The 114,865-nt window shown below is 56.0% G+C and carries 108 protein-coding genes (2 of these 108 only partly in view); 56 read left to right on the plus strand and 52 right to left on the minus strand.

All coding sequences use genetic code 11. From position 1 onward, the window contains the following. Positions 1-49 carry the 5' end (the start) of a cobalamin biosynthesis protein CbiG gene (locus PQU98_RS00255; protein ID WP_272742881.1) on the minus strand. It extends 869 nt beyond the left edge of the window, so 49 of the gene's 918 nt are visible here — the first part of the coding sequence; it begins with the start codon at positions 47-49; the stop codon falls past the left edge of the window. Positions 50-247: 198 nt separating this feature from the next. On the opposite strand from PQU98_RS00255, the gene PQU98_RS00260 reads away from it, so the two are divergent. Then, the gene (locus tag PQU98_RS00260) at positions 248-1,186 is read left to right on the plus strand and encodes a Gfo/Idh/MocA family protein (RefSeq protein ID WP_272742882.1); all 939 of its coding nucleotides are present in this window, start codon (positions 248-250) and stop codon (positions 1,184-1,186) included. A gap of 3 nt (positions 1,187-1,189) precedes the next feature. Here PQU98_RS00260 and PQU98_RS00265 read toward each other — a convergent pair whose 3' ends face one another. Beyond that, positions 1,190-1,360: a hypothetical protein gene (locus PQU98_RS00265; protein WP_189486701.1), complete on the minus strand. Its 171-nt coding sequence runs from the start codon at positions 1,358-1,360 to the stop codon at positions 1,190-1,192. Between the two features lie 37 nt (positions 1,361-1,397). On the opposite strand from PQU98_RS00265, the gene PQU98_RS00270 reads away from it, so the two are divergent. From PQU98_RS00270 to PQU98_RS00285, 4 genes are all read left to right on the plus strand, one after another. Next, on the plus strand, positions 1,398-2,429 hold the full coding sequence (locus PQU98_RS00270) for an alpha/beta hydrolase (protein ID WP_272742883.1): 1,032 nt from the start codon (positions 1,398-1,400) through the stop codon (positions 2,427-2,429). A gap of 17 nt (positions 2,430-2,446) precedes the next feature. Further along, entirely contained in the window at positions 2,447-3,184 is a 738-nt protein-coding gene (locus tag PQU98_RS00275; protein WP_272742884.1) for a 16S rRNA (uracil(1498)-N(3))-methyltransferase, read from the plus strand. A 165-nt stretch (positions 3,185-3,349) separates the two neighbouring features. After that, positions 3,350-4,720 (plus strand): glutamate--cysteine ligase, encoded by a 1,371-nt coding sequence (locus PQU98_RS00280; RefSeq protein ID WP_272742885.1) that lies wholly within the window; start codon positions 3,350-3,352, stop codon positions 4,718-4,720. A 137-nt stretch (positions 4,721-4,857) separates the two neighbouring features. Next, a complete protein-coding gene (locus PQU98_RS00285) occupies positions 4,858-6,738 on the plus strand; it encodes a peptide MFS transporter (RefSeq protein ID WP_272742886.1) in 1,881 nt (626 codons plus the stop codon). Here PQU98_RS00285 and PQU98_RS00290 read toward each other — a convergent pair. Together PQU98_RS00290 and ygfZ are read right to left on the minus strand one after the other, a co-directional pair. Next, the gene (locus tag PQU98_RS00290) at positions 6,735-7,310 is read right to left on the minus strand and encodes a DNA-3-methyladenine glycosylase I (protein WP_272742887.1); all 576 of its coding nucleotides are present in this window, start codon (positions 7,308-7,310) and stop codon (positions 6,735-6,737) included. The genes PQU98_RS00285 and PQU98_RS00290 overlap by 4 nt on opposite strands. A 5-nt stretch (positions 7,311-7,315) precedes the next feature. Beyond that, positions 7,316-8,164 (minus strand): CAF17-like 4Fe-4S cluster assembly/insertion protein YgfZ, encoded by an 849-nt coding sequence (gene ygfZ / locus PQU98_RS00295; protein WP_272742888.1) that lies wholly within the window; start codon positions 8,162-8,164, stop codon positions 7,316-7,318. A 150-nt stretch (positions 8,165-8,314) separates the two neighbouring features. Here ygfZ and PQU98_RS00300 point away from each other — a divergent pair, with 150 nt between their 5' ends. After that, positions 8,315-9,640 carry a dihydroorotase gene (locus PQU98_RS00300; RefSeq protein WP_272742889.1) on the plus strand — a complete coding sequence of 442 codons (1,326 nt, stop codon included), beginning with the start codon at positions 8,315-8,317 and terminating at the stop codon, positions 9,638-9,640. A 176-nt stretch (positions 9,641-9,816) separates the two neighbouring features. On the opposite strand, the gene PQU98_RS00305 is transcribed toward PQU98_RS00300, so the two are convergent. Then, entirely contained in the window at positions 9,817-11,193 is a 1,377-nt protein-coding gene (locus PQU98_RS00305) for a hypothetical protein (protein WP_272742890.1), read from the minus strand. Positions 11,194-11,400: 207 nt separating this feature from the next. On the opposite strand from PQU98_RS00305, the gene PQU98_RS00310 reads away from it, so the two are divergent. The 6 genes from PQU98_RS00310 (at position 11,401) to PQU98_RS00335 (ending at position 15,709) form a co-directional block, all read left to right on the plus strand. Beyond that, positions 11,401-12,150 carry an enoyl-CoA hydratase gene (locus tag PQU98_RS00310; RefSeq protein WP_272742891.1) on the plus strand — a complete coding sequence of 250 codons (750 nt, stop codon included), beginning with the start codon at positions 11,401-11,403 and terminating at the stop codon, positions 12,148-12,150. A 138-nt stretch (positions 12,151-12,288) separates the two neighbouring features. Further along, positions 12,289-12,813 carry a GNAT family N-acetyltransferase gene (locus PQU98_RS00315; protein ID WP_272742892.1) on the plus strand — a complete coding sequence of 175 codons (525 nt, stop codon included), beginning with the start codon at positions 12,289-12,291 and terminating at the stop codon, positions 12,811-12,813. After that, the gene (locus tag PQU98_RS00320) at positions 12,800-13,306 is read left to right on the plus strand and encodes a DUF1285 domain-containing protein (protein WP_272742893.1); all 507 of its coding nucleotides are present in this window, start codon (positions 12,800-12,802) and stop codon (positions 13,304-13,306) included. Before PQU98_RS00315 ends, PQU98_RS00320 begins: the two co-directional genes overlap by 14 nt. A 32-nt stretch (positions 13,307-13,338) precedes the next feature. After that, positions 13,339-14,583 carry a CCA tRNA nucleotidyltransferase gene (locus PQU98_RS00325; RefSeq protein WP_272742894.1) on the plus strand — a complete coding sequence of 415 codons (1,245 nt, stop codon included), beginning with the start codon at positions 13,339-13,341 and terminating at the stop codon, positions 14,581-14,583. Positions 14,584-14,609: 26 nt separating this feature from the next. Then, positions 14,610-15,320 carry a type 1 glutamine amidotransferase gene (locus PQU98_RS00330; RefSeq protein WP_272742895.1) on the plus strand — a complete coding sequence of 237 codons (711 nt, stop codon included), beginning with the start codon at positions 14,610-14,612 and terminating at the stop codon, positions 15,318-15,320. Next, entirely contained in the window at positions 15,317-15,709 is a 393-nt protein-coding gene (locus PQU98_RS00335) for a hypothetical protein (protein ID WP_272742896.1), read from the plus strand. Before PQU98_RS00330 ends, PQU98_RS00335 begins: the two co-directional genes overlap by 4 nt. Before the next feature lie 13 nt (positions 15,710-15,722). Here PQU98_RS00335 and hemF read toward each other — a convergent pair whose 3' ends face one another. Together hemF and PQU98_RS00345 are read right to left on the minus strand one after the other, a co-directional pair. Then, a complete protein-coding gene (hemF, locus tag PQU98_RS00340; protein WP_272742897.1) occupies positions 15,723-16,610 on the minus strand; it encodes an oxygen-dependent coproporphyrinogen oxidase in 888 nt (295 codons plus the stop codon). A gap of 42 nt (positions 16,611-16,652) precedes the next feature. Continuing rightward, the gene (locus PQU98_RS00345; RefSeq protein WP_272742898.1) at positions 16,653-17,123 is read right to left on the minus strand and encodes a tRNA (cytidine(34)-2'-O)-methyltransferase; all 471 of its coding nucleotides are present in this window, start codon (positions 17,121-17,123) and stop codon (positions 16,653-16,655) included. A 223-nt stretch (positions 17,124-17,346) separates the two neighbouring features. On the opposite strand from PQU98_RS00345, the gene petA reads away from it, so the two are divergent. The 7 genes from petA (at position 17,347) to PQU98_RS00380 (ending at position 24,318) form a co-directional block, all read left to right on the plus strand. Next, a complete protein-coding gene (gene petA / locus PQU98_RS00350) occupies positions 17,347-17,889 on the plus strand; it encodes a ubiquinol-cytochrome c reductase iron-sulfur subunit (RefSeq protein WP_272742899.1) in 543 nt (180 codons plus the stop codon). A 15-nt stretch (positions 17,890-17,904) separates the two neighbouring features. Beyond that, complete coding sequence (locus tag PQU98_RS00355) at positions 17,905-19,197, plus strand: cytochrome b (RefSeq protein WP_272742900.1); 1,293 nt, start codon at positions 17,905-17,907, stop codon at positions 19,195-19,197. 4 nt (positions 19,198-19,201) lie between these two features. Continuing rightward, positions 19,202-20,071, plus strand: a complete 870-nt coding sequence (locus tag PQU98_RS00360) for a cytochrome c1 (RefSeq protein ID WP_272742901.1) — start codon at positions 19,202-19,204, stop codon at positions 20,069-20,071. 222 nt (positions 20,072-20,293) lie between these two features. Further along, on the plus strand, positions 20,294-20,821 hold the full coding sequence (locus PQU98_RS00365) for an adenine phosphoribosyltransferase (RefSeq protein WP_272742902.1): 528 nt from the start codon (positions 20,294-20,296) through the stop codon (positions 20,819-20,821). 156 nt (positions 20,822-20,977) lie between these two features. Further along, on the plus strand, positions 20,978-21,631 hold the full coding sequence (locus tag PQU98_RS00370; protein ID WP_272742903.1) for an HD domain-containing protein: 654 nt from the start codon (positions 20,978-20,980) through the stop codon (positions 21,629-21,631). 109 nt (positions 21,632-21,740) lie between these two features. Next, a complete protein-coding gene (locus tag PQU98_RS00375) occupies positions 21,741-23,135 on the plus strand; it encodes a DUF1800 domain-containing protein (RefSeq protein ID WP_272742904.1) in 1,395 nt (464 codons plus the stop codon). A gap of 1 nt (position 23,136) precedes the next feature. Next, positions 23,137-24,318 carry a DUF1501 domain-containing protein gene (locus tag PQU98_RS00380; RefSeq protein ID WP_272742905.1) on the plus strand — a complete coding sequence of 394 codons (1,182 nt, stop codon included), beginning with the start codon at positions 23,137-23,139 and terminating at the stop codon, positions 24,316-24,318. Here PQU98_RS00380 and PQU98_RS00385 read toward each other — a convergent pair. Then, a complete protein-coding gene (locus PQU98_RS00385) occupies positions 24,308-25,420 on the minus strand; it encodes a glycoside hydrolase family 130 protein (protein ID WP_272742906.1) in 1,113 nt (370 codons plus the stop codon). The genes PQU98_RS00380 and PQU98_RS00385 overlap by 11 nt on opposite strands. Positions 25,421-25,424: 4 nt before the next feature. Then, positions 25,425-25,712: a hypothetical protein gene (locus PQU98_RS00390; protein WP_272742907.1), complete on the minus strand. Its 288-nt coding sequence runs from the start codon at positions 25,710-25,712 to the stop codon at positions 25,425-25,427. 198 nt (positions 25,713-25,910) lie between these two features. Between PQU98_RS00390 and PQU98_RS00395 the strand changes: the two genes are divergently transcribed. Beyond that, complete coding sequence (locus PQU98_RS00395; RefSeq protein WP_272742908.1) at positions 25,911-26,117, plus strand: hypothetical protein; 207 nt, start codon at positions 25,911-25,913, stop codon at positions 26,115-26,117. A gap of 20 nt (positions 26,118-26,137) precedes the next feature. Here PQU98_RS00395 and PQU98_RS00400 read toward each other — a convergent pair whose 3' ends face one another. Next, entirely contained in the window at positions 26,138-28,522 is a 2,385-nt protein-coding gene (locus tag PQU98_RS00400; protein ID WP_272742909.1) for a glycoside hydrolase family 3 N-terminal domain-containing protein, read from the minus strand. Between the two features lie 191 nt (positions 28,523-28,713). Here PQU98_RS00400 and PQU98_RS00405 point away from each other — a divergent pair, with 191 nt between their 5' ends. From PQU98_RS00405 to PQU98_RS00420, 4 genes are all read left to right on the plus strand, one after another. Next, entirely contained in the window at positions 28,714-29,061 is a 348-nt protein-coding gene (locus tag PQU98_RS00405) for an ArsC family reductase (protein ID WP_272742910.1), read from the plus strand. A gap of 167 nt (positions 29,062-29,228) precedes the next feature. Further along, a complete protein-coding gene (locus PQU98_RS00410; RefSeq protein ID WP_272742911.1) occupies positions 29,229-29,582 on the plus strand; it encodes a PadR family transcriptional regulator in 354 nt (117 codons plus the stop codon). Between the two features lie 3 nt (positions 29,583-29,585). Beyond that, a complete protein-coding gene (locus PQU98_RS00415; protein WP_272742912.1) occupies positions 29,586-30,155 on the plus strand; it encodes a DUF1700 domain-containing protein in 570 nt (189 codons plus the stop codon). Positions 30,156-30,168: 13 nt separating this feature from the next. Continuing rightward, positions 30,169-30,948: a GIN domain-containing protein gene (locus PQU98_RS00420; RefSeq protein ID WP_272742913.1), complete on the plus strand. Its 780-nt coding sequence runs from the start codon at positions 30,169-30,171 to the stop codon at positions 30,946-30,948. A 91-nt stretch (positions 30,949-31,039) separates the two neighbouring features. Here the strand turns inward: PQU98_RS00420 and PQU98_RS00425 are convergent, their stop codons facing one another. Further along, positions 31,040-31,642, minus strand: coding sequence for a PadR family transcriptional regulator (locus tag PQU98_RS00425; RefSeq protein WP_272742914.1), 603 nt, complete (start codon positions 31,640-31,642; stop codon positions 31,040-31,042). Between the two features lie 184 nt (positions 31,643-31,826). Between PQU98_RS00425 and PQU98_RS00430 the strand changes: the two genes are divergently transcribed. The 7 genes from PQU98_RS00430 (at position 31,827) to der (ending at position 38,147) form a co-directional block, all read left to right on the plus strand. After that, positions 31,827-32,207, plus strand: a complete 381-nt coding sequence (locus PQU98_RS00430) for a DUF6249 domain-containing protein (protein ID WP_272742915.1) — start codon at positions 31,827-31,829, stop codon at positions 32,205-32,207. Positions 32,208-32,220: 13 nt separating this feature from the next. Further along, complete coding sequence (locus PQU98_RS00435) at positions 32,221-32,820, plus strand: RNA polymerase sigma factor (RefSeq protein ID WP_272742916.1); 600 nt, start codon at positions 32,221-32,223, stop codon at positions 32,818-32,820. 6 nt (positions 32,821-32,826) lie between these two features. Continuing rightward, positions 32,827-33,249, plus strand: coding sequence for a hypothetical protein (locus PQU98_RS00440; RefSeq protein ID WP_272742917.1), 423 nt, complete (start codon positions 32,827-32,829; stop codon positions 33,247-33,249). Beyond that, positions 33,227-34,087, plus strand: coding sequence for a 3-methyl-2-oxobutanoate hydroxymethyltransferase (gene panB / locus PQU98_RS00445; protein WP_438263844.1), 861 nt, complete (start codon positions 33,227-33,229; stop codon positions 34,085-34,087). The genes PQU98_RS00440 and panB overlap by 23 nt, the downstream gene beginning before the upstream one ends. A 125-nt stretch (positions 34,088-34,212) precedes the next feature. Further along, positions 34,213-35,016, plus strand: coding sequence for a tetratricopeptide repeat protein (locus PQU98_RS00450; RefSeq protein ID WP_272742919.1), 804 nt, complete (start codon positions 34,213-34,215; stop codon positions 35,014-35,016). Positions 35,017-35,093: 77 nt separating this feature from the next. Further along, complete coding sequence (locus tag PQU98_RS00455) at positions 35,094-36,485, plus strand: PQQ-like beta-propeller repeat protein (RefSeq protein ID WP_272742920.1); 1,392 nt, start codon at positions 35,094-35,096, stop codon at positions 36,483-36,485. 39 nt (positions 36,486-36,524) lie between these two features. Next, a complete protein-coding gene (gene der / locus PQU98_RS00460) occupies positions 36,525-38,147 on the plus strand; it encodes a ribosome biogenesis GTPase Der (protein WP_272742921.1) in 1,623 nt (540 codons plus the stop codon). A 12-nt stretch (positions 38,148-38,159) separates the two neighbouring features. Here der and PQU98_RS00465 read toward each other — a convergent pair whose 3' ends face one another. The 10 genes from PQU98_RS00465 to PQU98_RS00510 form a co-directional block, all read right to left on the minus strand. After that, complete coding sequence (locus PQU98_RS00465) at positions 38,160-38,903, minus strand: SDR family NAD(P)-dependent oxidoreductase (protein WP_272742922.1); 744 nt, start codon at positions 38,901-38,903, stop codon at positions 38,160-38,162. An 11-nt stretch (positions 38,904-38,914) separates the two neighbouring features. Beyond that, positions 38,915-40,420, minus strand: a complete 1,506-nt coding sequence (gene purF, locus PQU98_RS00470) for an amidophosphoribosyltransferase (protein ID WP_272742923.1) — start codon at positions 40,418-40,420, stop codon at positions 38,915-38,917. Positions 40,421-40,546: 126 nt separating this feature from the next. Next, on the minus strand, positions 40,547-41,059 hold the full coding sequence (locus PQU98_RS00475; RefSeq protein WP_272742924.1) for a CvpA family protein: 513 nt from the start codon (positions 41,057-41,059) through the stop codon (positions 40,547-40,549). Between the two features lie 107 nt (positions 41,060-41,166). Next, positions 41,167-42,537: a DNA repair protein RadA gene (gene radA, locus PQU98_RS00480; protein WP_272742925.1), complete on the minus strand. Its 1,371-nt coding sequence runs from the start codon at positions 42,535-42,537 to the stop codon at positions 41,167-41,169. Between the two features lie 82 nt (positions 42,538-42,619). Further along, complete coding sequence (locus PQU98_RS00485; RefSeq protein WP_272742926.1) at positions 42,620-44,128, minus strand: replicative DNA helicase; 1,509 nt, start codon at positions 44,126-44,128, stop codon at positions 42,620-42,622. 181 nt (positions 44,129-44,309) lie between these two features. Then, positions 44,310-46,733: a TonB-dependent receptor plug domain-containing protein gene (locus PQU98_RS00490; protein ID WP_272742927.1), complete on the minus strand. Its 2,424-nt coding sequence runs from the start codon at positions 46,731-46,733 to the stop codon at positions 44,310-44,312. Between the two features lie 347 nt (positions 46,734-47,080). Then, positions 47,081-47,668: a 50S ribosomal protein L9 gene (rplI, locus tag PQU98_RS00495; protein WP_272742928.1), complete on the minus strand. Its 588-nt coding sequence runs from the start codon at positions 47,666-47,668 to the stop codon at positions 47,081-47,083. 12 nt (positions 47,669-47,680) lie between these two features. Beyond that, positions 47,681-47,956: a 30S ribosomal protein S18 gene (rpsR, locus tag PQU98_RS00500; protein ID WP_272742929.1), complete on the minus strand. Its 276-nt coding sequence runs from the start codon at positions 47,954-47,956 to the stop codon at positions 47,681-47,683. A gap of 14 nt (positions 47,957-47,970) precedes the next feature. Beyond that, a complete protein-coding gene (gene rpsF, locus PQU98_RS00505) occupies positions 47,971-48,351 on the minus strand; it encodes a 30S ribosomal protein S6 (protein WP_272742930.1) in 381 nt (126 codons plus the stop codon). Between the two features lie 172 nt (positions 48,352-48,523). Beyond that, positions 48,524-49,060, minus strand: a complete 537-nt coding sequence (locus PQU98_RS00510; RefSeq protein WP_272742931.1) for a peroxiredoxin — start codon at positions 49,058-49,060, stop codon at positions 48,524-48,526. Positions 49,061-49,225: 165 nt separating this feature from the next. Between PQU98_RS00510 and fabD the strand changes: the two genes are divergently transcribed. The 7 genes from fabD to gmk all read left to right on the plus strand — a co-directional run bounded on the left by fabD (position 49,226) and on the right by gmk (position 55,407). Further along, complete coding sequence (gene fabD, locus PQU98_RS00515; RefSeq protein WP_272742932.1) at positions 49,226-50,167, plus strand: ACP S-malonyltransferase; 942 nt, start codon at positions 49,226-49,228, stop codon at positions 50,165-50,167. Positions 50,168-50,184: 17 nt separating this feature from the next. Then, positions 50,185-50,925 carry a 3-oxoacyl-[acyl-carrier-protein] reductase gene (gene fabG / locus PQU98_RS00520; protein WP_272742933.1) on the plus strand — a complete coding sequence of 247 codons (741 nt, stop codon included), beginning with the start codon at positions 50,185-50,187 and terminating at the stop codon, positions 50,923-50,925. Between the two features lie 180 nt (positions 50,926-51,105). Further along, positions 51,106-51,345 carry an acyl carrier protein gene (locus PQU98_RS00525; protein ID WP_189487680.1) on the plus strand — a complete coding sequence of 80 codons (240 nt, stop codon included), beginning with the start codon at positions 51,106-51,108 and terminating at the stop codon, positions 51,343-51,345. A gap of 159 nt (positions 51,346-51,504) precedes the next feature. Further along, positions 51,505-52,788, plus strand: coding sequence for a beta-ketoacyl-ACP synthase II (gene fabF, locus PQU98_RS00530; protein ID WP_272742934.1), 1,284 nt, complete (start codon positions 51,505-51,507; stop codon positions 52,786-52,788). Positions 52,789-52,790: 2 nt separating this feature from the next. Then, a complete protein-coding gene (gene mltG / locus PQU98_RS00535; RefSeq protein ID WP_272742935.1) occupies positions 52,791-53,849 on the plus strand; it encodes an endolytic transglycosylase MltG in 1,059 nt (352 codons plus the stop codon). A gap of 30 nt (positions 53,850-53,879) precedes the next feature. Next, complete coding sequence (locus tag PQU98_RS00540; RefSeq protein WP_272742936.1) at positions 53,880-54,776, plus strand: YicC/YloC family endoribonuclease; 897 nt, start codon at positions 53,880-53,882, stop codon at positions 54,774-54,776. Then, positions 54,766-55,407 (plus strand): guanylate kinase, encoded by a 642-nt coding sequence (gmk, locus tag PQU98_RS00545; RefSeq protein ID WP_272742937.1) that lies wholly within the window; start codon positions 54,766-54,768, stop codon positions 55,405-55,407. Before PQU98_RS00540 ends, gmk begins: the two co-directional genes overlap by 11 nt. On the opposite strand, the gene rsmA is transcribed toward gmk, so the two are convergent. From rsmA to lptF, 6 genes are all read right to left on the minus strand, one after another. Further along, entirely contained in the window at positions 55,402-56,229 is an 828-nt protein-coding gene (gene rsmA / locus PQU98_RS00550; RefSeq protein ID WP_272742938.1) for a 16S rRNA (adenine(1518)-N(6)/adenine(1519)-N(6))-dimethyltransferase RsmA, read from the minus strand. The two genes, gmk and rsmA, sit on opposite strands and share 6 nt — an antisense overlap. Continuing rightward, entirely contained in the window at positions 56,219-57,220 is a 1,002-nt protein-coding gene (pdxA, locus tag PQU98_RS00555; protein WP_272744463.1) for a 4-hydroxythreonine-4-phosphate dehydrogenase PdxA, read from the minus strand. Before pdxA ends, rsmA begins: the two co-directional genes overlap by 11 nt. 16 nt (positions 57,221-57,236) lie before the next feature. After that, the gene (locus PQU98_RS00560) at positions 57,237-58,553 is read right to left on the minus strand and encodes a peptidylprolyl isomerase (protein ID WP_272742939.1); all 1,317 of its coding nucleotides are present in this window, start codon (positions 58,551-58,553) and stop codon (positions 57,237-57,239) included. 111 nt (positions 58,554-58,664) lie between these two features. Then, entirely contained in the window at positions 58,665-61,142 is a 2,478-nt protein-coding gene (locus tag PQU98_RS00565) for an LPS-assembly protein LptD (RefSeq protein WP_272742940.1), read from the minus strand. A 160-nt stretch (positions 61,143-61,302) separates the two neighbouring features. After that, positions 61,303-62,433, minus strand: coding sequence for an LptF/LptG family permease (locus tag PQU98_RS00570; RefSeq protein ID WP_272742941.1), 1,131 nt, complete (start codon positions 62,431-62,433; stop codon positions 61,303-61,305). 8 nt (positions 62,434-62,441) lie between these two features. Then, positions 62,442-63,593: an LPS export ABC transporter permease LptF gene (gene lptF / locus PQU98_RS00575; RefSeq protein WP_272742942.1), complete on the minus strand. Its 1,152-nt coding sequence runs from the start codon at positions 63,591-63,593 to the stop codon at positions 62,442-62,444. A 272-nt stretch (positions 63,594-63,865) separates the two neighbouring features. On the opposite strand from lptF, the gene PQU98_RS00580 reads away from it, so the two are divergent. From PQU98_RS00580 to PQU98_RS00590, 3 genes are read left to right on the plus strand one after another with little or no spacing between them, the layout of a single operon-like run. Further along, the gene (locus tag PQU98_RS00580; RefSeq protein ID WP_272742943.1) at positions 63,866-65,341 is read left to right on the plus strand and encodes a leucyl aminopeptidase; all 1,476 of its coding nucleotides are present in this window, start codon (positions 63,866-63,868) and stop codon (positions 65,339-65,341) included. A gap of 38 nt (positions 65,342-65,379) precedes the next feature. After that, the gene (locus tag PQU98_RS00585; protein WP_272742944.1) at positions 65,380-65,829 is read left to right on the plus strand and encodes a DNA polymerase III subunit chi; all 450 of its coding nucleotides are present in this window, start codon (positions 65,380-65,382) and stop codon (positions 65,827-65,829) included. Further along, positions 65,826-66,182: a proteinase inhibitor i78 gene (locus PQU98_RS00590; RefSeq protein ID WP_272742945.1), complete on the plus strand. Its 357-nt coding sequence runs from the start codon at positions 65,826-65,828 to the stop codon at positions 66,180-66,182. The genes PQU98_RS00585 and PQU98_RS00590 overlap by 4 nt, the downstream gene beginning before the upstream one ends. Positions 66,183-66,348: 166 nt before the next feature. On the opposite strand, the gene PQU98_RS00595 is transcribed toward PQU98_RS00590, so the two are convergent. Further along, entirely contained in the window at positions 66,349-68,244 is a 1,896-nt protein-coding gene (locus PQU98_RS00595; RefSeq protein WP_272742946.1) for an ABC-F family ATP-binding cassette domain-containing protein, read from the minus strand. Between the two features lie 108 nt (positions 68,245-68,352). Between PQU98_RS00595 and ndk the strand changes: the two genes are divergently transcribed. Further along, entirely contained in the window at positions 68,353-68,769 is a 417-nt protein-coding gene (gene ndk / locus PQU98_RS00600; protein WP_272742947.1) for a nucleoside-diphosphate kinase, read from the plus strand. Between the two features lie 128 nt (positions 68,770-68,897). Here ndk and PQU98_RS00605 read toward each other — a convergent pair whose 3' ends face one another. The 3 genes from PQU98_RS00605 to purM form a co-directional block, all read right to left on the minus strand. Then, positions 68,898-70,958 (minus strand): S46 family peptidase, encoded by a 2,061-nt coding sequence (locus PQU98_RS00605; RefSeq protein WP_272742948.1) that lies wholly within the window; start codon positions 70,956-70,958, stop codon positions 68,898-68,900. Between the two features lie 102 nt (positions 70,959-71,060). Next, on the minus strand, positions 71,061-71,639 hold the full coding sequence (purN, locus tag PQU98_RS00610) for a phosphoribosylglycinamide formyltransferase (protein WP_272742949.1): 579 nt from the start codon (positions 71,637-71,639) through the stop codon (positions 71,061-71,063). Further along, complete coding sequence (purM, locus tag PQU98_RS00615; protein ID WP_272742950.1) at positions 71,640-72,680, minus strand: phosphoribosylformylglycinamidine cyclo-ligase; 1,041 nt, start codon at positions 72,678-72,680, stop codon at positions 71,640-71,642. It lies immediately after the preceding gene. 67 nt (positions 72,681-72,747) lie between these two features. On the opposite strand from purM, the gene rnd reads away from it, so the two are divergent. Continuing rightward, positions 72,748-73,896 (plus strand): ribonuclease D, encoded by a 1,149-nt coding sequence (gene rnd, locus PQU98_RS00620; RefSeq protein WP_272742951.1) that lies wholly within the window; start codon positions 72,748-72,750, stop codon positions 73,894-73,896. A gap of 377 nt (positions 73,897-74,273) precedes the next feature. Here the strand turns inward: rnd and PQU98_RS00625 are convergent, their stop codons facing one another. The 4 genes from PQU98_RS00625 to upp are packed head-to-tail and all read right to left on the minus strand — an operon-like array spanning position 74,274 to position 79,445. Then, on the minus strand, positions 74,274-75,758 hold the full coding sequence (locus PQU98_RS00625; protein WP_272742952.1) for a Ppx/GppA phosphatase family protein: 1,485 nt from the start codon (positions 75,756-75,758) through the stop codon (positions 74,274-74,276). After that, on the minus strand, positions 75,739-78,009 hold the full coding sequence (locus tag PQU98_RS00630; RefSeq protein WP_272742953.1) for an RNA degradosome polyphosphate kinase: 2,271 nt from the start codon (positions 78,007-78,009) through the stop codon (positions 75,739-75,741). Before PQU98_RS00630 ends, PQU98_RS00625 begins: the two co-directional genes overlap by 20 nt. A 41-nt stretch (positions 78,010-78,050) precedes the next feature. Next, positions 78,051-78,773, minus strand: coding sequence for a P-loop NTPase family protein (locus PQU98_RS00635; RefSeq protein WP_272742954.1), 723 nt, complete (start codon positions 78,771-78,773; stop codon positions 78,051-78,053). 42 nt (positions 78,774-78,815) lie between these two features. Then, the gene (gene upp / locus PQU98_RS00640) at positions 78,816-79,445 is read right to left on the minus strand and encodes a uracil phosphoribosyltransferase (protein ID WP_272742955.1); all 630 of its coding nucleotides are present in this window, start codon (positions 79,443-79,445) and stop codon (positions 78,816-78,818) included. A gap of 159 nt (positions 79,446-79,604) precedes the next feature. Here upp and aspS point away from each other — a divergent pair, with 159 nt between their 5' ends. Beyond that, complete coding sequence (gene aspS, locus PQU98_RS00645; RefSeq protein ID WP_272742956.1) at positions 79,605-81,401, plus strand: aspartate--tRNA ligase; 1,797 nt, start codon at positions 79,605-79,607, stop codon at positions 81,399-81,401. Between the two features lie 124 nt (positions 81,402-81,525). Here aspS and PQU98_RS00650 read toward each other — a convergent pair whose 3' ends face one another. After that, positions 81,526-82,035, minus strand: coding sequence for a pentapeptide repeat-containing protein (locus PQU98_RS00650; protein ID WP_272742957.1), 510 nt, complete (start codon positions 82,033-82,035; stop codon positions 81,526-81,528). 53 nt (positions 82,036-82,088) lie between these two features. After that, a complete protein-coding gene (locus tag PQU98_RS00655) occupies positions 82,089-84,869 on the minus strand; it encodes a ribonucleotide reductase barrel domain-containing protein (RefSeq protein WP_272742958.1) in 2,781 nt (926 codons plus the stop codon). A 279-nt stretch (positions 84,870-85,148) separates the two neighbouring features. Here PQU98_RS00655 and PQU98_RS00660 point away from each other — a divergent pair, with 279 nt between their 5' ends. Further along, positions 85,149-85,541, plus strand: coding sequence for an NADH:ubiquinone oxidoreductase subunit NDUFA12 (locus PQU98_RS00660; protein ID WP_272742959.1), 393 nt, complete (start codon positions 85,149-85,151; stop codon positions 85,539-85,541). Between the two features lie 8 nt (positions 85,542-85,549). Further along, the gene (locus tag PQU98_RS00665; RefSeq protein WP_272742960.1) at positions 85,550-86,320 is read left to right on the plus strand and encodes a DUF2155 domain-containing protein; all 771 of its coding nucleotides are present in this window, start codon (positions 85,550-85,552) and stop codon (positions 86,318-86,320) included. Between the two features lie 80 nt (positions 86,321-86,400). Here the strand turns inward: PQU98_RS00665 and aat are convergent, their stop codons facing one another. The 4 genes from aat to aroQ are packed head-to-tail and all read right to left on the minus strand — an operon-like array spanning position 86,401 to position 89,405. Beyond that, positions 86,401-87,054: a leucyl/phenylalanyl-tRNA--protein transferase gene (gene aat / locus PQU98_RS00670; protein ID WP_272742961.1), complete on the minus strand. Its 654-nt coding sequence runs from the start codon at positions 87,052-87,054 to the stop codon at positions 86,401-86,403. A 34-nt stretch (positions 87,055-87,088) separates the two neighbouring features. Further along, on the minus strand, positions 87,089-88,441 hold the full coding sequence (accC, locus tag PQU98_RS00675) for an acetyl-CoA carboxylase biotin carboxylase subunit (RefSeq protein WP_272742962.1): 1,353 nt from the start codon (positions 88,439-88,441) through the stop codon (positions 87,089-87,091). 6 nt (positions 88,442-88,447) lie between these two features. Further along, positions 88,448-88,939, minus strand: a complete 492-nt coding sequence (gene accB, locus PQU98_RS00680) for an acetyl-CoA carboxylase biotin carboxyl carrier protein (RefSeq protein ID WP_272742963.1) — start codon at positions 88,937-88,939, stop codon at positions 88,448-88,450. A gap of 22 nt (positions 88,940-88,961) precedes the next feature. Next, complete coding sequence (gene aroQ / locus PQU98_RS00685; RefSeq protein ID WP_272742964.1) at positions 88,962-89,405, minus strand: type II 3-dehydroquinate dehydratase; 444 nt, start codon at positions 89,403-89,405, stop codon at positions 88,962-88,964. Positions 89,406-89,518: 113 nt separating this feature from the next. Here aroQ and thiS point away from each other — a divergent pair, with 113 nt between their 5' ends. Beyond that, positions 89,519-89,719: a sulfur carrier protein ThiS gene (thiS, locus tag PQU98_RS00690; RefSeq protein ID WP_272742965.1), complete on the plus strand. Its 201-nt coding sequence runs from the start codon at positions 89,519-89,521 to the stop codon at positions 89,717-89,719. A 120-nt stretch (positions 89,720-89,839) separates the two neighbouring features. Next, positions 89,840-90,637 carry a thiazole synthase gene (locus tag PQU98_RS00695; RefSeq protein ID WP_272742966.1) on the plus strand — a complete coding sequence of 266 codons (798 nt, stop codon included), beginning with the start codon at positions 89,840-89,842 and terminating at the stop codon, positions 90,635-90,637. On the opposite strand, the gene PQU98_RS00700 is transcribed toward PQU98_RS00695, so the two are convergent. The 3 genes from PQU98_RS00700 to PQU98_RS00710 all read right to left on the minus strand — a co-directional run bounded on the left by PQU98_RS00700 (position 90,630) and on the right by PQU98_RS00710 (position 94,018). Further along, positions 90,630-91,727, minus strand: a complete 1,098-nt coding sequence (locus tag PQU98_RS00700; protein ID WP_272742967.1) for a glycosyltransferase family 4 protein — start codon at positions 91,725-91,727, stop codon at positions 90,630-90,632. The genes PQU98_RS00695 and PQU98_RS00700 overlap by 8 nt on opposite strands. Positions 91,728-91,829: 102 nt before the next feature. Then, the gene (locus PQU98_RS00705) at positions 91,830-92,618 is read right to left on the minus strand and encodes a DsbA family protein (protein WP_272742968.1); all 789 of its coding nucleotides are present in this window, start codon (positions 92,616-92,618) and stop codon (positions 91,830-91,832) included. Between the two features lie 11 nt (positions 92,619-92,629). Next, positions 92,630-94,018: a M48 family metalloprotease gene (locus PQU98_RS00710; RefSeq protein ID WP_272742969.1), complete on the minus strand. Its 1,389-nt coding sequence runs from the start codon at positions 94,016-94,018 to the stop codon at positions 92,630-92,632. Between PQU98_RS00710 and PQU98_RS00715 the strand changes: the two genes are divergently transcribed. Further along, positions 93,993-94,157 (plus strand): hypothetical protein, encoded by a 165-nt coding sequence (locus PQU98_RS00715; protein ID WP_272742970.1) that lies wholly within the window; start codon positions 93,993-93,995, stop codon positions 94,155-94,157. The genes PQU98_RS00710 and PQU98_RS00715 overlap by 26 nt on opposite strands. A 122-nt stretch (positions 94,158-94,279) precedes the next feature. Here the strand turns inward: PQU98_RS00715 and PQU98_RS00720 are convergent, their stop codons facing one another. After that, complete coding sequence (locus PQU98_RS00720) at positions 94,280-97,102, minus strand: ribonuclease E/G (protein ID WP_272742971.1); 2,823 nt, start codon at positions 97,100-97,102, stop codon at positions 94,280-94,282. A gap of 267 nt (positions 97,103-97,369) precedes the next feature. Further along, positions 97,370-97,531 (minus strand): hypothetical protein, encoded by a 162-nt coding sequence (locus tag PQU98_RS00725; RefSeq protein WP_272742972.1) that lies wholly within the window; start codon positions 97,529-97,531, stop codon positions 97,370-97,372. Positions 97,532-97,669: 138 nt separating this feature from the next. Between PQU98_RS00725 and PQU98_RS00730 the strand changes: the two genes are divergently transcribed. The 3 genes from PQU98_RS00730 (at position 97,670) to prfB (ending at position 102,757) form a co-directional block, all read left to right on the plus strand. Then, entirely contained in the window at positions 97,670-98,941 is a 1,272-nt protein-coding gene (locus PQU98_RS00730; RefSeq protein WP_272742973.1) for an N-acetylmuramoyl-L-alanine amidase family protein, read from the plus strand. A gap of 285 nt (positions 98,942-99,226) precedes the next feature. Then, positions 99,227-101,572 carry a penicillin-binding protein 1A gene (locus PQU98_RS00735; protein ID WP_272742974.1) on the plus strand — a complete coding sequence of 782 codons (2,346 nt, stop codon included), beginning with the start codon at positions 99,227-99,229 and terminating at the stop codon, positions 101,570-101,572. Positions 101,573-101,634: 62 nt separating this feature from the next. Beyond that, a protein-coding gene (gene prfB / locus PQU98_RS00740; protein ID WP_272742975.1) for a peptide chain release factor 2 occupies positions 101,635-102,757 on the plus strand; the annotation gives its coding sequence in 2 pieces (ribosomal slippage) (positions 101,635-101,703 and positions 101,705-102,757; 1,122 coding nt in all). A gap of 15 nt (positions 102,758-102,772) precedes the next feature. Here prfB and PQU98_RS00745 read toward each other — a convergent pair. The 4 genes from PQU98_RS00745 to PQU98_RS00760 all read right to left on the minus strand — a co-directional run bounded on the left by PQU98_RS00745 (position 102,773) and on the right by PQU98_RS00760 (position 106,207). Further along, positions 102,773-103,687 (minus strand): YihY/virulence factor BrkB family protein, encoded by a 915-nt coding sequence (locus tag PQU98_RS00745; protein WP_272742976.1) that lies wholly within the window; start codon positions 103,685-103,687, stop codon positions 102,773-102,775. Positions 103,688-103,820: 133 nt separating this feature from the next. Beyond that, the gene (locus PQU98_RS00750; RefSeq protein WP_272742977.1) at positions 103,821-104,387 is read right to left on the minus strand and encodes a bactofilin family protein; all 567 of its coding nucleotides are present in this window, start codon (positions 104,385-104,387) and stop codon (positions 103,821-103,823) included. Then, positions 104,371-105,513, minus strand: a complete 1,143-nt coding sequence (locus PQU98_RS00755; RefSeq protein ID WP_272742978.1) for a peptidoglycan DD-metalloendopeptidase family protein — start codon at positions 105,511-105,513, stop codon at positions 104,371-104,373. The genes PQU98_RS00750 and PQU98_RS00755 overlap by 17 nt, the downstream gene beginning before the upstream one ends. 202 nt (positions 105,514-105,715) lie before the next feature. Beyond that, positions 105,716-106,207 (minus strand): peroxiredoxin, encoded by a 492-nt coding sequence (locus PQU98_RS00760; RefSeq protein WP_272742979.1) that lies wholly within the window; start codon positions 106,205-106,207, stop codon positions 105,716-105,718. Positions 106,208-106,349: 142 nt separating this feature from the next. On the opposite strand from PQU98_RS00760, the gene PQU98_RS00765 reads away from it, so the two are divergent. Next, positions 106,350-110,507 carry a YhdP family protein gene (locus PQU98_RS00765; protein ID WP_272742980.1) on the plus strand — a complete coding sequence of 1,386 codons (4,158 nt, stop codon included), beginning with the start codon at positions 106,350-106,352 and terminating at the stop codon, positions 110,505-110,507. Between the two features lie 45 nt (positions 110,508-110,552). Here PQU98_RS00765 and tyrS read toward each other — a convergent pair whose 3' ends face one another. After that, positions 110,553-111,812 (minus strand): tyrosine--tRNA ligase, encoded by a 1,260-nt coding sequence (gene tyrS / locus PQU98_RS00770; RefSeq protein WP_272742981.1) that lies wholly within the window; start codon positions 111,810-111,812, stop codon positions 110,553-110,555. A gap of 104 nt (positions 111,813-111,916) precedes the next feature. Here tyrS and PQU98_RS00775 point away from each other — a divergent pair, with 104 nt between their 5' ends. After that, on the plus strand, positions 111,917-113,056 hold the full coding sequence (locus PQU98_RS00775) for an anhydro-N-acetylmuramic acid kinase (RefSeq protein ID WP_272742982.1): 1,140 nt from the start codon (positions 111,917-111,919) through the stop codon (positions 113,054-113,056). A 6-nt stretch (positions 113,057-113,062) separates the two neighbouring features. Here PQU98_RS00775 and PQU98_RS00780 read toward each other — a convergent pair whose 3' ends face one another. Further along, entirely contained in the window at positions 113,063-113,707 is a 645-nt protein-coding gene (locus PQU98_RS00780; RefSeq protein WP_272742983.1) for an alpha/beta hydrolase, read from the minus strand. Positions 113,708-113,930: 223 nt separating this feature from the next. Here PQU98_RS00780 and PQU98_RS00785 point away from each other — a divergent pair, with 223 nt between their 5' ends. Both PQU98_RS00785 and PQU98_RS00790 read left to right on the plus strand, forming a co-directional pair. Then, positions 113,931-114,494 (plus strand): Rrf2 family transcriptional regulator, encoded by a 564-nt coding sequence (locus PQU98_RS00785; RefSeq protein WP_272742984.1) that lies wholly within the window; start codon positions 113,931-113,933, stop codon positions 114,492-114,494. A gap of 3 nt (positions 114,495-114,497) precedes the next feature. Then, positions 114,498-114,865, plus strand: the start of a protein-coding gene (locus tag PQU98_RS00790; RefSeq protein WP_272742985.1) for a cysteine desulfurase family protein. 790 nt of this gene lie beyond the right edge of the window; the window shows 368 of its 1,158 coding nt (coding positions 1-368); it begins with the start codon at positions 114,498-114,500; its stop codon lies off the right edge, out of view.

Below are 114,865 nucleotides of genomic sequence, written 5' to 3' on the forward strand. Positions count from 1 at the left end.
CGGCCGCGCTCCAGCTTAAAATCACATAGGCGCCAAACAGTCGGGACACGCGTTTACTCCTGCGGAAAGTCTTGGGAACGGCGCATTTGATCTGCGCCTTGAATTCAAGGCGACGCTTGTAGCCTGATGAGGGAGGGGGAAAAAGCCCATAATTGTGAATTTGTGCCGCCCTCACGCAAAATGTGTTTCCAATCCGTGGATGAACCTGTGTAAAAACCGGAACGGTCAGGGGCCGATGAGGTAATTTATGTCCAGAATTTTGAAGGCCGGTGTGGCCGGTGCCGGTGTTTTTGGCGGCTATCATAGCGGTAAGTATAAGCAGGCCGACGATATTGAGTTTGTGGGTATATATGACCTTGATAGGTCGCGGGCGCAGATTCTAGCAGAGGCGCAAGGTTGTCAGGCTTTTGGCGGCGATGAACTGGGCGCGTTTCTGGCGCAGCTTGATGTGATTACCATTGCCACCCCTGCCTTTGCCCATGCGCAGGTGGCCTTAAAGGCGCTTGAGGCCGGGGTGCATGTCTATGTCGAAAAGCCGCTGGCTATCACGGTTGATGATGGTGAAGCGATGGTGTCGCTGGCTGCTTCAAAAAATCTTGTGCTGGCCTGCGGCCATCAGGAGCGGGCGGTATTCGAAGCTATGGGCCTTTATGATGTCCCTGAGGCCCCGCTAAGCCTTGAGGCGGTGCGTAACGGTACGGTTAGCACACGAAATTTGGATGTGTCGGTTGTGCTCGACCTGATGATCCACGATCTCGATCTGGGTTTAAGTTTAGCGCACGGGGAGGCAGGCGGTGTAGACGCCACAGCTCGTTATCGTCAGGCGGAAGGATACAAAGCGACTGGTGCCGATGAGATGACGGCTGAGGTTAAATTCGACGATGGTTTTGTCGCGACCTTCAAAGCCTCACGCATGGCTGAGGCGCGCGAACGCACCATGCGGTTGGTGTATCCCAGCGGTGAAGTCAATATTGATTTTCTGACGCGCAAGTTTGAGAACACAACACCATTTGCCCTGAATGCTGACTTTGCCGAGGCTGAGATTGCCAAAGATCCGCTCGGCACCAGCGTATTCCGCTTTCTGGATACGGTGCGGGGTGAGCGGGCCAAGCCGCTGGCGACCGGCGCAGAAGCGCTGAAAGCCTTACAGGTGGCTTTGGCTATTGATGAGGCTGTGGGGCCGTAATCCTCACTCGCCCTTGAATACAAATCCCAAAAACAGTACGGCCCAGCCACCACTCATCAGCCAGTATTTGTGCTCACTTAAAAAGGGCAGAGGGCGGGCGTAGCCGAACAGGCTGCCGATCACCAGTGCCGCAGATAGCAGGCATAGCAATAGCGTGGTCGCCGTCAGTTTCATTACAAACACTACCCCCAAAGCGGCAAGGGCCTGAACCTTGCCTTTTGCTGTCGCTATCTATTCAAATTCACGTGATAAGATCAATGGTAATTTGAAGGAAAGTCTGAAAACCTTAACCCTGAATTTTTACCGGAATATCTCAGAAGTCACCCAAAAAGGCCTGATGATGAAAAGATTTTGGATATTACCCATACTGGCGACCCTGCTGGCCGGAGTTGCGGACGCCGGTCCCGTTAGAGAGCGGATCAAAGCGCGACTGGAAGCTAAAAAGGCTGTTGAGAGCCAGGTGATTGATGTGGCTGCTATTTCACCGGGGGCTCGCAAACTGACCTTATCGTATGGCGATAGTCCAAAACAGGCTATGGATGTTTATGTGCCAGCCGATGCCAGAGATGCGCCCGTAATTGTCATGGTACATGGTGGGGCCTGGAAAATCGGGGACAAGGCCAATAGCGGCTCGATAGAGAACAAGCTGAAATACTGGCTGCCCAAAGGCTATATTTTCATCAGCGTTAATTACAGGCTGTTGCCTGAGGCTATGGCCTATGAACAGGCGCAGGATGTGGCCGCCGCTATGCGATTTACGCAGAAAAATGCGACCACATGGGGCGGGAGTCCTGATAAGATCGTCCTTATGGGGCATTCCGCAGGGGCGCATATAGTCGCATTACTGTCGTCCAATCCGCCTATGGTTGGCGCCAACTGGCGTGGTACTGTGGTGCTGGATTCGGCGGTTATGAGTGTGCCGTCGATCATGGAGCGCCGCCATCTGGGGTTCTATGACGAAGCCTTCGGGGCGGATAAGACCTACTGGCTTAAGGCGTCGCCTATGGATCAGTGGACACCGAAGGCGGTGCCGATGATGGTGGTCTGTTCATCGCAGCGTAAGGATAAACCGTGCGTCGAAGCCAATGCGTTTAAAGCCAAGGTGACTAAGGCCGGGCACGATATGATCATCCTGCCGCAGAACCTGACACACGAAGAGATCAACCGGACTTTGGGCATGCCAGGGCCCTACACCTCAGCGGTTGACGACTTCATCACTTCGCGATTGAAGCCAGCGCCTTAAATCGCTAGATACCGGCTATGATCCGACTATTTATTCAAGAGCAACACGGGGCCTATAGCGTCGGGTTGGTCATTCCGCTCAATATTGACCAAAGCCGTTATCTGGGGGCAGTTATGCGCCTCGGCGTCGGGGATGAGGTCGCCATATTCAACGGTATCGACGGCGAATGGCGGGCGCGCATTGACACCCTGACGAAGAAGGCCTGTCATCTCGAACTGGTTGAACAGATCAGGCCGCAGCCCGATGTGTCTGGCCCGGTATTACTGATTGCGCTGGTCAAACGGGCCCGGTTGGAAGTCATTATCGAAAAAGCGACGGAACTGGGCGCGGCGAAAATTCAATTGTTGATTACGCGGCGGACCAATGCTGATCACACCAATGTCGGGCGGCTGCAAATGATCGCACAGGAAGCGGCCGAGCAAACCGAACGCCTTGATGTTCCGGAAGTTCTGGCACCGGTGAAACTTGAGAAATGGCTTCAGGAAAATACGGATATTGCGTTGATTTATGGGGATGAAGACTCAACCCATGCCGGAAATTCAATCCCGTCGATGCTCACCGTCCTGAAGGATATTACGGGGCCGGCGGCCATATTGATTGGGCCTGAGGGCGGGTTTGATGAGGTTGAGCGCGACACGCTTAAAGCACTGCCGCACACTGTTGCGGTTAATCTGGGCCCGCGAATCCTGCGGGCAGATACCGCCGCCATCAGTGCATTGACACTATATCAATCGGTCTGCGGTGACTGGCGGTAAGGTCACTTTAGATTTTCTCGCTTTATTGCCGCGCACGGGCGGTTCATGCACGTAATGTCAAAAGAATATGCGCCGGGGCGCTTGTATAAAACAAAAGACCCGCACATATAGAGCCGGAACCTTTCCGGTTACAGTTTCAAAGACTTACAGATATATGGGTGCTTCATGGCCTTAAAGGAAATTTCAAAGCCTATAGAGAGCCATGAGGAACTGATCGCCTATTTCGAAAGCGGCTGCAAACCGCGCGAGGCGTGGCGCATTGGTGCCGAGCATGAAAAATTTGTTTTTGACCTGAAGACCTTGCGCCGCCCGACCTACGAAGGCCCAAGCGGTATTAAGGCGATGCTGGAGGGACTTCAGCGGTTTGGCTGGACGCCGGTATTTGAAGATGGCAATGTCATTGCTCTGCTGCGTGACGGCGCTTCGGTGTCACTGGAACCCGGCGGGCAGTTTGAACTGTCCGGTGCGCCGCTAGAGACTGTTCACGATATTTGCAGTGAAACCGGTCAACACCTTGAAGAGGTGAAGGCCGTGGCCTCTGAAATCGGCCTTGGTTTCCTGGGCGTAGGCTTTTCGCCCCTTTGGTCGCGGGCGGAAACGCCGGTCATGCCCAAAGGTCGCTATAACATCATGCGCAGCTATATGCCCAAGGTTGGCGGCTTGGGGCTGGACATGATGCTGCGCACCTCGACCATTCAAGCCAATCTTGATTATTCGTCCGAAGCGGACATGATCTTGAAGTTTCGGGTATCGCTGGCTTTGCAGCCTATTGCGACGGCCTTATTCGCCTGCTCGCCGTTTACCGAAGGCAAGCCCAACGGCTTTCTGTCGGCAAGGGCCAATGTCTGGACCGATACCGATGCCGACCGCACCGGTATGTTGGGTTTTGTGTTCGATGATAGTTTCGGATTTGAGAAGTATGCGCAATATGCCCTTGATGTGCCTATGTATTTCGTCAAACGCTATGGTGCACCCAATGGCGGCTACATCGATGCTTCGGGCCAAAGTTTCCGGTCGTTCCTGAAGGGGGAGTTGCCCGCTATGCCCGGTGAACTGCCCAATATCGACGACTGGGCCGATCACCTGACGACCCTGTTCCCGGAAGTGCGTCTGAAGAAATACTTGGAAATGCGTGGCGCTGATGGCGGACCTTGGAGCCGGATATGCGCACTGCCTGCGCTGTGGGCCGGACTTCTGTATGATCAAACCTCACTTGAGGCCGCCTGGGATATGGTCAAGGGCTGGAGCCTGGAAGATCATGATACCTTGCGCGGTATGGCCGCAAAAACCGGCCTGAAAGGCTCGATCGCCGGTCGACCGGTTCAGGAAATTGCGATTGAGACACTCAATATCGCTCGTGAGGGGTTAAAGCGCCGGAATCGTCTGTCTGGTGGTCTGGTCGATGAAACGGGCTATCTTGGCGAACTGTTCGAGATAGCCGAAAGCGGAATCACCCCCGCCGAGCGGCTTTTGGAGGCCTATCACGGGCGCTGGGGCGGGGACGTATCTCACCTGTACCGGGAATATGCGTACTAAAATTATCTCGATCGTCCCGATTGAAACAATCTGACTTGCCAAAATTTTATTTTGCTGTTCTTTTCGTGACGTATATACGACAAATTTCGTATAACGTATAAAATGTTGCGTCAGCCTCACAAAGAGACCTAAGCAGAATGATAAATATCGTTATCGCCGCCGGCATTATTATCACGATCCTGACGGCGATCCCCGTCATTAATCAGATGCGCAGGCACCCTAAGGGGCTGTTTGTCCTGTTTTTTGCCGAAATGTGGGAGCGTTTTTCCTACTACGGTATGCGGGCGCTGCTGATCTTTTACCTGACCAAGCATTTTCTGTTCAGTGATGAAAAAGCCAGCCAGCAATATGCGTCATATACGACTCTCGTTTATCTCCTGCCGCTGATCGGTGGGTTGATGGCCGATAAATATCTGGGTACACGTAAGGCGATTGTGTTCGGTGCGCTGCTTCTGGTGCTGGGGCACGGCGGGATGGCGCTGGAAGGCTCACCGAACGTGCAGACCCTGACGCATCAGGGCGCGACCTATGAGTTTGTCCTTGAGGGCAATCATATGTCCAACCCGCTGCTGAAGGTGGGGGATGAGGCCTATGCTGTGGCGCCGACCAAAACAGGTGGCCTTGAGATCGTGGGGCTGCCTGCCGGTTCGGCTCTGCCGCCGGTGCTTGAGGCCGGATCGTTTGAAACGGGTGTCAAGAAAATCACGCCGTGGGCTGAACATGCCTTCTTCCTGTCGATTTCGCTGATCATTATGGGGGTGGGTTACCTTAAGCCCAATATTTCGTCGATTGTGGGCCAGCTTTATCCTGACAAAGACCCCCGCCGCGATTCAGGGTTTACCCTCTATTATTACGGCATCAATCTGGGCGGCTTCTGGGCGGCTATTTTGTGTGGCCTTTTGGGGGAAACCTATGGCTGGGGTTATGGCTTCGGTCTGGCCGGACTTGGGATGCTGGCGGGCCTTGTGGTGTTTGTCATAGGTAAGCCGTGGCTTCAGGGTAATGGTGAGCCGCCGGCCCCGGAGCAGCTTAAAAAACAGGTGGCCGGCCCGATTAATCAGGAATGGCTGATCTACGGCGTTTCCATTCTGGCCCTGCCGCTGATTTATTTCATGGTTCAGCGCAACGATGTGGTCGGATGGGTGCTTGGTGCCGCGTCCCTGTTGATTCTTGGTTATGTTATTTTCTGCATGATCACGCGCTATTCAAAGGTTGAGAATTTCCGCCTTGGGCTGGCTTTTGTGCTGATCTTCGCATCGGTGATTTTCTGGACCCTGTTTGAACAGGCGGGGTCATCGCTGAACCTGTTTGCCGCGCGCAATACCAACCTCAGCCTGATTGATGCGCCTCTTGTCCTGAACCTGCTGGGTCATACGGTTGTGCTGGCGACACCTGACCAACTGGCAGCACTTACGCTGCCTGCGGGCTATACCCTAGTCGATATGACCTTGACCGCGTCTCAGGTGCAGTCATTCAATTCGGGCTTTATCCTGATCTTCGCGCCGGTATTTGCGGCCATCTTCACGTTCCTCGGACGCCGTGGCGCTGATCCCGATCCAGTCAAGAAATTCTCGTTCGGTCTGGTCAATGTTGGCCTTGGCTTCCTGCTTCTGGTGTGGGGCGCGAACTTTGCCGATGGTGCCTTCCGGGTGCCGCTGGTGTTTCTGGCCATGACCTATCTGCTGCATACCTGGGGTGAACTGGCCCTGTCGCCGGTCGGTCTGTCGCAGATCACCAAGCTGTCGCCGCCGGTGATTGTTTCGACCATGATGGCGATCTGGTTCCTGGCCTCATCGGCTGCTCAGTATCTGGCGGGTATCATTGCCGGCCATACCTCGACCGCTACCGTCGGCGGGCAGGTGCTGGATCAGGCAGCAGCCCTTAAATCGTCGCTGGATGTGTTCTGGACCATCGGCCTTTGGGGCGTGGGCTTAGGTATTGGCCTGTTTGTGTTGTCGTTCTTTATCAAGCACTGGTCATATGGGGCCAATGACACAACTAGCGAAAGCACCCACTAAATGAGCTTAAGGGTCTGGTGACGGTCACAGCTTATCAGATGATCATTGACCAGACCCACCGCCTGCATGAAGGCATAGACAATGGTCGGGCCGCAAAACTTATAGCCTTTGGATTTCAACAGCTTCGACAGGGCGACTGAGGCGTCAGTTTGCGCCGGGATTTGAGTGTTTTCGGTGTAGTGGTTGACCTGAGGCCTGTAGCCTTGCGCGCCCCAGATCAGATCGCACAGCTCAATCCCCTGATCGCGCAGTTTCAGGGTAACCCGCGCATTATGAATGGCTGAGTTGATCTTGGCACGTGACCGGATGATGCGGGCGTCATTCATCAATCGCTCGACATCCATCTCATCAAAGCGGGCGACAATCTGCGGATCAAAGCCCTGAAATGCCTCACGCAGAGCGTCGCGTTTACGCAAGACCGTGATCCACGATAGCCCCGCCTGAAAGCCATCCAGCACCAGCTTTTCATAGAGGGCGCGCGAATCATAAACCGGCGTACCCCATTCATGATCATGGTAGGGGCCGTATTCGGGATGGGCTTCGGCCCAAGGACATCGTTTGAGGCTGGGCATAGGGTTTATCCAGCGGGGTTAGCGACCGCGATATGGGGCTGCAACCAGTCAGGGATGTCAAGTGAGGCGGCATGGCCATTGACCGTCAATTGGCCGTCGATGCGGTCCAGCCGCATCAGGCCCAAAGCACGCGGCGCCTGTGAGGCGACAATCTCACCAGCCCGGCGTTCACCGTTCAGGACTTCGGTTTCAAACGGCACATCGGTAATGGTTTTGAGGGGTAGAATACGGTTCTTGATCTGACCGCGGCGTTTCATCCGTGAGGTGGTTTCCTGACCGACAAAACAGCCTTTTTTGAAGTCGATCGCTTCCAAAAGATCGAGATTGGCGTCGATGGGATACACATATTCACGCGGATAATCGAATACCGGATCACTCAGGCCATGCGTCAGGCGATAGTCTTTCCACACGCTGATGTCGGCCGTGGGCGTTTGTGGGGCATAGCTGAGGCCAAGGCCTCCGTCCTGACCGATAATGGCCGCGCGGGGGTCTTCGCTAAAGCCCCCGGGCAGGGGGCCGCCAAAGGCCGCAAACACAGGGTTATCCAATTTCGATAAGGTGATTTTGGCCCGCAGCTTATAAAGGTTCAGCCGCGTAAACATCTCATCACGCAGATCGCATGGAATATCGAGCCAGGCTTCTTCGGCTGAGACCGTATAGATAAAGGCATCGGTGATCATCTTGCCCTGAGGGGTCAGGAAGGCAGCGTAATATAGCTGGTTCAGCTTACCGTCATCCACATCGGCCATAATCTTATCGAGATTGATCGTGGACTGGCCTTGTAAGAATTTAGCCCAATCCGGGCCGGTAAACCCGATCAGGGCGCGGTGGGGCAGGGCGGCAATCTGGGTCATTAGGTTATCCTGAAAATCTCAGCCTTATTTGGGCGTGTTCCGGCGTGACCGCAAGGCTTAAACGGCGGACTAAACACGGTAAAATGTCTGGCCTAGTCCCCCTCAAAAGGTGTAATACGCCGCCATAAATCAAACCGAACGGAGCCCGCCATGCCCACTTACGATATGATTATCAAAAATGCCGATATCATCAATCATGCGGGGCGTGGCATGGGCGATATCGCCATCAAGGACGGCAAGTTCGCGGGCTTTGGCCATTTTGATGCGACAGACGCCGGTGAGGTGTTTGATGCTTCTGGTCTGCTGGCCATGCCCGGCGTGATCGACACGCAGGTGCATTTCCGTGAGCCGGGCCTTGAGTGGAAGGAAGATCTGGAAACCGGCTCTCAGGCCGCGGTCATGGGTGGGGTCGTGGCGGTGTTTGAAATGCCCAACACCAACCCCAACACCATCGACGTGGCGACCTTTGAGGATAAGCTGAAGCGCGCCCATCACCGCATGCACTGTGACCATGCCTTTTATGTCGGCGGCACCCATGAAAACATCCATCATCTGGCCGAACTGGAGCGCCTGAAAGGCTGCTGCGGCGTCAAGGTGTTTATGGGGGCCTCGACCGGCTCCCTGCTGATTGCCGATGACGCGGGGGTAGCGGCGGTGCTGAAGGCCGTCAATCGCCGCGCGACTTTCCACTCTGAGGACGAGTATCGTCTGGCCGAGCGCCGCCCGCTGGCGCGAGAAAATGACTGGACCAGCCATGACTATGTCCGTGATGCGGAATCTGCCATTCAGTCGACCCATCGTCTGGTGCGTCTGGCGCGTGAGGCGGGGAAGCGCATTCACGTCCTGCATGTGACGACTGCCGAAGAAATCGATTTCCTGTCCAAGAATAAGGATATCGCCACCGTCGAGATCACGCCGCAGCACCTGACTCTGGTGGCGCCGGAAGCCTATGAGCGCCTCAAAGGTCTGGCTCAGATGAACCCCCCGATCCGCAATCAGTACCATGTTGATGGCCTGTGGCGCGGTATCCTTCAGGGCGTTGCCGATGTGCTGGGGTCCGATCATGCGCCCCATACGCTGGAAGAAAAATCAAAGCCTTATCCGGCCTCACCATCGGGTATGCCGGGGGTGCAGACCTTGCTGCCGGTTATGCTGACCCACGTTAATAACGGTAAGCTGTCGCTGGAGCGGCTGGTCGACCTGACCTCGGCGGGCGCGCAGCGCGTGTTTGGTGTGGCGGGCAAGGGCCGTATGGCCGAAGGCTATGATGCTGACATTACTCTGGTCGATATGAACCATAAGCGTATCTTAAAGCACGAAAATATGCGCTCACGCTGCGGCTGGACGCCGTTTGATGGTTTTGAGGCCCACGGCTGGCCCAAGGCGACCATCATCCGTGGCAAGGTGGTCATGCGTGACGACGAGATCGTTCTGCCGTCAAGGGGGGAGTCCTGCCGCTTCATGGAAACCCTGTAAATCGTGGTCTTTGGTCATCTAATACGCAGCCTTCGCTAGCAGGTACCTAATGTACCTGCGTCGCTTGTCAGCTATTATATGACTCAAATCTCACGATTTACGGATCGTGACCTATAAACAAAGACCCCCGCAGGATGTTGTCCTGCGGGGGTCTTTGCTTAGCGAAATTGGCTGTTTTATTGAACGTCCGAAACATAGGTGCCGTTGCCGGGGATTTTGCAGGTCTCGTAACCCGGACGGTTCTTGGCGATATTACAGGCGACAATATCCTCATACGACGTGCGGGTCTTGCTGAGTGCGGCCACATAACCACGCTTATTAGTGCAGGCCAGTTCCACAAGAATGCCGTCTGAATCGGTCACGCCGGCATAACGGACTTCTTTGACGTCACAATCCTTTTTGTCGGCCTTAGCCAGTTTATCAAGGTGAGCCGTCAGTACCGTGGCCGGCGTCAGGCTGCATTCGCGCTTACGGGCGACACCGGCATAACAATCGAATATGTCGATCTTTGCGGTCGAGCCTTCATTAGGGATGAAGCCCATCAGACCATAGACCTGTTCCGGACATTTAAACTCAACAAAGTCACGATTGGTCTGGGTTTGTGTGCCGATGACATTATATGACTCGACCGTGCATGGCTTGCCTGCAGCGGCCAGAACTTTGGTGTAGGTTGCGTTCTGAGAGGCGGTCAGGGATGCGGCATCCGTATATTGGCACGGGCCCAAAGTCCCCGCATTGGCACAACTGATTTTGGCGACATATTCGCCGCTGGATTTGGCGCGAACTAGAAAGCCCGGCTCATTGGCGCAGCCAAATTCATAGTAGTCTTCATTATCAGCTACTACGCGTCCGATCAGGCGTGAGTTGTTGACCTGACAGGAAGCTGACGCTTTTTCGGCCAAGGGCTTAATGACCGCCAGCGCCTGTTCGCGGGTGGTGAACTGGCAGGTCACTTTGCGCTGTTCCATGACAAGGCAGTTATCAAAGGACGTCTTAGCCGTCGATCCGGTGCGTGCCAGATCAAGCACGCCGCCCACGCCGGATTCACAACCCAGCTCATAGCGGTCTAATTTCGCTTCATCGCTGCTGCCTATCCAGCGGGCATTGTTAACCACGCAGGGCGAACCCAGAGTCTGAACGGATGATTGCAGCCAGGCATAGTGCTTTGCATTACCCGGCAGAACGCACTTTGTGGCCTTGGGGTCGAGGGCATTTTGCGATGCTGCCTGAGTGCAGTTAAAGGCAGTGGCGGTATTGTCCGGATTTTTGGCCAGAATATAACCCGGCCCGGTCTGACAGGCGACTTCGTAGACCATCACCTTGCTTTTTTTGCCGTCGGCAGTGGTGACATTGCTTTCACCAACATGGTGGGCGTCGGCGATCTGGCAGGGCGCGCCGCTGGCACTAAGAATTGCAGGCGCATCGGCCATGCCCTTGGCACGGGTTTTATCCGTCACCTTCACGTCAGCGGCCAGTGCCTGACCCGCGCCCATGACGAGCACAGTGGCCGCAAGCATCGCCGGAAGTTTGCGGGCTATTGAGAAAATGTTCATCGTAGTTTCCCGAGAGAGTGTTTTGAAATACCTCAGCGCAACGGCCTTGACCCGGCTTATAAGGGGTGGTGTTGTCATATTTATGCGCAGACTGCCTACAGGATATGGCCTAAGCATGGCAAGACCTTAAAGGCGCTGCGTAATGTTTAAAGACCGCTGAAAATAAAAATTCTATATCGGCATAAGCCGAAGGCTTTGGGAAACGTCATGAGTGAGTGGATTCTGAGTGAAAATACGGATGGCATCGTCCATGTGCGCCTCAATCGCGCATCGAAAAAGAATGCCCTGACGTCGGATATGTATCGGGCTCTGAGTGAGCATATTCATGCCGCGGCAGCAGATATTCAGGTGAAGGCTGTGGTTCTAAGCGCCGAAGGCAGTGATTTTTGCGCCGGCAATGACATCCTTGATTTTATGCAATCGGGCTTCATGAATGGCGGTGTTGAGGACTTGCCGGTTTTTCAATTCCTGAAAGCTATCAATTATTTCCCTAAGCCACTTGTGGCCGCGGTTCAGGGGCAGGCCGTAGGGGTCGGCACTACCCTGCTGCTGCATTGCGATCTGGTATATTTATCATCAGATGCGCGCTTATCCCTGCCGTTTGTGCAGCTTGGTCTGGTGCCGGAGGCGGGTTCTAGTCGTCTTTTGCCAAAACTTGTCGGCCACCAGCGGGCCTTTGCGTGGATGACCTTGGGTGAGGTGGTGACAGCCCCCGAAGCGCTGCGGCTTAATCTGGCGACGGCGGTTGTTGACGATGACGTTTTAGGGGCGGCTATGGTTGCGGCGCGGAGATTGGCCAAATTGTCGCCGTCGGCGCTTCGTCACACGAAATCCCTGATGCGCGATCCTGACGATCTGTGGGCCGTTATTGTAGAGGAGGGGCGCATTTTCCGGGAGCAACTGGCATCCCCCGAAGCGGCGCAAGCCTTTACCGCCTTTATGAAAAAATCCGCCTGATGGCCAAGGCTCACCATAGAGTTGTCACAGTTTGACGGTCTAATTGATTTGACGCGGATACCCGTGCGTTATAAATCGCGCGCTCCCGGCACCTGATAGTTTATTTGGCCGGATCAGGTTGAGGTTACGGATTTGCCCTTGGACGCATATCTTTACAGCGACACGACAAACGCACTGGTGGTCATGCCGGAGGCGGCGCATCAGGAGTCGGCTATAAATAACCTTATCTATAAGGTTTTTGGTCCCGGTCGCTACGTCAAGACGGCTGAGCGTCTGCGTGAGGGTAATCACCCATGCCCCGACCTTAGTCTGGTCGCCATGAAGGGGGAAACCCTTATGGGCTCCGTCAGGTTATGGCCGGTAGTCGTAAAATCTGATGATGGTGACACGGTCACCGAAGTGGCCTTTCTGGGGCCGATTACGGTCGATCCGGCCGTGCAGGGCGGGGGGATTGGCTCGCAATTGGTTGAAGCTGCACTGGATAAGGCATTCGCCAAAGGCCTGAGTGCAGTGCTTCTGGTCGGGGATTTTGACTATTTCAAGCGGTTTGGGTTTGAGCGGGCGCAGGTCTCCCTGCCGGGGCCTGCCGACCCTAAGCGTATCCTGATTGCCTATGCGCAGGGGGCGGCGCCGCTTACGGGTAAGGTCAGTGTCCGGCGCTGATCTGGAAAGCCGGTTCGCCCCGGTTGAGGGCTATCCGGTAGAGTTCTGGAACCCAAAGCTGTGCGGTGAGATAGATATTGTCATTCGCGCAGACGGTGCGTGGTGGCACGAAGGCGTGAGAATTGATCGTCAATCATTGATATCCTTGTTTTCCAAGCTATTGCGCCATGATAAAGATGGCTATTACCTGATCACGCCGGTTGAAAAACTGAAAATTACGGTCGAAGATTTGCCATTTTCAGCGGTTGATTTCGATCGTGAGGGGGAAGCGCTGGTTTTCATCACAGACCAGAATGATCGTGTGACATTAGGGGCAGAGCATCCGCTGGCCTTTGATGGTGAAGATTTGCGACCACGGATCAGAGTGCGCCATAATTTGTGGGCGCGGGTGACGCGGGCTGCGTGGTACAGGCTGATTGAGATGGCGGATGTGCAGGAGGATCAGATCGTTGTTGGCGCACAGTCATTTGATCTTAAACCGAGCCTGATTTAGACTCGTCCGATTATGTATCGGAATCAATATTGATGAAACTTGATCTGCCCGCCTCCATGTGCACCGGAGCGACCCTTGATGTCTTTACCGCGCTGGAGGCAAAGGGCGGGGCAGGGTGTGCGCGCTTTGTCGGCGGGTCTGTGCGTAATCTGATCATGGGTTTGCCGGTCAGCGATTTTGACCTGTCGACCCAACTGACGCCTGATGACACCGAAGCCGCTCTTGACGCCGCCGGTATTCGCAACATCCCGACCGGTAAGGCGTTTGGCACCATTACGGCGGTTGTGGATGGTGAAACCTACGAGATCACCTCTCTGCGGCGCGATGTGGAAACCGATGGCCGGCGGGCCGTGGTTAGTTTCACGACGGACTGGGCCGAAGACGCCCAAAGACGCGATTTTTACCTAAATGCGCTTTATGCCGATATTCGTGGTCAGGTCTACGATCCGACCGGTAAAGGCCTTGAGGATGCTAGAGCCCGCGTGGTGCGCTTTATCGGTGAGGCTGAGCAGCGCATCCGCGAGGACTATCTGCGAATTTTGAGATTTTTCAGGTTTTCAGCGGCTTATGCGCAAACTCTTGATGCGAAGTCTCTGGAGGCCTGCATTCGACTGAGATACGGTATCGATGGCTTGTCGGGGGAGCGCCTGCTTCAAGAGCTGATCAAGATGCTGGTCTATGATGGTGCGCCGACTGTGTTTAACCGAATATGGGACGCCGGTATCATGTCGCACATCTTGCCGGGGCTTAGGTACGATCCGGCGCAATCGGATGTACTGGCGCGGATGGTTCAGGCGACCAGCGATATTGAGCGGCGGTTTATGGCTCTGCTGGCCCAAAGTTATGACGGACTGGCGTATTTCAATGGGCATGTGTCAGCCGTCAACGATGTGCTTTCAAGGTTAAGAGTATCAAATCGCGCCCGGCAAAGATTTGAGTCTGTAGTTAAGGTGAGGCGGGCGATGGAGGAAGGCTATCCGCTGCGGCGCGTGCTCTATGATTACGGGCGCGAGGCTGTGACGGATGAAGCCTATCTCACCCATGCGCAGACCGGGGCCGATCTTGCAGGGCCGATAGCGGCGATTGATAATATGACAGTTCCGGAATTTCCGCTGACGGCGCGGCATCTTATGGCTGCTGGCATTGAGGCAGGCCCTTACCTTGGTCAGACGCTTAAGCGCATCGAGGCGGAGTGGTGCGCACATGATTTCTCACAAACCGTGATAGATCGCGCCCTTGACGAACTTGGCAAACCACCAAAAATAAGCGGCGAGTAAGCATTGCGGCTTTGGGTTGATGTGTCATGAGTTATGTCGCCATTTTGGAAACCGGTATTCCGCCTGCAGGTCTTGATGCGACCTACGGCACCTATGCCGACATGTTTGCGAAAAAGCTGCATGAGCCGGAGCGCGCCTTTCGGGTGTTTAAGACGCTGGACGGCGAACTGCCGGATCTGAATGAGGACTTTCGCGGTGTGGTCATCACAGGATCACCTGCAGGTGTTTATGAAAGTGATCCGTGGATTGCGGCCCTGATTGACTGGCTGAAAGCGCTGCGGGCCGATGTGCCGGTTGTCGGTATCTGCTTTGGCCATCAGGTTATGGCGCAGGCCTGGGGCGGCCATGTTGAAAAATCCCACAAAGGCTGGGGTGTCGGGCTTCATGAATACACCATCCATGACGGCGATATCTGGAGTACCCTGACCGACGGCGCACATCGGGCCATCAAGGTCGCGGTCACTCATCAGGATCAGGTGGTCAAAAAGCCGGACAATGCCATTGTGCTGGCGGGCTCTGAGTTCACGCCGCATGGGGCACTGTACTACACCGACCGTAAGGCGATCTCATTCCAGTGCCACCCCGAGTTCTGTGCCGATTTTGCTAGTGATCTGCTGAAATCCCGCCGGGGTGTACGCATTACCGAAGAACTGGTCGATTCAGCCCTGATAACGCTTCAGGAACAGGGCCATAGCCAGGATATCTTAAAGCTGATTTCGCGGTTTCTAGCTGCGTGAGTTGGCGTCCCTATCATGAGGCAATTAAAGCCCTTGAACACGTCTATCTCGAAGATAGTTATGTTTCGGATATTGCAGAAGTTGGCGATAAGCTGGTTTTTAATTTAAGCGCGGTTCTTACCGAAAGCCACTGGCATTATCAAAAACCAAAGCTAGGTGAACGCTATTGTTATAGTGCGGGAAGTTTATGCTTTTCAAATATTGCCACGATTGAATGGAGCCGAAAAACCCTTGACGCTGCAAGATCGGTAGATCCTGACGGAACAGTGGATTTTGGTGAAATAGATTCCTTTTTAGTCTGTGACGATCGGTACCATCTGGAAGGCAGTTGGGGGTGTGTTCATATCACCTGCAAACAGGTAGACTTTTTTCTTACGCCAACCGAATGAAACCAATTTACGATTATGGCCACTTCACCACGGGCGGCATAGACGACAGGATCGACTCGACATTGCCGCCGGTTTTCAGCCCGAACAGCGTGCCGCGGTCATAGAGCAGGTTAAACTCCACATAGCGCCCGCGCTGGATCAATTGTTCTTCGCGCTCAGCCTCAGACCACGGTTCATTAAAGCGGTCACGCACAATTGCGGGATAGATGTTTAAGAACGTCTCGCCCACCGCCTGCGTGAAGGCAAAATCAGCCTCATGATCGCCGCTGTTGAAGTGATCATAGAATATGCCGCCGATGCCGCGTGGCTCATTGCGGTGGGGCAGGAAGAAGTATTCATCGCACCATTTTTTGAAGCGCTCATAATAGTCCGCGCCGTATTGATCGCAGGTGTGTTTGAACGCCTGATGGAATTTAGCCGCATCGGGCGCATCCTGTGATCTGTCAACCGCCAGCAGCGGCGTCAGGTCAGCACCGCCGCCAAACCAGCCCTTGGTGGTGCAGATGTAACGCGTATTCATATGCACCGCGGGCACGCGCGGATTGGTCATGTGGGAAATCAGGCTGATGCCGGTGGCGAAAAAGCGCGGATCATCCTCGGCGCCGGGAATGGTTTTGGCGAACTCAGGACTAAACGTGCCGTGAACTGTGGAGATATGAACCCCGACCTTTTCAAACAGGCGGCCGGTCATCATCGACATCTCGCCCCCACCGCCCTCAGCCCGTTGCCAGGGTGTGCGCACAAACCGGCCCGCATCCCCCGTGTAAAGCGATGGAGAGGCCTCATCCTCAAGGGCTTCGAACGCCGCGCAGATACGGTCACGCAGCGACCGAAACCATGTCGCGGCGGCTTTTTGGCGTTCGGCTAAAACATCGGGGGCGGTGAGGGCAGCTTGGGTCATGGTCAGGCTCTGAGGTATAAATATGGGCGCTGTATAGGCCGATCATGGCCTGACGGGAAAGGTGCTTGTTTGTCGCAGGGCTTCCCCCAGCGCCATAGAGGCTGAATTAATCACATTGATTGATCGGGCCTGAGCGCTGATAGGGATAAACAGGCGGGCATCGGCATAGGCATGAACATCCTCCGGCACGCCCGCACTTTCGCGCCCGAACAGCAGAATATCATCAGGCTGAAACAAAAAGTCGCAGTAGGGCGCCGCAGATTTCGTGGTGAACAGGATTACCCGAGATGTCGGGGCTTCGGTTGCGCGCCAGATTTTGAATTTTTCCCACGAATCATGCCGCGACACATCAGCGCACCCCCCATAATCCATAGCCGCGCGCTTGATGGCTTTGTCATTAAGTGGAAAGCCGCAAGGCTCGATAATATCAAGGCTGACCTCAAGACAAGCCGCCAGACGTATGGCGCTGCCCAGATTTTGGGGGATATCAGGCTGGTATAAAACAAAACGCATATTTCTGAAGCTTTTCCGGACTACGGGTTTGAATCCATCCCGCAATTGTGGTTATAGACGGATTTGAAAGCCGATAAATGTCGATTTGGGTTAAATTTTTAACGGAATCGGTGGATGGACGGTTTGTGATTTTTTGCGCTTCGGCTATGAACGGGGCGGGCTATGGCTATTTGACGCTTTGTCGTTAAATCGTTGTGGCTGAGGATTAATATGAGGTGGCAAGGTGAGCGAACCTGAAAATGCAGCCGCTGCGGGTCATGACGATCCGTCGCGCCGCGATTTTATCTACATAGCCGCAGGCGCTGCGGCCGTCGGTACGGTGGGCGCTATTGCCGTGCCGCTGGTGGCGCAGATGAACCCTGCCGCCGATACCCTGGCTCTGGCGTCGACCGAGTTCGACCTGACCAAGGTACAGGAAGGCCAGCAGGTCGTGATCAAGTGGCGCGGTAAGCCGGTATTTATCCGTAGCCGTAACGCTACTGAGATCAAGGCCGCGGAAGATACCCCGCTATCAGAGCTTAAGGATCCGCAAACCGATGCCGAGCGTGTCAAGGCCGGCAAGGAGCAGTGGCTCATTCTTGTCGGTTCCTGCACCCATCTGGGTTGCGTGCCGACCTTTGGTGCCGGTGATTACGGTGGCTGGTTCTGTCCGTGCCACGGCTCGCACTATGATACATCGGGCCGTATCCGCAAAGGGCCTGCGCCCACCAATCTGGTCGTGCCGGAATATGACTTCCTGACCGATACCCGCGTCAAAATCGGTTAAGGACAAGAGGACACCATGAGCGATCATCCTTCTACCTACGTACCTAAGACCGGCATTGAGAAGTGGCTCGATTCCCGTCTGCCCATCGTGCGGCTGGCCTATGACAGCTTTGTCGATTATCCGACGCCGAAAAACCTGAACTACTGGTGGACCTTCGGCGGTATTCTGTCCGTCTGTCTGGCGGTTCAGATCATCACCGGCATTATTCTGGCAATGCACTATACGCCGCATATCGATTACGCCTTCAACAGCGTTGAGCGTATCATGCGCGACGTGAACTATGGCTGGCTGATCCGTTATGTCCACGCTAACGGCGCGTCGATGTTCTTCTTTGCCGTTTACGTTCACATGCTGCGCGGTCTTTATTACGGCTCTTATAAGGCGCCGCGCGAAGTCCTGTGGATTCTGGGCTGCATTATCTTCTTCCTGATGATCGCCACGGCCTTTATGGGCTACGTCCTGCCCTGGGGCCAGATGTCGTTCCACGGCGCGGTCGTGATCACTAACCTGATCGGGTCTATTCCGGTTATCGGCACGCCGATCCTGACCTGGTTGCAGGGCGGCTTTGCGGTTGATCAGGCGACGCTGAACCGCTTCTTCTCGCTGCACTATCTGTTGCCGTTCGTGATTGCCGGTGTCGTTATCCTGCACATCTGGGCCCTGCATGTATCCGGTCAGAACAATCCGGCTGGCGTAGAAATCAAATCCAAAGAAGATACGGTTCCGTTCACACCTTATGCGACCGTTAAGGACGGTGTGGCGATCATTGCCTTCCTGTTCCTGTTCTCGGTATTCGTGTTCTTCATGCCGAACTCTCTGGGCCATGCGGACAACTATATTCAGGCCAATCCGCTGGTGACCCCTGCGCACATCGTGCCTGAATGGTATCTCTTGACGTTCTACGCCATCCTGCGCGCTATTCCGGATAAATTCCTCGGTGTTGTGGCTATGTTCGGGGCGATTGCGGTTATCTTTGCGCTGCCGTGGCTGGATACGTCCAAGGTCAAGTCCATGCGTTATCGTCCCGTCATGCGCTGGTTCTTCGTGATCTTTGTCGTCGTCTGCCTTGGTCTGGGCTGGTGCGGTGCGCAGCTTCCCGACGCTCAGGTCATTCCGGGTTTCCCGAGCTTCAATCTGATCGACGGTCAGTTGAACTCCTATCTGTGGCTGACCCGTCTGTTCACCCTGTATTACTTCGCTTTCTTCCTGTTTATCATGCCGTGGATCGGCCTGAAGGAAGATCCTCTGCCGGTGCCTGCGTCGATATCCGAGGCTGTTCTGGCCGAACACAACAAGAAAAAGGGCTAAGTTCATGAAGTCCCTAAAAACGATCGGTCTTAAAACGGTTGGCGCGCTGATTGCCGCTACTGTCATGGCCAGTGCCGTTCCTGCACTGGCCGCCGGTGGCGCCCAGCATGCCCATGAGCCCAAGGAAGGCTTTAGCTTTACCGGGCCGTTTGGCACCTATGATCAGGCTCAGCTTCAGCGTGGCTATAAGGTATATCGCGAAGTCTGCGCTGCCTGTCACTCGATGAACCTGCTGTCGTTCCGCAATTTGGGCGAAAAAGACGGCCCGTTCTATGACCCCAAGTTTAAAAATCCGAACGACAACCCGGTCGTAAAGCAGATCGCCTCTGAGTTTGAGGTGGCGGATATCGATTCTGAGACCGGTGACGCCATTACCCGTAAGGCCACAACTTCGGATCGCTTCCCGGCACCGTTCCCGAATACGGCAGCGGCTGCGGCATCCAATGGTGGTGCGGTACCTCCTGATCTGTCGGTCATAACCAAGGCGCGTCATGGCGGGGCGTCATATGTCTATTCGCTGTTGACCGGCTACAAGGCACCGCCGGCAGGGCTTAAGATTGCCGAAGGTCAGCACTATAATCCGTACTTCCCCGGTGATTTGACATCGGCGTGGTCTGGTGATCACAAGCATGTGCCGGCTGGTGGCGTTCTGGCTATGGCCCCGCCTTTGTCGGCCGGTCAGGTCACGTTCGATGATGGCCGTGAGTCGACCCTGAGCCATCAGGCGGCCGATGTCGCAGCCTTCCTTGAGTGGGCGGGCGAACCCAAAGCCACGCTGCGCAAGAAAACCGGTGTCGCGGTTCTGGCCTACCTGTTGCTGTTTTTCGGTCTGACCTATGCGTCCTACCGCATGGTTTGGCGCGGAAAGCACTAAAAGAAGCCCTGATGGTCTGCAAATAACCGCCTTCCTGCGTTACGCTGCTCACGTACTTGAGTACGCTGCGCTGCGTTACTCGAAAGTCAGTCATTTTCGCCTCATCATGCCTCCTTTTAATCGTATTAACAAAAAACCCGTCGAAGATTTCGGCGGGTTTTTTTGTTGTAAATATGCTGAAAAATAGTCGTATAAACTGCGCACAACTTTTGAGAGACTTTGATGAAACTGGCGTCCAGCATCCGCACCATTCCTGATTTTCCTAAGCCCGGCATAATATTTCGCGACATTACGACTTTGCTGGGAGATGCGCAGGCGTTTACTCTGGCTGTTGACGAACTGGTCGGTGCGTTCACCGGTGTCGACATTGATAAGGTCGCCTGCATTGAGGCGCGCGGCTTTATCTTAGGCGGCGCTGTGGCCCATATTCTGGGGGCAGGGGTGGTGCCCTTGCGCAAAAAGGGGAAGCTGCCCCATGACCGCATACAGAGCGCCTACCAGTTGGAATATGGCATGGACATCATTGAGATGCACTCTGATGCGATTGAGTCGGGTGAGCGGGTGCTACTCATTGATGACCTGATTGCGACTGGTGGCACGGCCATAGCCGGTATCGACCTGTTGCGTCGCGGTGGCGCGCAGATCGTGGGGGCGGCTTTTGTCATTGATCTACCCGATCTGGGCGGCTCAAAGCGGGTTGAGGCTGAGGGGGTTAAGGTGGTTAGCCTGGTGAGTTTTGACGGACACTAACTGGGCACTATCTAGGTGTGATGTGCGGGTGCGAACTTAATTCGCCGGAAAAGTGTATAGCGGCCTGACAAGTTGTGGCTTATAGACCTTACTGCGAAAGTGCCGGTATACGATTCTTCGCATAGTGAAGCGTAAAATAGCGAAGAGACGGGGTCGATGTCATTCGTACAATTGAGCGAAGCGTTCGCGCCATTTGAAGACTTGGCGCAGGATTTGTTGCCGCACGTCGTCATGACCAATGATGGCGCACATGATGCTGCCCACTTAATCCGTGTTTATAAGCTGGCGAAATCCTTGCAGGCTCTGGAAGGTGGATGCTTGCGGGTTCTGACCGCGGCCGTCCTGCTGCATGATTGTGTGGCGGTTGAGAAAAATTCACCTGAGCGGTCGCGGGCGTCACGTTTGGCGGCGGACAAGGCGCGTGAGATCCTGACCCGGCTGGGTTGGGATGAGGCTGATCTTGATGCGGTTGATCATGCTATCCATGCCCATAGCTACAGCGCCAATATCCCGCCGCAGACACTTGAGGCCAAAATTCTTCAGGATGCTGACCGTCTGGATGCTCTGGGCTTTGTCGGTATCGCCCGCTGTTTTTACACCGCCGGACGCATGGGCTCATCGCTTTATGATGCCGCAGATCCGGTCGCAAAAGAACGCGATCTGGATGATGCAAGTTTTGCGCTCGATCATTTTACCACCAAGCTGCTTAAACTGACGGATGGGTTCAAAACCAAAGCCGGTAAGGATATGGCCGAATTGCGCCACGCCCGTATGCAGGCCTTTATTGAGTACTTCGTCGAGGAAATTTAGCCAAACCTGACGCGACTGATTTTTGCCTGATTTGTATGATCTGTAATCCTGAATAACCTGACTACGCGCGTAGAAGGAGATAAGGGTGGAGGGATCATTGCAAGCCCATATGGCGCTAAATCGCTTCGGTCTGGGCGCATCCAAAGCCGGCGCAGCATCGATTAAAGATGTTAAGGCGGCGCTCAAAGCTGAAATGGTGGTTCCGGATTTGCTGACGCATTTGCCGTCTTCCCCCCAACTGCTCGATGCGCTCTATGCCTATCAGGCCGCGCGCAAGGATAATCGATCTGCGCCCGAAGCTTCACGCGATATGTCCATGACGGATATGGCGCCTAAAGCGGCAGGGGCGTCGAATATGGCGCCAGTTAAGCCTAAGAAAGCGGCAAAATCAGCACCGGAAGGGCCGGAAAACCCGCGGCGTCAGATATTTATCGATGAGGTCGCTGCCCGTTATGACGGGACTTTGCGGGCGCCGATCATCGGGTTCAATGAGCGGCTGGTTGTGTTCTGGGCCAACCATTTCGCGGTCGCGGCCAATCGCTCTTTGCCGGTGGGGGTTCTGGCCGGAGCCTATGAGCGTGAGGCAATCCGCCCTCGTATTTTTGGCAATTTCGCCGATCTGCTGGTCGCTGCCGAAAGTCATCCGGCCATGTTGATCTATCTCGATAACCAGCAGTCGATCGGCCCTAATTCCCGCGCCAATCGCAAAGGTGCGCGCGGTTTAAATGAAAATCTGGCCCGTGAAATCCTTGAATTACATACTCTTGGGGTGAATGGCGGCTATGCTCAGAGCGATGTCACCAGCTTTGCCAAGGTTATCACTGGCTGGGGCGTGGATCGTAAATCCGGCCAGTTTGGTTTTAATGCCAATCAGCATGAACCGGGCCCGCAGACGGTGATGGGCAAAACCTATGACCAACCGGGGCAGGCGCAAGGTACTGCCGTGCTGCGTGATCTGGCGGGCCATCCGGCCACCGCAAAGCACATAGCCTACAAGCTGGCCCGTCATTTTGTGGCGGATACTCCGCCGCCGTCACTGGTAAGCAAGCTTGAGAAAAGCTTCGCTGAGAGTGGCGGAAATCTCACAGCCGTGTATGCAGCCCTTATCGATGCGCCTGAAAGCTGGGCCCCGCAACCGACCAAGATACGCTCCCCGCAAGAGCACATGATCGCTATGCTGCGCGCCAGTGATACCAATATGAGGCCGGCTGCGATTGTCGCGTCGCTTAAGGCTATGGGGCAGCCGCTGTGGGAGCCGCCGGGGCCAAACGGCTTTGCTGATACCGCTGATGTCTGGGCATCTCCCGAAGGTTTGAGCACGCGGCTTGAAGTCGCCAACAGCCTGTCGATCAATGTGGCCGAACGTCTGGATGCCCGTGAACTCAGCCAGTCTCTGTTTGGCGCGGCGTTAAGTGAGTCCACCCGCACAGCCATTGCCCGCGCTGAATCACGCACGCAGGGGCTGGCGATCCTGTTCATGTCTCCCGAATTTATGAGGCGCTAAGATGAGTATACACCGCCGTCATCTGTTGGGCCTGATGGGCTCAAGTGCTGCCTTTGGGGCCTTTGGCACCGCACATGCCGCCGGGGGACGCGATCCGCGCTTTGTGACGATAATCTTAAGGGGCGCGCTCGATGGCTTAAGCGCCGTGCCTCCGGTGGGGGATCCCGATTTTGAGCGTGTGCGGGGCGATCTGGCGACGATAAAAGCTGATGCCGTGTCGCTTAATGATCTGTTTGCGCTCAATCCAGCCATGCCGCAGTTTGCCAGGTTGTATAAGGCAGGGCAGGGCGCGGTCGTTCATGCCGTGGCGTCACCGTATCGCGAGCGATCGCACTTTGATGGGCAAGACGTTCTGGAATCCGGCCATGAAAAGACCGGCTATACCCGATCTGGCTGGATGAACCGTCTGCTGACCGTCATGCCCAAAGGGCGAGCCATACCCATCAAAGGTCTGGGCGTAGGCGCGACCACACCACTGGTTATGCGGGGTGAGGCCGAAGTGCTGGGCTGGGCGCCGTCTAGTTTGGCGCCGGTGGATCCCGATCTGCCGCTGCGACTGATGGCGCTATATGAACAGTCCGATCCGCTGCTGCTCAAGGTGCTGACCGAGGGTATTGAAACCGGCAAAATCGCCGCCAACATGACGCAAACCAATGCGCGCGGCGGTTCGGCTGATCCGGCGGTTATGGTGCAGATGGCGCAGGGGGCGGCCAATCTGATGGCGCAAGCCGAAGGGCCGCGCATGGCCGCGCTCGCCTTTGACGGCTGGGATACGCACACTCAGGAACTGCCGCGACTGGCCAGGCTCTTGGGCGGACTGGATCAGGCGATCGCCGCGTTCGAGACCACGCTTGGCCCTGTATGGCAGGATACGACGATTCTGGTGGTTACTGAGTTTGGACGCACGGTCAATATTAACGGCACCAAGGGGACTGATCATGGCACCGGGACCGTGGCTTTTCTGGCCGGTGGAGCGGTTAAGGGCGGACGGGTGATCGGGAATTGGCCGGGGCTAAAGGACGCGCAGCTTTATGAAGGCCGTGACTTGATGCCGACCACAGATTTGCGGGCTGTTATCAAAGGCATTGCTGCAGATCAGTTTGGTGTGTCGGGTGCGGCTTTGTCATCAACGGTATTTCCGGGATCGGAGCCCATAGCACCGATGAAAGGGCTTACGGCCTGAACAGCGATTTCGGGATATGGGTAATGCGGCAGGCCAGATCGGCTTCGCCAGATGCGACGATATAGTGATCGCCGCCATCGACAATGCCGGTCGTAAACACGATATCGTGCAGGTACATCTGATCGTTTAAGGGCTCCGTCAGAACGGGATTGGCCTCGATCAGCGGCGTGTTGCTGGTATGAATAATCTGGCTAGGGTCATCGGTTGCCAGTAGCGACCAGTAGGTGCGGTAAATACCGACCTTGCCGTGCGTTTCGACACCATGCCACAGGCTTAACCAGCCGTCAGGGGTAAGAATTGGCGGGGCGCCGCCACCCATGCGGGCATTGACCTGCGATCCGGCCCGGGGGCGGATGCCCGGACGACGGCAGGGCTTCCAATAGAGACTGTCTTTTGAGGTCGCCAGATTAATAGACGGGCCGGCCTGCCAGGGACTATGTGGGGCGTAGGTGAAATAGTTGTCGCCCAAGGGCCGGGTCTGCGCCCAGTATTCACCGTCGATCAAGCCCTCAAAAATCAGCATGTCTTTATTCTGGTGATCCAGAACCATGTCCTCAAATTGCCAGTCGAGGCCATTGTCAGAGCTGTAAAGAGTCGTTGAATGCCGCTCCGGGCTGACCGAACAGGTGGTCATCAGCCAACGATTGCCAACCTTGCTGATGCGCGGGTCTTCTGTGCCATAACATTGAAAGCTGGCGTGAGGGGCTATGGCCTTGTCATAATGGAATGCCAGCACATTCAGGCCATCAGAGCTAAGCTCAACCGGCAACAGCCACGACAGCGATGTGAGGCCCAGAACATCCCACGCGCTGTTTTTGAGGCGAAATACTCTCGGATCGGTAGTGTCGACGTCACTAAGTGCCCAGCGATCAAGGTTATAGCCATTATCCCAGCGAATGCTGTGAACAAAACCATCTCTTGCGGGGGGCTTAAGCGCCTCTGCCACCCGCACCATCAACAGCAGATTGCCATTGGCCAATCGGGTCAGGCCAGGATTAAACGCCCCCAGAACATAGGTGTCGACCTCAAGCCCCGTCAAAGGCGAACGCGCCAGATCAATATCATCGGGTCGAATAATCAGAAGATCGGTCGCATACGGCATGGTCTCAATGCGTGGGTTCACGGCGGTCAGTAGTATTGGTCAGGGTTTCGCGCAGGCTTTGCAGGCTGCGATCTGCTGCATGACGCCGCTCATAGCTGCCGCGGTTGTAGGCGTCGATTTCCTGACTGAGATAGGTCGCCAATTGCGGATCGCTCTGAGCCGCGGCCCTGATGACATATAAAATCTTTTCGCGTGTATCGCTGTGCAGACGCTTGCCCGTCGAAAAAGCGTGCAAGACGACATCGAGATACTGATCCAACATGCGATTGGTCGCGTCCGGTAGTTCGGTCATGTCCTCCTCCTTATATGATTTTGAGACCATAGAGTGTCAGTCTGATCGCATAAGGGAACAATCGGTAAATTAACCTTTGAGGCGATTTTAAGGGTATCTCTCGTTAAGTTTACTGAGGGTGAATGGATTTTTCGCCTTTTTGGAGATAAAACCTTACCGGGAACTTTGGCGTCCTGATGGGCAATCGGGAGACGGGACATGACGCAAATGTATGGCCTTTACCGGGCTAAGGCCGGTGAGGGGAGCCGTGATCTGGTGTGTTATGGTGACGGCGAGGTCGAGTTTATAACTTCGCGCGCCGCCTATGAAGCGACAGGGATGACACCGCTGTTTAGCCGCTTGCCGTGGAGACCACCTCTGGATGATCGATATCAGGGGCTTGAGCATTATGCCGTGTCACCGTGATGTGAGCGCGGCACTTTGGCTCAGGCTACCGTCAGGACTGTCGATTTAAGGCTTGTGCTGCTTTGGCCTGATGAAATCGTGAAGGTGCCGGGTTCGACCACGCGTTTCATCTCCAGATTATAGAACTGAAGATCGGCGGGGGTGATCTCAAAGCGGACGGTGGCTTTTTCGCCCGGCTTTAAGGCGAGGCGCTTAAAACCTTTCAACTCCATAACCGGGCGGGTGACCGACGACAGGTCATCGCGGATATAAAGCTGCACCACCTCATCACCGGCGCGGCTGCCGGTATTGGTCACATCAATTTCGACACCCACACTGTCGCTGACCCCAATCGTCAATTTGGCCAGACGCGGTGCCGACATCTCAAAAGTCGTGTAGCTCAGGCCATAGCCAAACGGATAAAGCGGCTTGGTCTCGCCGTCGATATAGCCACGTCGGGCGGTAGGTTTGTGATTATAAAACACTGGCAACTGGCCGACATTGCGGGCAATCGTCACCGGCAGCTTACCGCCTGGATTGACACGGCCAAACAGGACGTCGGTTACGGCATGGCCGGTTTCCTGACCCATATACCAGCCTTCGACCAGAGCATCAGCCTTTTCGGTCAGAAGGTTGACCGACAGGGGGCGGCCGTTGAGCAGCCACACGACGGTTGGTTTTTTGAGCGCGAAAATGGCCTGCGCCAGATCGTTCTGCTGTCCAAATAGATCCAGAGACTGCCGGTCACCCAGATGGGCTTCTGAAAAGCCTTCGCGGGCGGTCATCTCGTTATCCCCCAGCACCATGATGATGGTATCGGCCGATTTAGCCGCCTCTACCGCTTCCGCGATCAGGCGGGCATTGACTTCGGGCCGAGTGAATTCGATCAGGTCGGCGCTGCGGTTGGCGGATTCCGTGATGCGCACGCCCTCACTGTAGGCGACGTCAAACCCTTGGCGTTTGCCTTCGGCCTGCAGGCCCTCAAGCACTGAGACTACATGGCGCGGCTTGTTGGAATAGCCCCCAAGCGGGGTGTCGCGGGCATGGGTGCCCAGCACCAGAACCTTACCCACTTTTTTCGGATCAAGCGGCAGCAAACCCCGGTTTTCGAGCAGCACCACGCTGCGACCGGCGGCCTTGCGCGCCAGAGCGACCGCATCAGGAGCGGCGGTCAGTTTCTCGGCCTTTTTGACATCGACATAAGGGGTATCGAACAGGCCGGAATTGAACTTCATTTCGAGGATGCGCCGGACGGGTTCATCGAGCGCACTTTCCAGGATTTTGCCGGATTGGACAAGGCCCACCAGCCGCGGATAGGCCTGCGGATCGGGCGTTTCGATATCAACCGTGGCATCCAGCGCGCGGGCGGCGGCCACGTCCAGATCATCGGTTAGGCGGTGGCGAGTGATCATTTCATTGATGGCGAAATAATCACTGACGGTTACGCCTTTAAAGCCCCATTCATCGCGCAGGACGGTTTTCAGCAGCCAGCGATTGCCGTGCGACGGCACGCCGTCAATTTCGTTGTAGGAGGGCATGACAGCGGCGATTTTGGTCTCGCGAACGATCTTTTCAAACGGCGGGAAAAAGTCTTCGCGCAGGCTGCGCTCACCCAGATCAGCCGGGCCGACATTGATACCGTTCTGCGGCTGACCGTGGCCCGTCATGTGCTTCAGCGTGGCAAACACCTTATCCTTAGCCAGGGGCAGGGTATCGCCCTGAAAGCCGATCACTGCGGCCTTACCCATAACACCGCAGACGTGCGGGTCTTCGCCGTAGGTTTCCTCAATCCGGCCCCAGCGCGGGTCGCGAGCGATATCGACCACAGGCGCCAGCGCCACATTGGCTCCACGGGCGCGCATTTCGCGAGCACAGATACTGAAAATTTCAGTCACCATGTCTGGATCAAAGGATGAGGCCAGACCGATCGACTGCGGGAACGAGGTCGCATCCTTAGCCACATAGCCATGCAGACTTTCTTCGTGCATGCTGACGGGGATGCCGAGCCGGGTTTGTTCTATTGCCCATTTCTGAACGGCATTGATATAGGTGGCGGTTTCCGTCGCATTACGATTGGGCGAAAAGCTGACATCACCGGCCTGACCCATTGGCATACCGGTGCGGTTTTGCGGGCGGGCGATCATGCCAAAGCCGTGCGGAAAATTGGATTTCGCCATGTCTGTCACAAAATCACCAGCTTCGGTCTGGATTTTAGCCTTGTCTTTCCAGATGCAGACCATTTGGGCGACCTTTTCCTCCAGCGTCATGCGCTTAAGCAGGTCGTCAACACGGGCGGGGATGCTGGCTTTGGGGTCTTTGTAAAGCGGGCGGTCTTTTGAAATCGTCTGCGCGGTCGCGGGCGCGGTCATAAGGGCAGCGGCGGCGGCACTGAGCGTAAAACTCCGCCGGGTCGTTGAAGCGGTCATAGACGTCTCCCGAAATTTATATGGCCCAAAGGCACTTATTGGCCAAAGGCGCTTATTGGTAAGACCATTGCTATCATGGTAGCGCTAAAATGCCAGAAGAATGCTGGCGTCTGGGGATAATTTTTTGATGAAGCAGACCCGAATCCCGAATGGGGTTAAGGCCATACCAAACACGTGGCGGAGCCCAAACGATGAGCATTACCCTTTATGGCATTAAAAACTGCGACACGATGGTCAAGGCCCGGCGGTGGCTGGACGCGAAGGGGATAGGCTATACGTTTCATGACTATAAGGCTTCAGGCATCACGCAGGATATTCTCGAAGACTGGGCGGCACGCATTGGATGGGAAACGCTGATCAACAGATCTGGTCAGACGTTTCGGAAACTGCCGGACGAAGACCGCGCTGATGTGGATGAGGCCAAGGCGTTACGGCTGATGCAGGCTCAACCGTCGATGATCCGCCGGCCCGTACTGGATACCGGTGAGAAGTTGGTCGCCGGGTTCAAACCGGAAATATATGAGAGCCTTTTCAAATGATCTGACAAGCCCGCCAAACCGGCGGGCTTTTTCGTTTTGAGGTGAACATTACAAATGCGTTATGTATCGATAGGTATCTTGCAATAAATGGTAGCTTGCTATAAGTAGGTAATCAGGCGGTGAGGTTGATCATCGCCACCTGAACGCTTCGGCGGAAGGATGGGAAAATGCCTGAACCTATTGATATACAACTTAAAAAGGGCGTGCTGGGCCTGTGTGTCCTGGCCGTGCTCGCGCGCCGCGAAAACTATGCCTATGAGATCGCCAGCCTGTTGTCAGGCGCGATCGGCATGGGCGAGGGGACGATCTACCCCCTGATGCGGCGGATGCAGACAGACGGTCTGGTGGAAACCTATCTGGTCGAATCGTCATCCGGCCCGTCGCGCAAATATTACCGTCTGACCCCGGCGGGTCATCAGGCGCTCAAGGCACAAAGCGACGAATGGCGCGGGTTTGCCCGCGCCGTTGACGCCCTGCTTGAGCCTGTTCCTGCCGACCCGCAACCCGTCACAGAGGTATAATCCATGACCCGGACTGAATTTATAGATAAACTGAAAATCGGCCTGTCGGGCCTTCCGGCCTCGGCCATTGCCGACATCGTGGCTGATTACGAGACCCACTTTGCCGATGGCACCGCCGCGGGCCGCTCCGAAGCCGAGGTGGCTCAGGCTCTGGGTGATCCGGAGCGTCTGGCCCGCGAACTACGCACCGAGGCCGGCATGAAGCGCTGGGAAGACACCAAAACGCCGTCGTCGGCTATGGGCGCGTTGTTTGCGCTTCTGGGGCTGGGCGCGATTGATATCCTCATCCTGCTGCCGATTGTCATGGGCATTGCCGGGGGATTGGCCGGGACATTCATTGGGGCCATTGGCGCGTTTTTCGGCGGCGGGGCCCTGTTTGCCGCCGGGCCGTGGATGCCGTTGCCGGGCCAGCCGTGGGCTGCTTTGCTGGGCGGTCTTGGCCTGATGGCGGGATCGGTCGCTGTGGCCGCGCTGGTGGCGATCTTCACCATCTGGTTTGTGAATGCGCTGGTCTGGTACGGGCGTCTGCACTACCGCCTGCTGAAACCTGCGCTTGACGCGCGCAACGCTTAAGGGAGACTAAACCATGATACGCAAACTCTTTATCGTGGCGGGCGCAGGTTTTGTACTGTCGGTCGCGTGTTTGTCGGGGGCGGCGGCGCTGGCATCAAAGGATATGGCTGCGGGCGGCTGGAACTGGAGCCTGGTTGAGCATGGCGACAATATCCGCTTTTTGAAACGCACGACTGCGGAGGCCGAGCCATCCGTGACGCGCACGCTGGAATGGGGCGGGAGTAAAGCTCTCAGCATCGATATTCCGGCAGAGGTAATCTATAGCCAATCGCCTACGGTGTCGGTCAGTGTCACCGGCCCGAAGTCCTTGACCGATCGGGTGCGGATTGACGGCGACCGGCTTTATCTGATGGATGGTGCGGACGCGCAAAACGTGGTCAATTTCAAATGGGGGCACGACGGCTTTAACGTTCAGACGTCGGACGATGATCTTAAAATCGTGATCTCTGCGCCGGAGGTCGAGCGGTTTACTGTATCGGGGATCAGTGATCTGGATATCAAGGCGTACGACCGGCCTTCACTTGAGTTGACGGTGTCCGGCACCGGCGATGTTGATGCGGTGGGCCGCACCCAGGCGCTTAAACTCGATATGTCCGGCACCGGCAATGCTGATCTGGAGGGGTTGCGCACTCAGGATGCCGACGTCACCTTGAGCGGCACCACATCGGCGCGCATAGCGCCTACGGGTAAGGCAATGGTCACGGCGTCGGGCATGAGTTCAGTTGATGTCAAAACCCTGCCCAAAAGTCTGACGAGCAATATTTCCGGTACGGCGACCGTCAATCAGGAGTAGCGCAAGATGGTCTTCATCTGGTGATTTCAGATGAAGACCATATTATTTAAGGACGCTCTTTCTGATCCATCATCACTGATGGGACAATGCTTTATGTGCGCTCCAGCTTTTTGGCGGCGTCATCCAGAATGTCGGCGATGGCGTCAACCTCAGAGGAGGTGAGGGGCTGACGCTCAAGCCGTAAGCTCAGGGCTGTTTTGAAGTTCTCAATGGCGCGCACGATCTGAGGCGGGCGGCCGGCTGATTTGGCCTGACCGCGTTCAAGGCGGGACATGGATTCAGCCACAGCTTCGGCGTTTTCGGCCAGAAACGCCTGACCGGCTTCGGTTATACTGTAGCGCTTGCGGCCATCTTCGGTCGCCGTCACCGTGGCATAGCCCAGTTCTTCGATCCAGGTCAGGATCGGATAGACTACGCCGGGGCTTGGGCTATAGGCGCCGTCGAGTTTATCTTCGATAGCCTTGATCAGTTCGTAACCGTGGCTGGGTTTTTCGCTGATGTAGGTCAAAAGCACCAGCCGCAGGCCGCCGTGACCGAACATGCGACCGCCCCGCCGGCCACCGTCACGGCCATCTGCTGCGCTGTCTTTCACGCCGCGCCGACCCTGACGGCCACGGCCGAAGCCTCCGAATATATCGTCGCGCTGACGCAGGGGGTGAGTGCCGCCGTGGCGCATATGTGTAAATTTGTTCATATCTATATCTTTCTTAATTTAAGACAATGTTTAGATATATCTAAATTAAGTCTAAATCAAGATGGCTCAGATGAATTTTATTTAATGTGTCTGACTGCATCCAAATGGCGCACCCACGGCCTCTAATCATCAAAGGGCCGGTTGCAGGAACCGCTCAGTTTTTGGATCTTAAGGAGAGTTGATTATGGGATTTGATATGGGGCTACTTGTGCCCATCATAGCCTTACTGATGCCCATCGCCATTGTGGGCCTTGTTATGTACTTCCGCGCCAAAAGCCGTGTTGAAGTGCAAAAAACCATCCGGCTGGCGATCGAAAAAGGCCAGCCTCTTCCGAAGGAATATCTGGATAGTCTGCAAAAAGCAGATATCCGAAAGGTAAAATCGCCAATGGACGATGTTCGCTCCGGGCTTATCCTGATGGCGGTTGGCGTTGGCATGGCGGTGTTCAGCTTTGTGAAGGAAGGCTATATCGGCGGCAATCTGGCCGGTGTGGCCGCTATTCCGGGCTTTATCGGCGTGGCGCTGTTTGTGCTGGGCCTTATCGGCCTGAACCGTAAAGCCTGAACAAAGACGGATCATGTCGCTCGCACCCACCCCAACCCAATTGCGCGACCAGTCGGACATAGACCTTATCGGTCTGGCCGTTGCCGGGTCGCAAGCGGCCTTCGGCGAGCTTGTCCGCCGTCACGGGGCCGCTCTGCGCACGCATTTGCGGCGTATGGGGGCACAAGGTGCAGATGCGGATGATATGGCTCAGGATGCGTTTATTATTGCCTATGAGCGACTGAATGAGTTCCGCCATGAAGGCACGCTCATTGCCTGGCTTAAAACGATCGCCTCGCGCCGCTACCTGAAGCGGCTGAAGGCCACGCAAAAATACCTGTTTACTGATGACCAAAGCCTGTTTGAAACGGCGGACATAAGGATTGAGGCGCCTGCGATCCCCAATCTGGATGCCGCTCTGACGCAACTTAAACCTTTGGTGCGGGTGTGCGTGACGCTGAATTTCAGCGCAGGGTTCAGCCATCAGGAAATCGCCGATGAGACGGGACTTCCGCTGGGGACGGTCAAGAGTCATATCCGGCGGGGGCTTGATCAACTCAGGGCCATTCTGTCCGTAAAAGCGTCGCCCGCCCCGTCAGTAAGTTTGTCAGTAATGGATGCCGATAATGGATAAACGACCATGAAAGACGAAGATCTTAAATCGCTTTTCGATATTACCCCTGCCTATGACGATGAGGCGGCGTTTCAGCAGCGCGTCGTGATGGGGATCCGGCTTAAAGCGGCCTTCCGTCAGGGCCTGATTGTCGTCTCAGGGTTTGTGGGCGGGCTATATGCGCTCATTCAGTTTATTCGCATACCGGGTTGGGCCCTGAACAGCGAACTGGGGGGCTCCGTGCGTGCGGCGACGCGGGGTACAGATGCGACGCTTGAGGCGGGTGTGGAGTTTGCAGACCTGATCGCCAGCGGATTTGCTGATTTTCTGCAATCCATAGGTGGTTATATACAGTGGATGCAAACGCCCCTCTTTTTTTGGGTCAGTTTTGCTTTATGTTCCACCATCCTTGCGCTGTACCTGATCAATGGCAGCGAAGAAATATTATGATGGTAACCTTAAGGTAGCGGCTTTGAGCATTCACTCCAAGGTCAAGCGTTTGACCGCCCCTGAGATCTACGCCCGCAAAGGGCAGGTGCCGCTGGTGTGCCTGACGGCCTACACAGCGCCAGTGGCGGAAATTCTGGATGAGCACTGCGATGTCCTGTTGGTGGGCGACAGTGTCGGCATGGTGGTGCACGGTCTGCCATCGACGATTGGCGTGACGATGGAGATGATGATCCTGCATGCTCAGGCGGTCATGCGCGGTTCGGATAAGGCCTTTGTGGTCGTGGACATGCCGTTTGGCTCTTATGAGGCCGGGACGGAAGAGGCCTTTCATAATGCGGCACGCCTCCTGAAAGAAACCGGAGCGCAGGCCGTGAAGATAGAAAGCGGCCCGACTGTGCACGAAACCGTCGCCTATCTGGTGCAGCGCGGCATTCCGGTCATGGGCCATGTCGGTTTGCGGCCGCAGGCGGTTAATGTCGATGGCGGTTTCAAAGCCAAAGGGCGGACTGAGGCTGAGCGTAAAAAGGTCATTCAGGAAGCGCTCGATACCGATGCCGCTGGTGCTTTTGCCATTGTCGTCGAAGGGGTGGCCGAAGATCTGGCGCGTGAGATTACGGGGCTGGTTAAGGCGCCGACCATTGGTATCGGCGCATCAGCTGGTTGCGACGGTCAGGTGCTGGTGACGGATGATATGCTGGGGTTGTTCGACTGGTCGCCCAAGTTTGTACGCCGTTATGCCGATGTGCGCACGGCTATCGCTCAGGCGGCTGCCGATTATGCCAAAGATGTCCGCGATCGCAGCTTTCCCGCCCCACAAGAGACATATTTTACCAAATAAATGGCCCAAACCGATGGGGGCGGGGGCTTAAGCGCTAAATTCGTTGCGCAACCGTGTGCTTGCCGCTAGGTTCGCGCGCAAAACAGGGTTAAACACACCCGCAGTAATACAACAGAGGACTGTTCGTGAGCGATATTTTTGAAGAAGCCGAAGAGGGGCTTCGTACGGAAAAATGGACCCAAATCGCTAAAAAGAGCGCGCCCTGGGTGGGCGGCGGACTGGCGTTGGCCTTGGTGATTGCGCTTGGTGTCTGGGGCTTTACCCATACGCAGTCCAAGAATGCCGCTGAAGCCTCCGAAGGCTATGCCGCAGGCCTTGAGGCGCTGCAATCAGGTGATAAGGCCAAGGCTTCGCAAAGCTTTGAGGCGGTGGTGAAGAAGGGTTCGGACGCCTATGAGAACATGGCTCTGACCCAGTTGGCGGCTATATCCCTGAGCGATGACAAACCGGCGGAGGCTCTGGCCAAACTGGATCAGGCGGCGGCCGCTACCGGTGATCCGCTGTTGAAAGATCTGGCATCCTTAAAGGCCGCCTACATCGCACTTGATCAGAAAACGGCCTTTGCTGACATGGAAAAGCGTCTGGTGCCGCTGACCAAGGACGGGCGTCCTTATCAGGCGCTGGCCAAGGAAGCGCTGGCTATGGCCAAGCTTCAGAACGGCGATCTGAAAGGGGCGCGCAGCGACCTTGAAACTCTGGCCATAACCTTGGGCACACCTGATGGTGTCAAAGAACGGGCTCAACAGGCGGTTCAGGCGATTGATTCGGGGGCGGCTGATCTGGCGCGCAAAATTGTTGCCATGCCGCAACCGTCTGATGAGCAACTGCGTGAGCAGATGATGAAGCTTCAGGCCATGCAGCAGGCACAAATGCAAGCGCAGATGCAGGCTCAGGCCGCCGCTCAAGGGCAGGCGCCTGCACCGCGCTAATCGCTTTAACACTATAATATCGAACTCCAGACCCTATCCACACGGAAACAATGATGCACACTAAGGCTTATACGAAGATGGCGGCTTATACGAAGACCGCAAGCGTGATGGCTTTGGCCTTGGCTATGTCGGGTCTGGCGGCGTGTTCGACCCTCAACCGCCTTAATCCGCTGGCTAAGGAGGACGCGCCGGAGTCGGTGGCGACACAGGGAGAGCGGATTTCGATTGTCGCTTTCGATCAGAAAATCGCCCCTTCGGAAAGTCTGGCCGGCATAGATTTCTACATCCCCGAAGCCAAAACCGTGGCGTCTTGGCCACGCGCCGGTGGGCCAGAAGGGGCGGAAATCGATCACGTAGATGCCGCCAAGGATTTTAAAGTCGCCTGGACGAAATCGATTGGCGAAAAATCCAAGGGCCTGTCGCAGGTTCTGGCCCCGCCGGTGTCTGACGGTAAGCTGATCTATGTCATGGACGGTCAGGCCCACGTCAGCGCCTTTGACGTCAATTCGGGCGAACGTGTATGGGCGCAAGATCTGAACCCGGATATCAAGCGTGACAAGGATGCCTTTGGCGGTGGTCTGGCCTTAAGCGGGGACAAGCTGTTTGTGACCTCAGGCTATCGGCTGGTGGTGGCGCTGAATGCGCAAACGGGTGCCAAAGAATGGGAAAAAACCCTTGAGTCACCGGCCCATGCGGCGCCGGTCTATAATGCTAAATACGTGTTTGTCACCGATGTCGATAATCAGTTGATGGCGTTTGATACTGCCACTGGCGATCCGATGTGGACCTATCAGGCGATTGTCGAGCCTGCGCGTATTCTGAAATCATCATCGCCGGTCGTCGGCGGCAATGTGCTCTATGCGCCGTTTTCGTCGGGTGAATTGATAGCGCTCGACACCAATACCGGCAGCCCCGTCTGGCAGCAGGTTTTGGCACGCACCAGCCGCACAAACGCCTTATCTGAGATTCGTGATATTTCCGGCCATCCGGTCGTTTATCGCAATGAAGTGTTTGCTGCCTCCCATTCGGGCGTTTTCGCCGCTATGGATCTTAAAACCGGCCAGCCGCGCTGGACCGTTGCGGCGGATAGCATCAATACGCCATTGCCGGCGGGGGATGTGGTTTATCTCGCCACCGTTCAGGGTGAATTGATGGCCGTCAACCGCGATTCGGGCCAAGTGTACTGGCTGGCCGACCTTAACGAAGGTGAGGCAAAGACCAAGAAAAGCTTCTTTGGTCTGGGCAAGGAAAAGAAGATCGGTATCCGCACCGTCTGGACGGGGCCCATTCTGGCGTCGGGACGTCTGATACTGGTCAATTCCGATGGCAAGGCTGTGGCGTTTGACCCCAAGACCGGCAAAAAAACCGAAGAGCTTAAGATCGATGGGGCGGCCTTTATCGCGCCTGTGCCGGTCGGTGATAAGCTGTTTGTCGTGACCAATGACGCCAAGCTTGTAGCGATACAGTAAATACTGGCATTTAGGCCCGTCTGTCTGTAAAGACGGGCCATGACACTTAAAATTGCTATTGTCGGGCGTCCGAACGTCGGCAAATCCACCCTGTTTAACCGTTTGGCGGGCAAAAAACTGGCGATCGTTGACGATCAGCCAGGGGTTACTCGCGACCGCCGCTATGCTACCGGCCGCATCGGCGATATCGACCTGATGCTGATCGATACGGCAGGCTTTGAATATGCCGACGATGAATCCTTAGAGTCGCGTATGCGCCAGCAGACCGAAAAGGCGCTGGACGAAGCCGATGTCGCCCTGTTTATGGTCGATGCCCGCGACGGGGTTTTGCCGCTGGATAAGATTTTCGCGGACCTGTTGCGCCACCGCGATGTGCCGGTGTTGTTGATCGCCAACAAGGCCGAAGGGCATGGTGCGCAGGCTCTGGCCGAAGAAGCCTATTCGCTGGGTTTTGGCGAGCCGCTTCATCTGTCGGCTGAGCACGGCGAGGGCATGTCCGACCTTTATGAATCGATTGAGAAATACCGCCAGCTTATCGAAGGCGATCATGTCGAGGGCGATGACGACGAAGAGGACGACGACAAAAAGCCGATTCGCATCGCCATTATTGGCCGTCCTAATGCCGGTAAATCGACCCTGATCAATAAAATGCTGGGCGAAGACCGTCTGCTGACCGGGCCGGAAGCCGGGATTACCCGCGATTCGATTTCGGTAGATTGGGAATATGAAGGCCGCCAGATCCGTCTGGTTGATACGGCGGGGCTGCGCCGCAAGGCCCGCGTGCAGGAAAAGCTGGAAAAACTTTCGACCGCTGACACCATCCGCGCCATTACCTTTGCCGAGGTCGTGGTGCTGGTCATGGATCACGCCAACGCCTTTGAAACTCAGGATTTGCAGATTGCAGACCTTGTGGAACGCGAAGGCCGCGCCCTGATTTACGTCATCTCCAAATGGGATACGGTCGAGGAGCCGCAGGCCAAGCTCAAAGAGATCATGGACGAGTCCGACCGCATCCTGCCGCAGCTTAAAGGCACGCAGATTGTAGCCCTGTCGGGGGCAACGGGACGCGGGATTGAGCGGTTGATGCCGACCATTCTTAAGACCTATCGCAACTGGTCGGCCAAGGTGAAGACGCGTGACCTAAATGACTGGCTGGCCTTGGCTATCCAGCGTCACCCGCCGCCCGCCGTTGATGGCAAGCGCATCCGCCCGAAATATATGGCGCAGACCAAGGGACGTCCGCCGACCTTTGTTTTGTTCGCGTCGCGCGCCTATGCCATGCCGGCCCATTATCAGCGTTATCTTATCAATAGCTTGCGCGAATCTTTTGACATGCCGGGTGTGCCGATCCGTCTGACGGTTAAGGCCAATTCCAGCGTCAATCCATACGATGAGAATAGTGGTACTGCCGGCACCAGCGGCCCGGCACGAACGCGCGCCAAGGCCAAGGTGAAAAAGCCGGGTGAAAAGCCCGCGCACCCTAACCGTGTCAAGCAAAAGCCAAAGGGTACCGTCGTGGCCCCAAAAGTGAAGGCTAAGCCGCGTACCGAAGCGGCGAAGCTGAAAACCTTTAAGGCCAAGGCTGCGGGCCCCAGCACCAAGCCGGGTGCGGCGGGACCGGGGGGGCGCTCAACCAAACCGGCCGGACGGGGAAAGCGCTGACCCTATATGGGTTTAGTGCTTTATTTCCGCCCATTCACGGAAATTGATCGTTTCCAGTGTTGGCACCTTATTGGGATCGGCCAGCTCAAGGATTAGCGGGACGATCTCTTCCGGTGCGGGCAATGTCGCTGGGTCTTCGCCGGGAAAAGCTTCGGCGCGCATACGGGTGCGCATGGCACCGGGATTGACAATGGCCGGACGAATGGAGGTAATCTCCGTCTCATCGGCCCAGGTGCGTACCAGCGCCTCAAGGGCGGCTTTCGAGGCCGCATAAGGCCCCCAAAAAGCGCGCGGTTTGGCGGCAACGCCTGACGTGAAAAAGATCGCGCGGGCGCCGTCAGACAGACGCATCATCGGCTCAAGCGCGCCGATCAACCGATGAGTGGCCCCCAGATTAAGCGCGATCAGGCGGCTGAAGTCCTTGGGTTCGTAGTGCGAAACGGGGCTGAGTGTACCCAAGGTTGCCGCCGCATGGACGAAGACATCAACCTTGGCGAAGCGTTGCGCCAGAGCGTTGGATAGTCGGGTTAGGGCGGCGCCATCAATCAGGTCAAACGGAATAAGCGTGGCATGTTGACCGGTGGCCTTGAAAATTTCGTCGTCCAGTTCTTCGAGTGCGCCCTGACTGCGGGCGCAGGCGATGACATGTGCCCCCGCCTTGGCCAGCCCCAGAGCACTGGCACGGCCAATACCGCGTGAAGCGCCCGTGACAAAGGCCACACGGCCCTGCTGAGGGCCGGTGATCGTCGTATCCATATCAAAACCCCTTAAACGTTGACCAGAAGCGACAACTGACCGTTGCCTTCTTTTTCATTCACGGCGTCTTCTTTGTCCGTGAGGCGGGTCGGATAATCGCCGGTGAAATAGTGGTCGGTATATTGCGGGGTGTCGGGGTTACGGCCATTGTGTCCCATCGCCTTATAGAGGCCATCGACCGACAGGAAGCCCAAACTGTCGCACTCAAGCTTTTTGCGCATCTCTTCCATAGTATGGGTCGCGGCCATCAGTTTGTCACGGTCCGGCATGTCGATACCGTAGTAATCAGGCCACATGATCGGCGGGGAGGCTGAACGCAGGTGCACTTCCTTGGCACCGGCGGCACGCACCATGCGTACGATCTTCACCGAAGTGGTGCCGCGCACGATGGAGTCATCGATCAGGATGACGCGCTTGCCTTCCAGCACAACCCGGTTGGGGGAGTGCTTTTTACGTACGCCCAGATCGCGGATGTTCTGGGTGGGTTGGATGAAGGTGCGGCCGACATAGTGGTTGCGGATAATGCCCAGCTCAAACGGCAGGCCTGACTGCTCGGAAAAACCAAGGGCCGCTGGCACGCCGGAGTCCGGCACAGGCACGATAATGTCGGCATCGGCGGCATGTTCGATCGCCAGTTGCCGGCCCATGGCCTTACGCACTTCGTAGATCGATTTGCCGTTCACGACTGAATCAGGACGGGCAAAATAGACATATTCAAACAGGCAGGGGCGGGCGGCTTTGCGTTCAAACGGTTTAAAGGATTTCAGGCCGTCCTGATCGATTTGCACGACTTCGCCATGTTCGACGTCGCGCACGAAAGTGGCCCCGATCATATCCAGCGCACAGGTTTCTGACGCCAGCACATAGGCATTGCCCAGGCGACCGATGACCAGCGGGCGAATGCCAAGCGGATCACGCGCGCCGATCATCATGGTTCGCGTCAGGGCCACAAGGGCAAATCCGCCTTCGATATGGCTCATGGTCTCGATGAAGCGATCCATAATCTTGATGCCGCGTGAGCGCGCAATCAGATGCAGAATAACTTCGGAATCAGAGGTAGACTGGAAAATCGAGCCGCCCGCCACCAGTTTGGTGCGCAGGTGCATGAAATTGGTCAGATTGCCGTTGTGGGCAATGGCGATGCCGCCGGTATCAAGATCAGCAAACATCGGCTGGACGTTACGGATAAAGGCGCCGCCCGCTGTCGAGTAACGGGTGTGGCCGATAGCGGCGTTGCCCTGAAGGCGCTGAGTCAAATCCGGGCCGGTGAACACATCGCCAACCAGACCGTGGGAGCGTTCAGTATAAAACCGTTTACCGTCGCAGGAGGCGATCCCGCAGGCTTCCTGACCGCGATGTTGCAGAGCGTGTAGCCCCAGCACGGTCACCGCGCTGGCATCTTCCATGCCATAGATACCAAAAACGCCGCACTCAAGGCGCGGCGTGTCATCGTCAGGATCGCGTTCCACCCAATTATCAATTTCATGATAAGTGTGTTTGGGACCGGTCGGGCGCATATGGGGGCTCTGCATTAAGGTTACGCGAAAAGGCCAGACATCACTATAAGGCCTTATGATTTACGATGGGTTTAGTCGTTAAACCTTGCCCATATATAGTTGGCGCGCCCTGAACTTAAAGAGGCGTCAACTCGTCGAATCTTCCACAGATGGTGCCACCTGATCTGCAAAGACCGCCAGCTTTGGGGCCACGGCTTGCAGTGTTTTAGCGGCCTTGACGCCCAAGGGGTAGACCTTGGCCTCGGTGAACCATTCTGCACGGCTCCCAATAGGGAAGATGGCAGCAAAAAGCAAATGGAATACGCCCAAAAACACCAGTGCACGGAGGATTCCAAACCCAAAGCCCAAGGCGCGGTCGACATAATCGAGCGCTTTCTGCTTGTGCATCTTTTCTGACAGATTATTCCCGAACATGCGGATGCTGAGATAAATGATGACGAAGATGATGCCAAAGGCGATGAAGGCCGTCATGTTCTTAAGGTTAAACACGTCCTTCAACCAGGGCATGATCCAGATCGCAATCAGGAATGAGGCCAGAAACGACACCAGAGTGACCAGTTCGCGTGTCCCCCCCCGCATCAGACCGACAATGACTGAAAACAGCAAAACGCCCAGAAAGATCAGGTCATACAAGGTCATGGTCATTTTCCCTCAGCTAAGAGGGCCCCCGCAGAAATGGCCGGATGTGTATTTGTGGCGGCACCATACATTAACCTTAACTTGTGCGCCAGAGGTCAATCAGCGTCTTAGTCTGTGGTCTCCAGCCCTTTGATGGCTTCCAGCAGATAGTCGTAAGATTTGACCTCGAACGGGGCATTATCGGCGGCGGCTTTGGGAGCGATGGCCGAGGCAAAGCCCAGTTTCAGCGCTTCTTTCAGGCGCGAATCCATGCGCGACACGGACCGGATGTCACCGGACAGGCTGATTTCACCAAAAACAACGCAGTCCTTGGGTAACGCAACATCCAGCAGGGACGACATTAGCGCCATAGCGGCGGCCAGATCGGCGGCCGGTTCATTGATTTTCAGGCCGCCGGCGACATTGAGATAAACGTCTTTTTGGCCAAAACCGACGCCGCAGCGGGATTCGAGTACCGCCAGCAGCATGGCCAGCCTGCCGGAATCCCAGCCGACAACCGCCCGTCGCGGGGTTCCGTAGGCCGATGGCGCCACCAGTGCCTGAAATTCGACCAGCACCGGACGCGTGCCTTCAATCCCGGCAAAGACCGCTGAGCCCGCCGTGCGCTCACCCGATGTCAGGAACAACGCCGATGGGTTTGGAACTTCGCGCAGGCCGATGTCGCCCATTTCAAACACGCCGATCTCATCAGTGGCGCCAAAGCGGTTTTTGGAACCGCGCAAGATGCGGAACGGATAGCCGCGTTCACCCTCAAACGACAACACTGCATCGACCATGTGCTCAACCACACGGGGGCCTGCGACCTGACCTTCTTTGGTAACGTGTCCCACTAAGATCATGGCGATGTTCTGCTTTTTCGCCAGTCGCACTAACTCACCGGCACAGGCGCGTACCTGCGACACCGACCCCTGAGCGGCATCGATCGCGTCGCTCCACAGGGTCTGGATCGAGTCGATGATGACCAGATCGAATTTTTCGCGCTTAAGGGCATCCAGTATCGTACGAAGCGAGGTTTCCGCTGCCAGTTCGACGGGGGCCTTTGACAGGCCCATCCGAAACGCGCGGCCCCTGATCTGTTCGGCTGATTCTTCGCCGGAAATATAGGCGACCCGTAACCCGCCGCTGGCCGCCTGAGCGGTCACTTGCAACAACAGCGTTGATTTCCCGACCCCCGGATCACCGGCCAGCAATATGGCTGACCCTGGCACAATACCGCCGCCGCAGACGCGGTCAAATTCAGCGATGCCGGTTTCCATGCGGGGCGGCGTCTTATCTTCGGCCTCAAGAGTTTGAAAATTAAGCTTTGTAAGTCTTGAGATTTTCGACGGCGAAGTTTCAGGCTTTAGGCCACCGGGCGGCGTCGAAAAGCTTTCCTGAACCAGCGTATTCCAGAGTCCACAACCCGCACATTGCCCGGCCCACTTGGAATGCACTGAACCACATGATTGACATATGAATACCGCCTGATCTTTCGCCACGAGTCACCCCACTTGATTTCGGGCAAGCCTAGCGTGATCTGCATTCATTGGCCAGAAAAAAAGAACAAAAAAAGAACAAAATCTATTCCTGTATTTCTCTGAAGTCGTTGTAACGCTCCGGCGCCAGATTGCCGAAGCGGGTGACGTTTTCATCGAACGCCAGCCGTACCGTACCGATCGGGCCGTGACGCTGCTTGGCCAGAATGACTTCGGCCGTGCCGCGGGTGCGGTCCATTTCTTCCTGCCAGGTCAGGTGTTCCGGCGTGCCCTCCTTGGGCTCTGACCGGCCAAGATAATAGCTTTCGCGGTACACGAACATCACCATATCGGCGTCTTGCTCGATCGAGCCGGATTCACGAAGATCGGACAACATCGGACGCTTATCATCGCGGCTTTCGACCTGACGCGAAAGCTGCGACAGGGCGATGACCGGGATTTGCAGTTCTTTGGCCAGCGATTTCAGCCCCATGGTGATGGTCGAGACTTCCTGCACGCGGTTCATACTGCCGCCGGTATCGCCCAGGGTCACAAGCTGAAGGTAGTCGACGATCAGGCAGTCAAGGCCGGCTGTACGTTTCAGGCGGCGGGCCCGCGCCGTCAGCTTGGCCAGAGAAATACCGCCGGTGTCATCGATATAGAGCGGAAAGGAGGCGATATCCATCGCGGCGTCTTTGAGGCGCGCAAACTCAGAGGCGTCGATTTCGCCTTTACGCAAGCGGTCGCCGGATACGCCCGACGCATCGGCCAGAAGACGGGTCGCCAACTGATCCGCCGACATTTCAAGTGAATAGAAGGCCACGACCCCGCCATCGACGGTTTTGCGCTCTCCGTCCGGCTGCATTTCCATGCGGTATTTTCGGGCGACATTCATGGCGATATTGGTGGCCAGCGCGGTCTTACCCATCGACGGACGTCCGGCCAGAATAATCAGGTCGGATTTGTGCAGGCCGCCGATTTTCTTATCCATATCAATCAGGCCTGTGGATATCCCCGACAGGCCGCCGTCACGGTGGAAGGCTTCTTCGGCATGTTCCAGTGCGCCGGAGACCGCTTCGCCAAAGGTTTTAAAGCCGGTCGAGGAGGTGCCTTTTTCAGCCATGTCATAAAGGCGCGCTTCGGCGGCTTCGATCTGGTCGCGGGCGTTTTGTTCGTCGATGGCGGCCTTAGCGATTTCACCGCCCAGCCGGATCAGGTCACGGCGCAGGGCGAGGTCATAGATGATGCGCGCATAGTCCGACGCATTGGCGGCGGGGGGCGCACGGTCAACCAGATCGGCCAGATAGCGGATGCCGCCCAGATCCTGAAAAGCCTGATCGCTTTTGAATTTATCAACTAAAACAAGGGGATCAGCCAGGTGCCCGACGCGGATATTGTCCTCGATGACCCCAAATAGCTTGGCATGAAACGGCTCATAGAAATGCCGCCCCTGCAGGCCGTCATACAACCGCTCATAGGCCCCGTTGTCGAACATCAGACACCCCAACAGCGCCTGTTCGGCGTCAAGGTTGTGGGGCATGGTTGATATCGCGCCGGGGGTATCAGCGGTCTGATCGATCGGCGGGAAAGCGAGGGCTAAAATATCTGAAGACATGGTACGCATCTAACTGTGGGTGGCGTTAACTTTTAAGGTCAAAAGTACCCCATCCACCGGGCGACTTTCCACAGCCTGTTATTAATGGGGATAAGCGTGGTTTATCTTACGAATCGCTTCAAACAAAAACGACGCCAGAATGAATTCTGGCGCCGCCTTAGTCGTTTGTCAAAACGATCGCTTAGAAGTTATGGCTGACCCGCGCATAGACATAGCGGCCATTAAAGCCGAACGGTGAAAAGCGGGTGAAGCCCAGAGTTCCTGTCGAATTGAGGCGTGCCGGGGTCGCCGTGGGATAGGTATCGAGCAGGTTATTGACCCCCAACGTGACCGTGGTCTTTTCCGCAAAGGTGTAACGGCCTTCGAGGTCTAGAATGGTCTTATTGCCGGTCGTGATATCATCGGCAGGCGTGGCCGCCGGTTCATAGGCATCGCCGTAATAGTTGGCGCGGGCGGTGATGCCCCAGGGGCCACCGGTCCAGTCAACCCCAAAGCTGGCGCGGTTTTCAGGCGTACTGTTGGTGATGATAAGCTGGCGGATACGATTGAGCAGCACCGGCGGCGGCGTAAGTGCCGTCAGCGTGCCATTGGTCGGCAGTTTGTCGATCGTCGTGTTGGCGCTGGTGGCGCTGAAAGTAAAGTCATAGCGACCATAGCTTTCAGTGCTCAGACGATAGGCGGCCACCAGATCAATACCGGTTGTGGTGGTATCCAAGCCGTTGGTGAAGAAGCGCGCCTGAGTGACATTGTATGGGGCCAGAAGGGCTGTGATATCGGCCCGCCCGCCCAGATTTTCGGTAAGCGCGATACGATCCTGAATTTCGATCTGATAGCCATCGATGGTCAACTCAAACGGCCCTTTTTTCGCAACAAAGCCAAGGGCATAGTTGGTCGAGGTCTCAGCCTTGAGGTCCGAGGCCCCAAGCGCTTGAGCTACGTTACTGCTGGCCGGGAAGGTGCCGGTTTCGAACGGCACGCCGGCGGTGAAATTGGTCGAGGTTGCTGTGAAATACTGCTGTTGCAGCGACGGCGCCCTAAAGCCCGTCGAGACTGATCCGCGGACTGCAAAGATGTCATTAAGCGCATATCGTGCTGACAACTTACCGGACAGGTTCGAGCCGAAGTCAGAGTATTTTTCCGCGCGGGCCGCACCACCTACGGTTAGCTTTTCGGTTACCTCAGCTTCGAGGTCGATATAGGCCCCGATGCTGTCGCGATTGACATCAACTGCGTTGGCCGGAAGGAAGCCGCCAAAGCCCTGTGCGCCTAGTGGAGCCGCCGTGATCGGGCCGCGGGCATAGGATTGTTCCTCACCTGCCTTGATTTCAAAGCTTTCGTGACGGGCTTCGATGCCGAGCGCCAGATTGAGCGGGCCGTGCAGGCCATTAACCTCGAACGGCTTGGCGATCGATCCGTTCAGAACGATCTGATCATAGGCCAGGCTGCCGTCATTAAAGCTGCGCTTGGAGTTGGTGCCATAGGACGCGTTGACGCTGTTGGAGGTGGTATAATCCAACTCATTGCGGCCATAGGTCAGGCTGAGGTCGGTGGCCCAATCGCCCCAATTGCCACGAATGCCGCCGGTGGCCGAATAGTCCTGGGTATCGACACCGATCAGCGGCAGGAAGCCGTTAGGATATATAGAGGCGATATTGGCAGCGGCGGCCGACGGCGCGTAAACGCCAGTGCCATTATTGGGGCGGAAGAAGGCCGCGCTCTCAGACTCGCGCTTTTGATAACCGGCATTGCCGTAAAGCTCGAAACCGTTGTCGAGTGGCAGGCCCGCATTGGCAAACAGGGTCGCATCTTCGACCGCGGGGTCGCCGTAACGTGAGGTGACCGAGGCGGGCGTTACGCGGGGATCATTATCGCCGCGGCTGGTCGGGCGGCGCTTTTTCAGTTCGCCGGAGACGGTCAGGTAGCCGTCTTCGCCCAGCGGCAGGCCTTTCCAGCCACTGACGACATAGGTTTGGCCGTCGCGGGCATCGCGGCTTTGGCGGGCAGTTTCGACTTCTGTATAGTATTGACCAAAGCTGGCGGTGACATTGCCGCCGTCGCGGGCTTCACGAAGTCGCAGGTTGACCACACCGGCAATGGCGTCAGAGCCGTATTGAGCCGAAGCGCCGTCGCGCAGAATTTCAATGGTGCCCAGCGCTGAGGTCGGGATGGTGTTCAGGTCCACGGCAGCGGAACCACGACCGACCGAGCCATTGATGTTGACCAGAGCCGAGGTGTGCCGGCGCTTACCATTGACCAGCACCAGAGTTTGATCCGGCGACAGACCGCGCAAGGTGGCCGGGCGGACATTGTCGGTGCCATCCGTGGCTGACGGGCGCGGGAAAGTCAGGGCGGGGGCGAGGGTAGACAGGGCCTGCGCCAGTTCGGTTGAGCCCTGACGGTTCAGGCTGTTGCTTTTGATGACATCAACGGGTGCCAGGGTATTTAGGCGCGACCGCGGGGCAGCGCGCGAGCCGGTGACGACCACTTCGGTGACCACTTCATCAGCCGGGGCGACGTCCTGGGCCGTGGCGGTAAACGCGGTTAAAGACAGCACAAGGGCGGTGGAAACGATAAGGGATTTGGATGATTTGGATGATTTGGGCATTGGGGGGAGGCTCCAAATGTGAAAAAAACGTGACGATAAGATGGCCTTAAGGTGTGTGGTCATAGGCCGATTTAAAGGGACGCGTATGTCCAATTGTTTTGTGATCACAGATTAGAATTTCTAATCGTGATGTGCGTTTGTTTTGAAAATTATTTAATTTCAGTGAGTTGTATTTTTATTGCTGAAAGGTTTGTCTATTTGGAGATTAATATAAAACTAAAAAAGTAGGAAATTGTGGCAAATGAGTAACGGTGTGCCCTAAGAAAGGTGTGCAGGAAAAACGCCCAATAAAAAACCCCTGAAACCGCAAGGCTTCAGGGGTAATTTAGTACGTTAAGCCTTAAGACTTAAGCGTCGTAATCGGCGTCGGCACCGGCCTGACCGGCACCGCCTTCGATCATGTCGGCCGCAGCGGCTTCATCAGCCAGGCGGTCTTCTTCGAATTGCGACGCGATGACGTTTTCGCCAGCGGCCTGACGCTCAGCTTCATCAGCCGAACGTGCAATATTGACGGTGACGGTGATCGACACTTCGGAGTGCAGGCGAACCTTGATCGCATGGATACCCAGAGTCTTGATCGGGGTATCGAGGCTGATCTGGCTGCGCTCGACCTTGCCGCCGGCCTCAGCGATGGCCTCAGCCACGTCGCGGGCGGTAACCGAACCGTAAAGCTGGCCGGTTTCGCCAGCCTGACGGATCAGGATGTATTGCGAACCGTCAAGCTCAGAGCCTTGCTTTTCAGCAGCAGACTTTGCCGCAGCGTTACGGGCAACGATCTGTTCCTTCTGGGCCTCGAAGACCTTCAGGTTGGCAGAGGTGGCGCGCAGAGCCTTGTGGCGGGGCAGGAGGAAGTTACGGGCAAAACCGTCCTTAACGGCGACAACGTCACCGATATGGCCAAGGTTTTCAACGCGTTCCAGCAGAACTACTTTCATGTGGGGCGCTCCTTACTTCACAACGTATGGCAGCAGGGCTAGGAAGCGGGCGCGCTTGATGGCCTTGGCCAGTTCACGCTGCTTCTTTTGCGACACTGCGGTGATACGCGAAGGGACGATCTTGCCACGCTCAGAGATGTAGCGTTGCATCAGCTTAACGTCCTTGTAGTCAATCTTCGGTGCGCCTTCACCCGAGAACGGGCAAACCTTGCGGCGACGGAAGAACGGGCGGCGGGCCGGAGCGTTGCCGACGGGGGTGCCGATAGTTGGGTTGGTATCATCAGACATCTGTCAAAGCTCCCTTATTCTGCGAATTCGCCGGCCGGGGCACGGTCAGAACGCTCAGGGCGTTCCGGACGGTCACGACGGGACAGGACGGGCGACAGTTCGAGGTCAAGTTCCTCAACGCGAATGGTCAGGAAGCGGATAACGTCTTCGTTGATCGACAACTGACGTTCCATTTCCTTGACGGCAGGCGCCGGAGCGTCGATCGCCAGCAGCGAATAGTGCGCTTTGCGGTTCTTCTTGACGCGGTAGGTCAGGTTGCGAAGACCCCAGTATTCGATCTTGGCGACGGAACCGCCGCCTTCTTCGATCAAAGCTTTCAGGGTGTCGTTGAGAGCTTCCGCCTGCTGAGGCGAAATATCTTGTCGTGCCATGACGACATGTTCGTAATAGGCCATATCTATCCTCTTCCGTAGGGGCGAGGGGTGGCACGCAGGGCGGACGGAAGGTTCCGCCCCTCGCGACGGTTCATAGCCGCATACGGCTTATGACCACCTCTCAGGGAGCGCGGGCTTTACTGCATAAGGCCCGGTTTGGCAAGGGGCGGGCAGGGTTTATGTCGCCAACCTCTTATTTTTTCAGTTTCTGAGCGGCTTCCAGCATCTTCATAGGGTGGGATACACCATCTCCGGCTTCGTGTACGGCGGCCACCTTATGATCGGGGGTGATCAGATAGGACACGCGCGCCGCCATGTTCACGGCAGCCATCTTGGTATCATAGGCCTTGGCAACCTTGGCGTCCGTATCGGCGGCGACCGGGAACTTACCCTGACAGTCAGCCGTGGAAAACTCGGTGACTTTCTGGATGGTGTCGGTGGAGACGCCAAGGACGGTCACGTTCATGGCTTTGAATTTTGGCATGTTATCGGCAAAAGTGCGCGCTTCGAGGGAGCAGGTGCCGGTAAAGGCCTTGGGGTAGAAATAGACAACTACCGGGCCTTTTTTCAGGTGATCTTTGAGTGAAAACGCGCTGACCTTGCCATCAGTGGCGGTTTGCAGCTTAAAATCAGGCGCTTTGTCGCCCGCCTTAAGGGCCGCTAAGGCCGGGGTGGCGCTGGTCGTGAGGGCTAAGGCGGCCAGCAGGCTTGCAGATTTGATCAGGGACATGTCGTGTTTCCTTTGCAAGTGATAATATAGTCATACGATCTGTATACGTTTCGGACGATTCTAAAGTTACATTTTCGAGCAGATTTATTGACCTGATTTGACATAGTGCCTATCCCCAACTATTCGCACACCCACAGACTCGTCATCGTCAAGCAGAGAGTGTTCATGACATTAGCCTTTGTATTTCCCGGTCAGGGCAGCCAGGCCGTCGGTATGGGATCAGATCTCGCCGATAATTTTCAGGCCGCGCGTGAGGTTTTCGCGGAGATCGATGACGCGCTGGGGCAAAAGCTTTCTCTGCTCATGCGCGAAGGACCCGAAGGCGACCTGACCCTAACCGAAAATGCGCAGCCGGCCCTGATGGCCGTATCTATGGCGGTGGTGCGCGTGCTCAAGGCCGATTTTGGCGTGGATATCGCAAAGGCCGCGTTTGTGGCAGGGCATTCTTTGGGCGAATATTCAGCCCTTGCCGCAGCAGAGGCCTTTAGCCTGACCGATACGGCGCGTCTGTTGAAGCTACGCGGTCAGGCCATGCAGCGGGCCGTGCCGGTGGGAGTAGGCGCTATGGCCGCTCTGATCGGTAAGGCTGACCTTGAACTGGCCGAAGCCGCCTGTCAGGCTGGATCATCCGCAGGCGTGGTGGTCGTTGCCAATGACAATAATGCTGGTCAGATCGTTATCTCCGGTGCCAAGGCGGCGGTCGAACTGGCCATTGAAAAGGCTAAGGAACTGGGCGCCAAGGCCATGCTGCTCAATGTATCAGCACCGTTCCATTGTCCGTTGATGCAACCGGCTGCCGATGAAATGCAGGTGGCGTTGGGTAAGGTCGCGATTGTGCAGCCAAAATCGACATTAGTTGCCAATGTCACCGCCCGTCCGGTGAGCGATGTCAGCCAGATCGCGCCGCTGCTGGTCGAGCAGGTTACAGGCCGCGTCCGCTGGCGCGAATCCGTGCAGTGGCTGGCTAATGAGGGCAGTGTGACCCAGTTTGCCGAACTGGGGTCGGGTAAGGTTCTGACCGGTATGATCAAGCGGATTGCGCCGGACGCCGCGGCAGTAGCGCTCAATAGTGCGGCTGATTTTGAAGCCTTTGCGGCTTCGCTCTAAGATTTGTGAGGGATACTATGTTCGATCTTTCAAACAAGACGGCGCTGGTCACTGGCGCTACGGGCGGCCTTGGGGCCTCAATTGCCCGCGCTTTGCATAGTCAAGGTGCTACTGTCGTGCTGTCCGGTACCCGCGAGGCGGTGTTGCAGGAACTGGCGTCTGAACTGGGTGAGCGCGCCTTTGTGGCATCGTGCAACCTGTCTGATTCTGCCGAAGTCGACGGTTTGATGGCTAAGGCCGAAGCGGCGGCTGGTTCGCCGGTTGATATTTTGATCTCCAATGCCGGCTTGACGCGTGATGGCCTTCTGATGCGCATGAAGGACGAAGACTGGGAAACGGTCATCAAGGTCAATCTTGAAGCCTATTTCCGCCTGTCGCGTGCGGCCATGAAGGGTATGATGAAGCGCCGTTTTGGCCGTATCATCGGTATTGCGTCTGTGGTGGGCGTGACCGGTAATCCGGGGCAGGCCAATTACGCCGCCTCAAAGGCTGGCATGATCGGCTTTTCCAAGGCCCTGGCTCAGGAAGTGGCGTCACGCAACATTACCGTCAATACTGTCGCCCCAGGCTTTATCGCGTCTCCGATGACGGATGTTCTCAATGACGCGCAGCGCGACGCCATTCTGACCAAAATCCCTGCCGGAAAGCTGGGTGAGGGCAGCGATATCGCCGCAGCCTGCGTTTATCTGGCAAGCGAGGAAGCCGGTTATGTCACCGGCCAAACCCTGCACGTCAATGGTGGTATGGCGATGATTTAAGCCTTGTGTGCCCGCTCATTTCATCAAAGGCTTTTGCATAGCAACAGAGTGTGGTACGCAGCGCAGTTAAATTTGCTTGAATCCTTACCCCATGTATGGCTACAAGCAACGCCTAGAATCTTAATCAGTTTCTAAAAGCGGCCCTCGCGGCCAAGTTTTTAAACCTCTAGAGGGCCTAAAATGTCTGAAGTTCTTGAACGTGTTCGTAAGATCGTAATCGACCATCTGGATGCCGATCCGGACAAGGTCACGGATAAGGCGAGCTTTATCGACGATCTGGAAGCCGACAGCCTCGACATCGTCGAGCTGGTCATGGCTTTCGAAGAAGAGTTCGACATCGAAATTCCCGACGATTCCGCTGAGCACATCCTCACAGTCGGTGATGCGGTGAACTATATTCAGGAAAAGCTCTCTGCTTAATCCTGTTAAGGTGAAATAGGGCGCGGCTCTGCTTAGGTGCAGGGCCGCGTCATGTCTATCGGGCATATCTTTGCCCAAAGTTCTATATTTATATTTTAACGCATTTTTTGACGACGAACCGGCGTCCGCTTTGTCGAAAAATGCTTTAGGGATACGCATATGGCTCGTCGCGTCGTGATTACTGGCGTTGGTTTGCTGACCCCGCTGGGGCATGGGACCGAAATTTCGTGGAAGCGTCTGCTGGAAGGCAAATCCGGCGCAGGCCCGATCACCGCTTTCGATACGACCGATTATGCCTGTAGCGTCGCCTGTGAAATCCCGACCGTAGACGGTCGCGGCGGTGGCGGCCCGGACATCGAGGGTTCATTTGATGCCTCGAAAGTCCTGTCCAACAAAGAACGTCGCAAGGTCGACGACTTTATTCTGTACGCTATTGCAGCGGCTGATGAGGCATTGAACGACGCCAACTGGCATCCCGAATCCGAAGAAGATCAGACCCGCACCGGTGTCATGATCGGTTCCGGTATCGGCGGTTTGGGCGTTATCGCCGAAACCGCGCTGGAGCTTAAGGAAAAGGGGCCTAAACGGATTTCCCCATTCTTTATTCCGTCGTCCCTGATCAATCTGGCGTCGGGCCAGGTTTCGATCCGTCACGGCCTTAAGGGGCCTAACCATTCGGTGGTTACCGCCTGTGCGACGGGGGCTCACGCTATTGGCGATGCCGCCCGTCTGATCAAATATGGCGATGCCGATGTCATGGTTGCCGGTGGCGCTGAATCGGCCATTGTGCCGGTCGGCATTGCGGGCTTTATCGCTTGCCGCGCCCTGTGCACCGCTTTCAATGAGACGCCGGAAAAGGCGTCGCGGCCCTATGACAAAGACCGCGACGGTTTTGTCATGGGTGAAGGCGCGGGTATTCTGGTGCTCGAAGAATATGAACACGCCAAGGCGCGCGGCGCCAAGATCTATGCCGAAGTGCTGGGCTATGGTCTGTCGGGCGACGCCTATCATATTACGGCCCCGTCCGAAGATGGTGATGGCGGCTTCCGGGCTATGTCGATGGCGCTGAAGGATGCGGGAATCAAGGCCGAAGAGATCGATTACGTCAATTCACACGGCACATCGACTATGGCCGATGGTATTGAACTGAAAGCGATTGAGAAATTCCTGGGAGAGCGTGCAGCGACCGGTACGGTGTCGTCGACCAAATCCGCTATCGGCCACCTTTTGGGGGCTGCCGGTGCGGTCGAGGCGGCGTTCTGCGTGCTGGCGATCCGCGATCAGATCGCTCCGCCGACCATCAACCTCGACAATCCGGATGTTGAAACCCCCATCGATCTGGTGCCCAATAAGGCCAAGCCTATGAAGATCGATAAGGTTATGTCAAACTCCTTCGGATTCGGGGGCACTAATGCCGCGCTCATCCTGGGTAAGGTTGACTAACCATGACGAAAAAAGGCAGGCCGGCCAAACCGCGTAAGACTAAGCGTTTGATTGCGCCGGTTGCGGGCCTGTTGTCGGGTTTGTTTCTGCTGTTTCTGGCCGTGCTGCTGGGCGTGTATGCCCAGGCGTTCGGGCCGGGACCGGTGGCGCGTGATAATGCTGAGGTGACCTCTGTGTCGCTTAAGCAGGGCATGGGTGTTATCGCCATTGCCAAAACCCTGAAAGAGGCGGGCGTCATTCGCTCCGAGACGGCCTTTCGTCTGGCCGCCAAGGTCAGTGGCCGCGATAACGCCATGCGCGCGGGTACCTACGAATTCGACAGCCGCCAGCCCTTGTTCAGCGTTCTGAAACAGATTCAGGACGGTAAGGTCGTGCAGCACTTTGTCACTATCCCCGAAGGCCGCACATCAGCTCAGGCCGTGCGGATACTCATGGCGGTTGAGGCATTGAAAGGCGATGTCGACATCCCGCCCGAAGGTTCAGTGTTGCCGGAGACCTATCAGTATGAACCGGGCGAAACCCGTCAGGCCGTGCTTGACCGGATGCTGGAGGCAGGGCGTAAGACTTTGAACGATCTGTGGGCTAAGCGTCAGCCGGGCCTGCCGATCAATACGCCTGAAGAAGCGTTGATACTGGCGTCTGTGGTCGAAAAAGAAACCGGCCTTGCCGAGGAACGCCCGCGGGTCGCGGCTGTGTTCGTCAACCGTCTGCGCAAAGGCATGCGCCTTGAGTCCGATCCGACTGTGGTTTACGGCGTCTCCAAAGGTGAACCGCTGGGGCGGGGCCTGCGTCGGTCGGAACTGGATACGGCGACACCGTGGAACACCTATCTGATTTCGCGCCTGCCGATTACGCCGATTGCCAATCCGGGTAAGGCGTCGATTGAAGCCGTGCTTAATCCGGCTCAGACCAATGATATATTCTTTGTCGCTGATGGCACCGGCGGTCATGTCTTTGCTGAAACCTATGATCAGCATCTGGTCAATGTCGCCAACTGGCGCAAGATCGAGAACCAGCCGCGCGATTCTGCCGTCACGGCCCTGAGCAGCCAAGCCAACTAAAAGGCCAGACAATTAAAAAGGAAAGTGCGCATGGCGCTTTATAGCATGACTGGCTTTGCCAGACGCGATGGCCGTCATAGCGATGATTTGGGTGAGACGCGCTGGACGATTGAGGTGCGTTCGGTCAATGGGCGCAGCCTCGATGTCAAATGCCGGTATCCTGCGGGCTATGAGCATCTGGATCGGCTGGCCAAGGAACTGTGTAAGGTCAAGTTTCAGCGCGGACAGATTGCGGTGAATTTTCAGATCACCACAGATGCCCCCAGAGCCGCGGTGACCATTAATGAGTCAATGATTGATTTTTATCTGGCCGCTGGAGAATCTCTCATCAAAAGCGGGCGCGTTAAGCCGCCGCGCTGGGACGGGTTATTATCTCTGCGTGGGGTGTTAGAAACCGCATCGGATGAAGATACCGCAGACGATGGCCGGGCGTTTGAAGCTAGTCTGATTGACGATCTCAATAGTGTGCTTGAAGACCTTAAAGCCGCGCGTGGCCATGAGGGCGAGGCGCTGTTGCACATCCTCAACCACCATCTCGAAACCCTGACCATTGCCCGCCATGACGCCGAGGCCTTGGCAGGACAACAGTTGACGCACATCCGCGAACGCTTTGAGCGAAGGCTTAGTGAACTTATGGGGGATACGGCTGAACTTCAGGATCGAATCCTTCAGGAGGCGGCGGTGCTGGGGGTTAAGGCGGATGTCACCGAAGAACTGGACCGACTGCGCGCCCATATCGAGGCGGCCCATGCCTTGTTGGGGGCTGAGACCTCACAGGGCCGAAAGCTCGATTTTCTGGCGCAGGAGTTCATGCGCGAAGCCAACACCCTGTGCTCCAAATCGGCCCTGACAGAACTTACAGCTATTGGCCTGAATTTAAAATCAACGATTGATCAGTTTCGAGAGCAAATCCAGAATGTTGAATAATCCCCGAATCCGTCGTGGCCTTATGCTGATCGTGGTCGCACCCTCCGGGGCGGGTAAGACGTCTCTATGTCGTCGGCTTATGGCTGATCACGATGATCTGGATTTGTCGATTTCGGTGACGACGCGCGCCGCCCGACCGGGCGAGGAACACGGTCGCGACTATCACTTTATCGGCGATGCCCAAATGGATGAGCTTGTGGCCAACGATGCCTTGCTGGAAACGGCATCGGTGCATGAGTTCCGTTATGGAACGCCACGTGAGCCGGTCGAGAAGGCTTTGTCACAAGGTAAGAACGTTCTGTTCGATATCGACTGGCAGGGGGCGCAGCGTATTTCGGTTAAGGCGCCGTCGGATGTGGTGCGGGTATTCATTTTGCCACCGTCAATGTCTGAGCTTAAGCGCCGGTTGGTAGCGCGGGCTCAGGATGGCATGGATGTGATTGAGCGCCGCCTAAGCCGCGCCAAGGGCGAGATCGCCCATTGGGCCGAATATGACTATGTCATTCTTAATGATGATTTTGACCGGTCTTATGCCGAACTGGCGCATATCTATCACGCCGAAGCGGCGCGACGGTCGCGCGGTTTGTGGATTGCGCCGTTTGTCGATGAACTGATGAATGAGAGTTTATAACAGGCTGGCGAGTTTCAGAAACCGGTCTGGCGAAACTGTCTCCGCCCGTGCGGTCGGATCAATGCCAGCCTTTTCCAGCAGGGCTTCGCCCCCCAGCGGTTTAAGTGACGCCCTGAGCATCTTGCGGCGTTGGCCAAAGGCGGCGGCGGTGATTTTTTCCAGATTTCTGATCAGGGCTGCATCCGGCCGGTTGGCCTTGGGCGTCATTTTAACCACAGCGCTGTCAACCTTTGGCGGCGGGGTAAAGGCGCGGGCGGGCAAGTCCATGATCTTTTCGCAGTCACACAGAACCTGCGCGATGACGCTCAGGCGGCCATAGTCATTATCATTGACGGGGGCGACCACGCGCAGGGCGACTTCAAGCTGAAACATCAGGGTCATGCTGAGCGGCTGCCACGGCCCGGTCAGCCATTTGATCAGCAGCGGTGTGCCGACATTATAGGGCAGGTTGGAGACCAGATGGGCGGCCTCGCCAAGGCCGCGTTTGGCCAGTAAGGCGCGTTCATCGGCCTTGACCGCATCGGCTTCGATCACATCAAAGCGTGCGCCGTAGGCGTCATTGAGTTCGCTCAAAAGCTCAATAAAACGGGCGTCTTTTTCGATGGCCAGAACGGATCGGGCTCCACTTTCCAGCAGAGCGCGGGTCAAGCCGCCGGGGCCAGGGCCGACCTCAATCACTACGTCGCCGTCAAACGGCCCACCTAGACGTACGATTTTGCGCGTGACATTGAGATCAAGCAGGAAGTGCTGGCCAAAGCTCTTCTTGGCCATCAGTCCGTGCTGTTCAAGGCTTTCACGTAAGGTTGGTAGCTCAGGCGTCATGACGCTTCATACTCAAATCATGGGCCGCGTGGATCGCGGCAATCAGGCTGTCGGCTCGGGCGATGCCCTGTCCCGCAATCCCAAAGCCGGTGCCGTGGTCGGGCGAGGTACGCACAATCGGCAAACCCAGTGTAATATTGACACCGCCCCAGAAATCCAGCGTCTTCAGCGGGATCAGGCCCTGATCATGGTAAAGGCAAATACAGGCGTCATAGGTCCCGCGCGCCTCATCATGGAACAAAGTATCGGCGGGGAAGGGGCCTTTGATATCAACGCCCTGCGCCTGTAAATCCGCGATTACCGGCTTTAGCAGATCGATTTCTTCACGGCCGATGGTGCCATCTTCGCCGGCATGAGGGTTCAGGCCCGCCATGACCAGCCGTGGCGAGGGGATACCGAAATCGCTTTTCAGGGCCTGATGGGTGACGTGCACTGTGTGAGCCAGATCATCGGCATTAAGACGGGCCTTAACCTGTGACAGCGGGATATGGATGGTGGCCAGCACAACCCGCAGGTCTTTGGCCGTCAGCATCATGATGGGGCCGCGCGCACCGTCGTAGGGGGCGGTGGCAGTCAGGTTCCCCAGATATTCCGTATGGCCTGGGAAGCTAAACCCCGTGGCATAGAGTACGGATTTGGCGATAGGGGCCGTAATCAGACCGCGCGCCTTACCTTCAAGGCAAAGCGTGACCGCCTCTTCGATCCAGCGCACAATATGCGGGCCGTGGAGGCTGTCGGGGTGGCCCGCAATGGCTGGCGCGGTCAAGGGCCGGTCAAGCACCGGCAGGCTGGCCGCAAACACCTTATGGGCCTCGGAAGCATCCCGAATCGCCGCAATATCAGCCCCGGCGGCCTTGAGCGCTTGCGCATTCCCTATCATGCAAAAACAAAGCTCAGGAAACCGCTTTAAGGTGTCCCAAGCTTTGAGAATAATCTCAGGGCCGATACCGCACGGATCGCCCATAGTGATGACAAGCGGTTTGAGAATGATCCCAATCCTTTAAAGCTTATTTGTTCTCAATGGTCGCCTGATTGCGGACATCGCGCAGATAGCGGCGGCCCAACATCGACAGGCGCTGATTGACGAGGCGGTCTTCGATCTGTTCCCGCGTCGGTGCGTTTTCACCCGCCAGGCGTTTGTCGCAGACCACCAGCACGTTCATATTGGCGTCATTACGCATGGGTGCGGTCATTTGCCCCACTTCAAGGGGTTTAAGTGCCGCCGCATAGTCATCACGCAGTTCGCTTAAGGGAGATTCCCCAAGGTCGGTCACCACGACATTGCCGTCCAGTGTCGAATCCGTCAGGGCACCACAGCCTTTTTGACTGTTACGGAAGGATTCCAGAGCCTTTTGCGCGGCCTCAACCCGTGAGGCCGGAGCGTCTGCACCCAGCGATATAGCGGCCTGTTTCAGCGACATAACCGAGTCAGAATTACCATCGGTTTTTTCACGCAGATAATAGATATAGACCCCTTCGTCCGTCGTGATCGGCTGGGTCATCTGACCGCCACTCATGGTTTGCAGGACGGTTTCGATCTTGGGGTCGATGGTGCCGGAAATCAGCCAACCGGCATCACCGCCATTGGCGGCAGACGGGGCGTTGGAAAATTGACGGGCCACCGATTGAAACGGCGCGGCGCCACTGGCGATCTGCTGGAACAGTTGCTGGGCACCCGCTTGGGTCTCAGCTAAACCACCAGCCAGATTGGGGTCGAGAAAGATTTCAGCGACCAGATATTGCGGTTTTTGACTATCGGCCGTGATCTTGGCCATATACGAATCGACCTGATCCTTACCGACGCGGGCCTTGGAATTGAACCGACCGCCAACCAGGCGTTGCCAGCCGGTTTCGGCGCGGATCTGGTTGCGCAGGGTTTCCGGGTCTACGCCCGCCCGCTGTAGTTCGGCCACAAGCTGATCGTAGCTCAGGTTGCTCTGGGCGGCCATGCGGGTAATTTCTTCGGTGATTTCTTCTTCTTCGACCTTCAGTTCCCAGCGCTTGGCTTCCTGGAGTTCCAGACGCTCATCGATCAGGCTGCGCAGAGCCTGCTGCTGAAAAGCTTCGTAATTTTGTTCAGTGACCTGCACGCCGGAGGTCACGATCAGCAGTAACATGCGCTGGCGAAGATCGTAGGATGATATCAGTTCATCATTAACGACAGCAATAATACCTTCGCGCAGGGCCGGACGCTGTGCCTGTGCCTGTGCTTGTGGTTGAGGGGCTGCCTGCGCTTCAGGTGCGGCCTGAGCCATGACAGACGGTGCCATCATGCCTATGAAAATACCCGTGCCCAGTCCCAGAACAGTCGTCTTTAACGTCATTTTTTTAAGGCTCTTATTCATAAGGCAGGCAGATCCCGGACGGTGCATGAGCGCATCACATGCTTTGAGTGACCGATAGCGCAGTTGGTTATGAATGTGAAGTCACGCCCATCAGCGAATATCATTAAAGTCAGAACCTGATGACCCTAATATGGCAAGGTTAAGGCGCAAAGATATTCCGCTTGACGCTTTTCCGTTGGTGTTGCGCAAAATCGCCGTTTCGTCCCGTTCATAGACCACTTCTATCCAGGTGCAGTCGTCGCGGTAAATCGCGCTGATTTCTGACCTGCGCCAGGCGTCGGTTTTCATGTCACGGTTGATCCGCATCGATGCACCCCAGTTCTTCGTAAAGAAGTGGCGGGCATATAGTTGCAGGTCTTCGTAGCGCTTCCCTTCAAAACCGGTCACCAGCGTGTTGGTCGCATCCCATTCAACCGCTGTGTTATCAACGATATAACGAACCGTTGCCACGGAGTTAGGGCGGTTAACCGTAAGGCCGATTTCACCCCGGCGAATGGCTGTGCTTTCGGAATCAAGGCGTAGTTTGGAATAGCCATAATAGGTGCCGTCACCGGTGCGGAAGTCAGAGGTCACAACCCAGTCCGACTTGGTTTTCGCCAGTCCTGACGGATCGTAGCTTGTTCTTACGCCCGTGACAGGGTTAGTGGCGGTCAGAAGATAGGTGTCTTCAACTTCGGTGCGGAACGTGCGGCCGACTAAGGCTTTGAAGCTCGTGCCACCATCAAGGCTTACCTGAGCCTTGAGGCCGAGGCTGGCGCGCGCGCCGCCTTCATAAAGGTCATAGCCTGGCGATTTATTGGCCTTGAACAGGGTGGTTTCGTCATATTCGAAGACCTGACTGTCTTCGTTGGGAATAAGGCTCGATGATTTCGATTTTGGTGAGACGGCCAGTTGAGCAATGGGGGTGAGCAGCACATCAAACCCGTCAAACTTGCGAATCATCGGATAGCTGAGATCCAGACCGGCGGTGGCCAGGCTGCGGGAGACATTGGCGCTGCGTCCGGCTGAATCCAGATCGTCGATGCGGTACTGGTCATGGCGCGCCGACAGGAAAGGGGCGGCTTTGATACCGTTAGATGCCACAAAATCACGCCGCCATTCCGCCCCCAGCGTCACACGGGCCGAATCGTAACCCGATGTGCCATCGGCATCATCAGGCGCCACAGGCGTGCCGACATAGTCTTCGCGGAAAAGCGCCACACCCGACGCATTGAATTTAAAGCGGCCACCCGCAAATTCATTGATCGGGTTCCATTGGGCTTCAAACATGGGCGCCACCAGAGGGTAGCGCTTGCTTGAGGCCGCGATCGGACGATTGCCCTGAGTTGTGTCCAAAGCGCCAATCTGAAGATTCTGGAAGCTGGCCATCGTGACGGACATGAAGGCGGTATCGGTCTGGCGCGTCAGATTGGCCTGACTGATAAGCTGACGTGACCCTGCGGTGAAGACGCCGCGATATTCGTAGACATCGCCAATCTTATAGCGTTCAAACAGGTTGGCATTATCGGAATCGGAAACCCGCTCCGCCGTGAAACTCCAGCGCCAGTCCGTGTTGATCTTGAACGCGCCGTCAGCCAGCAGGTACGAGCGATGATCCTTATCGCCCCATTTGTTCCCATCATTGTCGAAAAAGGCTTCGTTCGTGTAACCCGCACGTACCGTGATATCACCCGAATAGAATCGCTTGCGCCAGGTCGTATTCAGGAACGGTGCCACCTTTTGATTGAATTGCGGTGATACGACCAGATCCTGATGGGGCGAAATCACCCATAGGTAGGGCTGTTCATAAGACACGCCCCGCCGCCCCGATGTTCCGATTTTGGGCATCAAAAGCCCGGATGTTGCCGCCGCACTAGGGTCAGCGTGCCACAGGATCGGCGTGTAAAATAAAGGCACGCCGCGCATCTTGAAGATGGCGTTCTTGTAGATCACCACATTGCGGCTTTTATCCTGAATGATTTCACCGGCTTGGAAAGACCAGGTCGGGCCCTTAGTGGGTTTGCCCGGCTCCACGCAGATTTCGCACGGCGTGTAGAGCGCATTATTGAGGACGTTGGTATTTTCATCGCGCCGTTCGACCCGTTCAGCAAATATCTTGGTATTATCAGGCTGAACAGAGGCGAAATTTGTACCGTAGCCAGCGGTCAGGTCTTCGTTAACCTCCAGCGTGTCGGCATATTGCACCGAGCCATCGGGATTGATCATCACCGCATTGCCCTGAGCCAGCGTCTTGCCGGTCGTTTTATTGTAGCGCACTTCGTCGGCACGAATAATGCGGCCGTGGTGACGCACCTCGACATTGCCGCGGGCGACGATGACATTCTCGTCTTCGGTTACGACTTCATCGGCTTCGACATAGGCGCCGTCCTGCCCCAAACCATCTTCGCCGATGACATAGGTCTGGGCGGGCTCGGTAATCAGACGATTTTGAGGGCCACTGCTCAGCACAGGGTTTGACGCCGCATCCTGCGCCAGAGCTGCCGCGGGCATCAGTACGCCAGCGGCTACCAAAGGCGCTATGCCCACGCTCACAAGATAGGTCAGTTTTTTGAACATGAGCTTTGGCATATTGGACGCTGAAGCGTGACCTTTCGGGCTGTTGGCGGGGCGCTCAAAAGCGCGAAGGGCCGCTTGGATACGGGTAATCGGCATAAAGAAATATGATCAACAGGAACTTAATATTTAAAGCGCAAATCCTGACAAGGCAATATGGCCTGATTGCGGCAGCTTAGCCATCTTCGGTGTAGACCAGCAAGGTCATAGCCGTCAAAAGCGCTATGATCGGCGGGGCCCAGCCCGCCATAAAGGCGGGAATAACCTCCGCCTTACCCATAGCCGAGCACAACTGGTTGAAGAAGAATACCGCAAACCCAAGGCTGACCCCATATATCGCCAGTTTAGCCATGCCGCCCAGACGCATCAGCCTGAGAGAGAAAACCGCCCCCAGCGCTGACATGGCGGCAAACATCAGCGGTGTCGACAGCAACTGATGAAGCCTTAAGCGATAGGCCGTGGCTGAAAAGCCTGAGCGTTCTATTTCTCCGATCGTGGGCACCAGTGACCAGAAAGGTGTCGATTGCGCCGTAATATATTTCTCAAAAGCGGTGTCGGGATTGAGATTGGAATCGATCGACAGGGCATTGTAAAATAAGGCCGGTTCACCGGCCGAAGCTTCGCGGGCATTTTTGAGGTCCCACATGCCAGGGCGCAGTATGGCTTCGCGGGCATCGATGCGCTTGGTAAAACTGGGCACGCCGGTCGAGTCGATATTGTAGACCCAAAAGGTCGCATCGATCAGGTGGCCAATATTCTTTTGTGAGGCGGCGCGGATAACGGTCTGGGTCTTGCCCTCAGAATCGCCCTGCCGCAGATAGATATCGCCCTCTTTGGCCATAGCCGTGCCTTCGATACCCGCACGCACTCGCTCATAGCTGTCCGACAGATAGGTGGCCAATGGGTTGAGTGCGGTCACCGTTATCACCCCGATCATGAACGCTGTCATAGACGCGGGGGTTACAAACCGCCACGCTGACATGCCGGCCGCCCGCATGGCGATAAGCTCTGATCGTCTGTTCAGGTTCACAAACGCCGCCAAAGTCCCAAATAGAAATGCAAAAGGCAATAAAATCAGTATGATGTTTGGTGATTTTAACAGCATTAAGCCTAAAATCTGCAGGCTTGATAATTCAGTTCTGACCCCTAGGGATTTTGAAATTTCCACAAAGTCGATCAGGAAAATAATGCTGGAAATCACCGCCAGCGCCACGCCGGCCATGATAATGCAGCGCGTCATGACGTAGTTTTCCAGCCGCCCGCGTTTAATCGGGTTTATGTAGCGCAGCCAATTCATGCCGATCATGCCCGTGCTCATCGCGATTGACCTCCCGATGAAAGCGGTGACAGTTCAACCAGTTGTGTGGAGGATTTTGCACCTTTCACCCGGTCGTTTTTGTAAATGGCCTTGGCGCACATGAAGATCAGCGCCAGCGGAACCAGATACTGCATGAAGTTCATACCGGCGGAGTTGTTACAGGCGGCCTCAACCCCAAAACCCAGTATGCGCACACCCGCAGCGATTGCCGATACGATCATGATGCGCTTGGTGTAGCCTGAGCGACTGAACCTCCCGCCCAGGACCCCAAGGGTTGCCAGCATGACAAAGGCGATATTGTAAAGCGGAGAGGCGAGGCGACTGTGACCTTCGGCAAACAGTTTCTTCCAGTTGCCGCGTTCCCAGTCCATAGCCATGTTGGGATAAAACAATTCGTGCATCCAGCGGTCAGATTCTTTGTAATGCAAAAAATCATCTGACGAAAAATAGTTGGTGATATCAAACGCATATTCTTCAAAGGTCAGGTGGTTTAGCACGCCCTTATCGGATACCTGCTGCATCGAGCCCTTACGCATGACAAGGCTTGAGGTGCCGTCTTTGCGCAAGATTCGGCCTTCCTTGGCGCTGTAGGTGCGATCCATACCATCACCACCGGGCGTTCGGATAAAAATCTGGCGCAGCAGCCCGTTCTGGTCGATGCGCTGAACGTAAATGGTCAGACCCGATTGGGTAGTGGAGAAATCACCTTCCCGGATCAGGGATGACGCCAGATCCGTCTTAACGGCATAAAGTTCCTGCCGCATCAGGCGTGAGGCTGCGGGCTGAATGAACAGGTTCACCGCCAGACTCAGCATGGTGATATAGACGCCCAATCTTAATACCGGCGAGGCGATCCGCCACAAACTCATGCCTGAGGCGTAGCAGGCCACGATTTCATGCTCATTGTGCAACCGGTTGAGTGCCACCAGTGTGCCAACGAATATCGCGATCGGAAACACCAGGCTGGTCAACTGGGGCAGCGCCAGAAACGTGATTTTCAATAACACCCACGCACTTTGTCCCCGCTCGACGATGACATCGAGTTGGTTGAGGCTTTGCGACAACATGGCGACCGCCGTGAGCGCCAGAATGGCGGCGATCACAGGGAACCTCAGTTGACGGGAAATGTACCGTTCAACGGTGCGCATAGGGTTGGGATATCCGGATGAAATGGGCGTTGGGAATAAAAGCTTTAAAACAGACGCTTTTTTGACGACTTCGGACACTAATATCAAGCTGAAAACCAAAAAACGCACCCAAAACCTGAGCTTGCGTGATTATCGTCAGGTACGGGGCATTTATGCACGAAAAAACACTTAACCTTTGCGGGCGTTTGTGGGCATAAACCCTCACATAAAGGTGTTGAAGCGCACATGCCGCGCTGTTTTACGCCCAGATTCTGGATACCGGAGTACATATAATGCACATTCAACTGGCCACCCAATATCCCGAAAACCATGCCTTGGCCGTGCTGATCGGTGATGGTGATGCGCTGAGCGCCGGGGCTGAAAAGCTCAATACCATTTCGTCGGGCTACATTCTGGGCAGTCTGAAAAAGCTCGGCTTCAAATCCGCCAAAGGTAAGGTGCAGATATTAAGTGCGCTGCCGGATCAGCCCTATACTGCATTGGCGGTACTGGCGGCGGGGGACTTACCGGGCCTTAAAGCCGCAGATGTCGAATCGGTGGCGGGCAGCCTTTATCACGCGACTAAATCAGCGGGCTTTGCGGATCTGGCGATTGATATGGGCGGGTTTCCGGCTGAGCAGGTCGCCCATGCCATGTTTGCACTGACACTGGCCAGCTACCGGTTTGACAAATATTTCGGTGCCGCCAAGCTTGAAAAGGCTCCGACGCTGAAATCCGTGACCCTGATCTGTGACGATGTGGCGGCGGTTGAGGCTGCCTTCGGCCCGCTGAAAGCAATTGCCGATGGCGTGATCGTGGCCCGTGATCTGGTCTCAGAGCCCGCCAATGTCCTTTACCCACAATCCTATGCTGACCGCATTAAGGGCTTTGAAGCTCTGGGCCTCAAGGTTGAGGTTTTGGGTGAAGACGAGATGACAAAGCTTGGTATGTTCTCGCTTTTGGGCGTGGGCTTGGGGTCGCGCAAAGAGTCCAAGCTGGTTGTCATGCAATGGCTAGGGGCTGATGATAAATCGGCGCAGCCTGTGGCTTTTGTGGGCAAGGGTGTCACCTTCGATACCGGCGGCATTTCGATCAAGCCGGCCGAAGGTATGGAAGACATGAAGTGGGACATGGGTGGGTCGGCGACCGTCGTCGGCACCATGATCGCACTGGCGGGTCGCAAGGCCAAGGTCAACGCCATTGGTGTGGTGGGTCTGGTCGAAAACATGCCTGATGGCAATGCCCAGCGTCCAGGTGATGTGGTCACCGCTATGTCCGGCACGACGATTGAAGTCATCAATACCGATGCCGAAGGCCGCCTCGTTCTGGCCGATGCGTTGTGGTACACGCAGGATCGCTTCAAGCCGCAGTTCATGATTGATCTGGCAACTTTGACAGGAGCCATGATCATCGCGCTTGGCATGGATTATGCCGGTGTTTTCAGTAACAACGACGATTTAGCTGAGAAAATATCTGAAGCGTCTAAGTCAGTTTCGGAAAACACCTGGCGGATGCCGTTGCCGACCCAATACGAAAAGCAGATCGATTCTAAAATCGCTGATATCCGCAATATCGGTGGGCGTCCGGGTGGTTCGATTACGGCCGCTCTGTTCCTGCAACGCTTCGTCAATAATGTACCGTGGGCGCACCTTGATATCGCGCCGACCGCCTGGACCAATGAGCAGCGCCTGCCAACCGTGCCGGAAGGTGCCACCGGCTGGGGCGTGCGCACGCTCGATGCGCTGGTCAAGGCCCATTACGAGGTCTAACCCCTTTGACCTGTGCTCAAGGAGCGAAGCGTTAGCACATGACAGAAATCTGGTTTTATCATCTGGAGACCACAGCGTTAAAGGCGGCGCTGCCCGATTTGCTGGAAAAAACCTTGCAACGCGGGTGGCGCGCTTATGTGCTGGGGCAGGATGATGATCTGCTGGAGGAACTGAACACACACCTGTGGGCCTATCGTGATGAGGCGTTTCTAGGCCACGGTCTGGAGACCGCTGAGTTCGCGGACCGGCAGCCGATTTTGCTAGGTAAAACCGGCGGACGGGCGAATAATGCGCAGGTGCTGTTTTCGGTCACAGCCGGTGAATTACCAGACTTGACGGCTTATCAGCGCTGCCTGATTGTATTTGAAGGGCGCGATGACGCCCATATTGGCTGGGCACGTGCGCAGTGGAAGCAATTGAAAACGCAGAATTTTGACATGGCCTACTGGAAGCAGAATGATCTGGGCCGCTGGGAGAAGATGCAATGACACTCAAACTTAAGCTTATCATGGCGGTAGCTGCGCTCGCTATGGCGTCCTGCGCAAGCCCAACACCCGCACCACAACCCGCACCTGCCCCTAACCAAACCATGAAGCCGATTCCCAATCCACCGACGCCTAAACCAGAGCGTCCGCGCGCTGATAACGATGATCAGTGCGGCGCCAAACCGTTGCAGTACCTGATCGGCAAGCCCCGCACCGAAATTCCCGTACCGGTTAATCCGTCAAAACGGCGGGTGTTGTGCTCGACCTGTGCGGCGACAATGGATTTCCGGCCCGATCGTCAAACCATCACTTTCGATGTGAATACTGGCATCATCCAGTCCATCAAATGCGGATGACCTTCTCCTCCCTGTGCTGATGGCATGGGGAGGGGAACCATCGAGCCCTGCGATGATGGTGGAGGGGGATAACTTGCAAGACGTTACGAGATGAAGGTTTAGCTTTATCCCCCTACGTCACTTCACTGCGTTCAGTGCCTCCTCCCCAGCAAGCTAGGGAGGAGATTTAAATTCCGGCTTCAGATTTTGCCGTCTCATAGGCTTCGGCGGCATCCATCCAGCGCGCCTCTAAAGTTACCATATCTTCTTCCAGCTTAGCCTTTTCTTTTCCATAAGATATGGCCTTAGCCTGATCTTTCACATAAAGATCAGCGTCGCCCAGCTTAAGATCCAGAAGCTTGATCTTATTGCTGGTGGCTTCGATCTGGCGCTCAAGGTCGTCGGCGGCTTTCTTGAGGGGCGCGATGGCATTACGAGCCGCGGCAGCAGCTTTACGCGCGTCTTTTGAATTAACACCAGCCTGCTTTTTCTCGACCGGTTCATCGCCTTGTGTGGCGGTTTTGGCGCGTTCGATCACCAGTTTGGAATATTCATCCATAGTGCCGCTATAAGGCTTCACTGTGCCATCATTGACCAGCCACAGCCGGTCGGCGACCATTTCGATCAGTGAGCGGTCGTGGGTAATGATCAGCACAGCACCTTCGTAGTCGTTGAGCGCATCTAACAACGCGCGGCGGGAGTCGATATCAAGGTGGTTGGTCGGTTCATCGAGGATCAGCAGGTGCGGCGCATCCATCGCCACCATATTGAGCAGAAGGCGGGCGCGTTCACCCCCGGACAGGTCCTTACATTTGGTCTCAACCTTTTCGACCCGCATGCCGAATGACCCCAATCGCGCGCGGCGTTTGGATTCGGTCTCATCCGGCCGGGCGCGGCGCATCATCTCCAGCGGCGTGTCTTCGGGATCGAGCGCTTCGATCTGATGCTGATGGAACCAGCCCACCGTCAGGCGACGGTCACGCCAGTGCGTACCGTGGCTTTCTTTCAACGCGCCGGCGATCATCTTGGCAAAGGTCGATTTACCGGCGCCATTGACGCCTAAGATTCCAATCCGGTCATCGAGATCGAGACGCAGGGTGATATCACGCAGGATGATCTTTTCGCCGTAACCGACACTGGCATCTTCCAGACGCAGGATCGGCGGGGCCAGAGGCTTTTCTGGCGAGGGCAAGATAAACGGGGCTACCCGATCTTCGATGGTGTCGGCAATAGGGGGCAGTTTTTCCAGCCGCTTCATGCGTGACTGGGCCTGTGCGGCCTTGGAGGCCTTAGCGCGGAAGCGATCCACAAAGCTTTGCAGGTGGGCGCGTTCGGCTTCCTGTTTGACACGGCTGGCGGCTTGCAGGCGGGCTTTTTCGGCACGCATCCGCTCGAAATCGTCATAGCCGCCAGTATAAAGTTCAAGCTTCTGACCGGCTACGTGCACGATGGCGTCGACTGACTCGTTCAGCAGGTCACGGTCGTGGGAAATGATCAGGGCGGCATTAGGATAGCGTTTCAGACGGGCCTCAAGCCACAGCGCGCCTTCGAGATCGAGATAGTTGGTCGGTTCATCCAGCAGCAGCAGATCGGGTTCGGCCAGCAGCGCCCCCGCAAGGGCTGCCCGCATCCGCCAGCCGCCTGAGAACGCTGAAATCGGCCGCGTCAGATCGGCGGTCGAAAAGCCAAGACCGGACAGGATTTCTGCGGCGCGCGACGGGGCACGATCAGCGCCAATCGCATAGAGATCAGCGTGAATTTCACCCTGATGGATCGGGTCGGCGGTTTCCAGCGCTTTCAGCAGGTTTTCGCGGCGGGTGTCGATGCTGAGCACCGCATCAATCAGGTGCTGAGGGGAGGCGGCCATTTCCTGCTCAACCGAGGCCACGCGCCAAGCCTTGGGCGTGGTGATGTCGCCGCCACCGGCCTGATAATGCCCCTGAATCAGCTTGAACAGAGTGGATTTGCCGACACCGTTTAACCCGACCAGACCCGCCTTGGTCCCTGGCGTGAGGGTCAGGGTCGCGCCGTCAAAAAAACGGCGCCCGTAGGCGTCAAACGTCAGGTTGGTGATCTGCAACATAAAACGGATACTTAAACAGGTTATAGGGCTTGGCGAAATCAGATTGCCTCGCTATAAGCCAGCCAAACCCAAACGCCAAACGAATTTGGCCTAAAACGGAACCTACATATGTCACGCACCTTTTCTATCCTTAAGCCCGACGCCACCCGCCGCAACCTGACCGGCAAGATCAACGCTGTCATCGAAGAGGCTGGCCTGCGCATTGTGGCGCAAAAGCGCGTTAAGCTGTCGACAGCTCAGGCTGAAGCTTTTTACGGCGTGCACAAAGAGCGTCCGTTCTTTGGTGAACTGGTCGGTCAAATGACGGCTGAGCCAGTTGTGGTTCAGGTTCTGGAAGCTGACGACGCTGTGCCGAAGTACCGCGAAGTCATGGGCGCCACCAACCCTGAGCAGGCCGATGAGGGCACGATCCGTAAGCTGTTTGCTCTGTCGATCGGTGAAAACTCGGTCCACGGTTCGGATTCGGATGAGAACGCTGCGATTGAAATCGCGCAGTTCTTCACGGACGCTGAAATCGTCGGTTAATAACTTACGGGGTTTGGGGCCAATGGCCCCAAGTCTTGTCTGTTCAATAAAAAACCCCTGCCATTTTGGCAGGGGTTTTTTATTGAACAAATTAAGGTTTGTGGGGTCACAGACCCCACGCCCCGGAACTATTTACCCGTCAATTCTGCCAGCAGCGCCTTGCGATCATAAACCGTCTTCAGCGCCTCAGCGATGGCCGAAGACGACACCACGACCGTGCGGTTGAGCGTACCGTCATAGTAATAGGCGCCGCCCAAAGAGTGGATATTGCCATCGAATGCGGCCCCGATCACTTCACCCTTGGCGTTAATTACCGGAGAGCCGGAATTGCCGCCGATGATGTCATTGGTGGTCACATAGTTGAACACCTTCGACTTATCGACCTTGGGCTCCGCCGCTTTCCATGAAGCTGCCAACTCGTAAGGCTCAACACCCGTGGCGCGCTCATAAAGACCGCTGACTTGAGTGAAGGGCGTTACCTTAACCCCGCGATGCTCCCAGCCGGTTACCTTGCCATAGGACAGACGAAGCGAGAACGTCGCATCGGGATAGGTCGAAGTGCCATAGGCCTTGAAACGGATTTTGGCGATCTTTTCCGAGGCAATGCGCGTCGGGCCGGTCACGCGCGCTTCATATTGCTTGCGAACCGCAAGTGCTTCGCTGTCGATTTTCAGCGCCCATTGGATCATCGGGTCATCCGACGCCTGAACGGCAGCTAAACCACCGTCGATTAGTTGTTTGCGATAGGCCACATCAGTCAGTTTCGTGCCGTCGATCAGGCGCTTGGCCAGCGCTTCCGGCGATTCCTTACCCAGCAGCAGCTTGGTCACCGGCGAATCCGCCGTCAGATATTCGCGGGCTTTCAACAGGCGGAACTCAAGCTGAATCTGATCGAGCGGTTTTTCAACCGGCGACGGGTTTAGCAATCGCTTTTCGAGCGCGGGCAGGCGGGTATCGGCAAATTCCGGCAGGCGTTCAGTTGAGGGCTTGGGCTTTTCCTTAGCCAGACGTACAATTGTGCGCGCCGTCGTAAACAGCGACGAACTGGTCGGCGCGGCTTCCAGGAAGTAGTAGGGGAAATAGAGATCGCCGACCTCTTTTTGAGCCGCGGCAATATCGGCCCACGGATCACCAAAGGCAGCCTTATCTTCTGCCGACATGCCAGCCTTCAAAGCCGCTTCCTCAGCGCGTTTGGCCTCCATGACCGCTGGGTTGTTGAGGGCCAGTTGCTGACCGTAAAAGACCTTGAAACCGTTCTCTAGGTTGGTCAGGACATCGGTACCAATGCGCTTGTTTTCAGGGCTTTGGGCCATGAATTGAATGATACGGCCGCGCAGTTCTGAGCGCTGAAGCTGGGAGACCGGGATCGTCAGATCGCGGTTGGTCTCAAGCTGGGCGACCGTCATCAGGCGCTGGGTTGAACCCGGATTACCGGCCACGAAGGTGACGTCATTTTCCTTAGGCGCATTCGGGTTGAATTTCAGATAGTTCGGGGTTTTGACGACCTGACCGTTTTCATAAACCCGCAGGAATGCGGCATCGAGGTTATAGCGCGGGAAATTGAAATTATCCGGATCGCCGCCGAAAAAGCCGGATTTATATTCCGGGTAGAACACCAGCCGTACGTCCGAATAGCGGCGGTACTTATAGAGCTTATATTCGCCGCCTTGATAGAAGCTGATGACCTGACAGCGGATGGTCTGGTCGGTACCGCAGCCGGCTTTTTCCAACTCCGACGCCTTGGCGTTAAGGGCCTTGACGAAGGCTTCGCCGGTCAGGCCTGACGTTGCGGCGTTGATCTCTTTCGTCACATCGGTGATGCCGGTCAGGATTTCCGCCGATTGGCCAGGGCAAGTCTTTTCTTCTGTGCGCGCGGTGGTGAAGAAGCCGTTCTGGGTATAGTCGGCTTCAGGTGATGACAGATCCTGTGCACAGGCAATGACGCAGTGGGCGTTGGTAAGCACCAGCCCTTCGGGGGAGACAACTGAGGCCGAACAGTTCGATAACCGCACGGCGGCTGATTGAATATGGTTCAGCCATTTGGCGTCGATCTTGGTGCCGTAGGTCTCATTGACCTTGGCGGCAGGGAAGTTATCAAACGTCCACATGCCTTCTTCGGCCTGCGCACCCGTCGCGGCCATGAGGGTGAGGGCGGTGGTGGCGGCAAGCGCCAGCTTAAATAAAGCCATAGTCAGCAGTCCATACAGTTACAATTGCCAGAATTGATACTGCATGTGCCGCGTGAAGCAACCGACTTATGTTAATTATGAAACTTTTTTAACGCTCGTAGATTAACGCGCGTAGATGTGGTGCACCGCCGCCGGATAGAGCTTATGCTCCTCGATCAGCACACGGGCGGCCAGATCGTCTGGCGTGTCGCCGTCAAGGATCGGCACCTGCGCCTGAAGGATAATATCGCCGTCATCCACGCCTTCGGACACCCAATGGACGGTGCAGCCACCAAAGGCATCACCGGCCTCAATGGCACGTTCGTGGGTGTGCAGGCCCTTATATTTGGGTAGTAGAGACGGGTGGATATTGATCATCTTGCCCGTCCATTGGTTCACCAGATAGGGTGTCAGGATGCGCATATATCCGGCCAGACAGATCAATTCGATGCCCGCAGCTTGGAGCGCCGCATCAACTTCACGCTCATGACCCTCGCGGTCTTTGCCATAGGGTTTGTGATCGACGGCAAGCGTAGCAATGCCCTGTGACGCGGCCCACTCAAGACCCGCCGCCGCCGGATCATTGGAAACCACCAGCGTAAACGCGACCGGAAAATCAGCGGCGCGTGACGCTTCGACCAAGGCCATCATGTTGGAGCCGCGACCTGAAATAAAGATCGCGGCATTTGGCTTAGGCGTCATTTAGGCGTCCGCCAGTTGGCCGCAGATAAACGCATCTTCACCGGCATTCAGCAGAGCCGCCAGAACGGCATCGGCATTGTTAGGTGCTACATAGAGCACAAAACCGATGCCGCAGTTGAAGGTGCGTAGCATCTCATGATGTTCGATACCGCCCGTTTCCATCAGCCATTTGAATACCGGCGGGAACTCCCACGCGCTGTAGTCAAAATTGGCCACCAGACCATCACGGATAGCGCGGCCGGGGTTTTCGATCAGGCCGCCGCCGGTAATGTGCGCACCGCCCTTAATCAGGCCCGCTTTCATCAGGGGCAGGACGGATTTGATATAGATTTTGGTCGGCTCCAGCAGGGCCTGAGCTAAGGTCAGATCGGTGGCAAACGGAGCCGGAGACGCCCACGACAGGCCTGCGACCTCAATCACCTTGCGCACCAGCGAATAGCCGTTGGAGTGCGGGCCGGACGAGCCCAAAGCGATGATCACGTCCCCGGCGTTTTGGGTGTCAAGCTTCGGCAAAACCTTGTCGCGATCAACCGCGCCAACGCTGAAACCGGCCAGATCATAATCGTCTTTACCGTACATGCCCGGCATTTCGGCGGTTTCGCCACCAACCAGTGCACAGCCCGCGCGCTTGCAGCCTTCGGCAATGCCGGCCACCACGCGGCGGGCGGTATCGACATCGAGTTTAGACGTGGCGTAATAATCGAGGAACATGAGCGGCTCGGCACCCTGCGCCAGCAGGTCGTTGACGCACATGGCCACAAGGTCGATGCCAACCGTATCATGGCGATGAGTTTCAATGGCGATCTTGAGCTTGGTGCCAACGCCGTCCGTTGTCGTCACCAGCAAGGGATCGTCGTAGCCGGCGGCTTTCAGGTCGAACAAAGCGCCAAATCCGCCCAGGCTGGCCTCGGCGCCGGAGCGGCGCGTGGCCTTGGCCAATGGCTTAATGGCGTCGACAAGCGCTTCGCCTGCATCAATATCCACGCCCGACTGTGCGTATGTAAGACCGTTCTTGTGTGTCTTATTCGCCGGTTCCGACATAAAAACTTACCTTCGATTCTATTATAGGGCTTGCCTAAAGCCCGTTGCGGTTTGCTATAGCTACAAAATGAGTCCAATTACAAACACTGATGAGCTTATTAGCTTCTGTGAGCTGATTTCCAAAGCGCCATTTATCACGGTCGACACCGAATTTATGCGCGAAACCACCTATTGGCCAAAGCTGTGCCTGATTCAGGCGGCCAGCGCCGATCATGCCGCGATTATCGATCCGCTGGCCAAAGACCTCGATCTTCAGCCGTTTCTGGATGTTCTGGCTAACCCTGCGATCCTTAAAGTGTTTCATGCCTGCCGCCAGGACATTGAAATCTTTTATAATCTGGGCGTTTTGCCAGCCCCTGTGTTTGATACGCAGGTCGCGGCGATGGCCGCAGGCTACGGCGATCAGGTCGCTTATGACTCGCTGGTGCGGCAAGTCTTGAAGGTCGAAATCGATAAGGGCTCACGCTTTACCGACTGGTCGCGCAGACCCTTGAGTGATCAGCAACTGACCTATGCGCTGGGCGATGTCACCCATCTGGCCAAGGTCTACCCCAAGCTAAAAGCGTCGCTCGAAAAGGTCGGGCGATTCGAGTGGGTGTCTGAAGAAATGAAGGGGCTGATTGATCCGTCGCTCTATAATACTGATCCGCTTGATGCCTGGCGGCGGTTGCGGCCGCGCAAATCGTCACCTAAATATCTGGCGGTGTTTGCGCAGGCCGCGGCATGGCGCGAACGCACGGCTCAGGAGCGCGACCAGCCGCGAGGGCGTATCCTGAAAGATGAGGGCATCGACGAAATCGCCACCCAGCTACCGACCGATCCGGCGGCGTTTGACCGTATGCGCTCAACTCCCAAAGGTTTTGGGGCGTCGAAATTTGGTGTGGAACTGATCGAGATCATTCAGGCCGCCATCAAAGAGCCTGAAAAATTCGCACCCAAAATGGATAAGTCGGCCCCGCCGGTTCAGGTGCCCGCGTCGGTGGTGGAACTTCTCAAGGTTCTGCTGCGCATCCGCTGCGAAGAGGAGGGTGTGGCCCCGAAACTGATCGCGACGGTCGCCGAACTGGAAAAGATCGCGCTGGATGACAATGCCGATGTGCCGTCACTTCAAGGGTGGCGCCGTAAGGTATTTGGTGAGGACGCGCTTAGGCTCAAACGCGGCGAACTGGCGCTGGTGCTCAACGGCCCCAAGGTCGAACTGGTCGAGCTGGATTAAACTTTTTTATTATCAATAAGGTAGTGGATTGTATAAATGGTTTGATCAGTTGTACCTTTATTTCGCCTGCCTTTGGCTTGTCCAAGACCTATATAATGGCTTTGGCTGGGCGTTAAAAATGTCGTTTCTTGTTGCTGTGATCAGCCTTAACATAGCCTATATCGCCTTGTGGAAGTACCGACCATACAAGCTTTTTCTGCGTCAATATTTCCTGACTAGCTTGATCTTTATTGGATTGTATGCGGGCTACCGATGGGTTCACGGTAGCTCCTATTTCTTCTCAGATCCGAAGGGCGATATGGTGTTTTCAAGCTGGTTCGCATTTATATTTTTTACTTTTAGCGCGATAATCATGCTTTTTAATTTGAGAAAAATCGTTAGTAGCTTTCGGTCTTGAGGCTCAATTTCAACGCACTGGCGAGAGCACGGGCGCGTTTGCGGGTTTGTTCGCCCAGCAGCAGGTCATCCCAGCCGGCCTTGGCGCTGACGATCAGGGTTTTGTCGTCCTGACGAATGTGGGCCATTTCCATTAATTTAGCTGATTTGGCGGACAGGTCGCAGCCCAGTCTTAAGGCCAGACCCAGTTGGGTCGCCTGAAGATGGCGCTCATCGCCCAGTATTCGGCTGACCAATACGGGCTCTTTCGTGTAGGTATCGCCGCTGTAGCGGGTATAGAGCGCGCAGGCCAGAAAGACTCGCTCAGCGTGGTTTTGACCGGGAATGGGTGCGCGCAAAACCTGATCGCAGACCAGATCGGCACGGTGATCCGGATGCAGGCGGGCACCGATGTCCGCCAGTTTTGCCGCCGCCTTGATCAGTTTATCCGATGGTCGCGCCACATCGACACTGTCGTAAAATTCGGTAGCCCAGGCGGCCAGTGCGGGCCCCAGATTTTCGCTGATGCCGTGGCGGGCGCCGAAATTGGCACAGCCTTCGATCAGCGGATCAAGATGTTTATAGGCTTCGGGCAGATCATCAAACAGCAAGCCTTCACGCAGGCCATTGGCAGAAAAGACGATCTGCTCAATCTCGAAACATTCGATCAGGCCCTGAAGTACCAGCGCGGCATAAGAGATATTTTCCATGCGCCGCTTGGAGACGCCGGGGAATTTCTCAAGTGACGACGGCGATTGAATGGCCACCAGACGCGCAATGGTCAGAGCATCACGGGCGGATAACTCAAACTGCTGAACGATTTGAAGTGGATAATTGACCTTCATCATCCAAATAAGCGCCAGATTACGCCATGCGCCGCCGACGGCATGAAAGGTTTTTGCCCGAAACTGCGACCGGAGCGGATTAAGCTGGGCACGGATGAGCGTGTAGGTTTTTTCCACATCCATCGGCTTAGGGGCACCCAAAGCAAACGGCCCCAGCGGCAAGGTCAGGCCCTTAAAGGTCGATTGAGGGTCGAGATTGATTAGTTCAAGGCTGGAACCACCCAGATCGCCGACAAAGCCTTCGGCCTCAAGCTGGCCGCAGCGCACGCCCTGACCCGCATAGTGCGCTTCTTCGCGACCGGAAAGCGTGCGCACCTTAAAGCCGGTCACATGCTCGATCTCATGGGCAAATTCAGAGCCATCGGCGGCTTCGCGCAAAGCAGCGGTTGCCACCACATGCACTTTGGAGAGCGTATAGGATTCCAGAATGGCCTTGAAACGGCGCAGCGCGATGAGGGTATCTTTTTTACCCTGTGGGTGCAGACACTCGGTTTGCCTCAGATCGCGGCCAAGCCCAGCCAGAACCTTTTCATTGAACAGCGGCCAGATTGAACGGCCTTCGATCCGGTAGATGACCAGACGAACGGAGTTCGAGCCAATGTCGATAACGGCAGTGTTGTGACTATTTTCTGGAACCAACATGATCAAAGGCTTGAGGCAAGTCCTTAACCCCGCGACCGCGCCCGGAGAGTGAGGGGTTGGTCATGAAATAATCGTGAGCTGAGAAGGGGTTATCGAGGTGACTTACATCTATGCGTTTATAGCTGCCGTCAATAGCTAATTGCCAGCTCTGGGCTTCGTCGTTCAGGTTGGCGACCATGATCTGGTCCAGAACCTGACGGTGCACGGTCGGGTTTTCAATCGGGATGAGGGTCTCGACCCGGCGATCCAGATTACGGCTCATCCAGTCGGCGGAAGAGATAAACACCCGTGCCTGATCGGACGGCATGGCGTGACCATTGGCAAAGCAGACGATGCGGGTGTGCTCCAGGAAGCGCCCGACAATCGATTTGACGCGGATATTGTCCGAATAGCCTTTAACGCCCGGTCTCAGGCAGCAGATGCCGCGCACGATCAGATCAACCTGAACGCCGGCCTGTGAGGCCTGATACAGCTTTTTGATAATGACCGGATCAACCAGCGAGTTCAGCTTGGCCCAGATCTGAGCCGGCTTACCTGCGCGGGCATTGGCGATTTCCTGATCGATCAGGCTGACAAGGCCTTGCTTCAGGGTTACCGGTGAGAAATAGAGTTTATCCATCTTGTCCGGTCGGGCATAGCCGGTGATGAAGTTGAACACCCGCATGGCGTCGCGCCCAAGGGCCGGATCAGCACTGAATAGCGACAGGTCGGTGTAGACCTTGGCCGTGATCGGGTGGTAGTTGCCGGTACCGAAGTGACAATAGGTGCGCAAAGACTCACCTTCTCGGCGGACCACAACCGACAGCTTGGCGTGGGTTTTATATTCCACAAACCCGTAGACGACATGCACACCCGCCCGTTCCATAGCGCGCGCCCAGCGCATATTGGCTTCTTCGTCAAAGCGAGCCTTAATTTCGACCAGAGCGGTGACGTTTTTCCCCTGTTCGGCGGCTTCAATCAGGGCCGCGACGATGGGGCTGTCTTTTGAGGTGCGGTACAGGGTCTGCTTGATGGCGATGACATTCGGATCACGTGCGGCTTGCCGCAGAAACTGCACGACGGCATCAAAGCTCTCAAATGGGTGGTGAACCAGAATGTCCTTTTCGCGGATGGCCGAAAACACATCGCCGCCATTGTCGCGAATACGCTCAGGGAAACGCGGCTCATAGGGTTTGAATTTCAGATCGTTACGGTCGGCGGGGATCAGTTGCGACAGTTCCGACATCCCAAGAATGCCCTTAACCACCACCACATGTTCAGGCTCGGCATGAAGCTGCTCAATGATGAATTCGCGCAGATCTTCGGGCATGTTGGCGTTGATCTTGACGCGCACGACCGATCCCAGACGACGCTGTTTCAAAAGCGCTTCGAACTCCCGTACCAGATCTTCGGCCTCTTCTTCCATTTCGATGTCGGAGTCGCGGATGATGCGGAACACCCCGCGGGCATGGATATCAAAGCCCGGAAACAGCTTATCCAGAAACAGCAACACCAGCCCTTCCAGGGTGATGAACTTGCGCTTGACCGGGCCGGTGCCGCGGCGGGGGCTGGCGGAGCCGATTTCCCAAAAGCGCTTGACCTGCGTCGGTATGGGCACCAGCGCGTACATGGCCTTATTGTCCGACCGGCGCGTTAGCTTGATGGCGATCGAAAAGCCAAGGTTCGGGATAAACGGAAACGGATGGGCCGGGTCAATGGCAAGCGGGGTCAGAACCGGGAAGACCTGATTATCAAACTGGGTTTCAAGCCAGGCGGCGTCTGTTTTATTAATCTCGCGGTGGTCAATCAACGCCACACCGGCATCGGTCATCTCTTCACGCAGGCGCGACCAGATCAGTTGCTGTTTGGCCATCAGGTCAAACGCGGCCTTATTGACCATTTCAAGCTGTTCCGCCGGGGTATGGCCATCCTGAGACATGACACGCACGCCTTCGCGCACCTGCCCCTGAAGACCCGCGACGCGCACCATGAAAAATTCATCGAGGTTATTGGCCGAAATCGATAAAAACCTTAAGCGTTCCAGCAGCGGGTGGCGCGGGTTTTCGGCTTCTTCGATCACCCTCTGATTAAAGGCCAGCCACGACAGTTCGCGGTTGATATAAAGCTCATAGCCCAGCGGATCGTCGCTGTTGAGGTCAACGCTTAAGATCTCATCGTCAGCAAGGGGTTCGATGTCCGCAGGCAGAACCGGCGCTGCGGCCTGCGCAGAGGTTGGTGCCTGGGGCTTTTGAACGATATCGGTGTCGGACATCTATGGAACCTTAAAGGGGAAAGCAGCGCTTGTGTTGTAAATTAAAAGTCATCCTGATCAGTTAACCAAGACAAATTTTCGCTTTTTTCGAGAAATTCACGGGCGAGCGTGCGCGTAAAGGCGCGGCCATTGGCATAATCTTCGATTTCTGTGACGATTTTTTGCGCCTTGGGGACAGAGCGTTCCATCCGTCGGCTGATATAATCAAAAAAATCTGCTGAGGGCGTAATGGCATGATGGGCAAACAGTTTTTTCAAAACCCCGGCCAATATCACTTCATCCGGTTCCGGAATATCCACGACCCGCATAGCCTTAAGGCGTGACGCCAGATCAGGCAGGGTGGTTTGCCAGTTCAAAGGGTGGGTTTTTGACAGCAGCACTAACGGCTGTGCGGTCTGGAGGCTGTGGTTAAACAGGTGAAACAGCAACTCTTCATCGGCATATTCGGCATCGTCCACGACGACGGCGCACTCTGGCAGGTGTGAGGGTTCCATATATTGAGTTTCGGACGCGCTCAGAAACTGCCCGTGATTGATATCGGCGAATATATGACCCAGATGGGTTTTACCACTGCCGGACGGGCCGATAAGCATCAGATGCGGATTGATCCAGTCTTTGGGCGCGCGCAACAGATCGATCAAACCCTGATTGGTTTCCGACACAATCAGGTCGGTCAAGCCATAGCTTTCGGGCCGCTCAAGCTTCAGGGGAATCTGGTGGGACATGGTTGGCTTGAGTTTAGAGCGCTGTGCGGTTTGAGGCAATGGCCGTGCGCCTGTTGATAACGGGGAAAACGTGGAGGGCCGTTATTTCGTGCCGTACATCCGGTCGCCCGCATCGCCCAGCCCTGGCACAATATAGCCCTTATCGTTCAGATGACTGTCGATAGCGGCGGTAAACACCGGCACATCAGGGTGGGCGGTGGTGAAATGACCCAGGCCTTCGGGGGCGGCCAGCAGACACAGAAAGCGGATATGCTTTGCCCCGCGCGCCTTTAACTGGGAGGTAGCGGAAATAGACGAATTACCGGTGGCCAGCATGGGGTCGACCAGGATCACCAGCCGCTCAGAAATATCTTCGGGCGCCTTGAAGTAATATTCCACCGGCTTAAGCGTATCGTGGTCGCGATAAACACCGATATGGGCGACACGTGCCGACGGCACCAGATCCAGCATCCCTTCCAGCAGGCCATTGCCGGCGCGCAAGATTGAGGCAAACACCAACTTTTTACCGGCAATTACGGGTGCCTGCATGGCGGCGACTGGGGTCTCAATCGGTTCCAGCGTCATGTTCAGATCGCGCGTGACCTCATAGCACATCAGCGTCGAAATTTCGCGAAGTAACTGCCGGAACACAGCCGTCGGCGTGTCCTTGCGACGCATCAGGGTGAGTTTGTGCTGCACCAGCGGATGATCGATCAGAGTAATGTCGGCCATAGCGGTCTCCTTTGCGCAAAGACTAGCACGGCGGATCGTCTGCGACACCGCTAATGTGCGCAAGGGAAGGGTGTATTAAGGCTTGACAATTCAAGGCGGGTCATGTCCCTACGGCCCTCATAATTTTGTCAGAAACGACCGCTTTTTTCAGAGTTTTCCATGCACATCTACCGCTCACACACCTGCGGCGCCCTGCGCGCCACCGATGATCAGGCCGCTGTTCGCCTTTCGGGCTGGGTCCACCGCAAGCGCGATCATGGGGGCTTGCTGTTCATCGATTTGCGTGACCATTACGGCCTGACGCAGTTGGTGTTCGATCCGGCCACACCGGGCTTCGATAAGGTTGAGCGGGTGCGCGCCGAAAGCGTTATCCGCATTGATGGTAAGGTCGTGAAGCGTACCAGCGATACCATCAATGCCAACCTGCCGACCGGCGAAGTCGAAGTGCAGGTCACATCGGTTGAAGTCCTGAGCGAGGCTGCCGAACTGCCGCTGCCGGTATTTGGTGAGCCGGAATACCCGGAAGAAATCCGCCTCAAGAACCGTTTCCTCGACCTGCGCCGTGAGACCCTGCATAAGAACATTGTCCTGCGCTCAAGGGTGATCCAGTCTATCCGTAATCGCATGGTTGATCAGGGTTTTCTGGAATACCAGACCCCGATTCTGACGGCCTCATCGCCGGAAGGGGCGCGCGACTTCCTGGTGCCGTCGCGTATGCACCCCGGTAAGTTCTACGCCCTGCCGCAGGCCCCGCAGCAGTTTAAGCAATTGCTGATGGTGTCGGGTTTTGACCGCTATTTCCAGATTGCGCCGTGCTTTCGTGACGAAGACCTGCGGGCCGACCGCAGCCTTGAGTTCTACCAGCTCGATGTCGAGATGAGCTTTGTGACGCAGGAAGATGTGTTCGCGTCCATTGAGCCGCTGATGCACGGCCTGTTCACCGAGTTTGGCGAAGGCAAGCGCGTCTCAAGCTATCCGTTCCAGCGCATTCCATATCGTGAATCGATTGCCAAGTACGGCTCCGATAAGCCTGACTTACGCAACCCGATCGAGATGCAGGACGTGTCCGAGCATTTTCGTGGGTCGGGCTTTAAGGTGTTCGCGTCGATCCTTGAGGCGGATGCGAAGAACAAGGTTTGGGCGATTCCGGCGAAAACCGGTGGCTCGCGCGCTTTCTGTGACCGGATGAATTCCTGGGCGCAGGGCGAAGGCCAAAAAGGTCTGGGCTATATCTTCTGGCGGACGCCGGAAGGGGCAACTGAGGGCATTGAGCCGTCGGGGCCGGTGGCCAAAAACATTGGCGATGAGCGCACCGAAGCTTTGCGTGGCCAATTGGGTCTCGAAGCGGGCGATGCCGTGTTCTTTGTGGCGGGTAACCCGGACGAGTTCTATAAGTTTGCAGGGTTAGCGCGCACCAAGGTCGGCACTGATCTGGGGCTGGTCGATGAAGATCAGTTCCGATTCTGCTGGATCGTTGATTTCCCGATGTTTGAGTGGAACGACGACGAAAAGAAGGTCGATTTCTCGCACAACCCGTTCTCAATGCCGCAGGGCGAGATGGAGGCGCTGCTTACCAAAGACCCGCTCGATATCCTCGCGTACCAATATGACATTGTCTGCAACGGCTATGAACTGTGCTCTGGCGCAATCCGGAACCACAAGCAGGACATCATGCTTAAGGCGTTTGAGATCGCCGGCTATGACGAAGCCTTTGTTGAGGCGCAGTTCGGTGGGATGCTCAATGCGTTCAAATACGGGGCACCGCCGCATGGTGGTCTGGCGCCGGGGATCGACCGTATTGTGATGCTGCTGGCCGGCCAGACGGCGATCCGTGAGATCATCGCCTTCCCGCTGAACCAGCAGGGGCAGGACGTGATGATGTCGGCCCCTTCGGAGGCGCTTGATAAGCAGTTGAAGGAATTGTCGATCCGGACGGCGTTGCCGATCAAGGTGTGATGACTTATGGGGTTTGGGGTCTGTGACCCCACAAACCTGCTGTTTCAATAAAAAACCCGGTCATATTGACCGGGTTTTTTATTGAATGAGAAGACTTGGGGCCATTGGCCCCAAACCCCGTAAATCAGCACACCGGGATACGCAAACCCCGTGGCAACTGCGTTTCGCGATCCCCACACGCGCCGTCAAGCTGGCGTTGGGTCAGACCGCGCGCAGATGACATCTCGGCACCGGAGAAGTTCACACCCGACAGATTAGCCCCAGCGAAATTGGCCCCCTCAAGATAGGCACCCACAAACGTCGCATTGGTCAGGTTGGCCTTGACGAAACTGGCGTTAGAAAACAAAGCCCCGAACCCGTTCAGATCACGCAGATCGCCACCCGCAAACGACGTGCGGTTAAATGACCCCAGGCTAAGATCGGCCTGACGCAGACGCGCCCCGGCAAAGTTCTTGCCCCTAAGCTCACGGTTGCTGAAATCAGCCTGAAACAGGTTGCAGCCCGCGCACGACGCCCCGCTCTGGGCCTTCCCGATCTGACCGGCATTTTGCGCCGAGGCCGGTGAGGCCACCGCTAACAAAGCCGGGGATGCAAGTGCGGCCATAACGGCCATTACCGACAATACGCGTTTCATCTTAAGACACCTCAATCTGTTTGGTCGTGACTAAGCAAGACCGGTGCCGCAAATCAACCGTCAGAGGGTAAATCCATGCCGATATCGTCATTCGACGCCTTTTTGGCGAAGGGGATGACCACCAGATTATCGGTATTGGCGCCACGCGCAAAGCCTTTAGATATCAACTGAGAGGCGCGGATGCCTTCGGATTCGTTTGCGGCTTCGCCGTCCCCCAGACCATCAGCATTGAGCGCATCCGGATCAGCATTGGCCAGATCCGTGCGATCAAGGTACGAAATCGCCAGTTCCCGGAACAGATAGTCCAGAATTGATGTGGCTGATTTGATGGAGTCATTGCCGCTGACAGGGCCGGCCGGCTCAAAGCGGGTGAACACGAACGCATCGACAAATTCATCGAGTGGCACGCCGTATTGCAACCCGATAGATACGGCGATGGCGAAATTGTTCATCATCGAGCGAAAAGCCGCCCCTTCCTTGTGCATGTCGATGAAGATTTCCCCGACGCTGCCATCATCATATTCACCGGTGTGCAGGTAGACTTTGTGGCCTCCGACCGAGGCTTTCTGAATATAGCCTTTGCGGCGGTCGGGCAGTTTCTGGCGGGAGCGGTCGCGTTCAACAATCTTTTCCACGACCTTTGTTTGCGCAGGCTCTGGCTGTGGGCGCGCTTCGAGCAGATTACGCTTAGGGGCATCCTCAATGACCGGTATATCAAGATGGAAATCATCCGGCGGTGTGGTCGGTTGCAGGCTGACAGCGCGCAGGTCCATATTCGCCGCCATCGACAACAGTTTGAGGTTATCGGGCAGGTTCTGGCCAAACGGAATGTGGATGCGAGCGGCCGATGGCGCACTGGAAAAGCTTTCAAGTTTTTGACGCATTAACAACCGCGCCTTCAAACCGGGGACGGCAAAAATGGCGCGTTGATCTTCGGTTAAACCCTCAAAATCAGACAGTGTGCCATGACCAAAGATAAAGGCTTCGGCTTCGGCGATTTGCGCCGCAGTAAAACCCATAACGGTCAACAGGTTATAGTCAGAACTTGAGATATCCTCATCACTGACACCCCAGATGTCGCGCACGAAATCCTTATCGATGGTGTTGAATACTTCGGTCAGGTTGCGGGCGGTCAGGAGTGCCGCCTCAAGCCGTCCAATTTCATGATCTGTCAGGCCGCGCGCCTTAAGCTGGGGCGGGGACAGATAGGGGGCTTCAAACAGGGAACGTGTCCCCAAAACATGCCGACGCGCATCGGCAATGACAGCACCCGCCCGTATCAGGCCCGCGATGACGGCCTCGGACAAGGTCTCTATAATTTCACCGTCTTCGGTTTCAAGCACCGAAGTCAGGCCGGACACCGGCTGATCGTGCAGGCTGACGCCCAGTCGCAACGTCAGTTCCGGATCATCAAACAGGGCTGTGGTCTGGGCATGGCGGAGCCCGGTTTTTTTAGCCGTTTTCAAAGCATCCTGAATAAGCGTCAGGCTATGAGCCTTAAGGTCGGCGTGGCCTTTCAGGCCGGAAATGCGATAGACTTGCTGCGACAGACGATGCAGGAGGTGATCTTTATCCGTCCCAAAAGTCTTATAGGGCCCATGAGATTTGGCCAATTGCGCGGAAGTGTATAGGCTTTGGGCCTGCATGGCGGCCATCAGGCCTGCGGCAAAATCAAGCCCGTCCGCATCGGCGGGATTGAGGTTCAACGCCATCAGTAACTCAGACACCCCGCCCATCGTCAGGCCAATCGGGCGATCATAGTACCGTCTCAGGGCATGGCCCTCGGTCGCACTAAAAGCCGTCGCGGTCTCTATATCGAGCGCTAATGTCCACAACGCCACGCACTGGCTAAAGGCCGTGGCATCAAAGCCTTTTTCGGCCTCATAAAACCCGAACACATTAATCGCGGCCTTGGGGGCGAACGCCTGACCGGCCAGCGCTTGTGCATCCAACGGGTCAAAGGCCAGATAAAGCTGCCCGGTTTCCTGTGCGACCTGCGCCGCCAGACGCCCCGCCGGATCACCGGCTGCGATCAGGTTGCGTGAGGCCAGAGCGATTTTAGGGTCATACGCAGGCGAAATGGCATCCACGGCTTGCTGAGACCAAGGGGGCAAAAGGGTATCCGCCGCAGCATTTTGCGCGGATTGAATGGTCAGGGAAATCAGGTGATCGCTGGCGCCAAACTTACGCGCGGCCAATGCGGCGCGGGCGAGGGCAGGATTGTGGCGCAGGCTTGTGCGGTGATCACCTTCGGCGCGGGCAATGGCGGTGGTAATCTCGTTCAGCGCGTCATGTAACTGACTGCGGGTGGTTCTGGCAATCTGGTCGGAGCGAAAGCTTATCAGAAACTGGCGCAAATCGCGGTCGCAGGCCGGATCATCAAGCTGCCAGAACTTGGTCTCAGGCGGCTCCGGCACGCGATCACCCGCCAGAGGATGAATACGGTGCCCGCTTTTCAAGGGCAGGGCCGGCGCGGCATAACCGAGCAGGATACTGGCGCGCAGTTCACGCAAAAAATGGGCCGCGCTTTGCGAGTCCTCAAAATAACCGAGTGCATACCCCCACGCTGTCAGGCGCTGCGCATAGCGCTCAACCGCGCCCCCCAAAGCCATATCAAACGGATCATCCTGAACGATGCGGTGATCTATATCCGGGGCCAGTTGCGGCAGATCTTCGGGCAGAGCATCGGCCCAATCCAGCCAGGCCTCCAGACGAGCGTTTGACCAGTCGCGCGGGGCCAATATCTCATCATAGCCGCCGGGGCGCTCAATAAAGCGGTCTTCGAGACTGATGTCATAGATGAGGCGATTGGAAAAATCCGACTCTAAGCGCATGGCGTCGTGTCCCGTGCAGTGTGGCAAGGATGTAATTCTAAGGCTGCATTAACCACTTATCAATAAATGTAGTTGGTTTGGTGTTTGTATCCACAATATATTGATCGGATGGATGGGTGTGGATAATTGCGGCCACCGTCGCGATGTGAGGAAATTTCAGGGACTGTGGCTTTACCTCGGCATCGGGGATCACTATAGTAACGGCAAGTTTTTAAGATCTGCCGGGTCTGTGATTCACGGGTGTGAATTGGGATTTTTGATCAGAGACAGGATGTTACTGTGTTAGCGAATATGTTTACCTGGTGGAGCGGCGCCACAATCGGAACCTTGTTCACGATTGGGCGCCTTGGCAAATTCGTAGGCTCCGATGAGTTCGGCAACAAATACTACGAAGCCCGCGACACCAAGGAAAGCTATGGCGACAAAAAGCGCCGTTTCGTGATCTACAAAGGCTATGCCGATGCCTCAAAAATTCCACCCGACTGGCATGGCTGGATGCACTATATCTATGACACGCCGCCGTCTGATACCCCGCTGCCGCGTAAAAGCTGGGAGCAACCGCATCTGCCGAACATGAGCGGTACACCTTTGGCGCAATATCCCAAGGGCTCACTCAATGCTCAGGCTGATCGTCAGAAAACCACAGGCGATTACGAAGCCTGGAAACCCTAAGGTTCAGCATGACCCGCAAATCCCCCACAGGCACCTCAAACACGAAGCTCATCTGGGCTTTGGTGCCGGTTGTGGCAATCGCGGGTGTCGCGATGGCTCAGATTCCGCCGGATGAAGATGCGCCACCTGCACGGCAGGGGCGCTATGTCGATTCGCAAAATTATGATCCTGAGCCCTATTACGTGGATGGCGTGGAGTTTAAACCCTACATCCCCGAAGGTGCGCGGAAAGTTACGAACCGAACTGAAACGCGCCCTGTGGCTCCGGCCGCTGTGCCAGCCACCCGTGGAATTACCGCGGGCCAGCCGGTGCCCGGAGCACCATCAGATACGGCATCACCGGAACGTGTTGCGACAGCACCGGAGCTGAAAGGCCCCATCAGTGACGGCGGGGAAGAGTCATCTGCGGCGGATGTCCCCAAGGCGGCTCCAAAGCGCCAGCGGCATGGCGCGGCCATTATACAGGCGCTGGATAAGGTCACGGCGGAGACGGTTCGTTTTGAAGCACAGGTCGGAAAGCCTGTGCGTTACAAAGGCTTGATCTATACCATCAAGGCCTGCGAGACCACGACATCCGAAGAAGCGCAATCAGATATCGTCGCCTACATGGAAGTTCAGTCATCGCCCCAGATCACTGAGACCACGCGGATCATGCCCAAGGCTAAGTCTATATTTCGTGGCTGGACCTATGCCTCCTCACCGGGCATTAACGGGCTTGAGCACCCGGTTTATGATGCCTGGGTGATTTCGTGCCGCGCACCTTTAGTCCGTAAATCCTAGAGCGTGCTCCGAAAAAGTGGAAACCGGTTTTTCGTACCGAGCACGCGGCCAAAAAGGATTTTAGAGCACGCTTCGTTTCCTTAAAACGAAGCGTGCTCTAAGACTTTCAGCGCGGTTCGGCCGTCAGTACGGGCGGGCAGATCGTAAAAATCCGCTTCAATCGTCAATGCCTGTTTGAGACGCGTGTGATAATCGGCCCGATCAATTTCAACGGTGCCAAACTGTTTGAGGTGGTCGGTCTGAAACTGGCAGTCCAGCAGACGATAGCCACCGCTTTTTAGCCGCGCCACAAGATGCACCAGCGCGATTTTAGACGCATCCGTGGCGCGCGAAGCCATGCTTTCCCCAAAGAACGCGCCACCAATTGATACGCCATAAAGCCCGCCGACCAGCCGGTTGTTGTGCCAGACCTCAATGCTGTGGGCCAGACCGCGCGCGAATAGCGCCTGATAAAGGCTCTGGATCGGGTGGCTGATCCAGGTGTTTGGCCGGTCATTAGCACTTTCGGCGCACAGTTCAATGACTTGGGTAAAGGCGGTATCGACGCGCACCTCAAACGGTGTGGAGCGCACCGTGCGGCGTAAGCGCGACGGGATGTGGAAAGCCTCTAGCGGCAATATGCCACGCTTAGGCGGATCGACCAAAAACAGATAATCGTCATCACGCGCATCCGACATGGGAAATATGCCGTTGCGATAGCTGTCGATCAGGTCATCAAGCGTAAAATCAGCCACGGCTATCCCGCCTTAATCTCACGGGTCCAGGGTGCTAAGCACCCTGGTCTTGAGCCTTGATCCAGTTTTCCAGCCAGTGAATGTTATAGTCACCGCTTTGGATGTCTTTTTCATTCAAAAGGTCAACAAACAGCGGGATCGTGGTGTCGATACCAGCCACCACGATCTCCGACAAGGCGCGCTTGAGGCGGGCCAGAGCTTCGGGACGGTCGCGGCCATGAACGATCAGCTTACCCACCATCGAGTCATAATAGGGCGGGATCGCGTAACCATTATAGATGGCCGAGTCCATGCGCACCCCTAGGCCACCGGGAGCATGGTAATCGGTGATCGTACCGGGTGAGGGTAGGAAAGTGCGGGCATTCTCAGCATTAACGCGCACTTCGATCGAGTGGCCCTTAATGGTGATATCATCCTGCGTAAACGACAGCGGCAAACCGGCGGCAATGCGGATTTGTTCGCGCACCAGATCAACGCCGGTGACAAACTCGGTCACCGGATGCTCGACCTGAAGGCGGGTGTTCATCTCGATAAAGAAGAACTCACCGTCCTCAAACAGGAACTCGATCGTGCCGACGCCCAGATAGCCGATTTTTTGCATGGCTTCGACCACGATCTTACCGATCTTGTCGCGGGCCTTAGCATCAATGATGGGTGAGGGGGCTTCTTCAAGCACTTTTTGGTGGCGGCGCTGTAGTGAACAATCGCGTTCGCCCAGATGCACGACATTGCCGTGGCTGTCGGCAATGACCTGAATTTCGATATGGCGTGGTTTCTGGAGGTAGCGCTCCATATAGACCGTGCCGTCGCCAAAGGCAGCGGCGGCTTCGGATTGCGCGCTCATGACGGCTTCGGCCAGTGAGTCACGATCCTTGGCGACCTTCATGCCGCGCCCACCGCCGCCGGCAGCGGCCTTGATGATCAGCGGGAAGCCGATATGTTCGGCAGCGGCAATGGCTTCTTCGACCGTGGCGACACCACCGTCGGAGCCCGGAACGACGGGAATGCCGGAATCCTTAGAGGCTTGCTTGGCTGTGATCTTGTCGCCCATAAGACGGATATGATCAGGCTTTGGGCCAATAAAGGTCATGCCGTGGGCGCCAACGATTTCGGCGAAGCGGGCATTTTCAGACAAGAAGCCATAGCCCGGATGGATCGCCTGAGCGCCGGTGATCTCGGCGGCGGCAATGATCGACGGGATATTCAGATAGCTTTTGGACGCTGCTGGCGGGCCGATGCAAACGCTTTCGTCAGCCAGATGGACGTGCATGGCATGGCGGTCGGCTTCACTGTGCACGGCGACGGTCGCAATACCCATTTCCTTACACGCCCGAATGACGCGAAGGGCGATTTCGCCACGATTGGCAATGAGAATTTTATCAAACATTCTGGCTTACTCGAACGCGATCAGAGGCGCACCAAATTCGACCGGTGCGGCATCCGCCACCAGAATTTCGGCCACCACGCCGTCCTTGGGCGACGGGATCGGGTTCATGGTCTTCATGGCCTCAACGATCATGATGGTCTGACCGGCCTTTACGCGATCGCCGACCTTAATAAACACAGGCGCGCCGGGCTGCGGCGACAGATATGCGGTGCCGACCATAGGCGAAGACACCACATCCTTAGCGGCGGCTTTGGGGGCTTCAGCGGCGGGTGCTGCGGCCGGAGCCGGTGCTGCGGCTACTGGAGCGGGAGCAGCGGACGGTGCCGGAGCCACGGCATAGGTCGCAACGGGCGCTGCGGTCAGTTGGCGCGCGACGCGGATCTTCAGGTCACCCTGTTCGACTTCGATTTCGGACAGTTCCGTTTCCTTGAGGATGTCCGCGAGTTTACGCACCAGACGCGGATCGATGGGATCGGAGGAACCTTTGGCAGTGGACATTATGTTTACCTAAAAGCTTGTTTTATTGTTGTTCGAGAAGGCGCAGAACCGCCGATATGGCCAGTTCATAACCAATGGGACCGAAACCTGCAATCACCCCTTTGGCCACATGAGACACATAGGTGTGATGCCGGAACGCTTCACGCGCTGCCGGATTAGACAGGTGACATTCGATGATGGGCACGGTCAGGGTTTTCAACGCATCCAGCAAAGCCACTGAGGTATGGCCGTAACCGGCAGGATTGATAATGAGTGCTGCAGCATCGGTGCGGGCCTCATGAATCCAGTCGATCAACTGACCTTCGTGATTCGATTGAAGGAATATCAGCGTGTAACCCGCTGCAGTTGTCAGGGTTTCACAGGACGCCTTGATATCGTCGAGGCGAGTATACCCATAAATTTCCGGTTCCCTGACCCCAAGAAGGTTGAGGTTGGGGCCATTAAGGACATATATGGACTTAGACATAGCACCGCCAATTGACTGGACGGTTCTTGTATCGTGTGAAACCCACGTCCACAAGCCGAACATCGGTGAAACGGCGTGAAAAGTGGCCTAAATGGGCCGAAAAGCGGCGAAAAATGGTAAAAATCCTGCTGAATGGCGAATCCAGAGAGGTTGGCGCGGCCAATATTCTGGCCCTGATCGAGGAGATCGGAATCGAAGCCCGCAAGCTGGCGGTCGAGCAGAATCTCGAAATCGTGCCGCGCTCGCAGTATCACGAGACGGCCATCAGTGAGGGCGACCGGATCGAGATCGTACACTTTGTCGGTGGCGGGTAAGAGTTCACTCAAAAGTTTCGGCGGCATAAGCCGCCAAATACATTTTGAGTGGTTCAATATCGAAAATCTCAAATTCGGGGCGGCCCATCATTTGAGATTTACTTTAATAGGATAAATATCATGGCGTTGGATCAGGTTGTGACGAAAACAGACGACACATGGATCGTCGCGGGACGGACGTTTTCATCACGTCTGATCGTCGGCACCGGTAAGTATAAAGACTATGCCCAGAACGCGGCGGCAGCGCGGGCATCGGGTGCAGAGATCGTGACCGTGGCAGTACGCCGGGTCAATCTGACTGATCCGAACCAGCCGATGCTGATGGACTATGTCAAACAGGATGAGTTCACCTACCTACCCAACACGGCCGGCTGTTTTACCGGCGAAGATGCGGTGCGCACGCTTCGTCTGGCGCGTGAAGCCGGCGGGTGGAACCTGGTTAAGCTGGAGGTTTTGTCCGACCCCAAGACGCTGTACCCCGATATGGAAGAAACCCTGCGGTCACTGAAACTGCTGGTCAAGGACGGGTTCGACGTGATGGTCTACTGCTCAGACGATCCGGTCTATGCCAAAAAGCTGGAAGAGGCGGGGGCGGTTGCCATCATGCCGTTGGGCGCGCCGATCGGGTCGGGCTTAGGTATCCAGAACAAGGTCACCCTGCGTATCATCATTGAGAACGCCAAAGTGCCGGTGCTGGTCGATGCCGGTGTCGGTACAGCGTCAGATGCAGCGGTCGGTATGGAACTGGGTTGCGACGCCATCCTGATGAATACAGCCATTGCCGAGGCCAAAGACCCGATCCGCATGGCCGTGGCCATGAAGCACGCGGTTATTGCCGGACGTGAAGCCTACCTTGCCGGACGTATGCCGAAAAAGCTCTATGCCGATCCGTCTTCACCTCTGGCAGGCCTTATCTAACCATATCAACCAGAGCCTCGCGCCATTGCTGTGCAATGGCGGCGGGGACAAAGCGCGACATGGCCGCCGTCATTTTGGCTCGGCGCTCGGCGCGTTCAGTCTCCGGCATGTCGATCAGTGTGACCATAGCGGCGGCGATCTCAGCCTCATTTAGGGCATCAACCCCCAAGGCCCCATCGCCCGCCACTTCTTCCAGCACGCTGTCTTTGGTGACCAGCGGCACCAGACCATAACGAATAGCCTCGGCCACTGGCATGCCGAACCCTTCCAAAAGGCTTGGCAGCACAAAGCCCGACGCGTTCTGATATAGCCAGGCCAGTTGCGCGTCCGAGACATATTTCAGCATGACCACGCCTTCGGTCTCAAGGGCGGCCTTTTGCACGGCCTCAAAACCGGGCTCTTTGGAGCCGCACAGCACATAGGTGACGCCGCGTTTGGCCAAGCCGGACTGTGTAAAGGCTTTCATCGACCGAATCTGGTTCTTGCGGGTCCCTAAAGCACCTACGGTGAGCAGAAACGGGCCCTTAACACCGTCGACCGGTTCCGCATCACCGCCGGAGACATCCTGGCGGATCGCCGGATAGATCACACGTTCACTGGCCAGTTTGGCATTCGGGTAACAGGCGGCGAACGCCTTTTGGGTCGCCTGACTGACAAAAATAACGTGCGGGCCAATCTCGGCGACCTGCTTATAGATATGATCGTAGATCGGGCGGGTGTTGGGATCGAAGAGTTCAGGGTGCGTGATCGGGCCGACATCGTGGCAGATGACCGCATCCTTTGCGCTCAGGCGGGTCGAGGGAATGCTGAACGGATCCATATGCAGCAGTGGACGCGATGGCCGGTGCGGTGGCAAAAGCCCGAACGGCCCGCGCAAGGCCTTACCCGTCACCTGAAGGTGCTGGATGCGGCCCAACGCCTTACCAAACAGGCGCTGAGGCGGGGTCTTGCTGTGGTAATAACCGTAATAGGTTTCTCCCAGCAAATCACCACACGCGTCGATAATATCCTTGCCGATGAAATACTTACCCGTCCGGTTATAGATGGACAGGGAAAATTCGACGTCGAACAAAGGCGCGGATGGGGACACGATCGATCCGTATAGTTAAGGTAAGGACAATCAATGATTGCTTTAACTTACCCTATCACAGCGCCTCTTAAAAACCACTAAATTGTCGCGGTGCAACAAAGCCTATTTTGCGGTCACTTTGCGTTGAGCGGCAATGGCCGCGTTCAGCCCATTCAAATCGGCCCCATTTACCAGGATACCCCCCACTATAAACGTCGGCGTGCCATTAATCCCTAGTTGAGCCCCCAGCTTTTCGACCGTGTTGATATGGTCCTGGATGGCTTCGGATTTAGCCTTGGTGGCAACCGCTTGTGCATCGAACCCAAGCGTGGTCAGGGCTTGCATAACATCGGCTTCGGTCGTGAATTTCGATGTCATAAAGGCACTGTGAACTTCATCGTACCGGCCGCTGTCCTTAGTGGCCAGCGCATAGGATGCCAGTGCTCGTGAAGGCACCGGATCAATGACCGGATATTCTTTTATGATCAGTTTCACGTCAGTGTTTTCAGCCAACAAGGCTTCAAGCTCAGGCGTAAAGGCTTTACATACGCCGCAGTTATAATCGGCAAATTCGATGATGGTTATCGGGGCATTTGCATCACCGATGACCGGATCGCGCGGGTCGTCATAAAGGGCTTCATAATTGGCTTTGATGGCGACATCAGCGGCTTTTTGCTTTTCTGCGGCCTTAACTTCATCCAGCTTTTTGATGGTCTCTTCAAGGATTTTGGGCTGGTTTGTCAGCCCCTGACGCACCTGCAGGCTCTGAACGCCAGGCACCACATAGGGCGCGCCCGCCAGAACGACGGCGACCGTACCTAAGGCAATGGCAATATTGGGCTTGCTAAACCCTGTTTTCCAGCGGGCAGGGGGGGGCAAGTCAGGTTTTACGGTTTCAGGCGGGTTGGGCACGTTTTAGCCTTTTAAGGTCGTTTGATTTTGGTGGTATCTTCGACCGGATCAAGTCCCAGGGCAGAAGACGTGGTGATGACGATGTCCCGTGCGCGGCGGAACTCAGGGGAATTCTTATCGAGATTTTTTTGAGACCAGACGGCGAAGGTACGCGCCTGCGGGAAATTGCCATTAAAGAATTCAGCTTCAGCCGAAGCCAGACGCGCCTCACCCGCGCGGCCCAGACTATCATAGGCCTGCGCCAGAAGTCGCCAGGCAAAACTGTTATCCTCTTCGGCCTGTAGCGCCAGTTTCAGTTGCCGTATGGCCTCTGTCGTGTCGTCCTTGTTGCCGGTCGCAATCAGGGTCTGGCCCAGATTGAGGTGCAGTAGCGGCGCCCCCGGCATAAGCTCAACCGATTTGGCATGGGCGGGCTTAGACAGTTCCGCCTGACCGGTCTCGAAATATATCTGGCCTTTGAGCTCCCACAGGTAGGGATTATTCGGCTGTTCGGTGATCAGCTTATCCAGTTCGGTCAGTGCCTTTTGCACCTCGGTCTGCTTGTACCATGCAATTACGCGGGCATAGCGGGCGGGATAGCTGGTGTCGGTTTCGGGGTATTTCTGGAATACGAACTGCGCCGGATCAAGGAAGCCTGACAGCTTGGCGCGCACGATGGCAAACTCATCAATCGTACTTTGCGAATCTTTGGCGTTATAGTGAGGCTGCTTTTTAACCAGCGCCCGTAACGTCTGGATGCGTTCGCGTGACAAGGGGTGGCTGCGGAAATACTTATACCGCTCGGCGTTTGAAAAGGTTTCCGATTGGCGAAACTTATCGAAAAATTCGACCATGCCTTCACCGGACATGCCCGCCCGTTCCAGAGCGGCAATGCCGGCGAGATCTGCGGCGGACTCCTGCGTCTGCATGTACCGCAAAGCGCCCAGTGTACCAAAGGTCGAGGAGGATCCAAGCAACGCCACGCCCGCATCCGGCGCACCCGCCAGAATGCTGATGATGCCAAGGCCTAGCGATATGGCCATCGGCGTCTTGGCGGCTTGATAGATTTCGTCGGAGCGTACGGTGTGGCCTGCGCTCTGGTGACCGGCCTCGTGAGCGATAACGCCTAAAAGCTGATTAGGGGTTTCAGCCTCCACGATCAGGCCGGTATTAAGGCCAATTCTCTGGCGTGAGGTGGCAAACGCGTTCAGGTCATTGGAGGCGACAATGAGAAACTGCACCTGATCAGGATTTAGATAAGAGGCCTCTAGAACCGTGCGGGATTCCTTTTTCAGAAAGGCTTCGATCTCAGTGTCGCGAATGATGGCCTGGGCCTGGCTAAGGCCGGGCACACATACGGCCAATAACGCCACGGCGGCTATGGCCGTCTTGCCTATGCCTTTGAATACCTGTGGTGTCATCCTCGCGACCTTCACCGAAACCTGTTTTGCCATTCTGGATCACTATGATGTCAAAAAAATCATAGTGATCCAGCTTTATCTTAGTCCCTCGCCGGGCGGCGGCATCCGCCGCCTTGGCCACCGCCGCAATGGCGGTTGAACGGAATGGTTTAAAGCAAAATCAATCCTAACCTAAATTGTGATCTATTTGCGGCTAAGTTAAGGGGGAGGCTTTAAAAAACTCAGGCGCCGGAGAGGTGTCCGACGCCTGAAGTCAATGGATTACCTGCGCCACCAGCCGCGCTTGGGCTTTTCCGGTGGGGTGGTGATTTCTGCCGGATCGACCACGGATGGCGCCGGTTCAAAGGACTGAACCTCAACCAACGGCCGCTCTAATACAGACACTTCAGTTTCAACCGGGGCTGGGTCAATAGAGACTGGGGCCTCAACTTCAGGGGCAGGGGGGGCCGTTTCGGTTAAGCTTTCCGCCACCACATCCGTTTTCTTACGACGGGCACGAGGCTTGCGCGTGGCTTTAGCTGTGTCTTCGGCAATCACAGGCTCTGGCACAGGCTCTGGCACAGGCTCCGGCATAACCGCAACGGCTTCGGGCTCGATCGCCGGTTCGGCTTCGACGGATATGGTCGCTGTATCCTCAGCCACGGCCTCAGCGGCCACCTTGCGGGAACGGGTCGGACGCTTGCGGCGAACCGGCGCGTCACTTACCACATCTTCCGGGACGAGCGACGTCGGTGCCGAACCGTCTACCGGCTCGGTCAGGGCGCGCGGGGCGACCTCAACGGAGCCAGCCGGCGTGATGACATCCAAAGCCGTTGGCGACGTAGCTTCAGGGGCGGCCGTCCGGTTGCGGCGGTTACGCGAACGCTCACGTCTGGGGGGGGCAGAGATCTCAGATGCGACCGCTTCCGATGCTGCGATCCCGGTTTCCGGGGCCGCCGCGGATGAATTCGCGGCAATCGCGTTTGATGCGGGCTGATCTACGCGCTTTTGTTGTTCATCAAAGGCATCGATCCAGACATAAGGTTCTTCCAGCGACGGTGTGCGGGCGCGCACCCAGCCATAAGGTTCGCGTGGACGGTTTTCCTGACCCGTGCGGCGGCCCCCGCGACGGCCACGGCGGCGGCGGCGGTTGCGGCGGTCATCACTGTCTGAATCGCTGCCGTCACTATCGTCATCGGCCTCAGCGTCAGCCGCTTCAACGGTTTCAGCGTCGGTTTCAGCCTCAGCGTCCTGCCCGCGGTTGCCATTTTCGCCCTTGCGGCGGCGGCGGCGATTACGGCCACGACCACGACCATCGCGTCCCTCACGGCCATCTTCACGAGATTGCGCACGCTCAGCGGCACCATCATCGTCGGTATCTTCGCGGGCAATGGCTTCTTCGTCTTCGGCGTCGAGTTCTTCATCCTCAAACACTTCGTCGGCGGCATCGGCCAGAAGGTCAGCCGCAGGCAGGGTGCGAACGGGCGGCACGAACTCAACTTCGTCGGCATGAACGGTGCGTGTGATTTCAAACTCAGCGTGGGAGAGGTGGTTTTCGATTTCGACGGTAACCTTGAGGCCCCATTCCTCACGCAGCTTGGCCAGATGGCCCTGCTTTTCGTTAAGCACATAAAGCGCCACGGCTTGCGGCAGCTTAATGATGACGGCTCCGGCACCATTCTGCATGGCCTCTAAATCAATGGCACGCATAGCCCCCAAAGCCGACGAATCGACCGATCTTATCCGACCGGTGCCTTCACAGTGCGGGCAGGGCGAGGTAGTCCCTTCCAGGAAACCGGTGCGGCGGCGCTGACGTGAGATTTCCATCAGGCCAAAGCCGGAAATCTTGCCCATCTGGATGCGAGCGCGATCGTTTTCGAGGGCGTCTTTGAGCTTCTTTTCAACCGCGCGGTTGTTTTTCGGCTCATCCATGTCGATGAAGTCGATGACCACGAGGCCGGCCAGATCGCGCAGACGCATTTGGCGCGCGGCTTCCTCGGCGGCTTCGAGGTTGGTCTTAAGCGCGGTATTTTCGATATTGCGCTCTTTGGTCGACTTACCGGAGTTGACGTCGATGGCGACCAGAGCTTCGGTCTGGTTGATCACCAGATAACCGCCCGAACGAAGCGGCACGGTCGGCGAATAAATCTTTTGCAGCATGTCCTCAATGCCATGACGGGCAAAGAGGGGCGCGTTGGCACGGTAGAGCTGGATCTTCTTAGCCTGAGACGGCATGATCATGCGCATGAAATCGCGCGCTGAGCGGTAGCCGTCCTCGCCTTCGACCATCACATGCTCGAAATCCTTATCGAACAGGTCGCGGATGGCGCGTTTGACCAGATCTTCTTCTTCGTAGATCAGGGACGGCGCATTGGATTTCAGCGTTGTTTCGCGAATGTTTTCCCACACACGCAGCAGATAATCATAGTCGCGCTTGATTTCCTGCTTGGTGCGCTTGGCGCCAGCGGTGCGGACAATCAGGCCCATGCCCTGCGGCACGTCAAGGCTTTGGGCGACGACTTTGAGGCGCTTACGGTCGGCAGAATTGGTAATTTTACGGCTGATGCCGCCGCCACGGGCCGTGTTGGGCATCAATACGCAATAGCGTCCGGCCAGCGACATATAGGTAGTAAGGGCCGCACCTTTGTTGCCGCGTTCTTCCTTGACGACCTGAACCAGCAGGATCTGGCGGCGTTTGATGACTTCCTGAATCTTATAGCGCTTGATCAGGTGAGCGCGCAGACGGCGCTCCTCGTCCGGCAGATCGTCGCCGTCGTCTTCGTGATCTTCATCGTCATCATGATTATTGGCGGCCGCTTGTGCCGCCAGTTCGGCCATGAGCTTTTCACGGTCAGCCACCGGAATCTGGTAATAGTCCGGATGTATTTCGTTGAAAGCCAGAAAGCCGTGGCGATTGCCGCCATATTCGACAAAGGCGGCCTGAAGGCTGGGCTCTACCCGTGTGACCTTAGCCAGATAGATGTTGCCGCGAAGCTGTTTTCGGGAATGGCTTTCGAAATCAAATTCTTCGACCTGGCTTCCGTTCATTACGACGACGCGGGTCTCTTCCGAGTGGGTCGCGTCGATCAACATAGTTTTCGACATTAATAGACTCTCCGAAGCGCACAGGCACTGACGGCCACAAGCTAAAGCTCATAGTACGGGTCAGGGGGCGCTTATGTTTGGGGTGTGACGGGCGTGCACATTCATCCTGTCCGCGCTTCAGGGCGCGTAGACCGCTGAACGGCCGGGATGAATTAAAATAGGCACAGCCCATAGGGGTATTTCCGTTACGCATTTGCGCCTGACGGTTAAATCGGCGCGAAATCTTTTTTCAGGTGGCGCTCATTCAGAAACCAAGGTTTGCTAACCTTAAAGTCGCTTAAGTTCGCCATTTTTAGGTGTTCCGCCAACATGCGGTCCAGCTTGAGATGTGTTTACCTGTCTTTGTTTTAAAGCCGGTGCATCCGGATTTTTTAAAAGGGCAGGCGCTGTATGAACCAAATATTGCCATAAGCCATCGCTAAATGACATTTCGGGTTCATGTGAAGCCACTTTGCAACATGGCTCTAAAAACGCATTCTCGTCAATTATTTTCTTGTGTTAACGCAATGGCTACCCGTGCCGGTTATAGTCAGCTCAACATAAAAAATATGATGTGTGGAGTTTTGAATGATCCGGGTGCTCAGGCATTTGGTCGGCTATGATTTTCATAAGGCCGTGAAAATAGCGACAGCGTCGGTTCTGGCGGCCGTAATCTGCATCGGTGTGTCCGAAGTCACCTCAGTGCGGGCGGCCACGGATACGGCCGCCTCCGGCGATGTGGCCAAGGTGCGCTTAGGCGGTGATAAAACCCAGACCCGCATTGTGCTTGAGCTCAATCGCGCGGCTAAGGGGAAGCTTTTATCCGCAGATACCGCCTCCTCGGCGGTGCTGGACCTGAGCGATGTGCGTATGGATGGCCCATTAAGCGGTGAAGGCCGGGGTCTGGTCTCCGGCTGGCGCGTTGAAAATCAGGGCGGGGCGGTACGCCTTAAGCTCACCTATCAGGGACAGGCTAAGATTGCGCGCCGATTCATTCTGCCGCCGGCAGATGGCGTGGGCGTTTACCGCTATGTGATCGATGTGGTTCCCGCCGCGGTGACACCTCCGGGCGATGAAGCTACACGCCTTCTGATACCCGACACCACAAAAGCGTCCGCTGCGACTCAGTTGAAGGCCGAAGTGCCGCTGCGTCGCTCATTGAAAAAGATTGTCGTCATTGATGCCGGGCATGGCGGCAAGGATTCCGGTGCTTTAGGGGTCTTTTCATACGAAAAAGACGTCAATCTGGCAGCGGCCAAGGCTTTGAAGACTAAGCTCGAATCGACCGGGCGCTATAAGGTCATCATGACGCGCGAAACCGATGGGTTTGTTGATCTGTCAGCGCGGGTACGCATTGCCCGCAGTGCTGATGCCGATCTGTTTATTTCACTCCATTCCGATTCGGGGCCCAATAAGACGACCCGTGGCGCCAGTATCTACACCCTGTCTGATTCGGGGACTGAGCGGGCGGCGCGTAAGGCTCTGGTGCGTGGCGACTGGTCTTTGGCTGAGCGTCCAGCCGATCAGATGGTCAATCGTATCCTCATTGATCTTACGCAACGGGCCACCAAGAACCGGTCGGCGACCTTTGCTCAGGTGTTGCTCAATAATATTGGCGATACGACCCCGCTGCTGAAAACCAGCCACCGTCAGGCCGGTTTTGTGGTGCTGCTGGCGCCGGATGTGCCGGCGGTATTGCTGGAAATGGGCTTTATAACCAATGCTCAGGATGAAAAACTGCTGAACGATTCAGCGCAGCGCAACCGCATGATGGGGTCTGTGGCGAAATCGATTGATCAGTATTTTGAAAATGATGTGCGTTACGCCTCATTTGTCATGATGCCCAAGTCTGGTCGCTAAGCTCAACCTGCCCAGTCAAAGGCCCTGCGGTAAGCGCGGGGCCTTTTTTATGTCCGCAAACTTGTGGCGGAATTGTCAGGTTGACGCACCTTTGACGCTATTCCCGCGAAATGCGATTGCCTAAGCTGGCAGGTTTGATAAATACATAGCCTTAATTAAGGTGATCCTGGCTTCAGGCGGGGGGCGTGACGGCGTTTTTGTCAGGCGGCCTTGAAGGTTAAGGGTCGGAGGCGCAGCAAGTTGAAATCAGCCGAACGTTGGTTTGCCATGGCAGGGGTCGTGCTCATGACGGTGATCGCCGTTGCGGGCTTTGCGATCGCAATCTATGCCGCGTGGCTGTTTCATGATCTGCCCGATGGTACGGAACTGGCGGATTATCGTCCGGCGACGTCGACGCGCGTTTTTGCCTGGGACGGCACCCTGATCGGGGAGTTTGCCAAGGAGCGTCGCATCTATGTGCCCTATGACCGCATCCCGCCGCGTCTGGCGCAGGCCTTTCTGGCCGCTGAGGATCGTAATTTTTTTGCGCACTCAGGGGTCGATGTCGGGGGCTTAAGCCGGGCGGCAGCCAAGAACGTCGTCAACTTTGCTGAGGGCAACCGCCTTGAGGGCGGCTCGACCATAACTCAGCAGGTCGCCAAGAACGTACTGCTGACCAATGAGCAGACCCTGGGCCGCAAGCTGAAAGAAGTCATTTTGGCCCGCCGGCTTGAGGCCTCACTTGATAAGAAGCAAATCCTTGAGCTTTATCTCAACGAAATCTTTCTGGGGTACCGCTCGAACGGCGTAGGTACTGCCGCCTATAACTATTTTGGCAAGTCGGTTGATGAACTGTCTTTGAGCGAAATGGCCTACCTGGCGGCCTTGCCTAAGGGGCCGTCCAACTATCACCCGACCCGCCGTAAGGCTCAGGCCATCGAGCGTCGCAACTGGATTTTGGGTGAAATGGCCAAGGTCGGCTGGGTCACACCGGCTGAAGCTCTGGCGGCTTCAAAAGAAGATTTGGTGGTGCAGGCCGCCCCGGCACGCGCCAAATACCGCGACGCTGACTATTTCGTCGGTGAGGTTGAGCGCCGCGCGCAGAATATCTTCGGTGACGAGATTTACTCCAGCGGATATTACTTACGCACTACCCTTGACCCTAAACTGCAAACGACGGCGCGTATCGCCCTTATGGACGGACTGGAGCAATATGACCGCCGCCACGGCTGGCGGGGGGGCTGGGACAATATCGACTTTAAGGATGGCTGGCGGGCGATTGCCCTGAAACGCGCGGCACCGGCTGAGCGCGAAGACTGGCAGCATGCCATTGTTGAAAAGGCATCGTCGTCTTCGGTCAGCATTGTCACGGCTGCTGATGGCACGCGTGGACGTTTGGCCGATAATGATGTCATCTGGGCGTTCGCGGGGGCGGGGCTTAAATCCGGTGATTTGATCTTCGTGTCGGAACAATCCAAAGGTCTGTTCAGGCTTCACCAGATTCCGGCGGTCAACGGCGCGCTGGTCGCTGTTGATCCGTGGACCGGACGGATCGTGGCTATGGTGGGCGGCTATAGTTACTCTCTGTCGAAGTTTAACCGTGCCGTTCAGGCTAAGCGCCAGCCCGGTTCGGCCATCAAGCCTTTCGTCTATGCGGTGGCGCTGGAGAATGAGTTTACGCCTGCGTCTATTGTTATGGATGCGCCTATTTCTATGGCCGGGGCGAACGGCGAAAAGTGGTCGCCGAAAAACTACACGCGTCGTTATTACGGGGCGCAGACCCTGCGCAAAGGCCTTGAATACTCCCGCAATGCCATGACTGTGCGGCTGGCGCAAAAGGTTGGGATTAAGACCGTTTCACAAAAGATCGCTGAATTTGGCATTGCCGATAATCTGCCGTCCGTTTTGCCGATCGCTTTGGGAGCCGGAGAGACCACCCCTTATAAACTGACGGCGGCCTATTCTATTTTCGCAAATGGTGGCCGCAAGATTCGTCCGCATCTTATTGAGGTGGTTCAGGATCGTGAAGGGGGCGTCGTCTATAAGGCCGAAGCCCGCAAATGTCCGGGAGCCTGTAAGCGGGCGTTTGATGGTACGGAATCGCCCAAGCTTTTGCCGGATGGCACACCGGTTATTGATCCGATTACCGCTTATCAGATCACCTCCTATCTTGAAGGTGTGGTTCAGCGCGGTACAGCCGCGCGTGCCAATGTGATTGGTCGTCCGATCGCCGGTAAAACGGGCACCACTAACGAATACCGCAGCGCCTGGTTTGTCGGCTATACGCCTGATCTGGTCGTTGGTGTATTTGTCGGCTTTGATGACAACCGCTCATTGGGGGAAAGTGAAACCGGTGGCTCAGCAGCTTTGCCGATCTTCATTGATTTCATGCAGCAAACGCTGAAAAATAAACCGGAAAAAGCCTTTATAAAGCCCAAGGATGCAGTCTTTGTGTCGGTGCGTGGTTATGAAGAAGCCTTCCGTCCGGGCACGGAACCTAAGCCGGTCGTGGCGGTGACACCTTCTGACATAGAAGGGCCAAAGCCTTACACAGAGATTTGGCGTGATGGCCTTACCGAAGAGGCTGCTCCCTCAGCGGAGACGCCTGAGCGCAAGCCCTATGTGGATGAGGCTGAGCCCATTCTGTATTAAACCTTGCCTTCATAGCGGCGGGGATGTATCCCGCCGTCTCTATTTTTCAAAAGGATACTGGTATGCGACTGGATGTTGAGGCTCAGGCCCGCGACATCGAGCAATCCATTGGATTGCTCAGGAGGCGTCTTTGACTGGGATGTCGCTTTAAGACGTCTCGATGAGTTGAATGCGCGCGTCGAAGACCCGACGCTGTGGGATAACCCGGAAATGGCGCAGAGCGTCATGCGTGAGCGTACCAAACTCAGCAATTCCGTGGATGCGGTCAAAAAGCTGGAGCAGGAACTCAAAGACGCGCTCGATTACGCTGAACTCGCCGATATGGAAGGCGACGAGGCGCTTCTGGAAGAGGCGCGCGCCATGCTGAAGTCCCTTAAAGACTACGCGGGCCGGGCCGAGTTGGAGGCTCTGCTGTCAGGCGAAGCCGATGGTAATGATGCCTATCTCGAAATCAATTCCGGCGCCGGCGGAACTGAATCCTGCGATTGGGCCGGGATTTTGATGCGGATGTATATGCGCTGGGCGACCGCGCATGGCATGACCGTATCGGTTGAGGAAGAAACACCGGGCGAGCAGGCAGGGATCAAGTCGGTGACGTTGACCGTCAAAGGCACGAACGCCTATGGCTGGCTTAAGACGGAAGGTGGGGTGCACAGGTTAGTGCGGATTTCACCGTTCGATTCCAATGCGCGCCGTCATACATCATTTGCCTCAGTCTGGGTCTATCCAGTGGTTGATGATGCGATCGTCATCGATATCAACCCGGCGGATGTGCGCACCGATACCTACCGCGCGTCAGGGGCGGGCGGCCAGCACATCAACAAGACCGACTCAGCGGTGCGTTTGACCCACATTCCGACAGGTATTGCTGTGGCCTGTCAGGCCGGACGTTCTCAGCACGCTAACCGTGATGAGGCGTGGAAGATGCTGCGGGCGCGACTTTATGAGGTCGAGTTGCAAAAACGCGAAGCGGCTCAGCAGGCGCTTGAAGATCAAAAAACCGATATCGGTTGGGGACATCAGATCAGATCCTATGTCCTGCACCCCTATCAGATGGTCAAGGATTTGCGCACCGATGTTGAGACTTCGGATTCGCAAGCTGTGCTGGATGGTCATCTCGATCCCTTCATGGCGGCGTCTCTGGCGCAAAGGGTCGGGGCCACGCGCGACGCTGCTGAAACATAAACCCAACCCCTGAGATTACATCTCAGGGGTTTTTCGTGTTTTGACGCGTCTATGTTTTGCGGTGATGTGTGAGCCAAAATAACGGCTGTAGACTTGCGTAAACTCGGCCCCGAAAAAGAAGATCTGGGTCGAATAATAGATCCAGACTAGGACGACGATTAGCGATCCTGCGGCGCCATAGGTTGAACTGAGCGCGCTTTGGCCCAGATAAATGCCGATAAAAAACTTGCCTACCGAGAACAGAAGGGCGGTGATAGCAGCACCTATCCAAACGTCACGCCATTCGATATGGGCATCCGGCAGCATCTTGAATGTCATCGCAAACAAAAATGTGGTGACGGCAAATGACACGGCCAAATTGAAACCATGCAGCATGAAGGCGGGCAAAAGGTTAGTAAACATACCGCCAAAAGCCGCCAGCGCCGCGGATACCACCAGTGATATCAGCAGTAAAAACCCAATGCCGACGATCAGGGCAAACGATAGGACGCGTTTCTTCAAAAACCATGTCCAGTGATCGTTGTCCTTACTTTCGACGTTCCAGATTGCATTAAGCGCGTCCTGTAACTGCGCGAAAAAGCCGGTCGCCGAGATAATCAGTGTGGCAAATCCAATCAGGGTCGCGACGATCCCCGCTTCACGATTGTGAGAATTTGTCATAATCGTTTCAATGGCTTGCGCGCCGGCGTCGCCTATAAGGTTTCTGATTTCGGCCACCAACTGAAGCCGCACAGAGTCTTCACCAAACGCCAGACCGGCTACCGATACCACGATCAACAATAGCGGGCCAATCGACAGGACACTGTAAAAGGCAAGGGCTGCCCCCAGACGCGGAGCTTTGTCAGCTAACCATTCGTCAAAGGTCTCCCGCAGCAATCGCCACATGAAGTTTAAGGTAAGTTCGGGTCTGTCGGATGAAGTTTCAGGCATGAGAGTCCGTGATTTAATAACTCATCATACAGGCGCCATTACCGATTGTGTGATTAAATCTCCATAAAAAAGACCGTGAGAAAATTGAATTTCTCACGGTCTTTTTTATATATCAGTAGATTATTCTGATAACTTAGTAAGATGGTTTAAGATCTGACAAGGCGTTCATATCATAGCTGCTTAGTGACGGTGTGCCGTAGTCAGCTGCGGTTGCATACTGGGCTGCGGGTTGAACCGGAGCGGGGGCGGCATGAACGGTTTCAGGACGTGCGCGTGATTGCAGGCAGCGACCTACGAAATAAGCACCGACGTCGATCGACAACTGTTCGTGGGTAATGTCGCCTTCGACATAGGCCGTTGCCGATAGGCGGACCTGCTTACCCGAAATGCCGCCAACGACACGGCCGCGGATTTCGATGGTTTCGGCTTCAATCGAGCCTTCGACATTGCCAGCTTCGCCGACGACCAGATGCCCCGCCTTCACATCGCCGCGAACGGTGCCCTCTAAGTGCAGGTCGCCGGTGCCGGTAATATTGCCTTCGATGATCAGGGTCGACGATAATACAGAACCGACCTTTGGCGCAGGCGCCATCACCGGCGCTGATTTCGATGAATTCATATTGACCGAGTTGAGGTCAAGCGGCGGAGCCACAGCCGCTTCGGGTTTTTCAACACGGGTTGGTTTAGTTTTGTTGAACATAATCTCCAGCCTTTACAAAGCGTGCAGGGTTTTGAGGACGACCATTGAGCCACACTTCGTAATGAAGATGCACGCCGGTCGAGCGACCAGTAGAACCCATTGCCCCCAGTCTTTGACCGACCGCCACACGTTGGCCGGTACGTACAGACAGGGACTGCATATGGGCGTATCGAGTTTTAAATCCATTGCCGTGGTCGATTTCGACCGCGTTCCCGTAGCCACTGCGCACACCTGAAAACGAAACTATGCCAGGTGCCGATGAGTAGATCGGGGTAAGGTAGGGGCCTGCAAAATCGAGGCCAAGATGGCTTTTGGGACGTCCCGTAAAGGGATCGAAGCGCACGCCAAAGCCAGACGTCGTGCGAATATTGTAGGCGGGGCGATTAAACGGCAGGGTTTCAGAAGATTTTTGCAGGCCGCGCATATCATTGAGATTGATCGCTGCATTACGGATGCGTGACGCGAAGCCTTCGTCGACATCAAGATATTGGGCCAGTTCCTTGGAGTCTTTGGCTTCAAGCAGTGGGTTGGCGCTCGATCCACCCTGCGCATAGGCGGCCGGATTAAGTCCAGCCAGACGGAAGGCAAGTCTTAAGCGTTCGGCACGGGATTTGGCAAAATTCTCAGCCTTACCCACCATGCGTTCCTGCTCGGCGCGGACGGCATAGATACGCTCAATGGGCGGCAGGGCTTCATCAACGGCTGCCGGAGATAGGGTGGCAGAAGCGCCGGGTACGTTTTTGAAATCTTTCAGAATATGGATCAATGCGCCATGACGCTTTTCAACGGTTGACGCCAGTTCATCAAGCGATCCTGACGCTTGGGTCAGTTGCTTGGTGGCGCTGTCTAGGCGAGCCTGCCGATCGGCCACCCAGCGCTCGGACTGAGCCTTCATCATGCTGATTTGCCGCTCAGATGCGCTTTCTGACAGGGCGATGAACGCTACAGCCCCCGTGGATATGGCAAGCCATGTCACAACGACCGAAGCCAGAACCGTGAAACCAAATTGCTTGCCTGAGCTTAGGACATAGCCACGGGTTTCGCCTCCTGAGCGAATATAGAGATGACGCTCAGGGAATGTTTGTTCCAGTACGTCACGAAGGCGTCCAAAGCTTTTCTTACTCATCACCGCCAGCACCCGATAGCTTGGTTAACTATGCCTTAACATCGCCATTGCGCAAGACCATAAATCCGCGTTTCTTTGGCTTTGGATGAAATTTTATCCAAAACTGTCTGAAATTAAGGAATTTATGTCAGTTCTGTGATGTTTCGTCCCGTTTTAGGAAGACTGTGCCTTGGGTATCAAAATCGGTGCCGCAGGATGACTGTCAGGATTTGAAGCCTTTCAGGGCCAATAATACCTCGGCGGCATGGCCGCTAACTTTTACGTTGCGCCACGCTTTGCGTACCATGCCATTCGGATCGATCAGGAAGGTTGCGCGCTCCGTGCCCATATATTTTTTGCCGTAAAGCGTCTTTTCGGCCCACAGACCATAGGCCTGAATGGTTTCGGTGCTTTCATCGGCCAGAAGCTCAAGATCAAGGTCGAACTTTTTGATAAAATTGGCATGTTTCTTAAGGCTGTCTTTTGAAATGCCGTAAAGGGCGGTATCCAGAGTCTTGAACTCGCCCGCCAGATCTGAAAACTCCTGCGCCTCAATCGTGCAGCCTTCGGTATTGTCCTTGGGGTAAAAAAACAGGACAACCCACTGCCCGTTAAGTTCGCGCAGGGTAACCTCGCCGCCCTTTGAAGAGGGCAGAGTGAAATCCGGCGCACTAAAAGGTTCAAATTCGTTTTGATTTATTTGTGCTTTTGCCATGACATAGCCTTTATGGATGCGTAAGGATGAGATAATCGATTCAGGTACGTTTGTGTGCCAAATTGGTTCTGCTGACACCCCTAAACTTTTAAAAAATTCTCGCCGCAGGGTTCTGCTGATTACTCGTGAAGTTTCTAGTTTAATGTACCCGATAACCCGCCTGGTGAGACAGCGCTGGCGGTTAAGTCTGGCTGTCCTGTCGGGCCTGTGCCTGATTGCCGGGGGACTACGGATTTATTCGGCACCGGTGAGGCTGGATAACCTCAGGCCGATCATCATTTCGCGGCTGGAAGAGACCTTGCCCGGCCATGAGGCCGATATAGGTCACATGGATCTGGTGTGGTTTCACGATGCCAATGCTTTAGGTTGGCGCTTTGAAGGCCTGACGGTTCGGGATCGTCAGAAGCGTGTTGTGGCCTCGGCTAAATCCTTAGAAGCGGCGCTTGCGATCGACAGCTTGTTTGCCTTACATATTGCCCCCGCGCGCCTTACGGCGAAGGACTTTTTTCTGGCGGCGACAGTGTCCGAGCGTGGGCGTTATGAGTTGGGGTATGAGGCCAGAGGCGCGCCCCAAACACGTGGGGGTGTGGCGCTTGACCGGCTGTTTCGTGAACTGGTCGGGCCGGAAAAGCTGGGCTCACCCATAAGTTATACGCGTCAGTTTGCCTTGCGGAATGGCCGCCTTGATATGCGTCAGGTCAATTCTAATCTGGCCTGGACGGCGGATATTGGCAGCATCGACTACACCAAGCACAAAGGGCGGATACGTGCCAATCTGGCACTATCGATTAAAAGTGGTAATCAAATATCAAACCTTAGTGCGCAGGCCACCGCAACCGAAGGACTAAAAACGGCAGCTATTGAGGCGCGTATCCGCAATCTGATTCCCTCGGAAGTCTTTCCGTCAGTCGGTCTGACCCGACCGATGGCGGGGTTTCATGCGCCGGTAAATGGCACTGGAACTCTGAAATACAGCGCCCGACATGGCTTTGAGACGACGGATCTCGATATCTCTGCCGGCAAGGGTTATTACGATTTTGGAAAATCAAAACAGTCGTTTGAGGCTTTGAATGTCGTGGCGACCTATGCCCGGCGCACGAAACGCATCGACTTCAAACGCTTTCGCGTGGTGTCGCCATTGCTGGAAGCGGATTTATTCGGCCATGTCAAAATCTGGCCGTCTGATGCAAAAATTGGCCGGAAACTGCTGATTGATTTTGATTTCAAGGGGCCTAAGGCTACGGGCAAACTGGCCGATGATTTCCGGGCTCAGACTCTGAATGATGTCCATTTCACCGGCGCCTATTCACCGGATACGCGTGAGCTGTTTATCAAATCCGGCCGTGGCCGTCTGGAGAAAGCCGTGGTCACCACCAAGGGGCGGCTTTATGCGGACGATAAGGGGCTTGGGGCCAATTTAACGGCCAGAATCGACGGTGATTTTACCAAGGAAACCGTTTTTGCGTTCTGGCCCGAAGGCCTTACCCGTGAAATGCGGCTGAACCTGATCGACCGCATTAAGGTCGGCACCTTGTCCAATGCCGATTTTACCTTATCGGCGCCGCCCGGTTATCTGACGGCTGATAATTTGCGCAATGAGGATTTGCGGCTCGATTTTGATTTTCGGGATGCGACGATCGAATTTGATCCGCGTCTTAAAGACGGAACGGGTCTTAAAGGTCACGCTGTGCTAATGGGCAGCCGGTTTGATCTGGATGTCGAATCCGGCTGGCTGGATAAGGCCGCAATCACGGACGGTCAGGTGCTGGTGCCGAGTTTTCACTCCAGTCGCTCTGGCAAGGGCAGCCTGACTCACATCTGGATTAAGGCACGTGCCGATGCGGTCGATGTGATCGAAGCGGTTGATCCAATTGCCGGGGGCGATCTGGCTGAAAACGGCCTTAACCGTGAGCGTCTGGGGGGGAAGGCAGATGTGCGCGTTGATATCCGTTTCCCGACCTTTCAGAACCTGAGTTCAGACACGTTTGATCTGACCTTCAATGCCGACCTGACCGATGCGTCTTTGAAGCAGGCGGCGCTGGGGTGGGATCTGACGAATGCGACGATCAGTGTGGACGGCGATTTACGCGCCAACCGGATTGTTGCGTCGGGGCCAGCGCTGCTTGGCCCGTACCGAGGCGAAATCGCCTACCACACGGCCTTTACCAAAACCGACCCTAAAGTGGCTTTCAAAGGTCAGTTTGATGCTGAGCCGTTTGGCGGGGCGCCGGATAAGCCGGTGCCGATTGAGGGCGAGTTTATCCTGACGGGTGGGGGCGATGAGGGCACGCAAGGTTCCGGTCACATACGTTCCGGCATATTTGACGGCGATGTGGCGTGGGAAGGCACGGATGAACGCCCGAACCATGTGACGATCCGTGGCGAAACGGATGCCAAGGGCATGGCGGCGCAAGGTCTGCCATTCATTCAGCATCTGGGGGCCAAAGTGCCGACACAGGTATCGCTGATACGATCCGGGGATATCTGGAGCGGGGAAATTCAGGCGCAGGCTTTTTCCGGCGATCTGGCCTACATTGAAGGCGCAAAGCCGCGACTGGTTTATCAGTCGGTTATCACGCCTGATGAGGCCCGCGAACTGGGCCTGAATGGATTGCCGCTGTTTAGAACGCAACGGCGGCTTAGCCTTAATATCGGGCTTGACGACCAAACGCGTGAGGCGCTCATCCGGGTTGATCAGTTTGAGGCAAAGCTCGGTTGGGCCAAGCGTGACGCCAGTAACGATATTGCCCGCACGCTGACCGCCAAAATCGCGCCGCAGGATTGGGTATCGCTTGGGCTACCCGAAGCCTTTTTCAAGCCCGCTGAAACCATCGATGCCAAGGCTCAGTGGTTGCAAACGGGCGCGGCTATGAGCGGGCAGATCGATCTGAAAGGGCATATTATCGACTTTACGGTGCCAGATAATATTGTCGGCTCGAACGGTTATCAGGCCCAGATACGCACCCGCGTCAATGATGGGCTTTTGACGTTGCTGGGCTATACCCATGATCGTCTGACCCTGACGGGGCAGGCCGATGTGGTCACCAGCCTTTACCGGCGCGGTGACCGCAATGTAACCGTGGTCAATGTCTATGCTCAGGACGCCGAGCTTAAGGTGTTGGGTAGCGACTGGGTTAAGCCCGCGGGTGAAGCTGCCGATTTCGCCTTTGAGATTGATGATAAAGGGGCTGGGCAAGGTATGAACATCGCACGCATCTATGGCAACGGAGCGTCGGTAAAGCTTGAGGGGCGGGCTTCATTAGACGGTGACGGTAAAATTGAATTTGCTGATCTGTCAGAGGTTTATCTGAAAAACTTCGCTGAGGGTTCCGCTAAATATTATGAAGCGTCGCAGGGCGGGCCAAGATTGATATCGGCAAGCGGCCGTTACTTTGACCTGCGCCCCTGGCTTATACCGAAGGCCAAAGACCAAGCCCCGGTCATAGTGGCCGATATTCCCCACGATCAGCCGACTGTGGAGCCATCCCCGCCATCTCCGGCAGTGCCGACGCGTCTGGTGGCAGATGTGCAGACTCTGAAACTGTCGCGGGACGGTGCGTTTCATGACGTGAAAATCAATCTGGATTGGGACGGCGGCAATGGTCTTGACGGAGCGCTGACCGCCAGGACAGCCAACAACAGTGTCATTCGGTTTGAAGCAGAGGCAAATGCGGCGCAACAGCCGGCCTACAGTCGCTTTGAGGGCACGCTTGCTGATACCGGCGATGCCCTGAAAACGGCCTTTGCGACCTCGCAGGTTCATCATGGCGAAACCGAAATCAAGGGGGTATTTACCCGCGGTCAGGTCGATGCCACGATCAGCGGTGAGCACATTCAGGTGCGTCAGATCCCTATACTGGCGCAATTGCTGACGGTGGGGTCATTGCAGGGGCTGGCCAACACCCTGACTGGCGAAGGTATTACCTTTGATGAGTATGAGTTGCCTGTGCGCTACCGCACGCGTGACCAGCTTTTGTTCATCAAGGACGGCTACGCCAAGGGCGAGGCGGTTGGGATAAATGTCTGGGGCACGTTCGATCGCGATAATAACTATATCGACTATCGTGGCAGCCTGCTGCCGGTCTATGCCGTCAATTCCATGTTCGGGGACGTGGCGAAAAAGGGGCAGGGGCTGGTCGGCCTCAGATACCGCGTCCGGGGGCGGCCACCAACGCCGCAGGTCGAGGTCGATCCGTTCTCGCTGGTCATACCGGGCTTCTTGCGGCAGTGGTTTGATAAGGATTTTGAAGACGAAATCCCACCGCTGGATTTGCCAGACGCACGCAAAAGCAAGGATTAGGCAGGTAAGGCTTGGGGGCATTGCCCCCAAACCGTGGAAATTTGATTAGATCGGTTTTACCAGAATGATCTTCTTCTTACCCTGACTGATCTTGATGACGCCATCAGGATTGAGGTCGGCCAGAGTGATGTTCTGGTTGCCATCGGTGATGGCGATGTCATTGACCCGCAGACCACCGCCCTGAGCCAGACGACGGGCCTCGCCGTTGGATTGGGTAAGCCCGATCTGGGTCGTCAAGGCCGCCAGCATGATCCCGGCCTCAAGAGTTGCGTTTTCCACTTCGACGGTGGGCAGATCGGCAGACAATACACCTTGCTCAAACGCCTTTTGGGCGGTATCGCGGGCGGTAGCGGCCGCCGCTTCGCCATGAACCATGCGGGTGGCGGCATCGGCCAGTATTTTCTTGGCTTCGTTGATTTCTGCGCCTTCCAGCTTTTCAAGGCGCGCGATTTCATCCATCGGCAGGTCGGTGAACAGGCGCATGAACTTACCGACATCGGCGTCTTCGGCATTGCGCCAGTATTGCCAGTAATCGTAAGGGCTCAAAGCGTCAGCATTGAGCCACACAGCCCCGCCAACCGTCTTACCCATCTTGGCGCCTGATGCGGTCGTCAAAAGCGGCGTGGTAAGGCCAAAAGCTGCGGATTGATTGATCCGGCGCGTCAGTTCAACGCCATTGATAATATTGCCCCATTGATCAGAGCCGCCCATTTGCAGGACGCAGTTATAGTTCGCGTTCAGTTCGCGGAAATCGACCGCCTGCATCAGCATGTAGTTGAACTCTAAGAACGTCATCGGCTGCTCACGCTCTAAGCGCAGCTTGACCGAATCAAAGGTCAACATCCGGTTGATGGTGAAGTGCGTGCCGAATTTGCGCAGAAATTCGATGTAACCAAACCCTGACAGCCAGTCATCATTATTGACCATGATGGCGTCGGTTTGACCGTCTCCAAAGGTCAGGAAGTTGTTGAACACGCTTTTGATGCCGTCCATGTTCGACTGGATCTGCTCGTCGGTCAAAAGCGGGCGTTGGGTGTCCTTAAAGGTCGGGTCACCGACCTTGGTGGTGCCGCCGCCCATGAGCACGATCGGCTTATTGCCGGTCTTTTGCAGCCAATAGAGCATCATGATCTGCACCAGATGGCCGGCATGAAGCGACGATGCCGTAGCGTCATAGCCGATATACCCCGTGATCGGCCCCGCAAGGAGGAGCGTATCAAGGGCCTCTGCGTCGGTGCACTGGTGGATGAAGCCACGCTCGCTCAGGACGCCCAGAAAATCGGATTTGAAGCTGGTTGCGGTCATATCTCTATCGAATGGTTGGAGAAAAAGAGCGGGACTAATGAGCCTCGACCTTAAGGGAAAGGCGTCATAACATAGGCGCGCACGAAAACCATAGGGAGAATCGTATGTCAGAGCTGAGTGTGTTTAAGGTTCTGGGCTTCATGACCGGCACATCTCTGGATGGCATAGATATGGCAGTGCTGCAGACCGATGGCGAGCAACGCTTGATCTTTGGGCCGTGGGCTGAGCGCCCTATGCCGCATGAAGTTCGCGCGGTGTTGCAAGCCACGGTTACGGCGGCGCTTAACTGGCCGCGCGGTGCGCCGGAGCCTGAAATTTTCAACGACGCCCGTAAGGTCATCACGGATTACCATTTTACGTCGGCTCAAGCGTTTCTGGCTGAACAGGGCATGAGTTTTGCCGATTTTGATCTGTTGGGCGTGCATGGACAGACGGTTCTCCACGAACGGCCCAAGGCGGGTGTGTCGGGGCGGACTGTGCAGCTATTTGATGGGCAGTCTTTTGCCGACATGACCGGCGTGCGGGTGGTCTCCGATTTTCGCATCGCTGATGTGGCCGCTGGCGGAGAGGGGGCGCCGCTGGCCCCGGTTTATCACCGGGCTTTGATGGCGCAGGCGGACCTAGACTTGCCCGTGGTCGTCGCCAATCTGGGCGGGGTCGCCAATATTACGGTCATTGATGAAGGCGGCGATATATCGGCTATGGATACCGGCCCGGCCAATGGCCTGATGGACCAATGGGTGCAAAAGCATGGCCGGGGGCACTATGATGCAGGTGGTGTGTGGGCAGCACTTGGGACGGTTGATCCGGCGCGGGTCACGGCCTATCTCAGTCATCCCTATTTTTCTGCTCATGCACCCAAATCGCTGGACCGTTATGATTTTACGCTGGCCGGGGTCGAGGGTTTAGGTTTCGAAGACGGTCTGGCGACTTTGTGCGAATTTACCCTGGAAAGTCTGCTTATGGGGATCAGGTTGTCGGGGTGCGCCCCCAAGGCCGTCATTCTGGCCGGTGGTGGTCGTCAAAATGCGTATCTGGTCAACAGATTACGTGCAGAATTTAATTCGCAAACCCAGCTTTATCTGTCCGAAGACCTCGGCTGGCGTGGTGGCGCAATCGAGGCCGAAGCCTTTGCCTATATGGCCGTGCGCTCACTACGGTCGTTGCCGATCTCGTTCCCCACAACAACAGGTGTGTCTCAAGCGTTAACGGGCGGGCGGCTGAATATACCCTCCGCCCGCTAAATGTGCTCAGGCGTCCGACAAGCGTTTATCCAGGTAAGCCCCTACGCGCTGCTCGATTTCCGGCAATTGATCGACCCAGAAGTGCGTCGCGTCTGGCACCAGTTCATGATCAATAACGATACCTTTTTGACTGCGCAGCTTGGCCACCACGCGGTCGACTTCGGCAGGGGGCACGACACTGTCGTTGGCACCATTGACGAACAGACCTGACGCCGGGCAGGGGGCCAGAAAGCTGAAATCATAGGCATTGGTCGGCGGCGATACTGAAATAAAGCCATCGGTTTCGGGACGGCGCATCAAAAGCTGCATACCGATATAGGCGCCGAACGAATAGCCTGCGACCCAGAATTGCGCGGCTGTCGGGTTTTTGGCCTGCAGCCAGTCGAGGGCGGTAGCCGCATCGGCCAGTTCGCCAATGCCGGCATCAAATTCGCCCTGGGATTTGCCGACGCCGCGGAAATTAAAGCGCAGAACCGAAAACCCGCGCGTCATGAACAGGTGGAACAATTGTACCGTGACCGGATTATTCATGTGGCCGCCCGCCTTGGGGTGCGGATGCAGGATGAGGGCGATCGGGGCGTTTTCTGTTTTGCCTTGTGTGTAGCGGGCTTCGATACGACCTGCGGCTCCGGCCAGAATGACTTCGGGCATTAATTCACCTCTGTAAGAATTTTGACGGCTAAATAACTTGACTAACGCGGTCGGAATTATTAAATCCGAATAACCTAGCGCAGTAGTCGGGCATTTTGTCCGCCATGTGCGCGGGTCATAGCACAAAGTTTTCAGTTTGCGCAGATTTTTAGTCGGTGGCCGCCTGTCACCGCTTATTTGTGCCAATAACCGTCCAGCTCAGGCTTTTGACGAAGGATTTCACATGCGTTTGTCAACCAAGGGGCGTTATGCCGTTATGGCCATGACGGATCTGGCGCTGCACGGTCAGGGTAAACCTATATCGCTGTCTGAGATTTCGGAACGCCAGCAGATTTCACTATCCTACCTTGAACAACTGTTTGCAAGATTGCGTAAGGCGGGGCTGGTTAAAAGCGCGCGCGGTCCCGGCGGAGGTTACTCTCTGGCCCGTTCGTCCGACGCTTTGTTTGTTGCTGAAATCGTGGTGGCGGTTGATGAGCCGATCAAAGCCACACGTTGCGCTCTGACGTCCAATAAACTTGGGGCTAATAAGCGATTGTCCAAGGAGAATGCGGCGCGCGAAATCGGCTGTATGCCCGGCGGTCAGCGCTGCCTGACCCATAATCTGTGGGAAGATCTGGGGTTGGCGATCCATGACTATCTGGCAAAGGTTTCTTTGAGCGACGTGATCCTTAAGCGTACTCGTAAGACGGCGGATGGCGACACGCTCAATATCCCGTCCTCATTCAGTGGTGGTCATAAAATCAATATTGATAAAATCGCCCGCGATCAGGAGATGGTGTCTTAAGCTATGTCCGCCTCACACGTGCTTTATATGGATCATGCCGCTACCTCGCCGATCAGGCCGCAGGCGCGTGAAGCCATGCTTACGGCGCTTGAACTGGGGGCGAACGCGTCCTCCGTGCATAGCCTCGGGCGGAAGGCGAAATTGATCGTCGAAGAGGCGCGGACACAGGTGCTTGATCTGGTGGGTGGATATGGTGCCAAGCTGGTGTTCACGTCCAGCGGTACTGAAGCCAATAATCTGGCGCTTCATCAGGCGATAGTTCGTGATGATATCACGCACCTGATCATCAGTGACGGTGAGCACGACAGCATTTACACTGCAGCCAACTACGTGGGTAAACCCGTTCTGAAATGGCCGTTGTTACCATCGGG

The organism is Asticcacaulis machinosus (assembly GCF_028550435.1).
Lineage (GTDB): Bacteria > Pseudomonadota > Alphaproteobacteria > Caulobacterales > Caulobacteraceae > Asticcacaulis > Asticcacaulis machinosus.

Excerpts from the sequence above, each read along its gene's own strand:
- PQU98_RS00260 (WP_272742882.1), top strand. The coding sequence starts at position 248 with ATGTCCAGAATTTTGAAGGCCGGTGTGGCCGGTGCCGGTGTTTTTGGC.
- PQU98_RS00265 (WP_189486701.1), bottom strand. The coding sequence starts at position 1,360 with ATGAAACTGACGGCGACCACGCTATTGCTATGCCTGCTATCTGCGGCA.
- PQU98_RS00275 (WP_272742884.1), top strand. The coding sequence starts at position 2,447 with ATGATCCGACTATTTATTCAAGAGCAACACGGGGCCTATAGCGTCGGG.
- PQU98_RS00280 (WP_272742885.1), top strand. The coding sequence starts at position 3,350 with ATGGCCTTAAAGGAAATTTCAAAGCCTATAGAGAGCCATGAGGAACTG.
- PQU98_RS00285 (WP_272742886.1), top strand. The coding sequence starts at position 4,858 with ATGATAAATATCGTTATCGCCGCCGGCATTATTATCACGATCCTGACG.
- PQU98_RS00290 (WP_272742887.1), bottom strand. The coding sequence starts at position 7,310 with ATGCCCAGCCTCAAACGATGTCCTTGGGCCGAAGCCCATCCCGAATAC.
- ygfZ (WP_272742888.1), bottom strand. The coding sequence starts at position 8,164 with ATGACCCAGATTGCCGCCCTGCCCCACCGCGCCCTGATCGGGTTTACC.
- PQU98_RS00300 (WP_272742889.1), top strand. The coding sequence starts at position 8,315 with ATGCCCACTTACGATATGATTATCAAAAATGCCGATATCATCAATCAT.
- PQU98_RS00305 (WP_272742890.1), bottom strand. The coding sequence starts at position 11,193 with ATGAACATTTTCTCAATAGCCCGCAAACTTCCGGCGATGCTTGCGGCC.
- PQU98_RS00310 (WP_272742891.1), top strand. The coding sequence starts at position 11,401 with ATGAGTGAGTGGATTCTGAGTGAAAATACGGATGGCATCGTCCATGTG.
- PQU98_RS00325 (WP_272742894.1), top strand. The coding sequence starts at position 13,339 with ATGAAACTTGATCTGCCCGCCTCCATGTGCACCGGAGCGACCCTTGAT.
- PQU98_RS00330 (WP_272742895.1), top strand. The coding sequence starts at position 14,610 with ATGAGTTATGTCGCCATTTTGGAAACCGGTATTCCGCCTGCAGGTCTT.
- hemF (WP_272742897.1), bottom strand. The coding sequence starts at position 16,610 with ATGACCCAAGCTGCCCTCACCGCCCCCGATGTTTTAGCCGAACGCCAA.
- PQU98_RS00345 (WP_272742898.1), bottom strand. The coding sequence starts at position 17,123 with ATGCGTTTTGTTTTATACCAGCCTGATATCCCCCAAAATCTGGGCAGC.
- PQU98_RS00355 (WP_272742900.1), top strand. The coding sequence starts at position 17,905 with ATGAGCGATCATCCTTCTACCTACGTACCTAAGACCGGCATTGAGAAG.
- PQU98_RS00360 (WP_272742901.1), top strand. The coding sequence starts at position 19,202 with ATGAAGTCCCTAAAAACGATCGGTCTTAAAACGGTTGGCGCGCTGATT.
- PQU98_RS00365 (WP_272742902.1), top strand. The coding sequence starts at position 20,294 with ATGAAACTGGCGTCCAGCATCCGCACCATTCCTGATTTTCCTAAGCCC.
- PQU98_RS00370 (WP_272742903.1), top strand. The coding sequence starts at position 20,978 with ATGTCATTCGTACAATTGAGCGAAGCGTTCGCGCCATTTGAAGACTTG.
- PQU98_RS00375 (WP_272742904.1), top strand. The coding sequence starts at position 21,741 with ATGGCGCTAAATCGCTTCGGTCTGGGCGCATCCAAAGCCGGCGCAGCA.
- PQU98_RS00380 (WP_272742905.1), top strand. The coding sequence starts at position 23,137 with ATGAGTATACACCGCCGTCATCTGTTGGGCCTGATGGGCTCAAGTGCT.
- PQU98_RS00385 (WP_272742906.1), bottom strand. The coding sequence starts at position 25,420 with ATGCCGTATGCGACCGATCTTCTGATTATTCGACCCGATGATATTGAT.
- PQU98_RS00390 (WP_272742907.1), bottom strand. The coding sequence starts at position 25,712 with ATGACCGAACTACCGGACGCGACCAATCGCATGTTGGATCAGTATCTC.
- PQU98_RS00395 (WP_272742908.1), top strand. The coding sequence starts at position 25,911 with ATGACGCAAATGTATGGCCTTTACCGGGCTAAGGCCGGTGAGGGGAGC.
- PQU98_RS00400 (WP_272742909.1), bottom strand. The coding sequence starts at position 28,522 with ATGACCGCTTCAACGACCCGGCGGAGTTTTACGCTCAGTGCCGCCGCC.
- PQU98_RS00405 (WP_272742910.1), top strand. The coding sequence starts at position 28,714 with ATGAGCATTACCCTTTATGGCATTAAAAACTGCGACACGATGGTCAAG.
- PQU98_RS00410 (WP_272742911.1), top strand. The coding sequence starts at position 29,229 with ATGCCTGAACCTATTGATATACAACTTAAAAAGGGCGTGCTGGGCCTG.
- PQU98_RS00415 (WP_272742912.1), top strand. The coding sequence starts at position 29,586 with ATGACCCGGACTGAATTTATAGATAAACTGAAAATCGGCCTGTCGGGC.
- PQU98_RS00420 (WP_272742913.1), top strand. The coding sequence starts at position 30,169 with ATGATACGCAAACTCTTTATCGTGGCGGGCGCAGGTTTTGTACTGTCG.
- PQU98_RS00425 (WP_272742914.1), bottom strand. The coding sequence starts at position 31,642 with ATGAACAAATTTACACATATGCGCCACGGCGGCACTCACCCCCTGCGT.
- PQU98_RS00430 (WP_272742915.1), top strand. The coding sequence starts at position 31,827 with ATGGGATTTGATATGGGGCTACTTGTGCCCATCATAGCCTTACTGATG.
- PQU98_RS00435 (WP_272742916.1), top strand. The coding sequence starts at position 32,221 with ATGTCGCTCGCACCCACCCCAACCCAATTGCGCGACCAGTCGGACATA.
- PQU98_RS00440 (WP_272742917.1), top strand. The coding sequence starts at position 32,827 with ATGAAAGACGAAGATCTTAAATCGCTTTTCGATATTACCCCTGCCTAT.
- panB (WP_438263844.1), top strand. The coding sequence starts at position 33,227 with ATGGCAGCGAAGAAATATTATGATGGTAACCTTAAGGTAGCGGCTTTG.
- PQU98_RS00455 (WP_272742920.1), top strand. The coding sequence starts at position 35,094 with ATGGCGGCTTATACGAAGACCGCAAGCGTGATGGCTTTGGCCTTGGCT.
- der (WP_272742921.1), top strand. The coding sequence starts at position 36,525 with ATGACACTTAAAATTGCTATTGTCGGGCGTCCGAACGTCGGCAAATCC.
- PQU98_RS00465 (WP_272742922.1), bottom strand. The coding sequence starts at position 38,903 with ATGGATACGACGATCACCGGCCCTCAGCAGGGCCGTGTGGCCTTTGTC.
- purF (WP_272742923.1), bottom strand. The coding sequence starts at position 40,420 with ATGCGCCCGACCGGTCCCAAACACACTTATCATGAAATTGATAATTGG.
- PQU98_RS00475 (WP_272742924.1), bottom strand. The coding sequence starts at position 41,059 with ATGACCTTGTATGACCTGATCTTTCTGGGCGTTTTGCTGTTTTCAGTC.
- PQU98_RS00485 (WP_272742926.1), bottom strand. The coding sequence starts at position 44,128 with ATGTCTTCAGATATTTTAGCCCTCGCTTTCCCGCCGATCGATCAGACC.
- PQU98_RS00490 (WP_272742927.1), bottom strand. The coding sequence starts at position 46,733 with ATGCCCAAATCATCCAAATCATCCAAATCCCTTATCGTTTCCACCGCC.
- rplI (WP_272742928.1), bottom strand. The coding sequence starts at position 47,668 with ATGAAAGTAGTTCTGCTGGAACGCGTTGAAAACCTTGGCCATATCGGT.
- rpsR (WP_272742929.1), bottom strand. The coding sequence starts at position 47,956 with ATGTCTGATGATACCAACCCAACTATCGGCACCCCCGTCGGCAACGCT.
- rpsF (WP_272742930.1), bottom strand. The coding sequence starts at position 48,351 with ATGGCCTATTACGAACATGTCGTCATGGCACGACAAGATATTTCGCCT.
- PQU98_RS00510 (WP_272742931.1), bottom strand. The coding sequence starts at position 49,060 with ATGTCCCTGATCAAATCTGCAAGCCTGCTGGCCGCCTTAGCCCTCACG.
- fabD (WP_272742932.1), top strand. The coding sequence starts at position 49,226 with ATGACATTAGCCTTTGTATTTCCCGGTCAGGGCAGCCAGGCCGTCGGT.
- fabG (WP_272742933.1), top strand. The coding sequence starts at position 50,185 with ATGTTCGATCTTTCAAACAAGACGGCGCTGGTCACTGGCGCTACGGGC.
- PQU98_RS00525 (WP_189487680.1), top strand. The coding sequence starts at position 51,106 with ATGTCTGAAGTTCTTGAACGTGTTCGTAAGATCGTAATCGACCATCTG.
- fabF (WP_272742934.1), top strand. The coding sequence starts at position 51,505 with ATGGCTCGTCGCGTCGTGATTACTGGCGTTGGTTTGCTGACCCCGCTG.
- mltG (WP_272742935.1), top strand. The coding sequence starts at position 52,791 with ATGACGAAAAAAGGCAGGCCGGCCAAACCGCGTAAGACTAAGCGTTTG.
- PQU98_RS00540 (WP_272742936.1), top strand. The coding sequence starts at position 53,880 with ATGGCGCTTTATAGCATGACTGGCTTTGCCAGACGCGATGGCCGTCAT.
- gmk (WP_272742937.1), top strand. The coding sequence starts at position 54,766 with ATGTTGAATAATCCCCGAATCCGTCGTGGCCTTATGCTGATCGTGGTC.
- rsmA (WP_272742938.1), bottom strand. The coding sequence starts at position 56,229 with ATGACGCCTGAGCTACCAACCTTACGTGAAAGCCTTGAACAGCACGGA.
- PQU98_RS00560 (WP_272742939.1), bottom strand. The coding sequence starts at position 58,553 with ATGACGTTAAAGACGACTGTTCTGGGACTGGGCACGGGTATTTTCATA.
- PQU98_RS00565 (WP_272742940.1), bottom strand. The coding sequence starts at position 61,142 with ATGCCAAAGCTCATGTTCAAAAAACTGACCTATCTTGTGAGCGTGGGC.
- PQU98_RS00570 (WP_272742941.1), bottom strand. The coding sequence starts at position 62,433 with ATGATCGGCATGAATTGGCTGCGCTACATAAACCCGATTAAACGCGGG.
- lptF (WP_272742942.1), bottom strand. The coding sequence starts at position 63,593 with ATGCGCACCGTTGAACGGTACATTTCCCGTCAACTGAGGTTCCCTGTG.
- PQU98_RS00580 (WP_272742943.1), top strand. The coding sequence starts at position 63,866 with ATGCACATTCAACTGGCCACCCAATATCCCGAAAACCATGCCTTGGCC.
- PQU98_RS00585 (WP_272742944.1), top strand. The coding sequence starts at position 65,380 with ATGACAGAAATCTGGTTTTATCATCTGGAGACCACAGCGTTAAAGGCG.
- PQU98_RS00590 (WP_272742945.1), top strand. The coding sequence starts at position 65,826 with ATGACACTCAAACTTAAGCTTATCATGGCGGTAGCTGCGCTCGCTATG.
- PQU98_RS00595 (WP_272742946.1), bottom strand. The coding sequence starts at position 68,244 with ATGTTGCAGATCACCAACCTGACGTTTGACGCCTACGGGCGCCGTTTT.
- ndk (WP_272742947.1), top strand. The coding sequence starts at position 68,353 with ATGTCACGCACCTTTTCTATCCTTAAGCCCGACGCCACCCGCCGCAAC.
- PQU98_RS00605 (WP_272742948.1), bottom strand. The coding sequence starts at position 70,958 with ATGGCTTTATTTAAGCTGGCGCTTGCCGCCACCACCGCCCTCACCCTC.
- purN (WP_272742949.1), bottom strand. The coding sequence starts at position 71,639 with ATGACGCCTAAGCCAAATGCCGCGATCTTTATTTCAGGTCGCGGCTCC.
- purM (WP_272742950.1), bottom strand. The coding sequence starts at position 72,680 with ATGTCGGAACCGGCGAATAAGACACACAAGAACGGTCTTACATACGCA.
- rnd (WP_272742951.1), top strand. The coding sequence starts at position 72,748 with ATGAGTCCAATTACAAACACTGATGAGCTTATTAGCTTCTGTGAGCTG.
- PQU98_RS00625 (WP_272742952.1), bottom strand. The coding sequence starts at position 75,758 with ATGTTGGTTCCAGAAAATAGTCACAACACTGCCGTTATCGACATTGGC.
- PQU98_RS00630 (WP_272742953.1), bottom strand. The coding sequence starts at position 78,009 with ATGTCCGACACCGATATCGTTCAAAAGCCCCAGGCACCAACCTCTGCG.
- upp (WP_272742955.1), bottom strand. The coding sequence starts at position 79,445 with ATGGCCGACATTACTCTGATCGATCATCCGCTGGTGCAGCACAAACTC.
- aspS (WP_272742956.1), top strand. The coding sequence starts at position 79,605 with ATGCACATCTACCGCTCACACACCTGCGGCGCCCTGCGCGCCACCGAT.
- PQU98_RS00650 (WP_272742957.1), bottom strand. The coding sequence starts at position 82,035 with ATGAAACGCGTATTGTCGGTAATGGCCGTTATGGCCGCACTTGCATCC.
- PQU98_RS00655 (WP_272742958.1), bottom strand. The coding sequence starts at position 84,869 with ATGCGCTTAGAGTCGGATTTTTCCAATCGCCTCATCTATGACATCAGT.
- PQU98_RS00665 (WP_272742960.1), top strand. The coding sequence starts at position 85,550 with ATGACCCGCAAATCCCCCACAGGCACCTCAAACACGAAGCTCATCTGG.
- accC (WP_272742962.1), bottom strand. The coding sequence starts at position 88,441 with ATGTTTGATAAAATTCTCATTGCCAATCGTGGCGAAATCGCCCTTCGC.
- accB (WP_272742963.1), bottom strand. The coding sequence starts at position 88,939 with ATGTCCACTGCCAAAGGTTCCTCCGATCCCATCGATCCGCGTCTGGTG.
- aroQ (WP_272742964.1), bottom strand. The coding sequence starts at position 89,405 with ATGTCTAAGTCCATATATGTCCTTAATGGCCCCAACCTCAACCTTCTT.
- thiS (WP_272742965.1), top strand. The coding sequence starts at position 89,519 with ATGGTAAAAATCCTGCTGAATGGCGAATCCAGAGAGGTTGGCGCGGCC.
- PQU98_RS00695 (WP_272742966.1), top strand. The coding sequence starts at position 89,840 with ATGGCGTTGGATCAGGTTGTGACGAAAACAGACGACACATGGATCGTC.
- PQU98_RS00715 (WP_272742970.1), top strand. The coding sequence starts at position 93,993 with ATGCCTTTGAATACCTGTGGTGTCATCCTCGCGACCTTCACCGAAACC.
- PQU98_RS00710 (WP_272742969.1), bottom strand. The coding sequence starts at position 94,018 with ATGACACCACAGGTATTCAAAGGCATAGGCAAGACGGCCATAGCCGCC.
- PQU98_RS00720 (WP_272742971.1), bottom strand. The coding sequence starts at position 97,102 with ATGTCGAAAACTATGTTGATCGACGCGACCCACTCGGAAGAGACCCGC.
- PQU98_RS00725 (WP_272742972.1), bottom strand. The coding sequence starts at position 97,531 with ATGTCATTTAGCGATGGCTTATGGCAATATTTGGTTCATACAGCGCCT.
- PQU98_RS00730 (WP_272742973.1), top strand. The coding sequence starts at position 97,670 with ATGATCCGGGTGCTCAGGCATTTGGTCGGCTATGATTTTCATAAGGCC.
- PQU98_RS00735 (WP_272742974.1), top strand. The coding sequence starts at position 99,227 with ATGACGGTGATCGCCGTTGCGGGCTTTGCGATCGCAATCTATGCCGCG.
- PQU98_RS00745 (WP_272742976.1), bottom strand. The coding sequence starts at position 103,687 with ATGCCTGAAACTTCATCCGACAGACCCGAACTTACCTTAAACTTCATG.
- PQU98_RS00750 (WP_272742977.1), bottom strand. The coding sequence starts at position 104,387 with ATGTTCAACAAAACTAAACCAACCCGTGTTGAAAAACCCGAAGCGGCT.
- PQU98_RS00755 (WP_272742978.1), bottom strand. The coding sequence starts at position 105,513 with ATGAGTAAGAAAAGCTTTGGACGCCTTCGTGACGTACTGGAACAAACA.
- PQU98_RS00760 (WP_272742979.1), bottom strand. The coding sequence starts at position 106,207 with ATGGCAAAAGCACAAATAAATCAAAACGAATTTGAACCTTTTAGTGCG.
- PQU98_RS00765 (WP_272742980.1), top strand. The coding sequence starts at position 106,350 with ATGTACCCGATAACCCGCCTGGTGAGACAGCGCTGGCGGTTAAGTCTG.
- tyrS (WP_272742981.1), bottom strand. The coding sequence starts at position 111,812 with ATGACCGCAACCAGCTTCAAATCCGATTTTCTGGGCGTCCTGAGCGAG.
- PQU98_RS00775 (WP_272742982.1), top strand. The coding sequence starts at position 111,917 with ATGTCAGAGCTGAGTGTGTTTAAGGTTCTGGGCTTCATGACCGGCACA.
- PQU98_RS00780 (WP_272742983.1), bottom strand. The coding sequence starts at position 113,707 with ATGCCCGAAGTCATTCTGGCCGGAGCCGCAGGTCGTATCGAAGCCCGC.
- PQU98_RS00785 (WP_272742984.1), top strand. The coding sequence starts at position 113,931 with ATGCGTTTGTCAACCAAGGGGCGTTATGCCGTTATGGCCATGACGGAT.